Annotated in this window: 97 protein-coding genes and 4 tRNA genes (2 of these 101 running past the window's edge); 36 read left to right on the forward strand and 65 right to left on the reverse strand. The window is 70.2% G+C overall.

Annotation, left to right across the window (positions count from 1 at the left end; genetic code table 11):
* Together ACWDAG_RS26045 and ACWDAG_RS26050 are read left to right on the forward strand one after the other, a co-directional pair.
* On the forward strand, positions 1-695 hold the 3' portion of the coding sequence (locus ACWDAG_RS26045) for a cytochrome b/b6 domain-containing protein (protein ID WP_450697983.1). The gene continues 613 nt to the left of window position 1, outside the view; only the last 695 of its 1,308 coding nucleotides appear in the window; its start codon lies beyond the left edge, outside the window; its stop codon occupies positions 693-695.
* Positions 692-2,305 (forward strand): NADH-ubiquinone oxidoreductase-F iron-sulfur binding region domain-containing protein, encoded by a 1,614-nt coding sequence (locus ACWDAG_RS26050; RefSeq protein ID WP_450697984.1) that lies wholly within the window; start codon positions 692-694, stop codon positions 2,303-2,305. Before ACWDAG_RS26045 ends, ACWDAG_RS26050 begins: the two co-directional genes overlap by 4 nt.
* 111 nt (positions 2,306-2,416) lie before the next feature.
* Here the strand turns inward: ACWDAG_RS26050 and ACWDAG_RS26055 are convergent.
* The 10 genes from ACWDAG_RS26055 to ACWDAG_RS26100 all read right to left on the reverse strand — a co-directional run bounded on the left by ACWDAG_RS26055 (position 2,417) and on the right by ACWDAG_RS26100 (position 7,523).
* Positions 2,417-2,489, reverse strand: a tRNA-Ala gene (locus tag ACWDAG_RS26055).
* A 105-nt stretch (positions 2,490-2,594) separates the two neighbouring features.
* Positions 2,595-2,828 (reverse strand): hypothetical protein, encoded by a 234-nt coding sequence (locus tag ACWDAG_RS26060; protein WP_003976229.1) that lies wholly within the window; start codon positions 2,826-2,828, stop codon positions 2,595-2,597.
* 3 nt (positions 2,829-2,831) lie between these two features.
* On the reverse strand, positions 2,832-3,005 hold the full coding sequence (locus ACWDAG_RS26065) for a hypothetical protein (protein ID WP_107057459.1): 174 nt from the start codon (positions 3,003-3,005) through the stop codon (positions 2,832-2,834).
* Positions 3,006-3,213: 208 nt separating this feature from the next.
* Positions 3,214-3,286 (reverse strand) — tRNA-Ala (locus ACWDAG_RS26070).
* A 90-nt stretch (positions 3,287-3,376) separates the two neighbouring features.
* A complete protein-coding gene (locus tag ACWDAG_RS26075; protein ID WP_450697985.1) occupies positions 3,377-4,048 on the reverse strand; it encodes a histidine phosphatase family protein in 672 nt (223 codons plus the stop codon).
* A complete protein-coding gene (gene rsfS, locus ACWDAG_RS26080) occupies positions 4,048-4,491 on the reverse strand; it encodes a ribosome silencing factor (RefSeq protein WP_450697986.1) in 444 nt (147 codons plus the stop codon). The genes ACWDAG_RS26075 and rsfS overlap by 1 nt, the downstream gene beginning before the upstream one ends.
* A gap of 101 nt (positions 4,492-4,592) precedes the next feature.
* Entirely contained in the window at positions 4,593-6,305 is a 1,713-nt protein-coding gene (locus ACWDAG_RS26085) for a LytR C-terminal domain-containing protein (protein WP_450697987.1), read from the reverse strand.
* Positions 6,306-6,321: 16 nt separating this feature from the next.
* Positions 6,322-7,008, reverse strand: a complete 687-nt coding sequence (gene nadD, locus ACWDAG_RS26090; RefSeq protein ID WP_450697988.1) for a nicotinate-nucleotide adenylyltransferase — start codon at positions 7,006-7,008, stop codon at positions 6,322-6,324.
* 80 nt (positions 7,009-7,088) lie between these two features.
* Positions 7,089-7,253, reverse strand: a complete 165-nt coding sequence (locus ACWDAG_RS26095) for a hypothetical protein (protein ID WP_099928839.1) — start codon at positions 7,251-7,253, stop codon at positions 7,089-7,091.
* A 108-nt stretch (positions 7,254-7,361) separates the two neighbouring features.
* Entirely contained in the window at positions 7,362-7,523 is a 162-nt protein-coding gene (locus ACWDAG_RS26100; protein ID WP_266955206.1) for a hypothetical protein, read from the reverse strand.
* A gap of 125 nt (positions 7,524-7,648) precedes the next feature.
* Between ACWDAG_RS26100 and ACWDAG_RS26105 the strand changes: the two genes are divergently transcribed.
* Positions 7,649-8,764: a M48 family metallopeptidase gene (locus ACWDAG_RS26105; protein WP_450698078.1), complete on the forward strand. Its 1,116-nt coding sequence runs from the start codon at positions 7,649-7,651 to the stop codon at positions 8,762-8,764.
* Positions 8,765-8,810: 46 nt separating this feature from the next.
* Here the strand turns inward: ACWDAG_RS26105 and ACWDAG_RS26110 are convergent, their stop codons facing one another.
* The 16 genes from ACWDAG_RS26110 to ACWDAG_RS26185 form a co-directional block, all read right to left on the reverse strand.
* Positions 8,811-9,884: an SCO2583 family membrane protein gene (locus tag ACWDAG_RS26110; protein ID WP_450697989.1), complete on the reverse strand. Its 1,074-nt coding sequence runs from the start codon at positions 9,882-9,884 to the stop codon at positions 8,811-8,813.
* 112 nt (positions 9,885-9,996) lie between these two features.
* A complete protein-coding gene (locus ACWDAG_RS26115; protein WP_450697990.1) occupies positions 9,997-10,566 on the reverse strand; it encodes an SCO2584 family spore wall biosynthesis protein in 570 nt (189 codons plus the stop codon).
* Between the two features lie 104 nt (positions 10,567-10,670).
* The gene (locus ACWDAG_RS26120) at positions 10,671-11,957 is read right to left on the reverse strand and encodes a glutamate-5-semialdehyde dehydrogenase (protein WP_450697991.1); all 1,287 of its coding nucleotides are present in this window, start codon (positions 11,955-11,957) and stop codon (positions 10,671-10,673) included.
* A 149-nt stretch (positions 11,958-12,106) separates the two neighbouring features.
* Positions 12,107-12,559, reverse strand: coding sequence for a hypothetical protein (locus ACWDAG_RS26125; protein WP_450698079.1), 453 nt, complete (start codon positions 12,557-12,559; stop codon positions 12,107-12,109).
* A gap of 872 nt (positions 12,560-13,431) precedes the next feature.
* Positions 13,432-14,538, reverse strand: coding sequence for a glutamate 5-kinase (gene proB / locus ACWDAG_RS26130; RefSeq protein ID WP_450698080.1), 1,107 nt, complete (start codon positions 14,536-14,538; stop codon positions 13,432-13,434).
* A gap of 154 nt (positions 14,539-14,692) precedes the next feature.
* Positions 14,693-15,931, reverse strand: coding sequence for a glycosyltransferase family 2 protein (locus tag ACWDAG_RS26135; RefSeq protein ID WP_450697992.1), 1,239 nt, complete (start codon positions 15,929-15,931; stop codon positions 14,693-14,695).
* Between the two features lie 243 nt (positions 15,932-16,174).
* Complete coding sequence (locus ACWDAG_RS26140; protein ID WP_450697993.1) at positions 16,175-18,283, reverse strand: hypothetical protein; 2,109 nt, start codon at positions 18,281-18,283, stop codon at positions 16,175-16,177.
* A 180-nt stretch (positions 18,284-18,463) separates the two neighbouring features.
* Complete coding sequence (locus tag ACWDAG_RS26145; protein WP_450697994.1) at positions 18,464-19,960, reverse strand: D-ribitol-5-phosphate cytidylyltransferase; 1,497 nt, start codon at positions 19,958-19,960, stop codon at positions 18,464-18,466.
* Between the two features lie 599 nt (positions 19,961-20,559).
* Positions 20,560-22,110 carry an alkaline phosphatase D family protein gene (locus ACWDAG_RS26150; protein WP_450697995.1) on the reverse strand — a complete coding sequence of 517 codons (1,551 nt, stop codon included), beginning with the start codon at positions 22,108-22,110 and terminating at the stop codon, positions 20,560-20,562.
* 279 nt (positions 22,111-22,389) lie between these two features.
* Positions 22,390-23,829 (reverse strand): VCBS repeat-containing protein, encoded by a 1,440-nt coding sequence (locus tag ACWDAG_RS26155; RefSeq protein ID WP_450697996.1) that lies wholly within the window; start codon positions 23,827-23,829, stop codon positions 22,390-22,392.
* 270 nt (positions 23,830-24,099) lie between these two features.
* Positions 24,100-25,542, reverse strand: coding sequence for a GTPase ObgE (gene obgE, locus ACWDAG_RS26160; protein WP_450697997.1), 1,443 nt, complete (start codon positions 25,540-25,542; stop codon positions 24,100-24,102).
* Positions 25,543-25,660: 118 nt separating this feature from the next.
* Positions 25,661-25,915 (reverse strand): 50S ribosomal protein L27, encoded by a 255-nt coding sequence (rpmA, locus tag ACWDAG_RS26165; protein WP_099928854.1) that lies wholly within the window; start codon positions 25,913-25,915, stop codon positions 25,661-25,663.
* Positions 25,916-25,929: 14 nt separating this feature from the next.
* Positions 25,930-26,250: a 50S ribosomal protein L21 gene (gene rplU, locus ACWDAG_RS26170; RefSeq protein WP_099928855.1), complete on the reverse strand. Its 321-nt coding sequence runs from the start codon at positions 26,248-26,250 to the stop codon at positions 25,930-25,932.
* A 235-nt stretch (positions 26,251-26,485) separates the two neighbouring features.
* Entirely contained in the window at positions 26,486-30,295 is a 3,810-nt protein-coding gene (locus ACWDAG_RS26175; protein ID WP_450697998.1) for an Rne/Rng family ribonuclease, read from the reverse strand.
* A 262-nt stretch (positions 30,296-30,557) separates the two neighbouring features.
* Positions 30,558-31,322 carry a TIGR03936 family radical SAM-associated protein gene (locus tag ACWDAG_RS26180; protein WP_450697999.1) on the reverse strand — a complete coding sequence of 255 codons (765 nt, stop codon included), beginning with the start codon at positions 31,320-31,322 and terminating at the stop codon, positions 30,558-30,560.
* A gap of 48 nt (positions 31,323-31,370) precedes the next feature.
* Positions 31,371-32,450 carry a hypothetical protein gene (locus ACWDAG_RS26185; protein WP_450698000.1) on the reverse strand — a complete coding sequence of 360 codons (1,080 nt, stop codon included), beginning with the start codon at positions 32,448-32,450 and terminating at the stop codon, positions 31,371-31,373.
* A 121-nt stretch (positions 32,451-32,571) separates the two neighbouring features.
* Here ACWDAG_RS26185 and ACWDAG_RS26190 point away from each other — a divergent pair, with 121 nt between their 5' ends.
* The gene (locus ACWDAG_RS26190) at positions 32,572-33,267 is read left to right on the forward strand and encodes a DUF899 domain-containing protein (RefSeq protein WP_450698001.1); all 696 of its coding nucleotides are present in this window, start codon (positions 32,572-32,574) and stop codon (positions 33,265-33,267) included.
* On the opposite strand, the gene ACWDAG_RS26195 is transcribed toward ACWDAG_RS26190, so the two are convergent.
* The 13 genes from ACWDAG_RS26195 to ACWDAG_RS26255 all read right to left on the reverse strand — a co-directional run bounded on the left by ACWDAG_RS26195 (position 33,240) and on the right by ACWDAG_RS26255 (position 49,961).
* Entirely contained in the window at positions 33,240-34,013 is a 774-nt protein-coding gene (locus tag ACWDAG_RS26195) for a glycosyltransferase family 2 protein (RefSeq protein ID WP_450698002.1), read from the reverse strand. The genes ACWDAG_RS26190 and ACWDAG_RS26195 overlap by 28 nt on opposite strands.
* 43 nt (positions 34,014-34,056) lie before the next feature.
* Entirely contained in the window at positions 34,057-34,413 is a 357-nt protein-coding gene (locus ACWDAG_RS26200) for a carboxymuconolactone decarboxylase (RefSeq protein ID WP_450698003.1), read from the reverse strand.
* A gap of 134 nt (positions 34,414-34,547) precedes the next feature.
* On the reverse strand, positions 34,548-36,494 hold the full coding sequence (locus ACWDAG_RS26205) for a TIGR03960 family B12-binding radical SAM protein (protein ID WP_450698004.1): 1,947 nt from the start codon (positions 36,492-36,494) through the stop codon (positions 34,548-34,550).
* 93 nt (positions 36,495-36,587) lie between these two features.
* Positions 36,588-38,093 (reverse strand): CYTH and CHAD domain-containing protein, encoded by a 1,506-nt coding sequence (locus tag ACWDAG_RS26210; protein WP_450698005.1) that lies wholly within the window; start codon positions 38,091-38,093, stop codon positions 36,588-36,590.
* Between the two features lie 57 nt (positions 38,094-38,150).
* Positions 38,151-39,350: a rod shape-determining protein RodA gene (gene rodA, locus ACWDAG_RS26215; RefSeq protein ID WP_450698006.1), complete on the reverse strand. Its 1,200-nt coding sequence runs from the start codon at positions 39,348-39,350 to the stop codon at positions 38,151-38,153.
* Positions 39,347-41,596: a penicillin-binding protein 2 gene (mrdA, locus tag ACWDAG_RS26220; protein ID WP_450698007.1), complete on the reverse strand. Its 2,250-nt coding sequence runs from the start codon at positions 41,594-41,596 to the stop codon at positions 39,347-39,349. The genes rodA and mrdA overlap by 4 nt, the downstream gene beginning before the upstream one ends.
* A gap of 83 nt (positions 41,597-41,679) precedes the next feature.
* Positions 41,680-42,360, reverse strand: a complete 681-nt coding sequence (gene mreD / locus ACWDAG_RS26225) for a rod shape-determining protein MreD (protein ID WP_450698008.1) — start codon at positions 42,358-42,360, stop codon at positions 41,680-41,682.
* Between the two features lie 13 nt (positions 42,361-42,373).
* Entirely contained in the window at positions 42,374-43,318 is a 945-nt protein-coding gene (mreC, locus tag ACWDAG_RS26230) for a rod shape-determining protein MreC (RefSeq protein ID WP_450698009.1), read from the reverse strand.
* Between the two features lie 179 nt (positions 43,319-43,497).
* Positions 43,498-44,517, reverse strand: a complete 1,020-nt coding sequence (locus ACWDAG_RS26235) for a rod shape-determining protein (protein ID WP_099928866.1) — start codon at positions 44,515-44,517, stop codon at positions 43,498-43,500.
* Between the two features lie 300 nt (positions 44,518-44,817).
* The gene (gene ndk / locus ACWDAG_RS26240) at positions 44,818-45,231 is read right to left on the reverse strand and encodes a nucleoside-diphosphate kinase (RefSeq protein ID WP_030934323.1); all 414 of its coding nucleotides are present in this window, start codon (positions 45,229-45,231) and stop codon (positions 44,818-44,820) included.
* 71 nt (positions 45,232-45,302) lie between these two features.
* Positions 45,303-45,671, reverse strand: coding sequence for a DUF4233 domain-containing protein (locus ACWDAG_RS26245; protein WP_450698010.1), 369 nt, complete (start codon positions 45,669-45,671; stop codon positions 45,303-45,305).
* Positions 45,672-45,677: 6 nt separating this feature from the next.
* On the reverse strand, positions 45,678-47,165 hold the full coding sequence (folC, locus tag ACWDAG_RS26250; protein WP_450698011.1) for a bifunctional tetrahydrofolate synthase/dihydrofolate synthase: 1,488 nt from the start codon (positions 47,163-47,165) through the stop codon (positions 45,678-45,680).
* A 171-nt stretch (positions 47,166-47,336) separates the two neighbouring features.
* Positions 47,337-49,961 (reverse strand): valine--tRNA ligase, encoded by a 2,625-nt coding sequence (locus ACWDAG_RS26255; protein WP_450698012.1) that lies wholly within the window; start codon positions 49,959-49,961, stop codon positions 47,337-47,339.
* Positions 49,962-50,098: 137 nt separating this feature from the next.
* Here ACWDAG_RS26255 and ACWDAG_RS26260 point away from each other — a divergent pair, with 137 nt between their 5' ends.
* Complete coding sequence (locus ACWDAG_RS26260; RefSeq protein ID WP_450698013.1) at positions 50,099-51,064, forward strand: hypothetical protein; 966 nt, start codon at positions 50,099-50,101, stop codon at positions 51,062-51,064.
* An 80-nt stretch (positions 51,065-51,144) separates the two neighbouring features.
* On the opposite strand, the gene clpX is transcribed toward ACWDAG_RS26260, so the two are convergent.
* From clpX to ACWDAG_RS26285, 5 genes are all read right to left on the reverse strand, one after another.
* Positions 51,145-52,434 carry an ATP-dependent Clp protease ATP-binding subunit ClpX gene (clpX, locus tag ACWDAG_RS26265; protein ID WP_030934339.1) on the reverse strand — a complete coding sequence of 430 codons (1,290 nt, stop codon included), beginning with the start codon at positions 52,432-52,434 and terminating at the stop codon, positions 51,145-51,147.
* Positions 52,435-52,612: 178 nt separating this feature from the next.
* Entirely contained in the window at positions 52,613-53,293 is a 681-nt protein-coding gene (locus ACWDAG_RS26270; RefSeq protein WP_450698014.1) for an ATP-dependent Clp protease proteolytic subunit, read from the reverse strand.
* A 70-nt stretch (positions 53,294-53,363) separates the two neighbouring features.
* Entirely contained in the window at positions 53,364-53,969 is a 606-nt protein-coding gene (locus tag ACWDAG_RS26275; RefSeq protein WP_344402975.1) for an ATP-dependent Clp protease proteolytic subunit, read from the reverse strand.
* A gap of 341 nt (positions 53,970-54,310) precedes the next feature.
* Positions 54,311-55,708 carry a trigger factor gene (gene tig, locus ACWDAG_RS26280; RefSeq protein WP_450698015.1) on the reverse strand — a complete coding sequence of 466 codons (1,398 nt, stop codon included), beginning with the start codon at positions 55,706-55,708 and terminating at the stop codon, positions 54,311-54,313.
* A gap of 224 nt (positions 55,709-55,932) precedes the next feature.
* Positions 55,933-56,009 (reverse strand) — tRNA-Pro (locus ACWDAG_RS26285).
* A 130-nt stretch (positions 56,010-56,139) separates the two neighbouring features.
* Between ACWDAG_RS26285 and ACWDAG_RS26290 the strand changes: the two genes are divergently transcribed.
* A tRNA-Gly gene (locus ACWDAG_RS26290) sits at positions 56,140-56,210 on the forward strand.
* A gap of 70 nt (positions 56,211-56,280) precedes the next feature.
* On the opposite strand, the gene ACWDAG_RS26295 is transcribed toward ACWDAG_RS26290, so the two are convergent.
* Positions 56,281-56,688, reverse strand: coding sequence for an SseB family protein (locus tag ACWDAG_RS26295; RefSeq protein ID WP_450698016.1), 408 nt, complete (start codon positions 56,686-56,688; stop codon positions 56,281-56,283).
* A gap of 163 nt (positions 56,689-56,851) precedes the next feature.
* Complete coding sequence (locus ACWDAG_RS26300; RefSeq protein ID WP_016435177.1) at positions 56,852-57,046, reverse strand: hypothetical protein; 195 nt, start codon at positions 57,044-57,046, stop codon at positions 56,852-56,854.
* A gap of 596 nt (positions 57,047-57,642) precedes the next feature.
* Between ACWDAG_RS26300 and ACWDAG_RS26305 the strand changes: the two genes are divergently transcribed.
* Positions 57,643-58,731: an acyltransferase family protein gene (locus ACWDAG_RS26305; protein ID WP_450698017.1), complete on the forward strand. Its 1,089-nt coding sequence runs from the start codon at positions 57,643-57,645 to the stop codon at positions 58,729-58,731.
* Positions 58,732-58,835: 104 nt separating this feature from the next.
* Here the strand turns inward: ACWDAG_RS26305 and ACWDAG_RS26310 are convergent, their stop codons facing one another.
* A complete protein-coding gene (locus ACWDAG_RS26310; protein ID WP_450698018.1) occupies positions 58,836-59,303 on the reverse strand; it encodes an HD domain-containing protein in 468 nt (155 codons plus the stop codon).
* A gap of 4 nt (positions 59,304-59,307) precedes the next feature.
* A complete protein-coding gene (locus tag ACWDAG_RS26315) occupies positions 59,308-60,498 on the reverse strand; it encodes a PP2C family protein-serine/threonine phosphatase (RefSeq protein ID WP_450698019.1) in 1,191 nt (396 codons plus the stop codon).
* A gap of 162 nt (positions 60,499-60,660) precedes the next feature.
* Between ACWDAG_RS26315 and ACWDAG_RS26320 the strand changes: the two genes are divergently transcribed.
* Complete coding sequence (locus ACWDAG_RS26320) at positions 60,661-61,950, forward strand: GNAT family N-acetyltransferase (RefSeq protein ID WP_450698020.1); 1,290 nt, start codon at positions 60,661-60,663, stop codon at positions 61,948-61,950.
* Between the two features lie 14 nt (positions 61,951-61,964).
* Here the strand turns inward: ACWDAG_RS26320 and ACWDAG_RS26325 are convergent, their stop codons facing one another.
* Both ACWDAG_RS26325 and ACWDAG_RS26330 read right to left on the reverse strand, forming a co-directional pair.
* On the reverse strand, positions 61,965-62,774 hold the full coding sequence (locus tag ACWDAG_RS26325) for an Fpg/Nei family DNA glycosylase (protein ID WP_450698021.1): 810 nt from the start codon (positions 62,772-62,774) through the stop codon (positions 61,965-61,967).
* Between the two features lie 217 nt (positions 62,775-62,991).
* A complete protein-coding gene (locus ACWDAG_RS26330) occupies positions 62,992-63,477 on the reverse strand; it encodes a ribose-5-phosphate isomerase (RefSeq protein WP_450698022.1) in 486 nt (161 codons plus the stop codon).
* Between the two features lie 217 nt (positions 63,478-63,694).
* Between ACWDAG_RS26330 and ACWDAG_RS26335 the strand changes: the two genes are divergently transcribed.
* Positions 63,695-65,122 carry an amino acid permease gene (locus tag ACWDAG_RS26335; RefSeq protein WP_450698023.1) on the forward strand — a complete coding sequence of 476 codons (1,428 nt, stop codon included), beginning with the start codon at positions 63,695-63,697 and terminating at the stop codon, positions 65,120-65,122.
* A gap of 80 nt (positions 65,123-65,202) precedes the next feature.
* Here ACWDAG_RS26335 and ACWDAG_RS26340 read toward each other — a convergent pair whose 3' ends face one another.
* Entirely contained in the window at positions 65,203-67,662 is a 2,460-nt protein-coding gene (locus tag ACWDAG_RS26340; RefSeq protein WP_450698081.1) for a protein kinase domain-containing protein, read from the reverse strand.
* A 259-nt stretch (positions 67,663-67,921) separates the two neighbouring features.
* Here ACWDAG_RS26340 and ACWDAG_RS26345 point away from each other — a divergent pair, with 259 nt between their 5' ends.
* Entirely contained in the window at positions 67,922-68,653 is a 732-nt protein-coding gene (locus ACWDAG_RS26345) for an LPXTG cell wall anchor domain-containing protein (RefSeq protein WP_450698024.1), read from the forward strand.
* Positions 68,654-68,733: 80 nt separating this feature from the next.
* The gene (locus ACWDAG_RS26350; RefSeq protein ID WP_450698025.1) at positions 68,734-70,065 is read left to right on the forward strand and encodes an FAD-binding oxidoreductase; all 1,332 of its coding nucleotides are present in this window, start codon (positions 68,734-68,736) and stop codon (positions 70,063-70,065) included.
* Here the strand turns inward: ACWDAG_RS26350 and ACWDAG_RS26355 are convergent.
* Complete coding sequence (locus tag ACWDAG_RS26355; RefSeq protein WP_450698026.1) at positions 70,052-70,630, reverse strand: biotin transporter BioY; 579 nt, start codon at positions 70,628-70,630, stop codon at positions 70,052-70,054. The genes ACWDAG_RS26350 and ACWDAG_RS26355 overlap by 14 nt on opposite strands.
* 423 nt (positions 70,631-71,053) lie before the next feature.
* On the opposite strand from ACWDAG_RS26355, the gene ACWDAG_RS26360 reads away from it, so the two are divergent.
* The 12 genes from ACWDAG_RS26360 to ACWDAG_RS26415 all read left to right on the forward strand — a co-directional run bounded on the left by ACWDAG_RS26360 (position 71,054) and on the right by ACWDAG_RS26415 (position 82,523).
* A complete protein-coding gene (locus ACWDAG_RS26360) occupies positions 71,054-72,226 on the forward strand; it encodes an ROK family protein (RefSeq protein ID WP_450698027.1) in 1,173 nt (390 codons plus the stop codon).
* Positions 72,227-72,452: 226 nt separating this feature from the next.
* Positions 72,453-73,520, forward strand: coding sequence for an ABC transporter substrate-binding protein (locus ACWDAG_RS26365; protein ID WP_450698028.1), 1,068 nt, complete (start codon positions 72,453-72,455; stop codon positions 73,518-73,520).
* Positions 73,517-74,371, forward strand: a complete 855-nt coding sequence (locus ACWDAG_RS26370; RefSeq protein ID WP_450698029.1) for an ABC transporter permease — start codon at positions 73,517-73,519, stop codon at positions 74,369-74,371. Before ACWDAG_RS26365 ends, ACWDAG_RS26370 begins: the two co-directional genes overlap by 4 nt.
* Complete coding sequence (locus tag ACWDAG_RS26375) at positions 74,347-75,063, forward strand: ABC transporter ATP-binding protein (protein WP_450698030.1); 717 nt, start codon at positions 74,347-74,349, stop codon at positions 75,061-75,063. The genes ACWDAG_RS26370 and ACWDAG_RS26375 overlap by 25 nt, the downstream gene beginning before the upstream one ends.
* Before the next feature lie 135 nt (positions 75,064-75,198).
* Positions 75,199-76,539 (forward strand): LLM class flavin-dependent oxidoreductase, encoded by a 1,341-nt coding sequence (locus tag ACWDAG_RS26380; RefSeq protein ID WP_450698031.1) that lies wholly within the window; start codon positions 75,199-75,201, stop codon positions 76,537-76,539.
* A 15-nt stretch (positions 76,540-76,554) separates the two neighbouring features.
* Positions 76,555-77,451 carry a TauD/TfdA dioxygenase family protein gene (locus ACWDAG_RS26385; RefSeq protein WP_450698032.1) on the forward strand — a complete coding sequence of 299 codons (897 nt, stop codon included), beginning with the start codon at positions 76,555-76,557 and terminating at the stop codon, positions 77,449-77,451.
* 113 nt (positions 77,452-77,564) lie between these two features.
* Positions 77,565-78,947 (forward strand): amino acid permease, encoded by a 1,383-nt coding sequence (locus ACWDAG_RS26390; RefSeq protein ID WP_450698033.1) that lies wholly within the window; start codon positions 77,565-77,567, stop codon positions 78,945-78,947.
* Between the two features lie 103 nt (positions 78,948-79,050).
* The gene (locus tag ACWDAG_RS26395; RefSeq protein WP_450698034.1) at positions 79,051-79,692 is read left to right on the forward strand and encodes a superoxide dismutase; all 642 of its coding nucleotides are present in this window, start codon (positions 79,051-79,053) and stop codon (positions 79,690-79,692) included.
* 267 nt (positions 79,693-79,959) lie between these two features.
* Complete coding sequence (locus ACWDAG_RS26400) at positions 79,960-80,259, forward strand: WXG100 family type VII secretion target (protein ID WP_450698035.1); 300 nt, start codon at positions 79,960-79,962, stop codon at positions 80,257-80,259.
* A 97-nt stretch (positions 80,260-80,356) separates the two neighbouring features.
* Entirely contained in the window at positions 80,357-80,626 is a 270-nt protein-coding gene (locus ACWDAG_RS26405) for a hypothetical protein (RefSeq protein WP_450698036.1), read from the forward strand.
* Positions 80,613-81,335 (forward strand): hypothetical protein, encoded by a 723-nt coding sequence (locus ACWDAG_RS26410; protein WP_450698037.1) that lies wholly within the window; start codon positions 80,613-80,615, stop codon positions 81,333-81,335. The genes ACWDAG_RS26405 and ACWDAG_RS26410 overlap by 14 nt, the downstream gene beginning before the upstream one ends.
* A 9-nt stretch (positions 81,336-81,344) precedes the next feature.
* Complete coding sequence (locus ACWDAG_RS26415) at positions 81,345-82,523, forward strand: putative T7SS-secreted protein (protein WP_450698038.1); 1,179 nt, start codon at positions 81,345-81,347, stop codon at positions 82,521-82,523.
* Positions 82,524-82,621: 98 nt separating this feature from the next.
* Here the strand turns inward: ACWDAG_RS26415 and ACWDAG_RS26420 are convergent, their stop codons facing one another.
* Entirely contained in the window at positions 82,622-87,001 is a 4,380-nt protein-coding gene (locus ACWDAG_RS26420; protein ID WP_450698082.1) for an FtsK/SpoIIIE domain-containing protein, read from the reverse strand.
* A 246-nt stretch (positions 87,002-87,247) separates the two neighbouring features.
* On the opposite strand from ACWDAG_RS26420, the gene ACWDAG_RS26425 reads away from it, so the two are divergent.
* Positions 87,248-88,180, forward strand: a complete 933-nt coding sequence (locus ACWDAG_RS26425; protein ID WP_450698039.1) for a hypothetical protein — start codon at positions 87,248-87,250, stop codon at positions 88,178-88,180.
* 3 nt (positions 88,181-88,183) lie between these two features.
* On the opposite strand, the gene ACWDAG_RS26430 is transcribed toward ACWDAG_RS26425, so the two are convergent.
* The 4 genes from ACWDAG_RS26430 to ACWDAG_RS26445 form a co-directional block, all read right to left on the reverse strand.
* Complete coding sequence (locus ACWDAG_RS26430) at positions 88,184-88,783, reverse strand: sigma-70 family RNA polymerase sigma factor (protein ID WP_450698040.1); 600 nt, start codon at positions 88,781-88,783, stop codon at positions 88,184-88,186.
* Between the two features lie 75 nt (positions 88,784-88,858).
* The gene (locus tag ACWDAG_RS26435; protein ID WP_450698041.1) at positions 88,859-89,629 is read right to left on the reverse strand and encodes a LamG domain-containing protein; all 771 of its coding nucleotides are present in this window, start codon (positions 89,627-89,629) and stop codon (positions 88,859-88,861) included.
* Between the two features lie 164 nt (positions 89,630-89,793).
* On the reverse strand, positions 89,794-90,402 hold the full coding sequence (locus ACWDAG_RS26440) for a histidine phosphatase family protein (protein ID WP_450698042.1): 609 nt from the start codon (positions 90,400-90,402) through the stop codon (positions 89,794-89,796).
* A gap of 166 nt (positions 90,403-90,568) precedes the next feature.
* Entirely contained in the window at positions 90,569-92,017 is a 1,449-nt protein-coding gene (locus ACWDAG_RS26445) for an FGGY-family carbohydrate kinase (protein WP_450698043.1), read from the reverse strand.
* 307 nt (positions 92,018-92,324) lie between these two features.
* Between ACWDAG_RS26445 and ACWDAG_RS26450 the strand changes: the two genes are divergently transcribed.
* The 5 genes from ACWDAG_RS26450 to ACWDAG_RS26470 all read left to right on the forward strand — a co-directional run bounded on the left by ACWDAG_RS26450 (position 92,325) and on the right by ACWDAG_RS26470 (position 96,364).
* Positions 92,325-93,164, forward strand: a complete 840-nt coding sequence (locus ACWDAG_RS26450) for a DeoR/GlpR family DNA-binding transcription regulator (RefSeq protein ID WP_450698044.1) — start codon at positions 92,325-92,327, stop codon at positions 93,162-93,164.
* Positions 93,165-93,208: 44 nt separating this feature from the next.
* Positions 93,209-94,231 (forward strand): 2-hydroxyacid dehydrogenase, encoded by a 1,023-nt coding sequence (locus tag ACWDAG_RS26455; RefSeq protein ID WP_450698045.1) that lies wholly within the window; start codon positions 93,209-93,211, stop codon positions 94,229-94,231.
* Positions 94,232-94,333: 102 nt separating this feature from the next.
* Positions 94,334-95,758: an FGGY family carbohydrate kinase gene (locus ACWDAG_RS26460; protein ID WP_450698046.1), complete on the forward strand. Its 1,425-nt coding sequence runs from the start codon at positions 94,334-94,336 to the stop codon at positions 95,756-95,758.
* Between the two features lie 67 nt (positions 95,759-95,825).
* Positions 95,826-96,056, forward strand: a complete 231-nt coding sequence (locus tag ACWDAG_RS26465) for a hypothetical protein (protein ID WP_450698047.1) — start codon at positions 95,826-95,828, stop codon at positions 96,054-96,056.
* A gap of 137 nt (positions 96,057-96,193) precedes the next feature.
* On the forward strand, positions 96,194-96,364 hold the full coding sequence (locus ACWDAG_RS26470) for a hypothetical protein (RefSeq protein WP_450698048.1): 171 nt from the start codon (positions 96,194-96,196) through the stop codon (positions 96,362-96,364).
* Positions 96,365-96,367: 3 nt separating this feature from the next.
* Here ACWDAG_RS26470 and ACWDAG_RS26475 read toward each other — a convergent pair whose 3' ends face one another.
* A complete protein-coding gene (locus ACWDAG_RS26475; protein ID WP_450698049.1) occupies positions 96,368-97,033 on the reverse strand; it encodes a mycothiol-dependent nitroreductase Rv2466c family protein in 666 nt (221 codons plus the stop codon).
* A 138-nt stretch (positions 97,034-97,171) separates the two neighbouring features.
* Between ACWDAG_RS26475 and pepN the strand changes: the two genes are divergently transcribed.
* Together pepN and ACWDAG_RS26485 are read left to right on the forward strand one after the other, a co-directional pair.
* Entirely contained in the window at positions 97,172-99,751 is a 2,580-nt protein-coding gene (gene pepN, locus ACWDAG_RS26480) for an aminopeptidase N (RefSeq protein WP_450698050.1), read from the forward strand.
* 188 nt (positions 99,752-99,939) lie between these two features.
* Positions 99,940-100,986, forward strand: coding sequence for a hypothetical protein (locus tag ACWDAG_RS26485; RefSeq protein WP_450698051.1), 1,047 nt, complete (start codon positions 99,940-99,942; stop codon positions 100,984-100,986).
* A gap of 74 nt (positions 100,987-101,060) precedes the next feature.
* Here the strand turns inward: ACWDAG_RS26485 and ACWDAG_RS26490 are convergent, their stop codons facing one another.
* Entirely contained in the window at positions 101,061-101,990 is a 930-nt protein-coding gene (locus tag ACWDAG_RS26490; RefSeq protein ID WP_450698052.1) for a LysR family transcriptional regulator, read from the reverse strand.
* A 188-nt stretch (positions 101,991-102,178) separates the two neighbouring features.
* Here ACWDAG_RS26490 and ACWDAG_RS26495 point away from each other — a divergent pair, with 188 nt between their 5' ends.
* Both ACWDAG_RS26495 and ACWDAG_RS26500 read left to right on the forward strand, forming a co-directional pair.
* Positions 102,179-103,525 (forward strand): acyltransferase, encoded by a 1,347-nt coding sequence (locus ACWDAG_RS26495; RefSeq protein ID WP_450698053.1) that lies wholly within the window; start codon positions 102,179-102,181, stop codon positions 103,523-103,525.
* An 11-nt stretch (positions 103,526-103,536) separates the two neighbouring features.
* Positions 103,537-104,310, forward strand: a complete 774-nt coding sequence (locus ACWDAG_RS26500; protein WP_450698054.1) for a hypothetical protein — start codon at positions 103,537-103,539, stop codon at positions 104,308-104,310.
* Positions 104,311-104,337: 27 nt separating this feature from the next.
* On the opposite strand, the gene ACWDAG_RS26505 is transcribed toward ACWDAG_RS26500, so the two are convergent.
* Positions 104,338-104,679 (reverse strand): ArsR/SmtB family transcription factor, encoded by a 342-nt coding sequence (locus ACWDAG_RS26505; RefSeq protein ID WP_450698055.1) that lies wholly within the window; start codon positions 104,677-104,679, stop codon positions 104,338-104,340.
* 65 nt (positions 104,680-104,744) lie between these two features.
* Here ACWDAG_RS26505 and ACWDAG_RS26510 point away from each other — a divergent pair, with 65 nt between their 5' ends.
* Positions 104,745-105,959 carry an MFS transporter gene (locus tag ACWDAG_RS26510; protein ID WP_450698056.1) on the forward strand — a complete coding sequence of 405 codons (1,215 nt, stop codon included), beginning with the start codon at positions 104,745-104,747 and terminating at the stop codon, positions 105,957-105,959.
* Positions 105,960-106,153: 194 nt separating this feature from the next.
* Here ACWDAG_RS26510 and ACWDAG_RS26515 read toward each other — a convergent pair whose 3' ends face one another.
* Together ACWDAG_RS26515 and ACWDAG_RS26520 are read right to left on the reverse strand one after the other, a co-directional pair.
* A complete protein-coding gene (locus tag ACWDAG_RS26515; RefSeq protein ID WP_450698083.1) occupies positions 106,154-107,338 on the reverse strand; it encodes a glycosyltransferase in 1,185 nt (394 codons plus the stop codon).
* 72 nt (positions 107,339-107,410) lie between these two features.
* The gene (locus tag ACWDAG_RS26520) at positions 107,411-107,665 is read right to left on the reverse strand and encodes a hypothetical protein (protein ID WP_450698057.1); all 255 of its coding nucleotides are present in this window, start codon (positions 107,663-107,665) and stop codon (positions 107,411-107,413) included.
* A gap of 89 nt (positions 107,666-107,754) precedes the next feature.
* Here ACWDAG_RS26520 and pdxR point away from each other — a divergent pair, with 89 nt between their 5' ends.
* A complete protein-coding gene (gene pdxR / locus ACWDAG_RS26525; RefSeq protein WP_450698058.1) occupies positions 107,755-109,173 on the forward strand; it encodes a MocR-like pyridoxine biosynthesis transcription factor PdxR in 1,419 nt (472 codons plus the stop codon).
* On the opposite strand, the gene ACWDAG_RS26530 is transcribed toward pdxR, so the two are convergent.
* The 3 genes from ACWDAG_RS26530 to ACWDAG_RS26540 all read right to left on the reverse strand — a co-directional run bounded on the left by ACWDAG_RS26530 (position 109,161) and on the right by ACWDAG_RS26540 (position 112,849).
* Positions 109,161-110,318: a serine hydrolase domain-containing protein gene (locus ACWDAG_RS26530; protein WP_450698059.1), complete on the reverse strand. Its 1,158-nt coding sequence runs from the start codon at positions 110,316-110,318 to the stop codon at positions 109,161-109,163. The two genes, pdxR and ACWDAG_RS26530, sit on opposite strands and share 13 nt — an antisense overlap.
* 101 nt (positions 110,319-110,419) lie before the next feature.
* A complete protein-coding gene (locus ACWDAG_RS26535; RefSeq protein WP_450698060.1) occupies positions 110,420-112,171 on the reverse strand; it encodes a TIGR03767 family metallophosphoesterase in 1,752 nt (583 codons plus the stop codon).
* Positions 112,172-112,381: 210 nt separating this feature from the next.
* Positions 112,382-112,849 (reverse strand): NUDIX hydrolase, encoded by a 468-nt coding sequence (locus tag ACWDAG_RS26540; RefSeq protein ID WP_450698061.1) that lies wholly within the window; start codon positions 112,847-112,849, stop codon positions 112,382-112,384.
* Positions 112,850-113,031: 182 nt separating this feature from the next.
* On the opposite strand from ACWDAG_RS26540, the gene ACWDAG_RS26545 reads away from it, so the two are divergent.
* Positions 113,032-114,846, forward strand: the 5' portion of a protein-coding gene (locus ACWDAG_RS26545) for a S8 family serine peptidase (RefSeq protein WP_450698062.1). Its footprint extends 1,473 nt past the window's final position; 1,815 of the gene's 3,288 nt are visible here — the first part of the coding sequence; the start codon lies at positions 113,032-113,034; its stop codon lies beyond the right edge, outside the window.

Here is a 114,846-nt window from a genome sequence, read left to right on the forward strand (position 1 = left end):
TCGCCCTGCGGGCCGCTCCCCGGCCGTTCAAGCGCAAGGTCGCCGACCGGCTCGCCGCGCTCCTGGGCAACGAGCCGGGCTCGGCTCGCGCCGAGGAGCTCGAAGCGAGCCGTGCACGGGTCGGCGAGACCTCCTCCGCACTGCCGGGCTACGAGAACGCGCGGGCGCCGAAGCCGTCCCCCGCCGACACGATGACGACGCCCGCAGCGCCCTACTACGACGCCCCCGCCGCCCGCACCATGACCCCGGAGCCCGCGGGCGGCTTCGCGGCCGCCTACCGCGCCGTCACGCCCCAGCAGCGCGGCCCGCAGTCCTACGGAGCCGATCAGACCGCCCGCATGGACATGGCCATGGACATGCAGCCCACGGAGTCGATCCCGCGCATGGACGGCGGCGGCAGCACCTCGGGCAGCTGGCCCGTCCCCACGCCCCCGCCGGTCGGCGAGGCGCCCCCGTCGGCTTACGACCCGATGCAGGACACCGGATACAACATCCCGGCCTATGGCAATTCGGGCACCGCGGGGTACGGCGGAAGTGACATGTACGACACCGGTGAGACGAACACCCTCTACGGCACGTACAACCCGAACGACACGTACAACAGCGGTCCCGCCAATGAACCAGCGCCCGGTGCCTCCTTCGACGCGCCGGGTTCGGGCGAACCTTGGAACACGCCTTCCGGAGGCTATAGGTGAACGAGGCCCTGCCCGACGTCCCAGAAGTCCGCGTGGTCGGACTTCCGCAGCTCACGTCTGGCTTCGACCTTGTCGAAAGACTCGATCTGCCCATGCACCTCAAGGTGCACGGGCCGCTCGAACCGCTCGGCGGCGAGCAGCTCGCGAAGCTCGCCGAGAACATCAACCTGAAGGGCCGCGGCGGCGCGGGCTTCCCCTTCCACAAGAAGCTGCGCTCGGTCGCCGAAGCGGCGATCAAGCGCGGCGTACGGCCGGTCGTCGTCGTCAACGGAAGCGAGGACGAGCCGGCCTGCCGCAAGGACACGGTGCTGATCAACCGTGCCCCGCACCTCATCCTGGACGGCGCTCTGCTGGTCGCGGAGGCGCTGGGTGCCCGCACGCTCGTGGTGGGGGTCACCCGTGAGTCGACACAGCGCTCGATGGAGGCCGCGCTCGCCGAACGCGGCCTGAGCAACGGCCGCCGATCGGTTCTACGCGCGCGCGTGCAGCGCAATCCCATCCGCATGGTGACCGGAGCGGCGGCCTCGCTGATCCGCTCCATCGACGGCGGCCCGGCGATCCCGCCCGGCCGCAAGGTCAGCGCCTCCCAGAACGGCGTCGGCGGCGCACCGACCCTGCTGTCGAACGCCGAGACGTTCGCCCAGCTGGCGATCGCCGCCCGCATCGGCCCGGAGCGCTACGGCAACACCGGTCTGTACGACGAGCCGGGCACCGTCATGCTGACGGTCTCCGGCGCGGTCGCCCGCCCCATGGTGATCGAGGTCCCCACCGGCGTCCCGCTGCGCTACGTCCTCCAGCTCGCCGGCGCCCCGCCCGTCCCGCAGGGCGTGCTGACGGGCGGCTACCACGGCAAGTGGATCGACGCGGCGACGGTCAACGAGGCGATCGTCTCCCGCAACTCACTGGACGCCGTGGGCGGTGCGCTGGGTGCCGGCGCGATCCTGCCGATCAGTCAGGAGACCTGCCCGCTGGGCGAGTCGCTGCGCGTGGCGCAGTGGCTGGCCGAGGAGAGCGCGGGACAGTGCGGTCCCTGCTACCTCGGCCTGCCGGCCGCCGCGCGTGGCATGGCGGACATCCTCAACGGCGGCGGCCCGGCCGCCCTGGAGGCGCTCAAGCAGGTCGCCAAGAACGTGAAGCGGCGCGGCGCGTGCTCGCACCCGGACGGCTCCGCGATGTTCCTGGAGTCGACCATCAAGGCGTTCACCGACGACCTGGCCGCGCACGTCCTCGGAAACGGCTGCGGAAGGCCCGTGGAGGGCGTTCTGCCGCTCTTCGAGGGCGGCCAGCTGCCCACGGGCATCCCGGGCGGCGGCGAGCCCGTGGAGAACGGCCCCAGCCGCCAGAAGATCTACGTCGACTGGACGCTGTGCCGCGGCCACGGGCTGTGCGCGGACATCCTCCCGGAGGTGTTCGAGCTCGGCGCCGACGGCTTCCCGACCGTCGCCCAGGCACAGGTGCCGCGCTACGCGGAGGCCAAGGCCCTGCGCGCGGTGCGCCGTTGCCCGGCGCTGGCCCTGCGCATCGAGGAGGAGACGCCCCGGGACCGGGCGCCCTCCCGCAACCTGCCGGTGCTCTCGCAGGGCCGTGGGCGGCGCGCGCTGGGCCGCTGAGCCGACGTCAGGAGGGGGGCCGCCCGCACCGGGCGGCCCCCCTTCCGCGCAACTGCCCCCGAAAACACAAAGATCCCGCCGGATCGAAACGATCCGGCGGGATCTTGATTGTGGAGCTAAGGAGAATTGAACTCCTGACCTCCTGCATGCCATGCAGGCGCTCTACCAACTGAGCTATAGCCCCTTGCTTGGTCCTCCGGGGTTTCCCCCGGCGGCGACGCCAACATTACACGGTCCACCGGGTGGAACACCAAATCGTTTCCGTCGGCCCCGGGCTGGGCCGACGGCGTCAAGCGGTGACGAAGGAGTAGAACCGCTTGAGCGTGCAGTGCTCCTCCAGGAGGCGGCCGTAGATCGGCTCGCCCTCCAGCTCACGGTACGTCTCGATCGGGTCGCCCTTTATGATCAGCGCCCGCGCGCATTCCTCGCACCAGTACTGGTAGTCGGGGTTGACCGGTTCCATGTCGCGGACGATCGGCGTACCGCTGCCGCACCAGTCGCACTTTCGCCTGTGTGCACCCATCGATCAGCTCCAGCTGTGGCCGCAGGCCGTGCACACGTAGGAGATTCCGCCGTTGTCGCCGAGGACTTGGGCGACATGGACGGAACCGCAGGAAGGGCAGCTCAGACGGGTGACCGTGTCCCGTGTCGACGCCGCTTCGAGGAGGTGGCCGACCTCCTCGAGGATGCTCGCAGGCATCACTGCTCCCTCCCGTCGGGCCACGCCCCCTTCCGGCCGTTTGATTCTGCCACGGCCGGACCAATACGGTCAGCGACGCCTCAGTACCAGTCCGGACACGGCGCCTTCCCAGAGGTATACGCCTCCGGGACCGAAGTCATTCAAGCCGGTGTCGGAACATGAAAAAACCCGCCCCCCTGCGGGGACGGGATCTTCATCGGGCGATCTGTGGAGCTAAGGAGAATTGAACTCCTGACCTCCTGCATGCCATGCAGGCGCTCTACCAACTGAGCTATAGCCCCTCGTGCTCCCCGCTTGGCGGGGCGAACGAGTAGAACTCTAGCCTGCGACCTGCCGGAAAGTGAAATCCGGGTGTGCGGACCGCCGGGGCGTCAGTCGTCGTCGCCGAGCACCGGCTCCGGGAGCGTGCCGGCGTTGTGCTCCAGCAGGCGCCAGCCGCGGGCGCCCTCGCCCAGGACCGACCAGCAGCAGTTGGAGAGACCGCCCAGGCTCTCCCAGTGGCGGGCCTCCAGGCCCAGGAGGCGTCCGATGGTGGTGCGGATCGTCCCGCCGTGGCTGACCACGACGAGCGTGCCGTCGTCGGGGAGCTTCTCGGCGTGCCGCAGCACCACCGGGGCGGCGCGCTCGGCCACCTCGGTCTCCAGTTCGCCGCCGCCGCGGCGGACCGGCTCACCGCGCTTCCACGCGGCGTACTCCTCGTCGTACCGCTCGATGATCTCCTCGTGCGTCAGCCCCTGCCAGACGCCCGCGTAGGTCTCGCGCAGGCCCTCGTCGTGGATGACGTCCAGGCCGGTGAGCACGGCGAGCTCGGCCGCCGTGTGCGCGGCGCGCTGGAGGTCGGAGGCGACGATCGCGTCGGGCTTGAGGGAGACGAGCAGCCGGGCGGCGCGGCGGGCCTGGGAGACGCCCGCCTCGGTGAGCGCGACGTCCGTGGTGCCCTGGAAGCGGCGCTCCACGTTCCAGGAGGTCTGGCCGTGGCGCCACAGGATGACGCGGCGGCCGCGGCCGGGACGGCCGGCGGACACCTCAGCGGTGGCGCTCATCACCACTCACCGCCCAGGTCGGCCGCCTCCTCGGCAGCCTGCAGCTTGGCGTGCTCGGCGGCCTTGCCGCGGGTGGCCTTCGCGTCGGCGGGCAGCTCCAGCTCGGGGCAGTCCTTCCACAGCCGCTCCAGGGCGTAGAAGACGCGCTCCTCGCTGTGCTGGACGTGGACGACGATGTCGACGTAGTCGAGCAGGACCCAGCGGGCCTCGCGGTCGCCCTCGCGGCGCACCGGCTTGGCGCCGAGCTCCTTGTTGAGCCGCTCCTCGATCTCGTCGACGATCGACTTGACCTGGCGGTCGTTGGGTGCGGAGGCCAGCAGGAAGGCGTCCGTGATCGACAGGACGTCGCTGACGTCGTAGGCGATGATGTCGTGCGCGAGCTTGTCGGCGGCCGCCTGGGCGGCGGTGGTGATGAGCTCGAGAGAGCGGTCAGTGGCGGTCACTACGTGGCTTTCCGGTCGGTGGTCACTTGACACCAAGGGTCTCACGGACCGCCGACAGCACCCCACGTGATTAAGGGATCACGTGGGGCGGGGCCGGTCGGCTAGGACGACGACGGCTTGTAGTTCTGGCCGAGGATCACCGAGACGTTCGCGTTCCCGGTGGCCTTGCCCTTCGTGACCGAGGCGGCTGGCAGGCCCAGGGTCTTGGCGACCTCGGTGGCGTTCTCCTTGTCTGCGGCGTCGGTGTAGACGACCTTGGAGGTGGCCGAGGGGGATGCGGCGGTGCCGCCCTCCAGGAAGGTGAAGCCGCCGTTGAGGAGGACCACGCGGGCCTTCTCTGTGTTGTCCTTCACACCGCTGGCGTTCAGCACGGAGACTCGGACCGCGGCGCCCTGGTCGGGGCTCTTCGCGGTGCCGCCGAGGACGTCCTTGACCACGCTGGCACTGGCCTGCTGGCTCAGCGTGCCGTCGTTCTGGACGGGCAGCAGGGCGGTCTTGAAGTCTCCGCCCTTGGCGAGGTCGGCGAGCTTGGCGAGGAAGGTGCCGAGGTCCTTGTCGGTCAGCGACGGGTCCAGGATCTGCGCCAGCGTCTGCACGGTGGTGGTCGCCGTCGTCGGGTCGGAGGACAGCTTGCGCAGCGTGCCCTGCATGACCTGGCCGAACCGCTCCAGCTGGGCGTTCTCGGCCTCACCGGAGGCGCGGTAGGTGGCGTAGGCGACGGCCATCTTGCCGCTGAGAGTCTGGTCCTTGCCCTGGTGGACGAGGGGTGGGCTGCCCTTCTTCGTGGCGTCCGGGTCGGGTACGTCGGCGTTGGTGTCGACGTCGATGCCGCCGACGAGGTCGACGAGGTTCTGCAGGTAGGGGGTGTCCAGCCGCCAGGTGCCCTCGATGTTGGTGCCGAGGACCGTGTCGAGGGCGTCGCGGGTGCCGGAGGAGCCGTCGTCGTCGACCGACTTGGCGAGGGTGGAGGTGTTGCCGTCGTCGTCGGTCAGGGAAAGGGAGTTGGGCAGCAGCACGGTGGTGCCCTGCTTGGTGGTGGTGTTGTCGACGAGCAGCGCCGTGGAGGTGCCGCCCTTCTTGGTGTTGTGCAGGTGGACGACGATCACGTCGCGGTTCTGGGCGCCCGCGGCCGTCGCGGTGTTGCCCTTCTTGGAGTCGGGCGACGACAGGCCCGGCAGCTTCCCGGCGTACCAGAGGTAGCCGACCCCGCCGACCGCGACCAGCGCCAGGACGACGACGAGGGCGACCATGCGGCTGCGGGCGCGGCGCTTGGCCTCCTCGCGGCGCTCGGTGCGGTTCTCGGTGAAGTTCAGCCAGTCGATGACGTCTTCGGAGTCGCCGTCGGGATCCTCGACGAAGGCGAACTGCTCGGTGTGGTAGTCGCGTTCGACCCGCGGCGGGGCCTTCTCGCTCTGGTCCGGCTCCGCCGGGCCGGCCTGCTGCGGGATGTACGCGGTCTGTTCGGTGACGACACGGGGTTGCTGACCGCTCGCCGCGGCCTGCCCGTAGGGGTCGTACGGCGCCCCGGACGCGCCGCTGTGGTGCGACCCGGTGCCGTAGGGGTCGTAGGAGGGCACGGGCGGCTGCTGGCCGGTGCCGTAGGGGTCGTACTGCTGCGGGACCGGCTGCTGGCGGCCGGTGGCGTACGGGTCGTATCCGTAGCCCTGCTGCTGCCCGTACGGGTCGTACGGCTGCTGCGGGGCCTGTTGCGGCGCCGCCTGCCGGTAGACGGGTCGGCCGTACTCGTCATAGCCGACGAGTTCGTACTGGTCCTCGTGGTCGCCGCCGTAGCCCGCGTCGTATCGGTCGTTCACCGGTGCCCCTCTCGGCTCACTCGCCGCGGTACAGCTCGCGCTTGTGGATGTAGCGCACGACTCCGTCCGGCACCATGTACCAGATGGGGTCTCCCTTGGCGACTCTCGCACGGCAGTCGGTGGAGGAGATGGCGAGCGCGGGAACCTCCACGAGAGAGACACCGCCTTCCGGGAGGCCGTGGTCGGTCAGGTGGTGGCCGGGACGGGTGACCCCGATGAAGTGCGCGAGGGAGAACAGCTCCTCGCTGTCCCGCCAGGTCAGCAGTTGGGCGAGGGCGTCGGCGCCGGTGATGAAGAACAGGTCCGTGTCGGGGTTGAGCGCGCGCAGGTCGCGCAGGGTGTCGACCGTGTAGGTGGGGCCGCCGCGGTCGATGTCGATACGGCTCACCGAGAACTGCGGGTTCTCGGCGGTCGCGATGACCGTCATCAGATAGCGGTCCTCGGCCGGGGAGACATGGCGGTGGCTCTTCTGCCACGGCTGGCCCGTCGGGACGAACACCACCTCGTCCAGGTGGAACTGCGCGGCGACCTCACTGGCCGCCACGAGGTGCCCGTGGTGGATCGGGTCGAAGGTTCCGCCCATGACGCCGAGGCGGCGCTTGCCCGGGTTCGACGGCCCGTTGCCCGGGCCGCTCGCCGGGCGGGGTTCCGTGCCGATCGTCGCGTCCTTCGCCGGACCGGTAGGCATGTCCTGCTCTCCCATGCGTGCAGACCCTACCGGCCCGGCCTGAGGGCACCGGCCCGAGGATGTCCCGAAGTGCCCCGCTATGGGCACCGGGCGCCTCAGCGGTCGCGGTTGAAACGGGTGGTGATCCACAGCAGGAGCAGCAGGATGAACAGCGCGCTGCCACCGGTGACGTAGGGGCTGAGGCTCTCGTGGTTGCCGCCGTGCTCCTCGCCCTCGGCGGCAAGGGTGACCAACTGGGCTGCGGCGCTGTGGAAGCTCATCTCGGCAGGACCTATTCGGTGTGGGCGGGATAAAGATGTCGGCCCATCGTAAGCGGGCGCCTCCCGGGCGATCACCCCGACTCCGCTGTCGGGAACCCGGGGCGGTCGTCAGTCGTCCTTCTGCTTGTAGCCCCGCAACAGGAACCACCCGGTCAGCGCACAACCCACCATCATCACGATCAGTACGACCCGGAGCAGATTCCCCGGCCCTTGGTGCTGGGCGGCGCTCGCGGCCTCGGCGAGCCAGGCGGCCGCAGGGGTGTGCTCCATGGTTTTGGACTCCTTCGGTGTAGTGCCCGTCCACGGTAACTCCGCCTAGGCTGGGGCTCGCTTCGGGGGCGCAAAGGGCCGCACAAGGGTCCGCAAAGGGCCACTACACGCACATGGGGGAGAACATGTCCGACGACGGCCACCACGAGCACAACGGACACGAGCACGTACCGAGCAGGCAGCGCAGGCGGTTCCCCGGGATCTCCTCGCGTGCGTACGAGCACCCGGCCGACCGCAGCGCACTGGTGGCGCTGCGCAAGCTGAGTGGCTTCGACACGGTCTTCAAGGCGCTCAGCGGGCTGCTGCCCGAGCGCAGCCTCAGGCTGCTGTTCCTGTCCGACTCGGTGCGCGTCTCGGACCAGCAGTTCGCCCACCTCAACGACATGCTGCGGGACGCCTGTTACATCCTGGACCTGGAGAAGGTCCCGCCGATGTACGTCAATCAGGACCCGCAGCCGAACGCGATGTGCATCGGCCTGGATCAGCCGATCATCGTCGTCACGACCGGGCTCGTCGAGCTGCTCGACGAAGAGGAGATGCGGGCGGTCATCGGCCACGAGGTGGGCCACGCCCTGTCCGGGCACGCGGTGTACCGCACGATCCTGCTGTTCCTGACCCAGCTGGCGGTCCGGGTCGCCTGGATCCCGCTGGGCACCATCGCGATCATGGCGATCGTGACGGCACTGCGCGAGTGGTTCCGCAAGTCGGAGCTGTCCGCCGACCGGGCCGGCCTGCTGGCCGGGCAGGATCTGGAGGCCTCGATGCGCGGCCTGATGAAGATCGCGGGCGGCAACCATCTGCACGAGATGAACGTGGACGCGTTCCTCGAGCAGGCCGAGGAGTACGAGGCGGGCGGCGACCTGCGCGACTCCGTGCTGAAGATCCTGAACCTGCTGCCGCGCTCGCACCCGTTCACCACCATCCGGGCTGCCGAGCTGAAGAAGTGGTCGGAGACCCGCGACTACCAGCGGATCATGGACGGCCACTACCCGCGGCGCAGCGAGGACAAGGACACCTCGGTCTCGGACTCGTTCCGGGAGTCCGCGGCGAGCTACGCGAGCAATGTGAAGAGCTCCAAGGACCCGCTGATGAAGCTGGTCAGCGACATCGCCGGTGGCGCCGGGGGCATCGGCGGGCGGGTGCGGCGCGGGTTCGACGGCTTCACGAGCTCGGCTCCCTCGCAGGAGCAGCCGCCGCAGGACGAGCCGCCCACGGACACTCCGCGGCGGGACGAGGACTGATCCGAGGGTTCGAGGCCGGCGGGGACAACGGCGCCGCGCCGGCCGCTCACACCTTGGGCTGCGCGCTCGTCGCCAGCGAGCCGCAGAGGGCCGTGGCGCCGCCCGTGGCATAGGGGTCGGTGCCTGCGGGACCGCCCGCCTTGGCCGTCTGCCCGGCCAGCAGCGGGTGGAAGTGGTTCGTCGAGTCCTCGGCGCAGGACAGCGGGCCGGCCTGGACGTAGGAGACGACGAGCTGGGCCTCGTGCAGGCGCAGGTCGTCGCGGTCGAAGCGGAAGTGCAGCTCGCGCCGGACGGTGAACAGGGAGGCCGGGGCCTTGGCGTCGGCGCCGGTCGGCTTCAGGGCGTAGACGAAGGTGTGGTCCGCGGTGACCTCGAGGGTGGCCGAGTCGGTCTCGGTGGCCTGCAGCGTCCCCTGGACCCGGATCTTCCCGTCGGCGAGCTGGGCGCGGGTCTGGTCGAAGCGAACCAGCCATCCGGTGGGCTGGTGCCGGCCGTCGGCCGTCGGGTGGTCGAAACTCTGGTCGAACTGGTCGAGTTGGCCGCCGTCGAGCAGGACGCGCGCGGCGCGGACGTCCTGGCTGCTGAGCACCTCGGGGTAGAGCGAGGAGTGGACTATGTAGTCCTTGGCGGTGGTCAGGGCGGCCACCACCTGGCTGTCGGAGAAGTGCGCGGTGCGCCGGGCGGCGGGCAGCGGTATGCCCTCGGCGCCGACGCGGAACTGCGCGGCGGGACTGTGCGCGTACAGGTACTCGGGATCGGCCGCCCCCGGCACCTTGCCCTGTGGGGAGAGGGGTATGACGGTCATCCGCAGGGGCTCGACGGGCTGCCGGGCGGCGGAGCTCTGGTAGGGGTGCCGTACACCCATGTAGATCGCGGTGCCGAAGGCCACCGCGATCAGCAGGACCAGGATCAGCGCCTGCCGGGACAGGCCTCTGCGCAGCGGCGGGCGGCGGCGCACCGCGGGCGCGTGGTCGGCCATGCGTTCCTGCGCGGAGAACTCCTGGAGGCGGGCAGCGCGGACGAACGACTCGTCGAAGACGACGGATCGGTATTCGTCCTCTCCTCCACCGCCGGGGGCGCCCTCGGGTGTCCCCTCAGGTGGGTCTCCAGGCCCTCCCATATATTCAGGGTAGGTCTCCGGGAGGCCCGGTAAACGCCCTGGTACACGACAAGTTCTGACAGGTTCTCACCAGGTTCGAAAGTGAGCACGAAGGGAACGCCCGGGGCGACGCTCAGGGGGGCGGCGGGATGACCGAGAGCGCCGGCTGAGAGTTGTCGGCGGAGGCGGAGGGCGGCGGCGCGCTGCCCTGCTCCAGGCCGGTCGAGGCGGGCGGCGGCGGCCCCTGGTCCCGGCTGCCCGAGGAGGCGCCACGGTAGACCGCGGTGAAGGCCAGCGCGACCATGCCTATGCCCATCACCAGGGCGAGCATCCAGGCGACCGGGCGGTGCCAGCGGATCTGTTTGCCGTACGCCCCCGGGGCGCCGTAGCGGCCTTCCAGGATGTCCGTGTCGTCCAGGTCGTCCAGATCGGGATCATGGCCGAAACCGGAGGGTTGGTACCCCTCCTCGTACCGCTCGCCCCTGCCGTGGGCCCGGCGCGCTTCCGCCTCGGAGGCCTCCGCTCTCGCCTGGGCGGCGGCAAGGAGGCGTTCGACGGCGGTCGGCTCGTGCACCACGGCCGCCCGTACGAAGGCCTCGTCGAAGACCACGGAGGCGAACTCTTCGTCCGACACCCCGCGGTCGTGGTCGTCGTCGGGCTCCCAGCCGTCAGGGAACGGCGTGCCCCCCACGTCCTCCGGCACGGGATCCAGAGTAGACCTGGGGGGTCAATTTGGGCAGACGGTATGGAAATTCATCCGCCTTGTGAGACACCTCTCGTGAGCCTCGCGCCCCGCCGCAGGGGCACTCAGCGCCGGATGTGTCCGTCCCCGGTGACGATGTACTTCGTGCTCGTGAGCTCCGGCAGGCCCATCGGGCCGCGTGCGTGCAGCTTCTGCGTGGAGATGCCGATCTCCGCACCGAAACCGAACTGACCGCCGTCGGTGAAGCGGGTGGAGGCGTTCACGGCGACGGTGGTGGAGTCGACGAGCTGGGTGAAACGGCGGGCGGCCTGCTGCGAGGTCGTCACGATCGCCTCGGTGTGACCGGAGGTCCACAGCCGGATGTGCTCGACGGCCTTGTCCAGGGAGTCGACGACGGCGGCCGCGATGTCGTAGGAGAGGTACTCGGTGTCCCAGTCCTCGGGCGTGGCCTCGACGACGGTCGCCTTGGAGTCCTTGGCGTACGCCAGCACCCGCGGGTCGGCGTGGACGGTCACGCCGGCCTCGGCGAGGGCGTCCAGGGCGCGCGGCAGGAACTCGGGGGCGATGTCCTGGTGGACCAGGAGGGTCTCGGCGGCGTTGCACACGCTGACCCGCTGGGCCTTGGAGTTGATCAGGATGTCGATCGCCATGTCGAGGTCGGCGTGGGCGTCGACGTAGACGTGGCAGTTGCCCGTGCCGGTCTCGATGACCGGGACGATGGACTCCGTCACGACCGTCTGGATCAGGGAGGCGCCGCCGCGCGGGATCAGGACGTCGACCAGGCCGCGGGCGCGCATCAGCTCGCGCACGCTCTCGCGGCCCTCGCCGGGTACGAGCTGTACGGCGTCGGCGGGGAGCCCGGCGCCGCCGACGGCGTCCCGGATCACCCGGACGAGGGCGGTGTTCGACTCGTAGGCGGAGGCCGAGCCGCGCAGCAGGACGGCGTTTCCGGACTTCAGGCAGAGGGCGGCGGCGTCGACGGTGACGTTCGGTCGGGCCTCGTAGATGATGCCGACCACGCCGAGCGGGACGCGGACCTGACGCAGGTCGATGCCGTTCGGGAGGGTCGAACCGCGGACGACCTCGCCGACCGGGTCGGGCAGGGCGACGACGTCACGCACGTCGGAGGCGATGGCACGCACCCGCTCCGGGGTGAGGGTCAGCCGGTCGATGATGGCCTCGCTGGTGCCGGCCTCGCGGGCCTTGGCGATGTCCTTGGCGTTGGCCTCGACGATCTCGCTCGTACGGACCTCCAGGGCGTCCGCGATGGCGGCCAGCGCGTCGTCCTTGACCGCGCGCGGCAGCGGGGCGAGGTCGGCGGCGGCGGCCTTGGCGCGGTAGGCGGCCCGGTTGACCGGGGACATGGAGTCGTACGGCGAAAGCGTGGTCATGAGGGAAGGGTAGTGCGCCGGACGGGCCCGTCCAGCAGCCGTTCCAAACCCCGAGACACGCCCTTATGCGCCTAAACCGGCGCCGCTCTCGCGGACGTGGTTGCTCGCCGTGGGGGTTCCTCAATCGATGGTTGTGGTCCTTGGTCGTGTCAGAACGGGTGTACGCCGACCGGTGTTGCGGGTGCCGGGCCGTACCCCGCCGCGATCCGCTGGTGGTAGGTCTCGCGGTCGATGACCTCCAGGCCGACGATCTCCCAGGGCGGCAGCTTGGCGGTCTGGCGGTGCTCACCCCACAGCCGCAGGGCGACGGCGGCCGCGTCGTGCAGGTCGCGGGCCTCCTCCCAGTAGCGGATCTCCGCGTGGTCGCCCGCGTACCGGCTGGTCAGCAGAAAGGGGTGGTCGTGAGCGAGCTGCTCGAGGCCGCGCCGCACCTCGGTCAGGGGGGCCTCCTCGCCGGAGACGCTGAGGGTGACATGCCACAGGCGGGGCAGGTCGGCCGGTTCCTCGTACCGGTCGCCGGCCGCGACGCTGGTCAGGGCGCGCTCCTCGCCGGCCGCGCGGGAGGGGGCGCCGTCGCGGGACGCCGCCGCCCCAGGGCGCACTCGTCTCACGACGGCCTCCTTCACGCAGTGATCGACTGGCGGACGTGCGGAATGTATCCCTGAGACAAAGTTGAGCAGGCCGCAAGGGCTCGCGGGGCGGTTTTGCGGAACGTCCACCTCAGGACGGGTCGATTTGCGGGGCGTTCCCCCCGTTTTCGGCCGGGGCCCGGGGGTGCGCCCGGAGATGCGGTGGTCGGGGGCGGGGGTCGCCCCAGAGGGCCACAGCAGCCGGGCCGACCCCCGAGACGCAAGGGCCACGGCCCGGAGTTCCTCCCAGAGACGGAAGGGCTATGGCCCGGAGTCCCTCCCAGAGTCACAGCAGCCGGGCCCGGGGAAGGGTCCACGCGCCCCAGAAAACAGCAGCCGGGCCGGGCGGACCAAACCCAGGGAGACAGAGCCCGGGCTCCGGAGCTGTCCCCGAAAACACCGCAGCCGGACCCAGGGCTCGCCCCTGAGGCACACCAGTCCGGTCTCGCGGACCACCCAGGGACACACCAGCCCGACTTCCACGGCCGCCCTAGGGAAACCACCAGCCCGACCCCCAGGGCTCGTCGCAGAGGCATCAGCCGCCCGATGCTGCGGACCACCCCAGAGACCTACCAGCCCACCCCCCAGGGCTCGTCCCAGGGACACCAGCAGCCCAACCCCCGGAGCTCGCCCCACAGACACCAGAGAGACACCAGCAGCCCGATGCTGCGAAGCACACCCCGGAGACACACCAGACCGCCGCCGCAGGCCACCCCAGAGACACGCCAGACCGACCCCCAAGGCCGCCCCAGAAAGACCAGCAGCCCGACCCCCAGAGCTCGCCCCGGAGACGCCGCAGCCGCCCCAGGGTCGGCCCAAGATGACGAAGTGGCGCCTCGCAGGCGTCAGGGGTGCAGAATCACCAGGTCGTCCCGGTGGATGACCTCGCGTTCGTAGGCCGGGCCCAGTTCGCGTGCCAGTTCTCGGGTGGAGCGGCCGAGCAGCTGGGGGATCTCCTTGGCGTCGAAGTTCACCAGGCCGCGGGCCACCGCGCGTCCCTCGGCGTCCCGCAGCTCCACCGGGTCCCCGGCGACGAACTCGCCCTCCACGGCGGCGATCCCGGCCGGCAGCAGCGACTTGCGGCGCTCGACGACCGCCCGCACCGCGCCGTCGTCCAGCGTGAGGGAGCCCTGCGGGGTGGAGGCGTGCTGCAGCCACAGCAGCCGGTCGGCGGAACGCTTGCCGGCGGGGTGGAAGTAGGTGCCGGTGTCACCACCGTGCAGGGCCTCGGCGGCGTGGATCGCGCTGGTCAGGACGACGGGGATGCCGGCGGCGGCCGCGATCCGGGCCGCCTCGACCTTGGTGACCATGCCGCCGGTGCCGACACCGGCCTTGCCCGCGCTGCCGATCTCGACGTGCGCGAGATCCTCGGGCTCGCGTACCTCGGCGATCCGCGAGGTACCCGGCTTGCTCGGATCGCCGTCGTACACGCCGTCGACGTCGGACAGCAACACCAGCAGGTCGGCGTGGACGAGGTGGGCGACGAGGGCGGCGAGGCGGTCGTTGTCGCCGAAGCGGATCTCGTCGGTGGCGACGGTGTCGTTCTCGTTGACGATCGGGAACGCGCCCATCGCGAGCAGCTTGTCGAGGGTGCGGGAGGCGTTGCGGTGGTGGGCGCGGCGGCTCATGTCGTCGGAGGTGAGCAGGACCTGGCCGACCCGGACGCCGTAGCGGGCGAAGGAGGCGGTGTAGCGGGCGACCAGCAGGCCCTGGCCGACGCTGGCGGCGGCCTGCTGACGGGCGAGGTCCTTGGGGCGGCGGCGCAGGCCCAGCGGGGCGAGCCCCGCGGCGATGGCGCCGGAGGAGACCAGGACGATCTCCTTCTCCCCGCCGCTGCGGCTCTTGGCGAGGACGTCGACGAGCGCGTCGACGCGGTCGGCGTCCAGGCCGCCGGACGCAGTGGTCAGCGACGAGGAACCCACCTTGACGACGATCCTGCGGGCCTCGCTCACGGCCTGCCTTGCCCCTGCCACGTTGTTCTTCCGTCCCCTCGCACGCTCAGGCTCCCCCGCCCGGCAATCTACGCGAAGGGGACCGCAGCCCGCGCGCCGGTCCAGTCCCCGGACGGGCCGCACGGTTCACCCGGTGCGGCAGCGCCCGGCGCCGTCAGACCGCCGCGGCAGTCCCGCCCGGGGTGCGTGGTCTGCCCGCGCCGGTCCGTGCCCTGAGCACCCGGCGCGCCTTGCGCACCGCCCGCTTCAGCACCGAACGGACGGAGTGCTCGCGGTAGCCGGGGCAGGCGCGGGCCTCGCGGGGTGCGGCGAGGTAGACGGAGTCGGGTATCGCGGCCGTCGCGTCGCGGAAGTGCGGGTAGGCCAGGTAGACCTCCCGGCCCTTCTTCTCCAGGAGGGCCGCCGCCTGCTTCTTCGCCTTCACGAACTCCACGACGGGGACGAGGAGTTCGGGTCGCTGCTCGGCGACCAGGTGCAGGCGCAGCCGCTCCTCGACCTTGAGGCGGACGGCGACGCCCTCGCTCCAGAACTCCTCCATCAGCGGCTTCGCCAGCTCGAACTTGTGCCGCCGTACCTTCTCGCTGTCCGTGAGGTACTTCGGGCCGAACTGCGGCAGCAGTGTGACCAGGAAGGGGCGGACCAGGAGCAGGTCGCGCCTGTCCCCGGCGGGGACGAGGTCGGCGATCAGGTTCATGAGGGCGCGCGCGGAGTCGAAGCGCAGGGTGTAGCCCCCGGTCTTCGTGACGTGCTTGCCGTCCTCGCGGCCCACCAGGTAGTAGCAGGTGTAGTCGGCGAGCACGGAGACGCCGTTCGCCCGCAGATAGGTTTCCATGGTGAACAGCGCGTCCTCGCCGGTCCACAGGGACTCGTCGAAGCGCATGCCGTGGCGCTCCAGGAGCTCGCGGCGGAACAGCTTCTGCGCGCTCAGCGTGAACTTGATGTTGGAGGAGAAGACGTCGGTACGGTCGAGGGTCTTGCCCCACATCGACTGCGGCGGCTTGCGGTTGATGCCCTCGACGCGGCCGAGGACCACGTCCGTGCCGTTGCGGTCGGCCATCGCGACCATGCGCTCCAACGCCTCCGCGCCCAGCCGGTCGTCGGCGTCGAGGAAGAAGACATAGCGACCGGCGGCTTTGCCCAGGCCGACGTTGCGCGGGCCGCTGGGGCCGCCGGAGTTGTCCTGCCTGATGACCGTGACCGGCATGGCCGAACGGGCCGCGAACTCCTCCAGGTACTCCCCCGTCCCGTCGCTGGAGCCGTCGTCGACCGCGATGACCTCGATGCGCTCCGGGTCGATGGTCTGTGCCTCGACTGACGCCAGGCACTCGACCAGATACGGCATCGCTTCGTACGCCCCGATGACGACGCTCACATCAGGCTGCGACACGGTCACTGTTTCCCCCTCATCAACGGGATATTTCCCCCGTATCGCCTCATTCGCTACCTGAAATGACGGACGAGCGAGGCAAGCGGTTGCCCTCTGGCCACGATTTCGTGACTCAGTTCACGCGGCGAACAGACGGCTACGGACACATGAACATACGTAGAAGGGCCTGGTTTTCGAGGATCACTCCTCGAAAACCAGGCCCTTCTCACGCGTTTCACACGGTGAGCTGCGGCCTTTTTACCGGACTCTTCATCCGGTGGGCGGCTGCGCCGACAGCGCGTCCGACAGTTCGTCCGCGCCAGGGGTACCGGCCGCGGCGGCCCGGGACTCCTGGCCGAGGTTGCGGGTGTCGGCCTTGAGCGTCAGGTTCGCCACCGCGGTGTTGAACTGCTCGATGGACGTCGGCTCGTCCGGGCCGAGCAGGTACTCCTTCAGCTCCTTGCGGTCCTCCGCCAGTGCGTCGGCGGCCGGGTCGCGGACCGCGTCCAGCAGTTCGCCCAGTTCGGCGGCGCTGTTGGAGAGGATCACCGCGGCGCGCACGGCGGTGTTCTGCCGCTTGAACTCCTCGGCGCCCAGCCCGGCGGAGTCGGTGACCGCGTACGGCTTGCCGCTCGCGATGAAGTCGGAGACCACGCTGGAGATGTCGGAGACCATCGCGTCGGAGACGTTGAAGCAGTCGTACAGGCGCGGCTCGGCGCCCGTGATGACGCGGTGCTCCCAGACGGGGAAGGAGCGCCAGTACGCGTCGTTCCACTCGCCCCGCAGCCGGGCGATCTCTTCATGCTTGGCGGTGTCGACCACGCCGTCACGCGTGGCCTCGGCCTCGTCGCCCCGGTCGCTCGCGGGGCCGGACAACTCGGCGAGGCGGGTCTCGATCCGGGCCAGTTCGGCCTTGGCCTTCGCCTGGTCGGCCGTGTCGACGGTGAAGCGGGCGTCGGCGGCACGCGCGGCGGCGGCCTTCTCGACCAAGGCGACGACGCGCCGGTGCGCGGCGGCGGCCTCCTTGCTGACGGTGCCGGTGAACGGGTGCGCCTTGTAGAGGACGCGGACCGGCGGGTCGGCCTTCACCAGCTTCTTCACGATGTTCTCGCCGGCGAGCACGAGCGAGGTGTTGCCCGGGTCGCCGTCCCATCCCTCCCAGGTGGGCGCGTACAGCACCGTCGGGCAGCGTCCGTCAGCGGCTTCGCCGCGGGGGTCCTCGGGCACGTCCTGTCGGCGCTGGATCGGCGCCAGCTGCGGTCGGCCCACCTCCACGATGTCCTCGTCACGGACGCCGACATCGGCTATGGCGTAGCGGTCGCGGCCCGCCCGCCCCGCGGTCCACACCTCGTCGTAGACCTTGCTGAACGGGTTGACGCTGGCGAGCTTGTCGCTGTCGCCGTGGCCGATGAAGACGTGCTTCATGGTGGGGACGCGCAGCAGGTGGATGTTCTTGCCGACGTTCGCCGCGTACAGCGCCACGCGCACGGTACTGAGGTCCATGTTCATCAGGTGCACACCGCCCGGCACGCAGATGACGGGGGCCGTGGTGGGCGCCAGGTTGGCCAGGATGACCCGCTCGCGCAGGATGACCAGCGGCTTGGAGTCGAGCTGCTCCATCGTCTCCAGCCACATGTTGACCTGGTACGCGGAGTCCTTGGAGCCCGAGAAGTACAGGACCGTCTCCGGCTTGTACTCCCGCAGCCAGTCGTCGACGGCCGCCAGCACCTTCTCGGCGGTCGGCGGGATCTTGTTGCCGCGGACGTACGGCATCAGCGCGAGGACGTACAGGCAGCCCAGGAACAGGGTGACACCGATGCCGATGAAGCCCGGCACGGACGACCCCACCTCGGCGGCGACCAGGAGGCCGACGACGGCCGCGAGGTCGAGGTGGAGCATCTTCTCGGCCGAGCGGTTCAGCAGCCCCTGCGGCGGCGCGTCCGGGATGCGGATGCGCGAGGCCAGGTCGACATTGCGGGTGGCGACCGGCATCCGGCGGCGGTTGCGGATCAGCGTGACCACGGCGCCGTGCGGGGCCTGGAGGCCGTAGAACGCGATGAAGCAGCCGATCGCGCCGTAGTAGATCAGGTTGTTCGCGAGGTCCAGCCGGGCCAGCAGCAGGATCAGCAGCAGCTCTCGGATCAGGAAACGGATCGAGAGGCCGGCTCTGACCTTGCTGAGCCTGTTGACCAGATAGCTGCCCTTGCGGTGCAGATAGTGGTCGGCCAGGTACGTCACGGCGGCCGCTGCCGCGAAGGCGTAGACGCTCGGAATGAGCGCGGCCACCATGATCGCCGGGAAGCCCAGCATCATGAGGACCGCCGCGGCCAGCTCGGACGCGCTGCCCACCCGGGCGACGCGAATGGCGGTGGATATCACGGAGAACCTGCTCTGGGAGGGTGAGTGCCGGTTTTGTTCTGAAGTGCGCAGGGTTTGTGGCAATTCGATGGGAATTCGTCGGGTGTACGGATTCAGGCCCCTGCGTTCACCCGGTCAATGCACTGCATTGACACCGGAAAGCAGAGGCCTGAATAACGGAAGACTAATTCCCGTCGATTATTACATGCCGCCCTGTCGGTCCAGCACCGAGGCCAGCGCCTGCTCGAAGCCGGAGGCCTTCGCCGCGCCCGCCGTCGGATCCTGCTGGCGGACGTCGATGACATGGCCGGTCAGCTCGGACAGCAGCACGTCCAGCGAGGTGCGGGCCACGGCCTCGGAGGAGAGCAGCGAACCCTCGGGCTCCTGGCCGAAGGCCTTGGTGCGCATGGGCGTCGCGGTGCGCTCCGGGTTGACGCAGTTGACTCGGATGCCGTCACCGGCCCACTCGTCGGACAGGGCCTGGGTGAGGTTCACCATGGCGGCCTTGGTCGAGGAGTAGAGGCTGTACTCGGCGCGGCCGCGGGTGTAGCTGCTGGAGGTGTACAGCAGCAGCTGGCCCTTGGTCTCCGCCAGGTACTTGTACGCGGAACGAGCGATCTGCACCGGGGCCAGGTAGTTGACCTTCAGCGCTTCCTCGATGGTCGCATTGTCGGTCTCGGCCAGCTTGCCGATGCGCAGCACGCCCGCGGTGTTGACGACGTAGTCGATCCGGCCGGTCTCCGCGTACGCCTTGGACAGCGCGTCGTCGACCTCCTCCGGGTTCTCCACGTGCGTGCCGGTGGTGGAGCGGCCCAGCGCGTACACCTTGGAGCCGTAGGACTCGGCGAGCTCGGCGATGTCCTTGCCGATGCCGTACGAGCCACCGAAGATCACGACCGTCTTGCCGGTCAGCAGCTCGCGGTAGGCCTCCTCGCTCACCTGCTCGGGCGCGGCGGTCGAGGCCAGCTGGAACAGCTTGTCCGCGATGAAGACGTCGACCGGCTGGGTGACCTTCATGTTGTACTCGTCGCCCGCGACGACGTGGATCGGCACGTCCGGCAGGTACTTCAGTACGACGGAGCAGTCGTCCGTGGCCTGGAAGTTCGGGTCACCGGCCGCGACCTCGTAGGCACGCTTGATGGTCGACAGCTTGAAGGCCTGCGGGGTCTGGCCGCGGCGCAGCCGGGAGCGGTCCGGGATCTCGGTGATGAACTCGCCGTCCTCGCCGTGCGTGCGGGTCACGATGATGGTGTCCGCGGACGGGATGGCGACGTCGACGGCCTGGTAGCGCTCCAGCGCGACCACGCAGTCGTCGATCACGCGCTGCGCCAGCAGGGGGCGTACGGCGTCGTGGAACAGGACGTTGAGGTCCTCGCCCTCGGCCAGGCCCTCGCCGAGGGCCTCGATGGCGCGCTCGGTGGTCTCGTTCCGGGTCGAACCGCCCTCGATGATCTTCTTGACCTTCTTGAACCCGGCCTTGGCGACGATCTTCTCGACGTCGGGTACGTATCCCGGCGCCATCAGCACGATGACGTCGTCGATCGAGTCGGCCTTCTCGAAGGTGGTCAGGGTGTGCTCGATGACTGCCTTGCCGGCGATCTTCAGCAGCTGCTTGGGGATCGAAAGACCCACACGCTGGCCGGTACCGCCGGCCAGGATCACTGCGGTGGTACGGGGCTTGGCTATGCGCTGGGACACAGAGGACCTACCTTGGGGCGACAGGGAACGCGGAAATGGTCCCACTTGCGGTTACCGCTGTGCAAGGTGAGCGCCGTTCGCTGCATATGTGCGCGCTACCTGTCATTCACCTGGCACTGCTGGTGACGGTGGGACCGCCTCCGTGAGCTCCCTCGGAATTGCTGTGAGTAACTGCACAGGGGTTCAGGGTTCAGTGCCGCCGCAGCTTCTTCGGGCAGCGGTGGCCGAGCACCTTCCCGGGTTCCACCGAAGACGTCCGGTGAACCGTGCGCTTCCTTGGCCACCTGGGCGGCCGCCCCGGGAGCGGTGCGTGGCTCGCGGGGTCCCGAGGACCCGTACGCCCGTATGGGCGATGGGGCCAATCATCTCGCCGCCGATCCCGACGACGGCCTCGACGGCGGTGTCGGGCTGCACGCGTTCTTCATATACGTGACCGTGCCGTTGCAAACGAGCCTGGAATGCAGCCCGTCCGGCAGTCCATTACCCCGGAATTTCCCCATGGGATTCCGCAGCATTTCAGTCTCGGCACGCGCGAGAGCACCGTGGGACTCCGGTGAGTCCCACGGTGCTGATGAGTCCCACGGTGTTTGCGCGGACCGTCAGACCACCCGCACGCCGGGCTCGCCCGATTCCACCCGCAGCCGCGCCAGCGTGCTCGCCGTGGCCGTCTGCTGCCGGACCGTGTCCACCACCCTCACCTGGGCGTCGATGCCGTCGCGGTCGATGTCGAAGAGGTGGTAGCCGCGGTGGGCGTCGATCAGCTTCCAGTGCGGGTTGTCCGGCATCCGCGGGTCCCACTCGGCGTGGAAGGCGGCCTGGTCCTGGTCGCCGTTGCTGGAGATGGACGTACCGACGAACTCGGCGCCGACGACGTCGGAGTCCGGGTCGTCGTAGTCGGCTTTGAGGTCGCTGATCATCGTGAGGTGGCGGTCGCCGCTGAGCACGACCGGGTTGCGGATGTCGGCGAACTCCTCCAGCAGGGCGTTGCGTTCGACCTGGTAGCCGTCCCAGGCGTCGTAGTACCAGAGCTTGCCCTCGCCGATCTGGAGGTCGGTCTCGGCCATCATTATCTGCGAGGCGATCAGGTTCCAGCGGGCCGGCGAGTCCTGCAGCCCGTCCAGGAGCCACTCCTTCTGCTCGGCGCCGAGCATGGTGAGCGACGGGTTCTCGGCGGCCGTCTGGCTGGTCACCTGGTCGCTGCGGAACTGCCGGGTGTCCAGGACGTTCAGGCGGACGAGGCGGCCGAACTCCAGCCGCCGGTACATCTGGATGTGGGGGCCGTTCGGGATCGCGGAGGCACGGACCGGCATGTGCTCGTAGTACGCCTGGAAGGCCGCGGTCAGCCGGGCCACGAACGCGTCGTGCGGCTGCTTGTCGGGGTCCTGCGGGATCTCGCCGGCCCAGTCGTTGTCGACCTCGTGGTCGTCGAAGGTGACCACCCAGGGCGTGGTCGCGTGCACCGCGGCGAGATCGGGGTCGGTCTTGTACTGCGCGTACCGGTTGCGGTACTGCTCCAGGGTGAACGGCTCCCCCGTGCCCTCGTGCCTGCGCACGGCCGTGGCCGACGGCGTGGACTCGTAGATGTAGTCGCCGACGAACAGGACGAAGTCGGGGTCCTGGGCGAGCATGTCGGCGTACGGCGTGAAGTAGCCGTGCTGCCAGTTCTGGCAGGAGGCGAGAGCGACGCGCAGCGAGCCGCCCCTGCTGTGCGGGTGCGGGGCGGTGCGGGTGCGGCCGGTGGGCGAGATCTGGCCGCTCGTGCGGAAGCGGTACCAGTACGAGCGGCCCGGGCGCAGACCCCGTACGTCCACGTGAACGCTGTGTCCGTACTCGGGCCGGGCCTCGGCGACGCCCCGGCGCACGGGCTTTCTGAACCGGTCGTCCTCCGCGAGCTCCCACTCCACCGGGACCACGCTGTCGGGCATGCCTCCGCCGTTCAGGGGGTCGGGGGCGAGCCGGGTCCACAGCACGATGCCGTCGGGCAGCGGGTCACCGGAGGCGATGCCGAGGCTGAACACTCCGTCGGGCAGGGTGGCTTCTGCCGCACGGGCGGTGCCGGGCAGCCAGAGCTGGGCGGCCGCGGCGGCGCCGAGGACGGCGGCACCGGCGGTCAGAAAGCGGCGTCGGTCGGACGAGATTGCTCCGGTCATCGCGAACTCCCCTGTCTCGCAAGCCTCTTGGACACGTGAAAGCTCACGTAGCCGGGCGGTCCACCCGCTGAACGGAGGCCTTCGCGTGCATGACAAATAGGCAGACAACAGAAGACCCGTTGCGACACGGGAACAACACGACCAACGTATTTTGCCGCAACGGGCCTTACATGCCCTCAATTGACACTGGGCAGGGGGCTGTTCAGTGAGCGAAGTTCAAGCCGAGTTCGGTGTCGACTCCCGTGACGGCGATCGCCACCCCGAGCTCGGCGCGTGACCTCAGCGGGTGAACTCGCCGCCGAGCAGGGCGAGTTCGGGGTCCGTGCCGAGGGCCCTGGCACCGAAGGAGACGGAGCCGGTGGTGGTGACGCCGGAGGCAGTGGAACGGAAACCCCATACCGAACCGGCATTCGCGTTCTCACCGGGCGCACCGACCACCAGATCCGCACGGCGGTCGTCGTCGGCGTCGAGAAGGGTGACCGCCTCGCCGAAGCGGTCGGCGCGCTCCGCGCTGCCGGGGACGCCCGCCGTGTTCTGGCTGAACACCTTCGTACCGGCACCGGTCGGCCCCGACGCGCTGCCGGGAACGACGGCGACCGTGCCGGCGTCCCGTATCCCGGAGAAGCCCTCACCGGGGATGCCGACCGCGATGTCGGCGTAACCGTCGCCGTTCACGTCACCGACCGCGACGTCCGTGCCGAAGAGATCGCCGAACTCCGCCGCCCCCGGCACACCGGGCGTGTCCTGGTCGATGGTGCGCGGGTCGGAGGTCCGCGGCCCCTGTGCCGTACCCGGCACGACGCCGATCCGCTCGCCGTACTCGCTCGGGTCGGGCGTGCCTTCGCCGGAGTATGCGACCCGGGGCCGGCCGAAGACGAGATCGTCCCGCCCGTCGCCGTTGACGTCACCGAGCGCGATGCTCTGGCCCCCCTCGATCTCCCGCCCCTCGCCGTCCTTCAGACGCACCGGCGAGGCGAGCCCGTTCCGGGTGCCGTGCAGATAGAAGAGGGTGTGCCCGACGTTCTGGTCGCCCGGGTCGTCGAAGTCGAACGGCCCGGTCAGCACGACCACGTCGCTGATGCCGTCCCCGTCGACGTCCCCGGTCGCCACGTCCAGCACCTGCACATCGGCGTCGGTGAACGCGATCCCCTGGCTGCGGGCGGGCACTCCGGTACGGCTGAACGGCCCCGACTCCAGCGACGAGGGCCCCGCCAGGTCGGCGTGCCCGTCCCCGTCGAAGTCACCGGCGACGACGCGCGCGGAACCGTCGGTGAGGGCGCCCGGCAGAAGCGTCCCGCCAAAGAGCCCGCTCTTCCCGCCCCACAGCACGGTCACACTGCCGTGCCGGGCCGCCCCGCCCTGCGTCCACTGCTCCCCCGCCGCCGGGACCACGAGGTCGGTGTAGCCGTCGCCGTCCAGATCTCCGGCCGTGAGATGGGCACCGAAGTGGTCACCCGCCTCGGGGATGCCGGGCACACCCGGGGTCGCCTGTGTGAAGACCTTCTTGCTCGCGAGGTTCAGCCCATGAGCCGACCCGTACACCACGGCCACATAACCGGCGGCCTTCTTACCGCCGACCGCGGCGGCCGGCGCCCCGGTGGCGAGGTCCTCGTACCCGTCACCGTTGAAGTCCTGCCGGACGCTCTTCGCCGCGGCGGGCTGCGCATGGGCGAGCGGCGAGGCGACGGCCGTCCCGGCGAGCAGCGCGAGAGCTACCACGACTGCACGCCGCGATCTGGGCACAACAACGGACTGGGACACGTCGACTCCGGGAATCTGAAGGGCAGTTGACGGCGGTGGAGATCCAAGATCCTCATCCGCGTTGCCCAGTACGACTCACCGTGAGTCAAAGGGGTTGCCCTGATACACCCCGCAATTTCCCCCGCCGTTAACCATTTCAGCCCGTCCGGCTTTGAGGACGAGGCCGTTCAGGCCGACAGCGCGGGCCTGGGGGCGGCAGCCCCCAGGCGGCACCAACCCGCCGCGCGCCTACTCCCCGAACGGTTCGAAGCCGCCGTACTCCCGGAGGGCCTCGTCCCGCTCCGCCTCCCGGTCCCGGCGCCGCTGCGCCGCAGGCCTGGGCGCCTCGAACCGGTGGTCCTCACCACGACGGCCCAGCATCTCCGCCCCGGCCATCACCGACGGCTCCCAGTCGAAGACGACGGCGTTCTCCTCGGGTCCGATGGCGACGCCGTCGCCCGACCGGGCGCCCGCCTTCATCAGCTCCTCCTCCACACCGAGGCGGTTGAGGCGGTCCGCGAGATATCCGACGGCCTCGTCGTTGTTGAAGTCGGTCTGCCGCACCCAGCGCTCGGGCTTCTCACCCCGCACCCGGTACAGCCCGTCCTCCTCGCGCGTCACCGTGAAGCCGGCGTCGTCGACGGCCTTGGGCCGGATGACGATCCGCGTCGCCTCCTCCTTCGGCTTCGCGGCGCGCGCCTTCGCCACGATGTCGGCCAGCGCGAACGACAGTTCCTTCAGCCCGAGATGGGCCACCGCCGACACCTCGAAGACCTGGTACCCACGCGCCTCCAGATCCGGCCGCACCATCTCGGCGAGGTCCTTGCCGTCCGGTACGTCGATCTTGTTCAGTACGACGATCCGCGGCCGCCGGTCGAGCCCGCCGTACTGCTTCAGCTCCTCCTCGATGACATCGAGGTCGGAGACGGGATCCCGCTCGGACTCCAGCGTCGCCGTGTCCAGCACGTGCACCAGCACACTGCACCGCTCGACGTGCCGCAGGAACTCCAGCCCCAGCCCCTTGCCCTGGCTGGCACCGGGGATCAGCCCCGGCACGTCCGCGATGGTGTACACGGTCGAACCGGCCGTCACCACACCCAGGTTGGGGACGAGGGTGGTGAACGGATAGTCGGCGATCTTCGGCTTGGCCGCCGACAGCACCGAGATCAGCGAGGACTTGCCGGCGCTCGGGTACCCCACCAGCGCCACGTCCGCGACCGTCTTCAGCTCCAGGACGATGTCCTGCAGATCGCCGGGGACACCGAGCAGCGCGAAGCCGGGCGCCTTGCGCCGGGCCGAGGCGAGCGCCGCGTTGCCGAGCCCGCCGCGACCGCCCTGCGCGGCGACGTACGAGGTGCCGTGTCCGACCAGGTCGGCGAGCACATTGCCCGCCTTGTCGAGGACGACGGTGCCGTCCGGCACGGGCAGCACGAGGTCCTGGCCGTCCTTGCCCGACCGGTTGCCACCCTCACCGGGCTTGCCGTTGGTGGCCTTGCGGTGCGGGGAGTGGTGGTAGTCGAGAAGAGTCGTCACGGACTGGTCGACGGTGAGGATCACATCGCCGCCGCGCCCGCCGTTGCCGCCGTCGGGTCCGCCGAGCGGCTTGAACTTCTCACGGTGGACGGAGGCACAGCCGTGACCTCCGTTACCCGCGGCGACATGCAGTTCGACGCGGTCCACGAAGGTGGTCATGGTTCTGTGCCTCCAGAAAAGTACGGGTGTTACCTATGTCAACACGCGAAAGGCGGACCCGCCTTCCCACCAGGGAAGTGAGGTCCGCCTCGCGCAAAGCTTCCGATCAGGGCCTGATTCAGGCGACCGGAACGATGTTCACGACCTTGCGGCCACGGTGGGTACCGAACTCCACCGCACCGGGCAGCAGCGCGAACAGCGTGTCGTCGCCGCCACGGCCGACGCCCGCGCCGGGGTGGAAGTGGGTGCCGCGCTGGCGGACGATGATCTCACCCGCGTTGACGACCTGACCGCCGAAGCGCTTCACGCCGAGCCGCTGGGCATTCGAGTCGCGACCGTTCCGAGTGGACGATGCGCCCTTCTTGTGTGCCATCTCTCCTCAGTCCCTTACTTCGCAGCCGTGGGGATCTCAGTGACCTTGATCGCCGTGTACTGCTGGCGGTGGCCCTGACGACGGCGGTAGCCGGTCTTGTTCTTGTAGCGAAGGATGTCGATCTTGACGCCCTTGTGGTGGTCCACGACCTCGGCCTGGACCTTGATGCCGGCCAGCACCCACGGGTCGCTGGTCACAGCGTCGCCGTCGACAACGAGCAGGGTCGAGAGCTCGACCGTGTCGCCAACCTTGGCAGTGGAAATCTTGTCAACCTCAACGATGTCGCCGACAGCAACCTTGTGCTGGCGACCACCGCTGCGCACGATGGCGTACACGCGGATCTCACTCTCTCGCTCGGGAACGGCACCCCCGCAGTCCAGCCACCCGACACGGGCAGCCTCTCCGGAGCACCCAGTGCCCTGGAGGAATGAGGTTTACGGGGATGTGGCGCGTCCATATCCAAGGACACGCCGACGGTCAAGGTTACGGGGCCGTGGCCGGAGGGGTCAAACCGGGCCGGGCCCCACACGCGTGCGGCCGGTCACAGGGACCGGCCGCACAGCGCACTGCTCAGCTCTCGTCGGCAGCGGCCGAGACCGCGGTCTTCTTCGCCGTCGACTTGGCAGCGGCCGTCTTGGCGGTCTTCGCCGCCTTCTTGGCCGTGACCTTCTTCGCCGCCGTCTTCTTGGCGGCGGTCTTCTTGGTGGCGGCCTTCTTCGCGGTGGCCTTCTTGGCCGTCTTGCGGGCAGCCGTCTTCTTGGCCGGAGCGGCCTCTTCGGCGCTCTCCTCCGCGGCCGCCGGCTCCTCCGCACCAGACGGGACGACCACGACGGCCGTCTCCTCGGACGCGGTCGGCGCGGTCTCCTTGCGCACGGCACGGCGCCGCGGGCGGGCCGGAGCGGCGCTCTCGACCGGTGCCTCGGGCTCCGCGACGGCCTCCGCCTCCACCGCCGGCGCGGCCTCCGCGACCGGCGCGGTCTCGGCGACCGTCACCACGGTGGCCTCGGCCCCCGCGGGCGAGCCGGCCGGCGCGGACACCTTGCGGGTCGCACGGCGGCGCGTACGCCCCTTGGGCGCGGCCTCCTCGACGGCCGGAGCCTCGGCGGGGGCGGCCTGGACGACCGCGTCCTCCACGGCAGCGGGCTCGGCCAGCGCCTCGGCGGCGGGCTCCGGCTGCACCGGACGCTCCACCTCTTCCTCGGCGGTCACGTCCTGAGCGGTCGGCGCCTCGGCCTGCTCGTACCGCGGTGCCTCACGTCGGGCCGCACCCGCCGGGGCGGACGCCCGACGGCTCGCCCGGCGCCGCGAACGGCCACGGCCGACCGCGGCCTCCGCCTCGGCGACGCTGCTGTATAGCTCCTCGTCCGGCGCGAAGGCGGGCGCGGAGAGCGCGACCGGCTCGGCGACCTCGGCGGCGACCTCGGCCTCGGTCTCCTCGGCCTCCGGAGCCTCGACGGCCACCGCGGCCTCGTGCACGTGCTCGTGCCCGTCGCCGCCGCGCCCGCGCTTCTTGCGCTTGCCGCCGCCACCCGCGGAGGTCGGCTGCTCCATGTGCACGATGACACCGCGGCCGTTGCAGTGGACACAGGTCTCGGAGAAGGACTCCAGCAGACCCTGGCCGACGCGCTTGCGGGTCATCTGGACCAGGCCCAGCGAGGTGACCTCGGCGACCTGGTGCTTCGTACGGTCCCGGCCCAGGCACTCCAGCAGGCGCCGCAGCACCAGGTCCCGGTTGGACTCCAGCACCATGTCGATGAAGTCGATGACGATGATGCCGCCGAGGTCGCGCAGCCGCAGCTGACGGACGATCTCCTCGGCCGCCTCCAGGTTGTTCCTGGTGACGGTCTCCTCGAGGTTGCCGCCCTGGCCGGTGAACTTGCCGGTGTTGACGTCGACGACGACCATCGCCTCGGTCCGGTCGATCACCAGCGAACCGCCGCTGGGCAGCCAGACCTTGCGGTCCAGGGCCTTGGCGAGCTGCTCGTCGATCCGGTACGTGGCGAAGACGTCGACCTCGGACGTCCACTTCGACAGCCGGTCGGCCAGGTCGGGCGCGACGTGCGAGACGTAGCCGTGGATGGTCTCCCACGCGTCGTCGCCGCTGACCACGACCTTGGTGAAGTCCTCGTTGAAGATGTCGCGGACGACCCGGACGGTCATGTCCGGCTCGCCGTACAGCAGCGTCGGGGCGTTGCCGTTCTTCGACTTCTTCTGGATGTCCTCCCACTGCGCCTGCAGTCGCTCGACATCGCGGCGCAGCTCGTCCTCCGAAGCGCCCTCCGCGGCCGTACGGACGATGACGCCCGCGTCCTCGGGGACGATCTTCTTGAGGATGGTCTTCAGCCGGGCCCGCTCGGTGTCGGGCAGCTTGCGGCTGATGCCGGTCATCGAGCCCTCGGGGACGTACACGAGGTAGCGACCCGGGAGGGAGACCTGGCTGGTCAGACGGGCACCCTTGTGCCCGATCGGGTCCTTGGTGACCTGGACGAGCACGGACTGCCCGGACTTCAGGGCGGACTCGATGCGGCGCGGCCCGTTGGCCATGCCGAGCGCCTCGAAGTTGACCTCACCGGCGTACAGGACGGCGTTGCGGCCCTTGCCGATGTCGATGAAGGCGGCCTCCATCGACGGCAGCACGTTCTGGACCTTGCCCAGGTAGACGTTGCCGACGTACGAGGTGGCCTGCTCCTTGTTGACGTAGTGCTCGACGAGCACGCCGTCCTCCAGGACGCCGATCTGCGTGCGCTCGCCGTACTGGCGCACGACCATCACGCGCTCGACGGCCTCGCGGCGGGCCAGGAACTCGGCCTCGGTGATGATCGGGACACGGCGACGGCCCTGCTCACGGCCCTCGCGGCGGCGCTGCTTCTTGGCCTCCAGACGCGTGGAGCCCTTGATGGACTGCACCTCGTCGGACGGCTCGGCCTTCGGGCGGGGCTCTCGGACCTTGACGACGGTGCGCTCCGGGTCGCCCTCGCCGGGCTCGTTGTCCACGGAGGTGTCACCGGCACGACGACGACGGCGACGGCGACGACGGCTGCTGGAGCTGGAACCGCCGCTCTCGCCGGCCTCGTCCTCCTCGTCGTCCTCGACCTGCTCGGCGGTGTCCGCAGCGTCCTCATCGGCCCGCGCGGCCTGTACGGCGGCGAGTTCGTCGGACTCCTCCGACTCGTCCTCACCGGCGGACTCGGCGGACTCACCACGACGACGGCGGCGGCCGCCACGGCGACGACGGCGGCGCGAACCGGTCTCCTCGGACTCGTCGCCCTCGGCGGCGTCCTCGGCCGACTCCTCGGCTTCCTCCGCCTCGTCCTCCACGGCCGTCTCGACGGCCTGCGGCTCGGCCTCCTCGCCGAACGCGGCACCCCGGCGACGGCGGCGACGACGCGCCCCGGCCTGCTCCTCGGGGAGCTCCTCCGGCTCGGCGGTCTCGGCCTCGGCGGCCGCTTCGGCGGCGGCCCGCTGCGGCGTCTGGAACTGCGGCTCGGTGAACACGGGCGCCTGGAACACGGCGACGGCAGGCCGGGCCGGCCGCCGCGGACCCTCGTCCTCGACGCTCTCGGCACCCTCGACGGCACCGGCGGTCTGCGCGGGCGCGGCGAACCCGGTGGCGGCCTTACGGGCGGCCCGGCGACGCGTACGCCGCGGTGCGCCGTCCTCCTCGGTCTGCTCGGCAGCCGGAGCGGTGACGGGCTCTTCCACAGCGGGCGCCTCTTCGGCGGCGGTGGTCTCCTCGACCGGCGTGGACACGCGACGCGTGGCACGACGGCGCGTACGGCGCGGGGCGGCGTCCTCGGCCGGCTCGACGGCCTCGGCGGCAGGCGCCTCGGCCACGGCGGGCTCCTCGGCGTCCTCGGCAGCGGTCGCCTCGACGGTGACGGGCGCCGCGCCGGGCGCCGACACCCGGCGCGTGGCACGACGACGGGTTCGGCGCGGAGCGGCGTCCTCGTCGGACTCGACGACCGCCTCGGCCGGGGCCTCGGCGACGGCCGCGCTCTCCGGCTCCTCGACCGCAGCAGCAGCGGGCACCACGGTCTCGGCCGCCTCGGCGGCAGCGGGCGCCCCGGCAGGCGCGGACACACGACGGGTCGCACGACGACGCGTACGCCCGGCGGGCGCGGCCTCCTCGGCAACCGAAGGTGCCTCGGCGGCCTCTTCGGACTCCTCGACCTCAGCGACCTCTTCGGCCTCGTCGGCCTTCTTTTCGTCGTCGCTGTCGGCCGGTATGGCCGGCGCGACGATCTCCTCCGGGGTTTCGGAGGCGGCCGCGGCGGGGGGACCCGCCGGGCGCGAAGCAGCTCGGCGCCGACGACGCGGCGGCAAGGTGTCGCTGGGGGTGTTCAGTTCGGAACCCTCGGTGGGTTCGGTCGGTTCGAGCATGCGGGCATTTCTCCCGTCAGGCTCCCGGGCGCCGCGCCTGGTCCGGCGTTGATGCCGGTGACGTCCGCGGCTCGCGCGATGCGCGGTGCCGCCGTCCGGGGCGCGGGCGCCGCACGGGAGCTCTCTGTGTCCTGTCTCGCCGGTTCCGTACACCGAATGCGTACGGCCTGGCGAAAGTCTTCTGTGTCGGTGCGCTGCCCGACCCAGGTGGCTCCCGAGTACGAGGGCGGCGCTTCGACGTCCGTCCTTCGCGGGACCTTCCTTACGCCGACGCCTTCGCGGCGGCAGCGGAATCGGCCGTGGATCGGGCCGTCGCTGCCTCGCGGTCGGGCGCGAGCGGGTCGGTCACCGTGCCGGTCTCTTCATCGAACAGCCCCTGCGCCAGCCTGGTCACCGCTGCGGGGACCGGCGGCGCCAGGTCGGCCACGGCGCGGAGACCGGACAGGACGTCGTCGGGTCGTACGGCAGGCGTCACGTGCCGAACAACCAGCCGCAGTATCGCACAGGGCTGGTCGGTCGGCCTATCAGCCGGATCACTATGCGTTTCAAGATGTACGACCGCGGGGCGGGCGTCGAAGGTCCGGACGCCGTTCTTCGTCATGCGCTGGACCTCGACGGCCTCGGCGGTGTTGAAGGCCTGGGTGGCCCGCTCCGCCTCGGCCGGGTCCACGCCGTCCAGCCGCAGCTCCCACACGGAGGCCGTGAGCCGGTCGGCGAGGCCGGAGGTCCGGGCCTCGACCGCGTCGACGACGTCCAGCCCGGCGGGCAACGACTCGTCGAGCAGGATCCTCAACTTCTCCGGATCCCGCGCCTCGGTGAGGGCGATCTCCAGATACTCCGCCTCACTGCCCGTGCCGGTGGGTGCGGCATTGGCATACGACACCTTCGGATGCGGCGTGAACCCCGCCGAGTACGCCATCGGCACCTCGGCGCGGCGCAGCGCACGCTCGAAGGCGCGCTGGAAGTCACGGTGGCTGGTGAACCGGAGGCGGCCGCGCTTGGTGTAGCGCAGTCGGATGCGCTGCACCGCGGGTGCGGGCGGCGGGCCTTCGGGCTGTCGCTTGCCCAGTGTCGTTCAGTCCTTCGTGAGAGCGGTCGTACTGCTACCAAGAGTACGTGTCTCGCGGCCCGTAGGTTCCCGCCGGGCCACAGCCTCTCTCCGCTCGGGCTCCCCGAAGAGCATCCGCCGGAAGTCGGCGCGCGCCTGCCGCGCGGCCTGGCGGGCGGAGGCGAGCGCCAGCCGGGTGGCCCGCCCCACACTGCGTGCCGCCTCGGCGACGGGCCGCAGCACGGCATCCCGTACGACATGCCCGACCGGAGTGAGCACGGTCCGGTACGCCCAGCGCACCGGCTCCACGAAGATCCACCGGAAGAGGGTGCCGAGAGCCCGCCCGACGGCGAGCGAGATCCGCCCGGCGACCCGCCAGGCATGCCCGATCGCCTGCCCCACCTCACGCCCGACGACGGCGAGAACCCGCCCGACGGGCACCAGCACCCATCGCCACAGGGCCAGTGCGGGCAGTACGAACAGCACCCGGCCCACCCAGTACAGCGCGATCCCGACGCCGGTGGCGATGGTGCCCCCGAGCCATGCGATCGCCCGGCCGACCGGTGCGAGCACGCGCGCGTACAGCCACACCGCGGGGACGACGACGAGATACCGCACCAGCCACGCGACACCGGCGTACGCACCGGTCCCCAGCAGGGCGAGCACCGCCCCGATCCCCCTGAGCACCCACATCACGCCATGCCCGACAGGCGTCAGCACGCGCCCGTACAGCCACACCAGGCCCTGCCCGAGCGGGGTCAGCACATACCGGTGGATCCACCCCAGCGGCACCACGACGAGCACGTTCCCGAGCCACCCCAGAGCCCTGCCGACGGGCAGGAGGACGTACCGCCAAAGCCCCACCAAGGGCCACACGAGCACGGCCCGCGCGACCCACAGCAGCGCCCGGCCGACCGGCCGGAACACCGTGTCCCTCAGAAACCGCCCGGCGACGACGAGCGCATCCCACACCATCCGCACCGGCACGACCAGCACGAGCACGACGATCCGCACAGGAAGTCGGATCGCGACGACGAGGCACCCTTCGGGGGACTGCCGTGCGGGCTGCTGTCCGGAGTGTCCGGCGGGCGGTTTCTGCAGATCCATACCCACACAGACGCCGGGGCCGCCCGTCCGGATCCCCCTCCGGTGCACCGATGAGTTCCGGAGCCCGGCGGGGTCTACCTCCGCAACAGCGAAAGTCACGCGCGAGCTCTGTGAGGGGACCATGACCACCCACGCACTACCCCCCGTCGTCGACGCCGCAACGTGGGAGCGCGAGCTCGCCACCCTGCGGGCCCGGGAGAAGGCCGCGACGCGAGAACTCGACGCCATCGCCGCCGAGCGTCGCCGTCTGCCGATGGTCGAGATGCCCGACTACACCCTCGAAGGCGAGGACGGCCCCGTCCGGCTGGCGGACGTCTTCGAAGGCCGGCGGCAACTGATCGTCTACAACCACATGTGGTTCGCCGGCCAGGAATGGCAGTGCCCGGGCTGCACCGGGTTCACCTCGCAGTACACCCGCCTGGAGTTCCTGGACAACTACGACGCACGATTCGTCGTCGTCACCCAGGGGCCGATCGAGGAGGCCCTCGCCTACAAGCGGCGCGTCGGCAACCGCATGACCTGGTACTCGACCGCCAACAGCTCCTTCGGGACCGACGTCGGCGCACCGCCCGACGGCGGGTTCGCGGTCAACGTCTTCCTGCGCGACGGCGACGCCGTCTACCGCACCTGGCACACCAACGGCCGCGGCACCGAGCAGCTCAGCCACAGCTTCGCGCTGATCGATCTGCTGCCGTACGGCCGCCAGGAGGAATGGCAGGACTCACCCGAGGGCTGGCCCCAGTCCCCCACCTACAGCCGGTGGGCGTCGTCCAAGGAGATCGCCGCCCTCTACGGCCCGGCCTCCGACGACAGCTGAACCCTGGTGTCGGCCCACGCCCGGATCGCCTCCGCGTGCTCACGGATCAGGGACATACGGGCCTCCCATTCCGCTCCGCTGCGATGGTCGGGGTGGGCGGTGATCTGGCCGCCGTGCTTGCGGTAGGCAAGCCCGGTCTCGCCGATGAACCATCCGTCCGCCAGGGCGTCCAGGCCGAGCAGCAGCCCGGTGTCGCCCGAGGCGGGCAGGGCCATCCAGCCGCCCAGCAGCGCCAGCAGGGAGCGCCTCACGCAGAGGGTGGCGGGGTGGACCTGCGGCCGATGCTGCTCGGCCCAGAAGCCGAACTCGCTGCCCCTGGGAAGCCGGCCCGGTCGCGGGTCGCTCGATGCGAACGAGACGGTGCTGCCGTCCTCGAGGAGATCGACGACCCGCGAGGTGGTCCAGCCGACCGAGGCATCCCCCTCCAGCACGGCGAGGTCCCGGGCGAGCGTGCCGGGGGTGAGCTGGTCGTCGGCGTCCAGTGTCTTCACATAGGCACCGGTCGAGCGCGCGAACGCCATGGTCCGCGCCACATGGGGCCCACCGGCACGGGACGCCGAAACCCGGATCCGTGGATCGTCGGCCGGCAGATACGACCGCGCACGCACGTCACCGCCGTCCTCCTGGACGCACCACTCCCATGACCATCCGTCAGGAAGCTCCTGGTGGAGCAGTGAGGCGTAGGCGTCGGGAAGGAAACGGACGGCGCCGCTGTGTACGGGGGTGACGAGGGAGACGACGTTCACGAAGTCTCACCCTACGGACCGGACCGTCACCCTCCAATCGGGGTCAGGAGCTGCGACGGCTCTGCGCCTCTGCCTGGGCGATGGCCTCCGCTTCGGCGTCGGCCAGCGCGAGCGCGACGCCGAACGCCTGGGTGATGTGGCCCGCGGCCGACATGACGCGCGCCGTTCCCACCACGGGGGCGATGGCGACGAGAAGGTCCTGGAGCTGTTCGACCGTGAATTCGGCCTTGACCGCGGGGTCGATGTGCGCGAGGTAGGAGATCGCCGGTGCGTCCATGGCCACGAGTGCGGCGATGCGGGTGAGGATGATCGACCGCGGGTCCATGTGACAGCGCTCGACGGAGTCGAGGGTCATCGCGGCAATCGTGTCGAGTACGGGCGTGTCGGATTCAGTGGCCATGACGAACCGCCTTCCGGTGCCGAGGAGAGCCGAACCGCCACCCGGCAAGCGCGGGCTCCCCCTGCAGATCCGGCGGGCCGACTCAATCGTAGGCACCCCGAGTCGGGGGCGCGCGCCGAGCCGGCCCGGGCCGGTTACTTGTTGACCACCGTCAGCGGCAGCAGCTTCTTGCCCGTCGGGCCGATCTGGATGTGCGTGTCCATCTGCGGGCACACCCCGCAGTCGAAGCACGGCGTCCACCGGCAGTCCTCGACCTCCGTCTCGTCGAGGGCGTCCTGCCAGTCCTCCCAGAGCCAGTCCTTGTCGAGGCCCGAGTCGAGGTGGTCCCAGGGCAGGACCTCCTCGTACGTCTTCTCGCGCGTCGTGTACCAGTCGACGTCCACGCCGAAGGCGGGCAGCACCTTGGCGGCGCAGCTCATCCAGCGGTCGTAGGAGAAGTGCTCGCGCCAGCCGTCGAAGCGGCCGCCGTCCTCGTAGACGGCGCGGATGACGGGGCCGATGCGGCGGTCGCCGCGGGAGAGGAGACCCTCGACGATGCCGGGCTTGCCGTCGTGGTAGCGGAAGCCGATCGAGCGGCCGTACTTCTTGTCGCCGCGGATCTTGTCCCGGAGCTTTTCGAGGCGGGCGTCCGTCTCCTCCGCCGAGAGCTGCGGGGCCCACTGGAAGGGGGTGTGCGGCTTCGGGACGAAGCCGCCGATCGAGACCGTGCAGCGGATGTCGTTCTGGCCGGAGACCTTGCGGCCCTCGGCGATCACCTTCATCGCCATGTCGGCGATCTGGAGGACATCTTCGTCGGTCTCCGTCGGCAGGCCGCACATGAAGTACAGCTTCACCTGGCGCCAGCCGTTGCCGTAGGCCGTGGAGACCGTGCGGATCAGGTCCTCTTCCGAGACCATCTTGTTGATGACCTTGCGCATGCGCTCCGAGCCGCCCTCGGGGGCGAAGGTGAGGCCGGAGCGGCGGCCGTTGCGCGTGAGTTCGTTCGCCAGGTCGACGTTGAAGGCGTCGACACGGGTCGAGGGGAGCGAGAGGCCGATCTTGTCTTCCTCGTAGCGATCGGCCAGGCCCTTCGCGATGTCGCCGATCTCCGAGTGGTCCGCGGAGGACAGGGAGAGCAGGCCGACCTCCTCGAAGCCCGTCGCCTTCAGGCCCTTCTCCACCATGTCGCCGATGCCCGTGATGGAGCGCTCGCGGACCGGGCGCGTGATCATTCCGGCCTGGCAGAAGCGGCAGCCGCGCGTGCAGCCGCGGAAGATCTCCACCGACATGCGCTCATGGACGGTCTCAGCGAGGGGGACCAAGGGCTGCTTGGGGTACGGCCACTCGTCGAGGTCCATGACGGTGTGCTTGGAGACCCGCCACGGGACGCCCGACTTGTTCGGTACGACACGGGCGATACGGCCGTCGGGGAGGTACTCCACGTCGTAGAAGGCGGGGATGTAGACCGAGCCCGTCTTCGCGAGACGGAACAGGACCTCCTCGCGGCCGCCGGGGCGGCCCTCCGCCTTCCAGTCACGGATGATCTTCGTCATGTCCAGCACGGCCTGCTCGCCGTCGCCGATGATCGCCGCGTCGATGAAGTCCGCGATCGGCTCCGGGTTGAAGGCCGCGTGGCCGCCGGCCAGGACGATCGGGTCGTCCAGCGTCCGGTCCTTGGACTCCAGGGGGATCCCGGCGAGGTCCAGCGCCGCCAGCATGTTGGTGTAGCCCAGCTCGGTGGAGAAGCTCAGCCCGAACACGTCGAAGGCCTTCACCGGCCGGTGGCTGTCCACCGTGAACTGCGGGACGGCGTGCTCCCGCATCAGCGCCTCCAGGTCCGGCCACACGCTGTACGTGCGCTCGGCGAGGACGCCCTCCTGCTCGTTCAGGACCTCGTAGAGGATCATGACGCCCTGGTTGGGCAGGCCGACCTCGTAGGCGTCCGGGTACATGAGCGCCCAGCGGACGTCACAGGACTCCCACGGCTTGACCGTGGAGTTGAGCTCTCCGCCGACGTACTGGATCGGCTTCTGCACATGCGGGAGCAGAGCTTCGAGCTGCGGGAACACAGACTCGGCGGCCGCAGCGACTTCGGCAGACATCTCGCGAACCTTCGTGGGATGGGCTGATGGGACGACCTGAACTGACAGGGGTGACCATCTAGCCTAACGCGGTCCTGCACCCGCCCCGACCGCTCAGACCTGCATCCCGTCCTTGACCTCGTGCCACACGCCTGGCAGCTGTACCTCCACGGCCGTGGCGCGCGCCTCCTCACGGCCGTAGAGGACTCCGTACGTGAACGAGCTCTCCCCCGCCGCGTGGGCGACGGCGGACAGCTCGCGCAGGGTCTGGCGGGTCATGACACTGTCCTGGTGGTCGCCGAGCAGGGTCTGGAGGGACTTCATCGACTTGGTCAGCGCGGTCGCCGGGCCGCCGAGGGCCGGTGCGGCGGCCTCCGCCGAGTATCGCGTCCGCTTGGCCTTCTTGCGGGCCTCGTGCAGGGCGACATCGCGCTCGTGGCCCGGTTCCAGGGCGATGGCCTGCTCGACCAGGTCGGACAGCTTCCCGAAGTCCTTCCGTACGGCCTTGGCGATCACCTTCTCCGGCTTCCCGGCGGCCGCCTCCAGCAGCGGCGGGTCCGCGACCAGCGTGTCCAGGCTGTCGAGCAGCTTCAGATACCGCTGGGAGTCCAGGACGCCGGTCAGGCGGCGGCGCGATCCGCCGCGGCGGGCGTTCATCCAGGTGCGCAGCCGGGTGCGGATCGGGCCGGAGAGCAGCGGCCTGGGCAGTTCGTCCAGGGCCGCCGTCAGTCGCTCGGTCAGCACCTCCCGGTCCCGGTCCACGCCGAGCTCGCCGGCCAGCCACTTCAGTTCCTCGCCGATGGGGTCGGTGACGGCCCGGTCGAGGACCTTGCCGTACGAGCGGAAGGCGCTGCGCATCCGGCGGGTGGCGACGCGCATGCGGTGCACGGAGTCGTACGCGTCCTGCCGTACCGCCGGGTCGAGTTCGATGATCGCGTCGCGCTGCTCCCGGACGTAGGCGAGGACGTGGTCGCCGGCCGTCACCGGCTGCTTGGCCTGCTGCTTCTTCCCGCGTTTCTTCTTCGGGGCGGTCTCGGCCAGGGCCCGGGCAAGCTTGGAGGCCGATGCGGAGGGTCGTACGCCCGCCTTGCGCAGCCGCTTGTCGACCTTGTCGAGGAAAGCGGGGTCGCCGCCGTCGGCGAGTTCCACCTCCAGCTCGGTCCACTGGGCCGAGCCGCCGTCGCCGGTGAGCCGTTCGGCGCGTACGGCGTCCACGCTGACCTCGGCGAGCAGTCGGCCCCCGGCGTCGACCAGGTCGCGGACGTCACGGTCGGAACGCAGCCGGACCACGGGCAGCAGCTCGGCGTCCCGGACCCGGGAGCGGACCAGGCCGGCGAGGCTGCGCGGGACGGAGTCGGAGAGCGGGGCCCGGATCTCGTCTCGGACGCCGGGGGCGACCGGGAACTTCAGATGCCAGCCCGCGTCGGAGCCGCCGGTGCGGCGGCGCAGGGTGATCGCGGACGCGGCGAGGCGTTCGTCGGAGGTGTCGTAGTAGGTGGCGTCCAGGTGCGCGACGCCCTTGTCGACCACCGCGTCGATCCCGGCGACGCCGGTCAGGTCGGGCAGGCCGCTCTCGTCGGACTCGTACTTCCGCTCGATCTCCCGCTTGGTGTCCGCCATGAACCGAATCTAGTTGCTGCGGAACTGCCGCGACAGAGGGGCGCCACCGCCGAAGGCCTACGCGGACATGGGCCGCTGCACCCTGATGGACTGCAGCAGCCCCACCGCCATCCACACCGCGAACATCGACGAGCCGCCGTACGACACGAACGGCAGCGGCAGGCCCGTGACCGGCATGATCCCGAGGGTCATGCCGATGTTCTCGAACGTCTGGAAGGCGAACCAGGCGACGATCCCCGCGGCGACGGTCGTGCCGTACAGCTCGGTCGAGTCGCGGGCGATGCGGCAGGCGCGCCACAGGACCACGCCGAGGAGGAAGATGATCAGCCCCGCGCCGACGAAGCCCAGCTCCTCGCCCGCGACCGTGAAGACGAAGTCGGTCTGCTGCTCGGGCACGAACTGGCCGGTGGTCTGCGAGCCGTGGAAGAGGCCCGCTCCGGTCAGACCGCCCGAACCGATCGCGATACGCGCCTGGTTGGTGTTGTAGCCGACGCCCGACGGGTCGAGGCTGGGGTTGGCGAAGGCCGCGAAGCGGTTGATCTGGTACTCGTCCAGGATGTGCAGCTGCCAGATGGCGATACAGCCGACGACACCGGCCGTGATCAGACCGAAGACCCAGCGGTTGGAGGCGCCGGAGGCGAGCAGCACGCCCAGGATGATGGTCACCAGCACCAGGACCGTGCCGAGGTCGGGCATGAGCAGCACGATCAGGATCGGTACGGTGGCCAGGCCCAGCGCCTGCAGGACCGTGCGGTGGTCGGGGTACGGTCTGTCGCCCGCGTCCACCCGGGCGGCGAGCAGCATCGCCATGCCCAGGATGATCGTGACCTTCACGAACTCGGCGGGCTGCAGGGAGAAGCCGCCGCCGAAGACGATCCAGTTGCGGCTGCCGTTGATGGTGGCGCCGAGCGGGGTGAGCACCAGCAGGATCAGGAACACCGAGGCGCCGTACAGGATCGGGACGGCGGTGCGCAGGGTGCGGTGGCCGAGCCAGATCGTGCCGGCCATCAGGGCGAACCCGATGCCGGTGTTCATGATGTGCCGGATGAGGAAGTAGTACTGGTCGCCCTGGTTGATCTCGGTGCGGTTGCGGGTCGCCGAGAAGACGAGCACCGAGCCGATCGCCGAGAGCGCGAGGGCCGCAAGGAGCATCGGCCAGTCCAGCCGGCGGGCCACGGAGTCACGGGCGAAGATCCGGGTCCAGCCCGCGCGGCGGGGGCCGTATCCGGGGACGGAGAAGCTGCCTGCGCCGGTCATGTGAGCATCCTCCGGCTTCCCCGCCTGCGCGGCCGCCTGCGGGTGGTCCGGTTGGTCGACGTGGGCGAGGGCGAGGTCGCGGCGGCCTGGCTCGCGCCCGGGGAGGGGCTGGCGTTGTCGTTGGCGTGGAGTTCCTTGGCCGGGTCCTTGGGGACCTTCGGCGAGGCGATCGTGCCGTCCGTCTTGACCTTGGGCAGGCCCTTCTGCGGGCTGGGCAGCAGTGCCTTCTTGTTGTCGATCGAGCCGTCGGGCTGGACGCCGTAGAGGGCGCTGTAGATGCTGCGGACGGCCTCACCGGAGGCGCCGGAACCCGTACCGGCCTGGGCGATCGTCATGACGACCGAGTAGTCCTTGGAGTACGTGGCGAGCCATGAGGTGGTCTGCTTGCCGTAGACCTCCGCGGTACCGGTCTTGGCGTGCAGTGTGATCTTGTCCTGCGGCCAGCCCTTGAACTTCCAGGCGGCGGTACCGGCGGTGATGACGCCCGCGAGAGCCTTGTCGATGCCCTTGTGCGTGGCCTCGCTGATGGGGAGCTTGCGCAGGACCCGGGGCTTGATCTCCTTGACCGTCCTGCCGTCGGCGCTGATGATCGCCTTGCCGATGGTCGGGACGTGCTCGGTGCCGCCGTTGGCGATGGCCCCGTAGATCATGGCCTCCTGGATCGGGGTGAGGAGGGTGTCCCCCTGGCCGATGGAGTAGTTGATCGAGTCGCCCTCGCGCATCTTGTAGCCCTCCAGGCAGCCCTCGTACTCGATCCTCTCGACGTAGGTCCCGCCCTTCTTGCCGCTCTTGCACCAGGCGTCCTTGTTGGCCTTCCAGTAGTCCCGCTTCCACTGGCGGTCGGGGACGCGGCCGGTGACCTCGTTCGGGAGGTCGATGCCCGTCTGCTTGCCGAGGCCGAACTGGTGGGCGGTCTTGTAGAAGTAGTCCTTGGGCTGGCCCTTCTTCGGGTTGATCCCGCCGTCCTTCTTCCACTCCCGGTCGGCGAGGCCGTAGAAGACGGTGTCGCAGGAGACCTCCAGGGCGCGGCCCAGCGAGATGGGGCCGAAGCTCTCGCCCTCGAAGTTCTTGAAGACCTGGCCGCCCACCGAGTACGAGCTGGTGCAGGGGTAGCCGCCGTCCCAGGCGTAGCCGGCCTGGACCGCGGCGGCCGTGGAGACCACCTTGAAGGTCGAACCCGGCGCGGACTGACCCTGTATGGCCCGGTTGAGCAGCGGGTAGTCGGAGTCCTTGCCGGTGAGCTGCTTGTAGTCCTTGGCGGAGATGCCGCCGATCCAGACGTTCGGGTCGTACGTCGGTGCGGACGCCATGGCGACGATACGGCCGGTCTTGGCCTCCATCACGACGACGGCACCCGAGTCGGCCTTGTACTTCTCGCCGGTGACCTTGTCGTACTGGGTGCGGGCGATCTTCATCGCGTTGTGCAGCTCGTACTCGGCGACCCGCTGGACGCGGGCGTCGATGCTGGTGACGAGGCTCGAACCGGCCTGGGCGGGATCGGACTTGGCCTTGCCGATGACCCGGCCGAGGTTGTCGACCTCGTAGCGGGTGACGCCGGCCTTGCCGCGCAGTTCCCTGTCGTACTGGCGCTCCAGGCCGGAGCGGCCGACCTGGTCGGAGCGGAGATACGGCGAGTCGGTGTCCTTGGCCTTCTGGATCTCCTCGTCGGTGACGGGCGAGAGATAGCCGAGGACCTGCGCGGTGTTGGACTTGCCGGGGCCGGGGTAGCGGCGCAGCGCCTCGGGCTCGGCGGTGATGCCGGGGAAGTCCTCGGAGCGCTCGCGGATCTGCATGGCCTGGCGGGGCGTGGCCTCGTCGGTGATGGGGATCGGCTGGAAGGGCGAGCCGTTCCAGCAGGGCTGGGGCGTCTTGGCGTCGCACAGCCGGACCCGCTGCATGACCTCCTTGGGCTTCATGCCCAGGACCCCGGCCAGCTTGGTGAGGACCGCCTTGCCGTCGTCCTTCATCTTCAGCAGGTCGGTACGGGAGGCGGAGACCACGAGGCGGGTCTCGTTGTCGGCGAGCGCCACGCCGCGGGCGTCCAGGATCGAACCGCGTACGGCGGGGTCGACGACCTGCTGGACGTGGTTGCCGGACGCCTCCTTGGCGTACTCGCTGCCCTCGCGGATCTGCAGGTACCACAGCCGGCCGCCGAGGGTGCCGAGCAGGGAGAGGACGAGGATCTGGATGACGACCAACCGGATCTGGACCCTTGGGGTCCGTCCGGTCTCGGGAATATTGGTCACTGCGGCTGCCTCCCCCTCTCAGTGTGTGTACGTGTCATATCCGACGGAGCTGTGAATGGAGCCCGCCGCCAACTCCCGCCTGCTCACAGCCGCTTGACCCCCTTGATGCGGCCCACGCGGGCGGTGCGGGTGCGGGCCCTGGCCTTCAGGCCGCCGAGGCCGCCGCGCTGGCCGCCGAGCTTGAGGCCCGTTCCGGCGGAGATCCAGCCGGAGGTGATGTCGGTGGCCTTCTTGGACGGGGAGCTCGCTTCGGCAAGGGGGTCGTTGTCCGCGCGCCGGGCCAGGGCCATGATCCCGGGGACCACGAAGGGGGCGAGCAGCAGGTCGTACAGGGCCGCCGAGAACAGCAGGCTGACGAGGCCGACATGGCGGGCGGCGGTGTCGCCGACGAGGGCGCCCACGCCGGCGTACAGCAGGGTCGAGCCGATGGCGGCGGCGACCACGACGAGCATGGGGCCGGTGGCCGACTTCAGCCGCCCGTTCTCCGGTCTGGCCAGCCCGGCGAGGTAGCCGATGACGCACAGCACCAGGGCGTAGCGGCCGGCGGCGTGGTCGGCGGGCGGGGCCAGGTCGGCGAGCAGGCCCGCGCCGAAGCCGACGAGGGCGCCGCCGACATGGCCGTAGACCAGGGCCAGGCCCAGCACGGTCAGCAGCAGCAAGTCGGGGACGGCGCCCGGCAGATGGAGCCGGGCGAGGACGCTCACCTGGACCACCAGGGCTACGACGACCAGGGCGGAGGAGAGCAGGATCCGGTTGACGCGCATGGGGATTCAGCTCCTACTGCTGCTGGGTCTGGCCGTCGAGGGACGCGCTCGGGGACGGGGTGACCGTGACGGTGACCGTCGGTGTGGGCGTCGGCTGGGGCTTGTCGGGGAGCACCGTGTCGCGCGGGTCCTTCTTCGGGGTCTCCACTACGACGCCGACGATGTCGAGCTTGGAGAAGCCGACGTACGGCGTGACGTAGAGGGTGCGGGTCAGGTTGCCGCCGGACGGGTCGACGCGGGAGACCACACCGACCGGGACGCCCGGCACGAAGGGCTTGTCGGCCTCGGAGCCGAAGGTGACCAGCCGGTCGCCCTTCTTCACGTCCGCCTTGGAGTTGAGCAGTTCCACCCGGAGCGGGCGGTCTCCCTGCCCGGTGGCGAAGCCGAGTTCGTCGCTGCCCTCCATGCGGGTGCCGACGGTGAAGTCCGGGTCGTTGGCGAGGAGGACGGTGGAGGCGTCGGGGCCGACGTTGGTGACCCGTCCGACCAGGCCGTCGCCGTTCAGCACGGTCATGTCCCGCTTGATGCCGTCGCTCGCACCGACGTCGATGGTGATCGTCCAGGAGAAGCCCTGGGCCGCGCCTATGGCGATGACCTGGGCGCCCTTGATGCCGTACTGGCCCTCGGCGGAGACCTTCAGCATCTTGTCGAGCTGCGCCAGGCGGCTGCGGTTGCGGTCGTCGCTGCCGAGCTTCGCCTTGAGGGCCGCGTTCTCCGTCTCCAGACGGGCGAGCCGGTCGTGCCGGGTGCCCGAGTCACGGACCGCGGAGACGGCGTTGCCGACCGGGTTGACCGCCGACGACACGCCGTCCTCGATCGGGCCGAACACGGTGGCCGCGACCTGGCGGGCACCGTCGACCGGTGAGTCCTCCCCGCCGCGGATGTCCACCGTGATCAGCGCGAACGCGATGGCGATCAGCAGCACCAGGAGCAGCCGGCTCTCTCGTGTGTCCCTCACGTGCGGCGGCCGTGCCTTCCTCATAGGAATGTGCAGAGGTTCAGGTGTTCAGTTCAGCTGGGCAGTTCCAGCGTGCAGAGGCTTATGGGCGAGCTTATGCCTCTATATCAACTGCCTCTATATCAACGATCCGCCGTACGAGAGGAGATCGTCCCGTACGGCGGAATCGAAGAGTTATGTCATCTGCGCGGCTGGGCGTCCAGCACCTGCTGGAGCGCCTCGAACTCCTCGACGCACTTGCCCGAGCCGAGCGCCACGCTGTCCAGCGGGTCCTCGGCGATGTGGATCGGCATCCCGGTCTCGCGGCGAAGCCTTTCGTCAAGGCCGCGCAGCAGCGCCCCGCCGCCCGTCAGCACGATCCCCCGGTCCATGATGTCGCCGGACAGCTCCGGAGGGCACTTGTCGAGGGTCGTCTTGACGGCGTCCACGATGGCGTTGACCGGCTCCTCGATCGCCTTGCGCACCTCGGCGGCGGAGATGACGACGGTCTTGGGCAGTCCGGAGACGAGGTCCCGGCCGCGGATCTCGGTGTGCTGGTCGTCGTCCAGGTCGTACGCCGAACCGATCGTGATCTTGATCTGCTCGGCCGTCCGCTCACCGAGGAGGAGGGAGTACTCCTTCTTGATGTGCTGGATGATCGCATTGTCCAGCTCGTCGCCCGCGACGCGGATGGACTGGGCGGTGACGATGCCGCCGAGCGAGATGACCGCGACCTCCGTGGTGCCGCCGCCGATGTCCACCACCATGTTGCCCGTGGCCTCGTGGACCGGCAGGCCGGAGCCGATGGCCGCCGCCATCGGCTCCTCGATGATGTGCACCTGACGAGCACCTGCCTGCGAGGACGCCTCGATCACGGCACGGCGCTCGACACCCGTGATACCGGAAGGCACGCACACGACCACGCGCGGCCGCGCGAGATACCGCCGCTTGTGGATCTTCAGGATGAAGTAGCGGAGCATCCGCTCGGTGATCTCGAAGTCGGCGATGACACCGTCCTTCAGCGGCCGTACGGCAACGATGTTGCCAGGGGTCCGACCGATCATCTTCTTCGCCTCGGCGCCGACCGCGAGGATGCCACCCGTGTTGGTGTTGATCGCGACGACGGACGGTTCGTTGAGTACGATCCCACGACCCCTGACGTACACCAGCGTGTTGGCGGTCCCGAGGTCGACAGCCATGTCACGGCCGATGAACGACATTGAGTTCCCCATCAGGATTCGTCTGGCCTTCCTGGGAGCTTTTGAGGGCTTTTCAGGTCGGCGAAGTGGGTGCTGTGACGTGAAGGCTTCCATCGTAGACGCGCCTGCACGAACACTGCGCGAGGGTCTTCGCCATTGTCAGCAGATGAAGTGTCGCCTCGCTTGTGGAGACGGCCCATCGGGGGCACTCGTTCCCCCGATCGGCACGCATATGCCAGAGGACGGCCGGAAACTCTCGGCCGCCCCAGGTCAGACGGGCGAGCGACCTGACGGTCACTCAAAAATTCATAGGTTCGTCGCTCAACCGCGGCCGGGGAAAAAGATCTTCACCTCGCGCTCGGCGGACTCCTCGGAGTCGGAGGCGTGGATCAGGTTCTCGCGGACGATCACGCCGTAGTCGCCGCGGATGGAGCCGGGGGCGGCGGCGATCGGATCGGTCGGGCCGGCGAGCGCGCGCAGCCCCTCGATGACCCGCTCGCCCTCGACGATCAGCGCGACGACCGGACCGGAGGCCATGAACTCCACCAGCGGCTCGTAGAAGGGCTTGCCCTTGTGCTCACCGTAGTGCTGCTCCAGGGTCTCCTGGTCCAGGGTGCGCAGCTCCAGCGCGGTGATCTGCCAGCCGGCCTTGCGCTCGATACGGCTGATGATCTCGCCGGTCAGGCCACGGCGGACCGCGTCGGGCTTGAGCAGGACGAGGGTGCGCTGGGTCACTGCGGGCTCCTATAGAAGATCAAGGATGGTGCGGGGGTGTTCGAAGATTACAGGGCGTGTCCGGGCCCCTGTTACACAGCGTCAGGTGTGGAGGAGCCCGCCGAGCCCGTCTCCGCCGCGGCGAACCGCGCCTTCGCCTCGTCGATCTTTCTTCCGTAGTGCACCGAGGCCCACCACAGGGCCGCGAAGACCACGCCCAGGAAGAACATCGTCGGGACGACGAAGCCGGAGGCGACGAGGGCGGCCTGAAGGGCCCAGCCGAGGGCGATGCCGCCCGGCCGCGTCACGACACCGCACAGCGCCACGCACAGGAACATCGCGATGCCGCTGACCGTCCACACCGTCGATGTGGCGAGGTCGGGGTCCTTCATGGCGACGAGTCCGGCGAAGCCGATCACGAAGAACTCGCCGATCAGGGTCGAAGCACAGAGCGTACGCACGAGTTGTCAGCCCCTCCCCAGCAGCAGCCGGGCCTCGCCGACGGTGATCACTGAGCCGGTCACGAGCACGCCGCCGCCCGCGAACTCGCCCTCCTCCTCGGCCAGCGTGATCGCGGCCTCCAGGGCGTCCGGCAGCCGTGGTTCGACCTGGACGCGCTCGTCGCCGAACACCTCCACGGCGATCGCGGCGAGCTCGTCGGCGTCCATCGCGCGGTGGCTGGAGTTCTGCGTGACGACGACCTCCGCGAAGATCGGCTCGAAGGCTTCCAGCACTCCTCGTACGTTCTTGTCGCCGCTCGCGCCGACCACACCGATCAGCCGGCTGAAGTCGAAGGCCTCACCGACCGCCTCGGCGGTGGCGCGGGCGCCCGCCGGATTGTGGGCGGCGTCCAGGACGACGGTGGGCGAGCGCCGTACGACTTCGAGCCGCCCCGGAGACGAGACGGCTGCAAAGGCCTTGCGGACGGTGTCGATGTCGAGCGGCTCGGGCCGCTGGGAGCCGACCCCGAAGAACGCCTCCACCGCGGCGAGCGCGACGGCGGCGTTGTGCGCCTGGTACGGCCCGTGGAGCGGGAGATACACCTCGCCGTACTCGCCGCCGAGGCCGCGCAGGGTGAGCAACTGCCCGCCGACGGCGACCTGCCGCGAGACGACCCCGAACTCCAGCCCTTCGCGGGCCACGGTGGCGTCGACCTCGACGGCCTTCTTCAGCAACACCTGCGCCGCGTCCACCGGCTGTTGGGCCAGAATGACCGTCGCGTCCTGCTTGACGATGCCGGCCTTCTCGGTGGCGATCGCGGCGGGCGTCTCGCCCAGCCGGTCGGTGTGGTCGAGATCGATGGGGGTGACGACGGCGACGTCCCCGTCGATGACGTTGGTGGCGTCCCAGGAGCCGCCCATCCCGACCTCGACGACCGCGACGTCCACCGGCGCATCCGCGAAGGCGGCATACGCCATGCCCGTCAGCACCTCGAAGAAGGACAGCCGGTACTCCTGCTGTCCGTCGACCATCTCGATGTACGGCTTGATGTCGTGGTACGTCTCGATGAAGCGCTCGGCGGAGATGGGGGCGCCGTCGAGGCTGATGCGCTCGGTGATCGACTGGACGTGCGGGGACGTGTACCGGCCGGTGCGCAGCTCGAAGGCGCCGAGGAGAGCCTCGATCATGCGGGCGGTGGAGGTCTTGCCGTTGGTACCCGTGATGTGGATCGAGGGGTACGAGCGCTGCGGCTCGCCCAGGACGTCCATCAGAGCGGCGATACGGCTGACCGACGGCTCCAGCTTGGTCTCGCCCCAGCGGGTCGCCAGGTCGGCCTCGACCTCGCGGAGAGCCTTGTCGACCTCGGGGTCCTCGGGTCGTGCCGGCACGTCGGCGCTGGGGGCTCCGCCCTGGGTGCGCAGGGTGCGGCTGCCGGCCTCGATGATCGCGAGATCCGGGTCCCGGTCGGTCTCGGCCGCGATGATCTCGTCGAAAGGGTCGTCGCTTTCACTCACGGGGTCAGTCTACGGACGTGGACTGACAGCGTGCCCACGGAGTGGGATGGCAAAGGTTGCCAGGCGGCTGCGGGTCGGTTGTGGCTGGTCGCGCAGTTCCCCGCGCCCCTGAGGGGCGCGGAGGGCCCCGGAGTCTTGAAGACTCCGGGGCCCTCCGCGCCGTATAAACGCCTACGCCTCCGGCAGCCGGTCCAGCTGGGCCTGGATCCGGGCGATGTCCTCCTCCGCCTTGGCGAGCCGCCCGCGGATCTTGTCCACCACCTGGTCCGGGGCCTTCGCCAGGAATGCCTCGTTGCCCAGCTTGGCCGTGGCCTGGGCCTTCTCCTTCTCCGCGGCCGCCAGGTCCTTCGCGAGGCGCTTGCGCTCCGCAGCGACGTCGATCGTGCCGGAGAGGTCGAGCGCGACCTCCGCACCGCCGACCGGCAGGGTCGCCGTGGCCGTGAAGGAGTCGCCCTCCGGCTGCAGACGCAGCAGCTGGCGGATGGCGGCCTCGTGGGGGGCCAGGTCCGTGCCGTCCAGGGTCAGACGGGCCGGGACGCGCTGGCCCGGCTGCAGGCCCTGGTCGGCGCGGAACCGGCGGACCTCGGTGATGACGGACTGCAGGGTCTCGATCTCCCGCTCCGCCGCCGCGTCACGGAAGCCGCTGTCGTTCGGCCACTCGGCGATGACGAGCGACTCGCCGCCCGTGAGGGTGGTCCAGAGCGTCTCCGTGACGAAGGGGACGACCGGGTGGAGGAGCTTGAGGGTGACGTCGAGGACCTCACCGAGGACCCGCTTGCTGACCTCGGCCGCCTCGCCGCCCGCGATGAACGTCGTCTTCGACAGCTCGACGTACCAGTCGAAGACCTCGTCCCACGCGAAGTGGAAGAGCGCGTCCGAGAGCTTCGCGAACTGGAAGTCCTCGTAGAGCGCGTCGACTTCGGCGACGACGGAGTTGAGGCGGGAGAGGATCCAGCGGTCGGTCGCGGACATCTTCGAGGCGTCCGGCAGCGGGCCCTCCACCGTCGCGCCGTTCATCAGCGCGAAGCGGGTGGCGTTCCAGATCTTGTTGGCGAAGTTGCGGGAGCCCTGGACCCAGTCCTCGCCGATCGGGACGTCGACGCCGGGGTTGGCGCCGCGGGCGAGGGTGAACCGGAGGGCGTCGCTGCCGTACTTGTCCATCCAGTCCAGGGGATTGACGGCGTTGCCGAAGGACTTCGACATCTTCTTGCCGAACTGGTCGCGGACCATGCCGTGCAGGGCGATGGTGTGGAACGGCGGGGTGCCGTCCATCGCGTACAGGCCGAACATCATCATCCGGGCGACCCAGAAGAAGAGGATGTCGTAGCCGGTGACCAGGACGGAGTTCGGGTAGAACTTCGCGAGCGACTCGGTCTGTTCGGGCCAGCCGAGCGTGGAGAAGGGCCACAGGCCGGAGGAGAACCAGGTGTCGAGGACGTCGGTGTCCTGGCGCCAGCCCTCCCCGGTGGGAGCCTCGTCGTCGGGACCGACGCAGACGACCTCGCCGTTCGGGCCGTACCAGACCGGGATCCGGTGACCCCACCACAACTGCCGCGAGATGCACCAGTCGTGGAGGTTGTCGACCCAGTCGAAGTACCGCTTCTCCATCTCCTGCGGGTGGATCTTGACCTTGCCCTCGCGGACCGCGTCACCGGCGGCCTTGGCGAGCGGGCCGACCTTGACCCACCACTGCATGGACAGCCGCGGCTCGATGGTGGTCTTGCAGCGTGAGCAGTGGCCGACGGAGTGGACGTAGGGCCGCTTCTCGGCGACGATCCGGCCCTCGGCGCGCAGGGCGGCGACGATGGCGGAGCGGGCCTCTAGCCGGTCGAGCCCCTGGAAGGGGCCGTGCGCGGTGATCACGGCGTGCTCGTCCATGATCGCGATGGCCGGCAGGTCGTGCCGCTGGCCGATCTCGAAGTCGTTCGGGTCGTGGGCCGGGGTGACCTTGACGGCACCCGTGCCGAACTCGGGGTCGACGTGGGTGTCGGCGACGACGGGGATGGAGCGGTCGGTCAGCGGGAGCTTGATGAGCTTGCCGACGAGGTGCTTGTAGCGCTCGTCGTCGGGGTGAACGGCGACGGCCGTGTCACCGAGCATGGTCTCGGCACGAGTGGTGGCGACGACGATGGTGTCGTCCCCCTCCCCGTACTTCATGCTGACCAGCTCGCCGTCGTCGTCCTGGTACTCGACCTCGATGTCGGAGATCGCGGTCAGACACCGGGGACACCAGTTGATGATGCGCTCGGCGCGGTAGATCAGCTCGTCGTCGTAGAGGCGCTTGAAGATGGTCTGAACGGCCTGGGAGAGCCCTTCGTCCATGGTGAAGCGCTCACGGGACCAGGCGACACCGTCACCGAGGCGCCGCATCTGCCCGCTGATCTGCCCGCCGGACTCGCCCTTCCACTGCCAGACGCGCTCGACGAAGGCCTCACGGCCGAGGTCGTGCCGGGACTTGCCCTCCTTGCCCAGCTCCCTCTCGACGACGTTCTGGGTGGCGATACCGGCGTGGTCCATGCCGGGCTGCCAGAGCGTCTCGAAGCCCTGCATGCGCTTACGACGTGTCAGCGCATCGATGAGGGTGTGCTCGAAGGCGTGCCCGAGGTGCAGCGAGCCGGTGACGTTGGGCGGCGGAATGACGATGGTGTACGGCGGCTTGTCGCTCTTCTCGTCCGCCTCGAAGTAACCGCGCTCTACCCAGCGCTCGTACAGCGGCCCCTCTACATCGGCCGGCGCGTACTGGGTCGGCAGTTCGGTGTCGGGCGCTGGTGGCTGCTGCTGAGCGTTCTCGGTCACGGGGTCAGTTTAGGGGTGTCGCAGGCATGTCCCGAAACGTGTTTGCTCTGTAACGGTGGGGGCCCCGATGCGGTGCGCTGTCCGTGTCTGCGCCAGGATGTCGGCACCACATAAACATTCTGGAGGGGAACCCAGTAATGAGCTACAACCAGCCGGGCCCGTACGGCGGGCAGCCCCAGCAGCCCGGTCCGTACGGCCAGCCGGGCCCGTACGGCCAGCAGCCGCCGCAGGCCCCCCAGCCCGGCTACGGCTACCCCCAGCAGGCCCCTCCGCCCCAGCCCCAGCCCCAGCCCCAGCCGGGTTACGGCTACCCGCAGCAGGCTCCCCCGGCGCAGCCCCAGCCCGGCTACGGCTACCCGCAGCAGCCCCCCTACGGTCAGGACCCTTACGGCCAGCAGCCGTACACCGTCCCGCAGCCGCCGGTGCCCGGCGGGGGCGGCGGCAAGAAGGCGGGCCTGATCATCGGCGCGGTGGCGGTCGTGGCCGCGATCGGTGTCGGGGTGTGGTTCGTGACCAGCGGCAACGGCGGCTCCGGCGGCGGAAGCAGCATCGCGAACGACGGGACGTACAAGCTGACGACGCCGGCGACGATCGTCTCCGGGCAGTACAAGAAGGGCAGCGACTCCAAGGCCGACGGGATGTCCGACAAGGACATCAAGGACACCGAGGCGATGGGCGTTCACAACGCCAAGGACGTCAGCGCGGCCTACACCTCGGGATCGGGCCTCTCCGCGAAGAGCCTGATGTTCGCGGGCGTGTACGGCACCATCGACGACCCCGAGAAGACCGTCGACGCCATGTTCGCCCAGATGAAGACGGAGTCCACGAAGAGTTCCAGCTCCTCCGAGGGCAAATTCGTGGGCAGCCCCCAGGAGTTCAAGCCCGCCGGCTTCGAGAACGGCATCATGAAGTGCCAGGTGATCGAGACCACGACGTCCGGCCAGACCATGAAGATGCCGTTCTGCATCTGGGGTGACCACAGCACCCTCACATACGTGCTCTCGTACGACATGGCCGCACTGGCCTCGGGCCAGACCACATCGATGGACGACGCGGCGGCGCTGACCGCCAAGGTCCGCAACGACGTGCGCGTCAAGGCCTGACGCCGTACACCTCGGGCACAGAGCCACGAAGGGGCCCCGGTCGGTCGACCGGGGCCCCTTCGCCGTGTGCGGTGCGGCGGTTACGCCGTCTTCTGCTCCCCCGGGCCGCGGCCGTTGCGGGCGTCCCGCGGGATCAGCGTCGGGTTCACGTTCGAGTGGACGACGTCCGCCGTGACGACCACGCGGGCGACGTCCTTGCGGGACGGGACCTCGTACATGACCGACATGAGGACTTCTTCCATGATGGCCCGAAGCCCTCGCGCGCCCGTCTGGCGGAGGATGGCCTGGTCGGCGATGGCCTCCAGGGCCTCGCGCTCGAAGTCCAGTTCCACACCGTCGAGTTCGAAAAGGCGCTGGTACTGCTTCACCAGGGCGTTACGGGGCTCGACCAGGATCTGGAGCAGGGCCTCGCGGTCCAGGTTGTGGACCGAGGTGATGACGGGGAGGCGGCCGATGAACTCGGGGATCATGCCGAACTTGACCAGGTCCTCGGGCATGACGTCCTCGAACTGGTCCTTGGCCTCCAGCTCGCGCTTGGAGCGGATCGTCGCACCGAAGCCGATGCCCTTGGCGCCCGCCCGGGACTCGATGATCTTTTCCAGACCCGCGAAGGCGCCGCCCACGATGAACAGGACGTTCGTCGTGTCGATCTGGATGAACTCCTGGTGCGGGTGCTTGCGGCCGCCCTGCGGGGGCACGGAAGCGGTCGTGCCCTCCAGGATCTTCAGCAGGGCCTGCTGGACGCCCTCGCCGCTCACATCGCGTGTGATCGACGGGTTTTCGCTCTTCCTCGCGACCTTGTCGATCTCGTCGATGTAGATGATCCCGGTCTCGGCCTTCTTGACGTCGTAGTCGGCCGCCTGGATCAGCTTGAGCAGGATGTTCTCGACGTCCTCGCCGACGTAGCCCGCCTCCGTGAGCGCCGTCGCGTCGGCGATGGCGAACGGGACGTTCAGCATGCGGGCCAGGGTCTGGGCCAGGAGGGTCTTGCCCGAGCCGGTCGGTCCCAGCAGAAGAATGTTGGACTTCGCCAACTCGATCGCGTCGTCGCGGCCGTTGGCGCCGCCGTTCTCGCCGGCCTGGACGCGCTTGTAGTGGTTGTAGACCGCCACCGAGAGGGCCTTCTTCGCCGGCTCCTGGCCGACGACGTAGCCCTCGAGGAACTCGTAGATCTCGCGCGGCTTGGGAAGTTCCTCCCAGCGCACCTCGCTCGTCTCCGCGAGTTCTTCCTCGATGATCTCGTTGCAGAGGTCGATGCACTCGTCGCAGATGTACACACCAGGCCCTGCGATGAGCTTCTTGACCTGCTTCTGGCTCTTGCCGCAGAACGAGCACTTGAGCAGATCGCCGCCGTCACCGATGCGTGCCACGGTGTGCTTCCCCTTCGCCTGGGAGACGCCTGAATCCAGCGGCTCCTGGTGCTGCCTTAATCCGACGGTACCTTGCCGGGCCCCCCGTTCGGGCCCCCCTTGGCGCGGTTCACTTTGACGTGCAGCGTGTCAAAGCGCACTTACCGTGCCAAGGGGCGGCAGACGATACAGCCTCCGACTAGCGGACGGCCGCGTTGTTCATCTTCCGGGTGGAGATGATCTGGTCGATCAGGCCGTACGAGAGCGCCTCCTCGGCCGTGAGAATCTTGTCGCGCTCGATGTCCTCGCGGATCTTCTCGATCGGCGTGGTGGAGTGCTTGGCCAGCATCTCCTCCAGCTGCGCGCGCATCCGCAGGATCTCGTTGGCGGCGATCTCCAGGTCGGAGACCTGGCCGCGGCCCGTCTCGCTGTAGGGCTGGTGGATCAGCACGCGGGCGTTCGGCAGCGCCATGCGCTTGCCCGGCGTACCGGCGGCCAGCAGGATCGCGGCGGCGGAGGCCGCCTGGCCCATGCAGACCGTCTGGATGTCCGGCTTCACGAACTGCATCGTGTCGTAGATGGCCGTAAGCGCCGTGAAGGAGCCGCCGGGGCTGTTGATGTAGACCGAGATGTCCCGGTCGGGGTCCATCGACTCCAGGCACAGCAGCTGCGCCATGACGTCGTTGGCCGAGGCGTCGTCGATCTGGACGCCCAGGAAGATCACGCGCTCCTCGAAGAGCTTCGCGTACGGGTCGTACTCGCGGATGCCCTGTGAGGTGCGCTCGACGAAGCGCGGGATGACGTAACGGGACTCCGCCGTGGGGCCCGTGTACTCGGCGCGTGAGCGGTCGTACATGCCGCTGCCGGGGAAGTCGTTCACTGTCTGTCTCCTAGGAGCTGAGGCGGTCGGCTGGGGGCTGTGCGGGGCCGTACGGGCCCCGCGGTGGGGCTCAGGCCCCGGTACCGCCGCCGCCCGGCATTCCGGCGGCCGTGGGGATGACGTCGTCGATGAGGCCGTACTCCTTGGCCTCGTCGGCGTCGAACCAGCGGTCGCGGTCCGAATCGCGGGTGATCTGCTCGACCGACTGGCCGGTGTGGAAGGCCGTGAGCTCGGCCATGCGCTTCTTGGTGTGCAGCAGCCGCTCCGCGTGGATCTTGATGTCGGAGGCCGAGCCGGCCAGGCCGGCGGAGGGCTGGTGGATCAGGATCTCGGCGTTCGGCAGCGCGAAGCGCTTGCCGGGGGTGCCCGCGCTGAGCAGGAACTGCCCCATGGAGGCCGCGAGGCCCATGGCGATGGTCACCACGTCGTTCTTGATGTACTGCATGGTGTCGTAGATCGCCATGCCGGCCGTGATCGAGCCGCCCGGGCTGTTGATGTACATGTAGATGTCCTTGTCCGGGTCTGCGGCAAGGAGCAACAGCTGCGCGGTGATCTTGTTCGCGATGTCGTCGTCGACCGGCTGGCCGAGGAAGATGATCCGCTCGTTGAGCAGTCGGTTGTAGACATGGTCGCCGAGGCCACCGCCGATGGAGGGCTCGCCGGCGGCGGAGGGCATCAGATTCGTCACGTATCCACCTGCTCGTCTTACGACGGCGCCGGGCCGTCTCACGTTTCCCTGCGGGGGGCCTCCGGCGGTTTCGCGGAGTTGACTGCCCCCATATTCATGGACCCTAACGCGCGGGTCCCTTCGGGGAATCCCGCAGAGGGGGGTGTTCGCCGGGGGCGTAGCGTCGTGGGTACTTTCCGTTCGTCGGCCACTGCGGGTAGTGGGGGCTGTTCGCGCCCACGCGGCGGAGCCGCACATCGGCACAGCCCCGCGCCCCTGGGGAGGCAAACGGGCCCCGGGTCGTCATACGACCCGGGGCCCGTCCTACGAACTGCAAGGCGCCGTGGGCGTCAGCCCTCGGTCTTCTCCTCGGCCGTCTCGGTGGCGTCGGCCTCGGTGGCCTCCGCGGCGACCTCGGCGGCCGTCTCGACCTCGTCCTCGTCGTCCAGGTCGATGACCTCGCCGTTGGTGTCCTTGACCGTGGCGGCCTCGACGACGACCGCGAGGGCCTTGCCGCGAGCGACCTCGCCGACCAGGAGCGGCACCTGGCCGCCCTCGACGACGGCCTGGGCGAACTGGTCGGGGGACATGCCGGAGGAGGCCGCGCGCCGCATGAGGTGCTCGGTGAGCTCCTCCTGGTTGACGTTGAGCTTCTCCTGCTTGACCAGCTCGTCGAGGACGAACTGGGTCTTGATGCCCTTGACCGCGGCTTCCTTGGTCTCGGCGTCGAACTCCTCGACCGTCTTGCCCTGGATCTCGAGGTACTTCTCGAGGTCGAGACCCATCTGGCCGAGCTGGTGGTGCTCGAGGTTGTGCTTACGGGTGTTGATCTCGTCCTCGAGCAGCTTCTCGGGGACCGGGACCTCGACCAGCTCGAGCAGCTTCTCCAGGACGCGCTCCTGGGCCTGCGTGGCCTGGTCGTACTGCTTCATGTTCTCGAGGCGCTTGCGGCTGTCCGCCTTCAGCTCCTCCAGGGTGTCGAACTCGGAGGCGAGCTGCGCGAACTCGTCGTCCAGCTCGGGCAGTTCGCGGGCGGCGACCTGGGTGACCTTGACGGTGACCTCGGCCTCCTTGCCGGCCGCCGAGCCGCCCTTGAGCTCGGAGGTGAAGGTGGCCTCGCCACCGGCCTCCAGGCCCTTCACGGCGTCGTCGATGCCGTCGAGGAGCTCGCCGGAGCCGATCGTGTAGGAGACGCCGCTGGCGACGCCGTCCTCCAGGACCTCGCCCTCGACCTTGGCCTCCAGGTCGATGGTGACGACGTCGCCGTCCTCGGCGGCGCGCTCGACCGGGGAGGTCGCGGCGAAGCGCTCGCGGAGCTGCTCGACCGACTTGTCGACGTCCTCGTCGGTGACCTCGACGGCGTCGACCTCGACCTCGATGCCGGAGTAGTCCGGGATCTCGAGGGCGGGGCGGACGTCGACCTCGGCGGTGAAGTTCAGCGTCTCGCCGTCCTTCAGCTCCGTGATGTCGACCTCGGGCTGGCCGAGGACGTTCAGGTCGGCCTCGTTGACCGCCTCGGTGTAGAACTTCGGAAGCGCGTCGTTGACCGCCTCCTCCAGGACCGCACCGCGGCCGAACCGCTGGTCGATGACGCGCGCCGGGATCTTGCCCTTCCGGAAGCCCTTCACCGTGACCTGCTGGTTGATCTTCTTGTACGCCGCGTCGAGGCTGTCCTTGAGCTCCTCGAAGGGCACCTCGACAGTGAGCCGAACCCGGGTCGGGTTCAGGGTCTCCACGGCGCTCTTCACGGTTCGGTCTCCTTGTGGCTGACTTCTTGGTTTCTGCCGGAGCCAGACTGGTCCGGCGGATTTCGCCGCCCGGAGGACGTCCTAAGGATCTCCAGTGGTGGTCCAGTGGATTCCTGCGGATGAGACACACGGGCGCGCAGCTTGCATAGTAACCGCAGCCGCTGAACGCCCCAAAGGCGATCAAGCAAGGCGATCGCCCGGGGTGACCGGTGTTGACCGGTCGGTGGTCGGGGTGGCGGGATTTGAACCCACGGCCTTCCGCTCCCAAAGCGGACGCGCTACCAAGCTGCGCCACACCCCGTCAGGTGCGACACGTAGGGTACATGGCCGCAGGCAGTGCAGCTGCCGGATTTACGGGGTGTGCACCGAGGGGGCCCGACCCGCTACGATGCCTCCTGTGCCGCAGTCACCTGACCTGCGGCGCGTGCTGTGCGGGCGTAGCTCAATGGTAGAGCCCTAGTCTTCCAAACTAGCTACGCGGGTTCGATTCCCGTCGCCCGCTCTCCACACATCGGGGCCGGGCCGGAGGATCTTCCTCCGGCCCGGCCCCGATCGTTTCGGCGAGGCCGGTTTCAGATGAGGCAGCGGGCCAGCAGCCAGCGCGCTTCGTGTGCCGACAGGGTCAGCGAGTCCTCGTCCCCGGCATCGATGACCAGCACCACTTCGTCGGTCGGCCAGTGCGCGGCCAGCTGGCGCAGGGTGACGGGCCGGTAGCAGGGCACCTGAGGGAAGGCCCTGAGCAGGCGCTCCTCCGAGGTGAAGACCATGACCGCGGGGGCGTCCTGCACGCTTTCGACGACCGGGAGCACGAAGCGCACGAACTCGCTGCGGTCGCGGGCGTAGCGGATTCCGCTGACCGCCGGGATCAGCACATCGCAGCCCGACAGCACCTCCAGGGCCAGGCGATCGGGTGCTCTGCCCAGATCCCGCAGAGCGTCCCGCGCCACCGCCTCGAAGAGCTCGGCGGGGATCTCGGTCATGGCCCCACACCCTTGCGCGCGTACACGAGTCCACACTCCAAGACGTCGGCTACCCGCGATCGCCACGATCATGCAGGGCGGAGCCGGACCGGCGCAGAGCGTGATCGCCCAGGGGCGCGGCACGGCGGCGTCCGCGTCCTCCGCCGGCGGAGCATCCCCCGGATCAGAAGCTGATCGAGTTGATGGTCTCCGCTATCGAGTTCAGGAACCGGTTGATCGACGGGGCCATGCCGGTCGATGCGAGGAAGAAGCCGAAGAGCACCGCGACGATCGCCGGGCCGGCCTTGATCGAGCCTCCCCTGATCAACACCACCAGGATGATCGCCAACAGCAGCACCACTGACAGTGAAATGGCCACAACTGATCACACACCCTCGGTCGGTCCGCTCTCCCGGCCCGGGAGTGCCAGCCCCGCGCACCCCCGCCAGAACCATCGTGCCACCAACGAGGCCCCCGTATGCGGCAGGTGAGGCATCGTCGGTCACACCTGTGCCGGACCTTTGCCTCGGCCATGCGGGCGCGGCCCGTCCGAGATCCCCAACACCCGCCTGTCGCACAGCAATTCGAGGGTGCACCCGCACACGAAATTCAGCGAGATCGTTTCCATGTCCACACAACGCGTTCGCGGGTATTTCGAATTGTTGTCACGGGCACCGCGGAGCCACCAACACCGGCCCTCCAAAAGGTCAATGAAGCAGACATTCCACCGGAGTCGCCCCCTGGTCATATGCCCCGCTTAGTCGGGATGAGTCGTGACAACCAGGACATGTAATGGTGTGTTGACCGTCACCTCCATCAGGTTGTCAACTTCCCTTAATCTCGGGTATCCGAAGCCAATTGGCAGGAACGACGTGGGGAGTTTTACGAAAACCCACAGGCGGCGCTAGGGTGCCTCAGATGTTTCACGCCGCCAAGAAAGCGCCGCTCCCTCCGGCACAGTCGCCGGCGTCGGGCGTGCCGAGTCCGCGCTCACCGCAGAAACAGCAGAACAACCCCTCCGAACCCGGCAAACAGCGCGACTCGTTCTTCGACAACGCGAAGTACCTGGCGATCGTGCTGGTCGCGATGGGCCACTCCTGGGAGCCGCTGAAGGGCGACAGCCGCATCCTGGAGGCCGCGTACACCGTCGTGTACTGCTTCCACATGCCGGCGTTCATCATCATCTCCGGCTACTTCTCGCGCAGTTTCGACATGCGCCCCGACCGCCTCAGACGACTGGTCACCGGCGTCCTCGTGCCGTACATCGTCTTCGAGACCGCGTACACCCTCTTCAAGCGTTACGGCGACCACGACCCGAGCATGACGGTCAGTCTGCTCGACCCCTGGTACCTCACCTGGTTCCTGATCGCGCTGTTCATCTGGCGACTGACGACCCCGCTGTGGAAGAACCTGCGTTGGCCTCTGCCCATCGCACTGGGCATCGCGATGTTCGGGTCGGTCTCGCCGGAGATCGGCAACGACCTCGACCTCCAGCGCGTCCTGCAGTTCCTGCCGTACTTCGTGCTGGGCCTGTGCATGAAGCCCGAGCACTTCCAGACGGTGCGCACGCGGAAGATGCGGATCCTGGCGGTGCCGGTCTTCGCGACCGCGATGGCCGTCGGATGGTGGGCGGTGCCGCGGATGAACACCGCGTGGTTCTACCACCGGGACGCCGCCCAGGAGATGGCCGCGCCGTGGTGGACCGGACCGGTCATGGTGCTCGCCCTGTTCGGCTGCTCGCTGCTGCTGACCGCCTGCTTCTTCGCCTGGGTGCCGCGCCGGAGGATGTGGTTCACGGCGCTCGGCGCGGGCACGCTCTACGGCTATCTGCTGCACGGCTTCCTCGTGAAGGCCGGCGAGTTCTACGGCTGGTTCGAACCGGATTGGCTGCACCGGCCGTTGGGGGAGATCTTTGTGACGGTGGCTTTCGCCGGGGCCGTCACGTTGCTGTGCAGCTCGCCGGTGCGGCGGGTCTTCAAGTTCGCAATGGAGCCTGAGATGAGGTGGGCCTTCCGGCGGGATGCGGCGGGGGTTGCGCGGGAGCGCGAGATGGCCAACGCCTGAGGATTTGCCACGATATGTCGTCTCGCGTCTGCGGGTTCGTCGTAGTTGATCGCGCCCACGCGGCGGAGCCGCATATCGATACAGCCCCGTGCCCCTTTGGGGCGCTACTGCTGAGGTAGGCCGAGAAGTGCGCGCATCCTTGCGTACTTCTCGGTCAGCCGTGTGCGGGTGGCCTCGTCATCGAGGCGGGCGAGGCGAGCGGGATCTGCATTGTGTGCCAGGTCCGACTCCTTCACCAGGAGTGCGCCCGGCGTGGACAGGATCCGTTCGGCGTACGCCTCCGGGCTCTCCCCCGCGCGCTTGGTGACCGCCAGGACGATGTCCTTCGTGCGGCGGCTCAGCGCCGCCTCGTTCAGCCACTGTTCGGACAGTGCGTCGTCCTCGACGGCGTCGTGGAGCCAGGCTGCCGCTGTCTGTTCCTCGTCGCCGCCACGTGCGCGTACGCCCTCGGCGACGGCCCGGAGGTGCTCGGCGTAGGGGCGTCCCGCCTTGTCCGTCTGGCCTTCGTGGGCGGCGCGGGCGGTGGCCTCGACCTCGGCGAGGGTCATCGGCACCCGAGGGGTTTCGGTCATCGGCTCATCCCAGGGTCGGCGGCGGGGAGGCCGCCGTCGGGCCCTCCCGGCAGATCAGCAGCAGTGCGCGGTCGTCGTTCACGTCCTTCGCGACCGCCTCGATGAGGTGCCAGGCGGCGCCGTGGAAGCCGCCGGCGACATAGCGGTCGGCCTCGCCCGTGAGGCGGTCGATGCCCTCGACGATGTCCCGGTCGGAGGTCTCCACCAGGCCGTCTGTGAACAGCATCAACACGTCACCGGGGCGGAGCGAGCCCTTCACGGGGTCGAACTGCGCACCGTCGTACACACCCAGGAGCGGGCCCTCGGCCGCCTTCTCCTCCCAGCGGCCGCTGCCCGCGCTGAGCTGGAGACCCGGCGGATGGCCCGCGGAGTAGAGCTCGTAGTCGCCCGAGTCGAGGTCCAGGACGAGGTGGATCGAGGTCGCGAAGCCCTCGTCCCAGTCCTGGCGGAGCAGATAGCCGTTGGCCGCCGGGAGGAACGCGTGCGGGGGCAGGGAACCGAGGAGGCCGCCGAACGCCCCCGACAGGAGCAGGGCGCGCGAACCCGCGTCCATGCCCTTGCCCGAGACGTCCGTCAGGACGACCTCCAGCGTGCGGCCGCCGTTGGTGCGGGCGGCGACCACGAAGTCGCCCGAGAAGGACTGGCCGCCCGCCGGCCGCAGCGCCATCTCGCGGTGCCAGCCCACCGGCAGCTGCGGCAGCTTGCTCTGCACCCGGATGCGTTCGCGCAGGTCGAAGAGCATGGTGCCGCCGCGCCGCCAGGGCACACCGACCCGGCTGCGGAACTGGGCGATGAGCAGGCCGAAGAAGCCGCAGGCGGCCACCACCAGCACGACGCCCGGGGTGACACGGGAAGGGCCCTCCGTATAGGGCCCCAGTTTCACCGACTCCACGATCAGTGCCGTGGCCGCGGCCGCGTACAGACCGAGCAGGCTCGCCGGGCGCAGCAGCAGGCCGCCCGCGACGATCGGCAGGACCAGGACGGCCGGGGAGCACCACACCGAGTTGGCGAGCGTGACGGCCGCGATCAGCGGGACGGTGAGCAGCAGACCGGCCAGCGCGACCCAGTCCGAGCCGTCCCCGCGGAAGTAGTCCACGGCGCTTCTGCGCAGGCCGACGCGGGCCCGGTGCCACTGCACTTTCAACCGGGCCGTGAACGTCTCGGCTTCTGCGCGCCGCTCTCGTCCTGCTGCCATTAGTTCGGGACCCTATCCATCGGACCAGCTGCTTGGCACGGGAGGTCCCACTTGTCCCCCGTCCGAGGTTCAACTTCACAGTGAACTTCACAGAAAGCCGTCGCGGGTCCGCCAAGGCGAAATTCCCTCGCTCGCCCCGCAATGCCCTGGTAGGCATGGTTCATGCGGACTGACGGGACTGAACTGCGCGTGCTGCGCCAGGACGACTGGGACGAGTGGTACGACAACCTGATCCGCGCCTTCGGTGGGGTTCCGGAGTCGGCCGAGGAGCGGGCGCTGTGGCGCGAGCTCACCGAGACGGACCGTTCCATCGGTGCCTGGGACGGTGATGTGTGCGTGGGTACGGCGGGCGCGTTCTCCTTCCGGCTGACCGTGCCCGGCGGGGCCGCGGTGCCGGCCGCGGGCGTCACCATGGTCAGCGTGGCCGCCACGCACCGCCGACGCGGGGTGCTGACGTCCATGATGCGGCGCCAGTTGGACGACGTACGGTCGTGGGGTGAGCCGCTGGCCGTCCTGACCGCGTCCGAGCCGGTGATCTACGGGCGGTTCGGGTACGGCGTCGGGACGTACCACGTCAATGCCGAGATCGACACGACTCGGGTACGGCTGTCCGTGCCGCCCGGCACCGATGACGTACGGCTGCGGTACGCCGACCCGGCCGATGTGCTCGACGCCTGCGAGGCGGTGTACGCGCAACTGGTGGCGCGGCGGCCGGGGATGGTGGCGCGGATCCCGGGCTGGGAGCGGCTGTGGCTGCTCGACACGGAGAGCGAGCGGGACGGTGCGTCGCCGCTGCAGTGCGTACTCGCGGAGCGAATTGGGGGGAGCGAAGCGACTTCGGTTGAGGGTGGTGGTGGGAGACGGGCGGGCGGCGAGGTCGTCGGGTACGCGCGCTTCCGGATCAAGCGGGACTGGGAGCCCGCGGGCCCCAAGGGCACGGTGGTCGTACAGGACGTGGACGCGCTGGACCCGGCGGCGCACGCGGCGTTGTGGCGGTTCCTGTTCGGGATCGACCTGACGTCGAAGATCGACACGCGGCGGCGGCCGCTGGACGAGCCGTGGCAGTACCTGGTGTCCGACATCCGGCGCTGCGCCCTGCTGGTCCGGGACTCGTTGCACGTACGGCTGGTGGACGTCGGGGCGGCGCTCCAGGCGCGGACCTACCAGACACCGGTGGACGTGGTGCTGGAGGTCGAGGACGCGTTCTGCCCCTGGAACGAGGGCCGTTGGCGGCTGACCGGCGACCCGAAGGGCGCCTCGTGCGAGCGTACGGCGGACGCGGCCGATCTCGCCCTGTCCGTACGGGAGTTGGGCTCGGCGTACCTCGGCGGCGTCCCGCTGGCGTCGCTGGCGGCGGCCGGCCGGGTGCGCGAGCTGCGCCCGGGCGCGCTGACGGAGGCGTCGCTCGCCTTCGGCTCGACGGTGGCGCCCTGGCTGGCGCACGGGTTCTAGGCCCTGGCGGCGCGTCAGCGCTGTTGGCAGGTGGGGCACCAGAAGAGGTTGCGGGCGGCGAGGTCGGCGGTGCGGATCTCGCCGCCGCAGATGTGGCAGGGCAGGGTGGCCCGGCGGTAGACGTACACCTCGCCGCCGTGGTCGTCGACGCGCGGCGGGCGGCCCATGGCCTCGGGGGTGTGCTCCGGGCGGACGGTGTCGATGCGGTTGTTGCGGACGCCCTCGTGCATCAGCTCGACCAGGTCGGACCAGATCGCGTCCCACTCGGCGGGGGTGATGTCCTTGCCCGCGCGGTACGGGTCGATGTTGTGCCGGAAGAGGACCTCGGCGCGGTAGACGTTGCCGACGCCGGCGATCACCTTCTGGTCCATGAGGAGTGCGGCGATCGTCGTACGGCTGCGGGAGATTCGGCGGTACGCCGTCTGTGGGGTCGCGTCCTCGCGGAGGGGGTCGGCGCCGAGGCGGTCGTGTATCGCGTGCTTCTCGGTGTCCGTGATGAGCGCACAGGTGGTCGGGCCGCGGAGGTCGACGTACGACGTGGCGTTCGCGAGGCGGAGGCGGACGGTGTCCGTGGGTGGGGGTGGTGGGGCGTCGCCGAAGGTGACCTTGCCGAAGAGGCCCAGATGGATGTGGACCCAGTCCGTGTCCCGGAAGCCGAGGAAGAGGTGTTTGCCGTGGGCCTCGGTGTGGGTGAGTTCGGCGGTGTTCAGGAGTTCTGCGGCGTCGGAGAATTTGCCCTGGGGGCTGGTGACGTGGGGGGTCGTGCCGAGGAAGCGGGCGGCGTAGTCCTTGGCCAAACGGTGGATCGTGTGCCCCTCAGGCACGGTGGCTCCTGTTCGTCTGCGGGCGGGGTGGGCGTGGGTTTGTTCGCCCCCGCCGCCCTTACCCGTTCCCGTCCCCCGGGGCTGCCGCCCCTTCGGCCCCGCCCAAGGGGCTCCGCCCCCTGGACCCCCATCGGCCTGAACGGCCTCGTCCTCAAACGCCGGACGGGCTGAGAGTGCCCGCCCGGCCGAAAAGTGAACGACGGACGGGCCGGGAGGGCTACTGCTGCGGGTGGTGTGCCGGGATCGGGGGGAGGTCGCCCGTCGTCTCGTAGGCCGTGAGCATGTCGATGCGGCGGATGTGGCGGTCGTCCTCGGAGAACGGGGTGCCCAGGAAGGTCTCGACGAACTTTGTCGCCTCCTCCTGTGTGTGCATGCGCGCGCCCACCGCCACGACGTTGGCGTTGTTGTGCTGGCGGCCGAGGGAGGCCGTCTCCTCGCTCCAGGCGAGGGCCGCGCGGACGCCCTTGACCTTGTTCGCGGCGATCTGCTCGCCGTTGCCGGAGCCGCCGATCACGATGCCGAGGGAGTCGGGGTCCGCGGCCGTCCGCTCCGCGGCGCGGAGGCAGAAGGGCGGGTAGTCGTCCTGGGCGTCGTAGATGTGGGGGCCGCAGTCGACGGGGTCGTGTCCTGCCGCCTTGAGCCACTCGACGAGGTGGTTCTTGAGTTCGAAGCCCGCATGGTCGGAGCCGAGATACACGCGCATGGTTCCGAGTGTGACATGGCTGTTTCCGGGCGGCAGCCTCGGGTGTCGGCCGGGAAGGAAGCGGGTCCCGCGCAACAGTTCACACCATGGAACCTCAAGAAAACCTCAAGTAACGATCTGGATTCAAAGGTTCACGAATTCCTTTACCTCCGTTTCACTGGACCAACTCGTACGCGACCCGTACGGGACCGCTCACCCGGCGCAAAGGAATTCCCCCATGACTGGACTCCAGGCGGGACTGAAGAACCGCCATCTGTCGATGATCGCCATCGGTGGCGTCATCGGCGCCGGCCTCTTCGTCGGCTCCAGCTCCGGTATCGCCACCGCGGGACCGGGCATCCTCCTGTCGTACGCCCTCGTCGGCACGCTCGTCGTCCTTGTGATGCGCATGCTCGGCGAGATGTCCGCCGCCAACCCGAGCTCCGGCTCGTTCTCGGCGCACGCCGACCGGGCGCTCGGCCGCTGGGCCGGGTTCTCCATCGGCTGGCTCTACTGGTTCTTCTGGGTCGTGGTGCTCGCCGTGGAGGCCACCGCCGGGGCCAAGATCCTGGCGGGGTGGGTGCCGGCCGTTCCGCAGTGGGGCTGGGCCCTGATCGTGATGGCGGTGCTGACCGCCACCAACCTCGTCTCGGTCGGTTCCTACGGCGAGTTCGAGTTCTGGTTCGCCGGGATCAAGGTCGTCGCGATCGGTGCGTTCATCGTGGTCGGCGGGCTCGCGGTCTTCGGTGTGCTGCCGGGTGTCGACAGCGACAAGGCCGGCCTGAGCAACCTCACCGGCCACGGCGGCTTCCTGCCCAACGGGCCCGGCGCGATCCTCACGGGCGTACTGCTGGTCGTCTTCTCCTTCATGGGCAGCGAGATCGCGACACTGGCGGCGGGTGAGTCGGAGGACCCGCAGCGGGCCGTCACCAAGTCGACCAACAGCATCATCTGGCGTATCGGCGTCTTCTACCTGGGCTCGATCTTCGTCGTCGTGACCCTGCTGCCGTGGAACGACCCGTCGATCAAGAAGCAGGGCTCCTACGTCGCCGCCCTCGACTCGCTCGGGATCGCGCACGCCGGTCAGATCATGAACTTCATCGTGCTGACGTCGGTGCTGTCCTGTCTCAACTCGGGGCTGTACACGGCCTCCCGGATGGCCTTCTCGCTCGGTGAGCGGGGGGACGCGCCGAAGGCGTTCGCCAGGACGACCTCGCGGGGCGTTCCCCTGGCCGCGATCGTCGCGTCCGTCGTCTTCGGGTTCGTCGCCGTGTTCTTCAACTACAAGTTCCCGGACTCGGTCTTCCTCTTCCTGGTCAACTCCAGTGGTGCGGTGGCCCTTTTCGTGTGGCTGGTCATCTGCTTCTCGCAGCTGCGGATGCGGAAGATCATCCAGGCCGAGGCGCCGGAGAAGCTGGTGGTGAAGATGTGGCTGTACCCGTATCTGACATGGGCGACGGCCGCGCTGATCGTGTTCGTGCTCGGTTACATGCTCACGGACACGGAGCACGACGGGCGCGAGACCGTACTGCTGTCGCTGCTTGTCGCCGCGGTCGTGCTGGTCGTCGCCGTGGTGAAGGAGAAGGTGCGCGGGGGCGGCCGGGCGGTCGCCGCGGGCACGTCTTCGGCGGAGGTGCAGGGCCGGGACAAGGTCAAGTCCCGCTGACGTCAGCGGTGTTGTGTGCGGCATGAGGGGCCCGCGGTGCTGTGAGCACCGCGGGTCTCTCGTCTGCTCGCCGCTGCGCCTCACAGCACCGTGAAGCTGTCCTTGACCTTGTCGTAGGTCTTGACGGCCTGGGCTTCGGTCTCCGGCTGGTACCAGGTGTTGATCTGGTACGACTTCCCGTCCTGGTCGAAGCCCAGCAGCCGGGCGTGCCAGGGCGTGCCCTTGAGGGTGAAGGTGTACTCCCAGACCACGGCCGGGTTGCCGCGGAACGTCGTCTTCTCCAGGCGGATCTTCCGGTAGTCCTGCCCCTGGTGGGCGTCCTGCTCCGACTTCTGCCAGGTCTCCATCAGGTCGCCGCGGGCGAGGGACGACTTGGCGACCAGTTCCTGTGCGCCGTCGGGTGACGTGTAGTGCACCTCCGCCCCCGTCTTCAGATCCCGCCGCCAGCCCTGCGGCGGCGCCCACGCGAACCCACCGGCCTCCCGGTGCGCACCCGGCGGCAGGCTCTGCGGCCTGGACGTGCCTTCCACGGTGGGCGACGGGCTGCTGGGGGGTGTGGTGGCGGACGTCGTCGGTGACGTCGAGGAGCCTGCGTGGTCACCGCCGGGCGATCCGGAGTTCGTCAGAAGGAGTACGGCGACGACGGCACCGGCCGCCACCAGACCGACGGCGGCCCCGAGCACGGCACGGCGGCGACCGCGATGGGAGCCTGCGGGGCCGGTCGGGCCCGGGAGGGGGCCGCCTTGGGGGGCACGCAGGGGGTGGGGGCCCAGCGCGGGGCGGCTCTGCTGGATGCCTGGGTGCGCGAGTGGTGCGGGGTCGGAGCCGTTCCGATGCGCGGGGCGCTGTTGGGTGACCGGCTGGGGGCGGACAAGTGAGACACCGGGCCGTGGGGGTGCGGGGGGCGCGGAGCTGGCGGACGAGGTCTCGGAGCGGACCTCCGAGCGCAGTTCGGAGGGGACTTCTGTGGAGGCGTTGGGGTGCTGCGGGGCGAGGGGCGCCTGGGAGGCGGCTGCGGTGAGTTGGGCGGGTGGCGTGGGGTTGTGGAGCTCGGGCGGTACCGAAGGCGCGGAAGGTGTGGGTGGCGTGGGCGGTTGTTGCGCTGCCGTGCGGCTGGGCGAGGCCTCAGGGACGGCGGTCGGAGCCGGGGGTCGGTCTCGGCCGAAGTCGTGGGTGTCCGGCAGCTCTTGGGGTACCGCGTCCTCGATGGGGATGTGTGCCGTGGGGTTGTGGGGCTCGCGAGGTGCTGAGGGCGCGGAGGGTGTCGGGGGTGCTGTCGGAGACGGGGGTGCCGTCGCCGCGGGTGGGGCGGGAGGCTGTTGTGCTGCCGTGCGGCTGTGCGAGGCCTCAGGGACGGCGGTCGCGGCCGGGGGTCGGTCTCGGCCGAAGTCGTGGGTGTCCGGCAGCTCTTGGGGTACCGCGTCCTCGATGGGGGCGGGGGCCGGTTGCCTGGGGTCGCGTGCGGCGCGTACCAGACGGGTGTCCAGGTAGGCAGGGGTGGGCCCCTCGTTCGAGGCCGCGGGGATGGTCGGGAGCGGCTCCGAGGGGCCGGGGGTGTCGGCCCCGGAGGCCTGCTCGGCTTCGGCACGCGCCGTCCCTTCGGCCGCAGGAGCAGCGGCCGGGGTCGGATCGGCACCCTCGACCGGTTCGGTACCGGGTGGCTCCTGGGACTCGGGCGGCTCTTCCATGTCTGTCGGTCGGCCGGACTCCGTCGCCGCCCCGCGCCCCTCCTCCTCCGCCACCGCACCATCGCTCTCTCCCCCGCCCACGGGAAGAGTCGGCGTGGGTGCCGGGTACGCGATCGGGCGCAGGGCCTCCTCCAGGTCGTGCAGGGTCGGGCGGATCGAGGGGTCCTTTTCGAGCAGGGCCGCCAGGATGTCGCGCAGGGGGCCTGCCGCGGCAGGGAGTTCGGGCTCCTCGTAGAGGACCGCGTGCAGTGTGGCCAGGGTCGTGTCGCGGGAGAAGGGGGAGCGGCCGCCCAGGGCCGCGCAGAGTGTCGCGCCCAGCGACCACACGTCCGACGGTGGGCCCTGGGGGCGCCCGGCGATACGTTCGGGGGCCATGTAGTCGGGGGAGCCGACGAGCATGCCGACCATGGTGAGCGCCTTGGCGTCCTGGATCGCGGCGATGCCGAAGTCGGTGAGGACGATGCGTCTGCCGCTGTCCTCCACCAGGACGTTCCCCGGTTTGATGTCCCGGTGCAGGACACCGCGTGCGTGCACCTGCCGCAGCGCCGTCACCAGACCGAGCCCGATCCGTGCCGTCTCACCCGGCCCCAGCGGCCCCTCCTCCACCATCATCCGTTCGAGGGAGCGGCCGACCACCAACTCCATCACGATCCACAGGCGTTCGCCCTCGTCGACGACGTCGTAGACGCGCACGACATTGGGATGGTCGATCCGGGCCGTGGCCCTGGCCTCCCGCAGGGTGCGTTCGCGGCGGGTGCGGGTGTCCTCCGCGTCCAGGCCGTCTATCCGCATCTCCTTGACGGCGACCGGGCGGTCGAGCATCTCGTCGGCGGCTCGCCACACCCGCCCCATTCCCCCCTGGCCGATGCTTTCGACCAACCGATAGCGCCCCGTCACCAGCAACCCTGGAACTCCGCCGCTCCTCGCATTCCCCGGCAATCCGCTGCACCCCCTCAGCCACCGAAATTCCCTCAGCTGTCTTGATTACCTCGATCGCACCCCGACTGAAACACAATGGTCACACTTCACGGCGTACCAGCATAGTGCGGAGAAATCTTGTGGTAGCTCTTCAAGTACTGCGAATTCAGGCGCAGCCAAGGGGGATGTGAACATGAGTTCTCGTCGCACGACGACCATCGCGGGATCGCTGGTCGCGGCATCTTTTTCGGCGGTGATGATCCTTTCCTTCACCGCCAGCGCGGACGACCAGGGACCCGGCAGCAGCAAGGGGGGAAAGGCCGTCGACGAGGCACCGGCAGGTGTGAAGCTGACCACGCTCCTGCCCTCCAGGATCTCGGTCGACAATGGCTCGCAAAAAACGGCGCTCACCGCCATGGTCAAGAACGAAGGGACCAAGGACAGCGGAAAGATCCAGCTTCTGGTCGTCGGTTTCGACGGCCTCACGGTCAAGAGCGTGCAAGGCTGCTCCCAGATTGACGGGAAGAGTCTTTCGGCCGGCTCGAACAGCGGTTTCTCCTGCCCGATCGACAATCTCGCGGCCGGCAAGTCGAAGTCGTTTGCCGTCGACGCCACTTACGACCTGCACAAGACCGGCAAGATCTGCCTGCCCGTACAGTCCGGTGACGGGAAGAAGACGTACTGGCAGCAGGGACCGGTTCCGTTCGGTACGACCAACCCGTCGCCGAACGCCCCGGCCACCCCGCTGCTCCTCGGCACCGACAACAAGCCGGTGGCGCCGGGCGGCGGCAAGGAGCTGCCCAAGACCGGTGTCGGACGCGATGTCCTGCCGCTGGGGGCGGCGGGCGCGTCGCTGATCGCCGCCGGCGCGGCGGGGCTGTGGTGGTCCTCCCGGCGGCCGACCCCGCAGCGACTGCGCGGCTGAGCGCCCTCGGGCACACCGGTCGCGACTTCGCCCGCATAACCTGACGGCAGTTGTCAGGTTATGCGGGCACGATGCCTTTCATGAACTCCGTCGACCACACCCCTGACCTGCTCGCTCTCCGTCCCGGCGATCCCGGCTACGACGAGGAACTCGCCGGTTTCCAGACCGGGTTCGCTCAGCGTCCGGCCGTCGTCTTCGCGGCCGCCTCCGCGGAGGACGTGATCGCCGCCGTACGGTACGCGGCCGACCACGCCCTGCCGATCGGCGTCCAGGCCACCGGGCACGGGCTGCCCGGCGCCTTCGAGGGTGGGGTGCTGGTGACGACGAAGCGGATGGACCGGGTGACACTCGACCCCGAAGCGCGCACCGTCCGCGTCCAGGCGGGCGTCCGCTGGGGGCAGGTCGTGGCGGCCGCCGAGCCGTACGGCCTGGCGCCGCTCAACGGCTCCGCCCCGAGCGTCGGCGCCGTGTCCTACACGCTGAGCGGCGGACTGGGCATCCTGGCAAGGGAGTTCGGGTACGCGGCCGACCATGTGCGCTCCCTGGACCTGGTCACGGCCGACGGCCGGCTCCGGCAGGTGACCCGGGAGTCCGACCCCGACCTGTACTGGGCCCTTCTCGGCGGCGGCCACAACTTCGGCATCGTCACGGAGCTGGAGATCGGCCTCGTCCCCGTGCGGACGCTCTACGGCGGTTCGCTCGCCTTCGACGGGCGCCAGGTCGATCCGGCGGCCCTGCTGCGGGCGTACGAGGAGTGGACGCGGACCGTGCCAGACGGGCTGACCTCGTCCTTCGCGGCCGTACCGTATCCGGACATCCCGGCGCTGCCGCCGCATCTGCGCGGCCGGTACGTCGTCTCCGTGCGCGTCGCGTACACCGGGGCCGACGGTGATCGGCTCGTCGCCCCGCTGCGGGAGGTGGGACCCGTGCTCGCCGACTCCCTGCGCGAGATGCCGTATGCCGAGAGCCGCACCATCCACAGCGACCCGGACTTCCCGCATGCGTACTACGGGGACAGTGCGGTGCTGAGCGAGCTGGACGTGGAGAGGGCCGGTGAGGTGCTCGCCGCCACCGGGCCGGATGCGGAGGGGCCGATGTGCGTCCTGCAGATCAACCACCTGGGCGGGGCGCTCGCCCGGCCCGCGCCGAACTCGGTGCCGTATCGCGAAGGGCGGTTCCTGGTACGGCTGCTGACGGTGGGCGACCGGGACGTGGCACGCGCCGTGCTGGATCCGGCGTTCGCGCTGCTCGCTCCGGTCACGATCGGGCGTGCGCTCAACTTCGCCTTCGGTGCCGGGGACCGGACGGACGGGCTGTACGACGCCGGAACGAGGAAGAGGCTCGCCGAACTGAAGTCGTCGTACGACCCGGCGAACCTCTTCCGCAGGAACTACAACCTCAGCCCTTGTTGACGAGCTTCCAGGCGGTGGGCATGACGCCCATCGCCAGGGCGGCCTTGAGGGCGTCGCCGATCAGGAACGGCGTGAGACCGGCCGCGATCGCGGCGGACGCGGACATGTCGGCGGCGTAGGCCAGGTACGGGACGCCGACGGCGTAGATGATCGCCTCGCCGAGCAGCATGGTGCCCGCCATGCGCAGTACGGAGCGGTCGGCGCCGCGGCGGGCCAGGGCGCCCACGACGGTGGACGCGAGGAGCATGCCGAGGATGTAGCCGAAGGAGACGGAGACACCGGAGCTGCCGCCCGCGAACCACGGCACACCGGCGAGTCCGGCCAGCGCGTACAGGACGAGCGAGGCCAGGCCGCGGCTCGCGCCGAGCACCGTGCCGACCAGCAGCGCGGCGAAGGTCTGGCCGGTGACCGGCACCGGGGAGCCCGGGACGGGGACGGAGATCTGGGCCGCGAGGCCGGTGAGCGCGGCGCCGCCGAGCACGAGTGCCACGTCCCGGACGCGGGACGCGGGGAGGAGGTCGGCGAGGACCTCGCGGGGGCGGGCGGTGGCGGCAGCGGTGCTCATGGGGACTCCGCGGGTGACGGGGACATGCTGGGACACGGTGACGCTATCCCAGCGGACTCGAGCCGATCACCGTCAGCGGTCGACAAAGGCTGGAACGCGGGCTTGGTGGGCTCCGAACAAACAGTGCTGGATACACGGGGTTTCACGTGATACCGGTCACTGGGGCAGGGAGGCCGTGCTCACCCAGCAGGGGCCGGACACATCTGTAGGGTCTCGCCAAACGAATCCTAGTGGTCTGGCCGGATTCACCTTTTCTGGCCTACCCTTCGAGCCATGGTTGCCCAGGCCCGGAACTTCACGTCGCGTCGCTATGTCGACCTGCGACGCCAGGGCGCTGCCACCTGTCGCCGTCCGGTGTGAGGCGGGCCGCGGCGCGCCTCGACCTCCGAGACGTGTCGGCCCCGTTCCCGAGGACGGTCTCCCATGCCCTCTGCCATGGCATCTCCCCCTGCGTCCCCCTCCGCTTCCACCCGCCGCCGTACCAGCGCGAGCGTCGTGCTGCGGTCCGTGCTGGAACACGGTCCGGTGGCCCGCAGCACCATCGCCCGGCTGACCGGTCTCTCGCCGGCGTCGGTGACGGACTACTGCGCCCGGTTCGCCGAACTGGGCCTGATCCGCGAGTCGGCCGTGCCCCGGCGCTCGAACGGGGTGGGCCGCCCGCACGTCCCCGTCGACCTGGACGACTCCCGGTTCGTGGTCGGCGGGGTGCATGTGGCGGTGCCGTACACCACGGTCGCGCTGCTCGATCTGCGCGGCCGGGTGGTGGCGCGGTACGAGCTGAAGCACGAGCGCACCGATCCCGGATGGGTGCTTGGCCGGGCCGCCGAGGGGCTCGGGGCGCTGCTGACCGACAACCCCCGTTGCAGAGCTCTCGGCGTGGGTGTGGCCGTCGGCGGCTGGGTGGACCGGGAGTCCGGGAGCGTCGTGGAGCACCCGCTGCTCGGCTGGCGGGAGGTGGCGGTGCGGGAGGTGCTCGGCGAGCGCACCGGGCTGCCGGTCCATGTGGACGGCCATGCGCGGGCGCTGGTCAACGCGGAGCGGCTGTTCGGGCGGGTGCGGGACAGCGGGAGCATGCTGCATCTGTTCGTCGGCAACGTCGTCGACGCGGCGTTCGCCACCCACGACGAGGTGCACCACGGGCCCCGCTCCCAGGCGGGCGCCATCGCGCATCTGCCGGTGCCCGGCGGCACGGAGCCCTGCGCCTGCGGGCGGACCGGCTGCCTGCAGGCCGAGTTGAGCGAGCGGACGCTGTGCCGGCGGGCGCGCGAGGCGGGCGTGACGGACGGGGTGAATCCCATGCATGTGGTCGCGGCGGCCGCCGCGGACGATCCCGAGGCCGTACGGCTGCTGGTGGAGCGGGCGGGTGCGATCGGGCGGGCGGCGCGGCTGCTCCTCGATGTGCTCAATCCGGAGACGGTGGTCGTGACGGAGGTCGGGATCATCCACCGGGAGGACTGCCTGAACGCCCTGCGCGCGGGCGTCGGCGACGAGCGTGCGGCTGCCGTCGTGCCGACGAGTTTCCCGGATTCGGTGCTCGCGGTGGCGGGCGGTTCAGTGGCCCTCGACGTGCTCTACCGGGATCCGCTGGCCGCCTGACCTGAGGCTATTTAATTCAGAAACTCGGAATGTTGACAGGAGCGGCACATGGCCAGGAACATCCTTTCCATGAGCCCGATCGTGAGCTGTCGCACCCTTTGTTGCTGACGCGTTGCCGCGTGTGAAGCGCTCATTTCCTGCTGCTTGAATTCCCTTTCCCCCGGCCGCCATCTGCCGCCCGGAATTCCGCATGCCTTCTTTCCCTCTCGACTCATGGAGTCCTGCCATGCCTTCCTTTCCCGTGCCGGGTGTCGACCGACGGCTCTTTCTCACTTCACTGCTCGGTGCCGCAGCCGGTGTCGCCGGTCTGACCGGCTGCGCGGGCGGGAGTGCATCCGCCGACAGCAAAGGCGTCTCGACCGCGCCGCTCGCCGACAAGGTCCCGGCCGGTACGAGCCTGAAGATCGCCTCGTATCAGAACACCGAGCAACTCCAGTTCAAGCTGGCCAAGTTGGGCGACCTGCCGTTCAAGGTGTCGAGCTGGTTGAACATCGGCGCCGGTCCGGATGTGATCAACGCTTTCCGCGCCAAATCCCTGGACGTCGCCAACAACGCGGGAATCCCGCCGATCCAGGCGCACTACCAGGGCTTCAACGCGAAGATCGTCGCGATCAACATCACCCGCAAGCCCAATTACCTCTTCGCGACCAAGCCCGGCAGCGACATCCGGTCGGTCGCCGACTTCAAGGGCAAGAAGCTCGCCTTCTCGCAGGGCCAGGCCCAAGGTGTCGTACTCCTACGGGCGTTGAAGAAGGCGGGACTCAAGTACGACGAGGTCGACCTCGTCCCGCTGACCAGCAACCAGTTCCTGACCGCCCTGCAGTCCGGGCAGGTGGACATCGCGCCGCTCGCCAACCAGCAGGCGCCCGCCTATCTCGGGCAGTACAAGGCCAAGGGCGCCCACGCCATCACCACGGACGTCGTCGACCTCCTCAACCTGCTGTGGGCGCCGACCTCCGTGCTCAACGACTCCGCGAAGGCCGCCGCGGTCGCCGCGTACATCCCGTACTGGGCCAAGGGCCAGGTCTGGACGTACGAGAACCCCGACGCCTGGAACGAGGAGTTCTACGTCAAGACGCAGAACCTGACCCTCGCGCAGGCCCGGGGCATCAGCAGGCTCGCCAACAAGCCGCTGTTCCCGCCGAGTTGGGGCGAGGCGATCAAGTGGGAGCAGGAGACCGCCGATCTGCTGGCGGAGGGCGGCTTCGTGAAGAAGTTCGACGTCTCCTCGCTCTTCGACCACCGCTTCGAGTCCATCGCCGCCAAGGCCGTGCCGGCGGAGTACCGGAGGTGACCGCCGTGACCACCACCACGCCCACCGCGCTGCCGGCGCCGGCTCAGGAACGGAGCCATCTCGTACGGCGCCGGCGCCGCGGCCTCTCCCCCGGCAGGCGTCTGCCCGCCTCCCGGCTGATCGGCCCCGCCCTTGTCCTCGCCGTGTGGGCCGCCGCCTCGGCCGCCGGACAGCTCGACCCCGGCGCGATCCCGGCGCCCTGGACGGTGCTGCGGACCGCCGGTCGCCTGTGGAGCGCCGGGACGCTGCCGACGGACATCCTGACCTCCCTCGAACGGGCCGCGTACGGCTTCACGATCGGTCTCGTGGCCGGTGTCGTCCTGGCGCTGGCAGCCGGCCTCAGCCGGGTCGGCGAGGCGCTGATCGACGGGACGGTGAACCTCAACCGGGCGATCCCGACCCTCGGCCTGATCCCACTGTTCATCCTCTGGCTGGGCATCGGCGAGACGTTCAAGATCGCGATCATCGCGATCGTCGTCTACGTCCCGATCTATCTGAACACGCACTCCGCGCTGTCCGGCATCGACAGCCGCTACGTCGAACTCGCCGAGGTGCAGGGGCTGTCCCGCTTCCGGTTCATCCGCCAGATCGTCATCCCCGGCGCCCTGCCCGGATTCTTCGTGGGACTCCGGCTCGGGGTGACCGGCTCCTGGCTTGGCTTGGTGGTCCTGGAGCAGATCAACGCCACCAGCGGACTCGGCTACATGATGTTCCAGGCCCAGAACTACGGCCAGTCCGACGTCATCCTCGTGGGCCTGCTCGTCTACGGGATCTTCGGCCTGGTCTCCGACAGCGCTGTCCGTCTCATCGAACGGAGGGTGCTGTCATGGCGCCGCACACTGAGCAGCTGACCCGGCCCGCCGTCCAGCTCCGGGGCCTGACCAGGTCGTTCGAGGGGCGGACCGTTCTCGACGGCATCGACCTCGACATCCCGGCGGGACAGTTCACGGCCCTGCTCGGCCACAGCGGCTCCGGAAAGAGCACCCTGCTGCGGGCGATCGCGGGCCTGGACCACAAGGTCGTCGGCAGCGGGCAGCTCACGGCCCCGGAGCAGGTGTCCGTGGTCTTCCAGGACTCCCGGCTGCTGCCCTGGCGGCGGGTCCTGGACAACGTACTCCTCGGGCTCGACGGCAAGGACGCCGAGCGGAAGGGGCGGGAGGCGCTCGCCGAGGTGGGGCTCCAGGGGCGCGAGCGGGCCTGGCCGAACGAGCTGTCCGGTGGCGAGGCGCAGCGCGCCGCGCTGGCGCGGTCGCTGGTCCGCGAGCCCGAACTGCTGCTGGCCGATGAGCCGTTCGGGGCGTTGGACGCACTGACGCGCATCAAGATGCACGCCTTGCTGCGGGAGCTGTGGAAGCGGCATCAGCCGTCCGTGCTGCTCGTCACCCATGACGTGGACGAGGCGATCGTGCTTGCTGATCGGGTGCTTGTGCTGGACTCCGGGCGGATCTCGCTCGATCTGGGCATCGAGCGGGATGCGCGTGCGCGCGGCGAGTACCGGGAGCGGTTGCTTGCGGCGCTGGGCGTCACCGAGGGGGTGGGGTGACCGTCTGGGGGCTGCCACCCAAGGCCCCCGCTGTCCGCCCTTAAGGGGCCTCGTCCGCAAACGCCGGACGGGCTGAATTTGCGCACCCGGCGCTCAAAGAAGCCGAACGCGCTGAAGAACCGTAAAGGACCCCCTATGCCCCGCCAGCTTCACCTCAACGCCTTCCTCATGAACACCGGCCACCACGAAGCCTCCTGGCGGCTTCCCGAGAGCGATCCGTATGCGCACGTCGAGCTGGACCACTATGTGCGGCTCGCCCGGATCGCCGAGCGCGGCACCTTCGACTCCCTCTTCCTCGCCGACGGGCCGCAGCTGTGGGGGAATCTCGCCCAGCGTCCCGCGGGCGCGCTGGAGCCGCTCACCCTGCTGACCGCGCTGGCGACGGCCACCGAGCACATCGGGCTGATCGCCACCGCCTCCACCTCGTACAACTCCCCCTACAACCTGGCCCGCAAGTTCGCCTCCCTGGACATCATCAGCGGCGGGCGGGCCGGCTGGAACATCGTCACCACGGCGGGTGCCGAGGCCGCGCGCAACTTCGGCCTGGAGCACGAGCCCGCCCACGCCGACCGGTACGCCCGCGCCGCCGAGTTCCTCGACGTCGCGCTGAAGCTCTGGGACAGCTGGGAGGACGACGCGATCGTCGGCGACAAGGCGGCCGGCGTCTGGGGCGACGACGCGAAGATCCATCCGCCCCGGCACAAGGGGACGTACTTCAGCGTCGAGGGTGCGCTCAATGTGCCCCGGTCGCCGCAGGGTTACCCGCTGCTCGTGCAGGCGGGGTCGAGCGAGGACGGGAAGGCGTTCGCGGCGCGCTACGCGGAGGCGGTGTTCACCGCCCAGCAGACCCTGGCCGACGCGCAGGCCTTCTATGCCGACCTCAAGTCCCGTACCGCGGCGGTCGGCCGGGATCCCGGGCACGTCAAGGTGCTGCCCGGGATCGTGCCCGTCATCGGGTCCACGGAGGCCGAGGCGCGGGCGAACGAGCAGGTCCTGGAGGACCACATCGTGTACACGCACGGCGTGGACCGCCTGGAGAGTCTCCTCCAACTCCCCGGGGGAACATTGGAGTTGGACTCCCAACTGCCGTCCGATCTGCCGCCCGAGGACGCCATCGAGGGTGCCAAGAGCCGCTACACGCTCATCGTCGAACTCGCCCGGCGCGAGCGCCTCACCGTCCGGCAGCTGATCGGCCGGCTCGGCGGCGGACGCGGCCACCTCACCTTCGCCGGTACGCCCGAGCAGGTCGCCGACGCGATCGAGACGTGGTTCACGCAGGGCGCCGCCGACGGCTTCAACATCATGCCCGCCGTGCTGCCCTCCGGTCTGGAGACCTTCGTCGAGCAGGTCGTCCCGATCCTCCGTGCCCGAGGTCTGCTGCGGACGGAGTACGGCCCCCGCCGGACCCTCCGGGAGCGCTACGGCCTCCCCCGCCCCGCCAACCAGTACTCCACTCAGGAACCCGCTCTCGTCTGAAAGGACCGTCCACCGATGTCCTCCATCGAAATCCAGAAGGTCACCGCCCATATCGGCGCCCGTGTCTCCGGCGTCGACATCGCCAAGCCGCTCGACGAGGAGACGACCGCCGCGCTCCGCGAGGCACTCAACGTCCACAAGGCGCTCGTCTTCGACGACGTGAATCTCGACGACGCGGGCCAGCAGGCCTTCGTCCGCCACTTCGGTGACATCACCACCGCCCACCCGACGGTCTCCTCCGTGGACGGCGTCCCGAACGTCCTGCCCGTCGACAGCGAGCGCGGCCGCGCCGCCAACCACTGGCACACGGATGTCACCTTCGTCCTGAACCCGCCGCAGGCCAGCACCCTGCGCTCGATCACGATCCCGCCGTACGGCGGCGAGACCCTGATCGCCAGCTCGGCGGCCGCCTACCGTCAACTCCCCGATTCACTCCGCCAGTTGGCGGACACGCTGTGGGCGGAGCACACCAACGACTACGACTACGCCGTACCGGAGGAGGAGCTCGACGAGCAGCAGGCCGCCCAGCGTGCCCAGTTCACGTCGATCAAGTACCGCACGGTCCACCCGGTGGTCCGCGTGCACCCGCTGACCGGTGAGCGCGGGCTGTTCATCGGCGGGTTCGCGCAGCGCATCGTGGGCCTGTCGCCGGGCGAGTCGCGCAAGATCCTCGACCTGCTGCAGGCGTATGTCACCCGGCCGGAGAACATACTGCGCCACCGCTGGTCGCAGAACCAGCTGGTGCTGTTCGACAACCGCATCACGCAGCACTACGCGGTCGACAACTACGACGGTCTGCCGCGCCGCCTGCACCGGGTGACCGTCGCCGGTGACATCCCGGTCGGCATCGAGGGCAAGGAGAGCTACTCGATCGAGGGCGACGCCTCGCACTACACATCCGTAGCCGCATAGTCACAGCACGTACCGGGCTTGTCCGGATAGTGGGCGGCCTCTCCTGCTGAGCGGAGAGGCCGCCCAGACTGTGGGCGTTTTTGCCCATCTCATGGACTGGACGAGCCGCGCCCATGCCCAGCAGCACCACCGAGGTCGAGTCGCCGCCGCAGGCGGACGCCGACGCCACCCTGTCCCACGGCCTGAAGCAGCGCCATCTGTCGATGATCGCCCTCGGCGGGGTCATCGGCGCCGGGCTGTTCGTCGGGTCCGGCGCGGGTATCGCCGCCGCCGGACCCTCCATCGTCGTCGCCTACACCCTCTCCGGTCTCCTCGTGATGCTGGTGATGCGGATGCTCGGCGAGATGTCGGCCGCGTATCCGTCGTCGGGTTCGTTCTCGGCGCACGCGGAACGGGCGATCGGACCGTGGGCGGGCTTCACCGCGGGCTGGTCCTTCTGGGTGCTGCTCTGCACGGCGGTCGGCCTGGAGGGCATCGGCGCCGCGAAGATCGTGACGGGCTGGCTGCCGCACACGCCCGAGTGGGGGTGGGTGGCCCTGTTCATGGTCGTGTTCTGCGTCGCGAACCTGGCCGCCGTGAAGAACTTCGGCGAGTTCGAGTTCTGGTTCGCAGCCCTGAAGGTCGGCGCGATCAGCCTGTTCCTGGTGCTGGGTGTACTCGCCATCGCGGGCCTGCTCCCCGGCACGGACGCACCGGGCACGGCGAACCTCACCGAGTTCCTGCCGAACGGCAGCGAGGGCCTGATCGTCGGCGTGCTCGCCTCGATCTTCGCGTACGGCGGTCTGGAGACCGTCACCATCGCGGCGGCCGAGTCCCAGGACCCGGTGCGGGGCGTGGCGAGCGCCGTCCGCACGGCGATGTGGCGCATCGCGCTCTTCTACATCGGCTCGATGGCGGTCATCGTGACCCTCGTCCCCTGGGACTCCAAGGAGGTCGTCGAGAAGGGCCCGTACGTCGCCGCGCTCGACCACCTGGGCATCCCGGGCGCCGGGCAGGTCATGAACGTGGTCGTCCTGGTCGCTCTGCTCTCCGCCATGAACGCCAACATCTACGGCTCCTCGCGCATCGCCTACTCCCTGGTCGAGCGCGGCCAGGGCCCGAAGGTGCTGGGTCGGCTGTCGGGCGGCGTCCCGCGGACCGCCGTCCTCGCCTCGTCCGTCTTCGGCTTCGTCTGTGTCGTCCTCAGCTACTGGCGTCCGGACGACGTCTTCCCGTGGCTGCTGAACATGATCGGAGCGGTGATCCTGGTCGTCTGGATCTTCATCGCGGTCAGCCAGTTGCGGCTACGGACTCGGCTGAACCGGGAGGCGCCCGAGAAGCTGGTGGTACGGATGTGGGCGTTCCCGTGGCTGACCTGGGTGGCACTGGCGGGCATGGCCGCGATCTTCGTACTGATGGCCCGGGAGCCCGACACCCGGGTGCAGCTCTACTACTCCGGCGGGATGACGGCCGTCCTGGCGGCGGTGGGGTACGCCTGGCAGCGGGCCAGGCGCTGACGACAGCCGCCCCGCGCAGAAGCCCCCGTGTACGCACGGGGGCTTTTTGTTGCTAGCTTGTAGTTGCAAGTAACTTGCAATAAGAGTTCTGGAGGGGGACCCCATGCCCGTCTACACGCTTCCCGACCTGCCGTACGACTACTCCGCACTCGCACCCGTGATCAGCCCCGAGATCATCGAGCTGCATCACGACAAGCACCACGCCGCGTATGTGAAGGGCGCCAACGACACGCTGGAGCAGCTCGCGGAGGCACGGGACAAGGAGTCTTGGGCGGCGGTCAACGGGCTGGAGAAGAACCTGGCGTTCCATCTGTCCGGGCACATCCTGCACTCGATCTACTGGAACAACATGACGGGTGACGGCGGCGGTGAGCCGCTGGCGGCGGACGGCGTGGGCGAGCTCGCGGAGGCGATCGCCGAGTCCTTCGGGTCGTTCGCCGGTTTCCGGGCACAGCTGTCGAAGGCCGCCGCCACCACCCAGGGCTCGGGCTGGGGCGTCCTCGCATACGAGCCGCTGAGCGGCCGGCTGATCGTCGAGCAGGTCTACGACCATCAGGGCAATGTCGGGCAGGGCTCGGTGCCGATCCTCGTCTTCGACGCCTGGGAGCACGCCTTCTACCTGCAGTACAGGAACCAGAAGGTGGACTTCGTCGAGGCGATGTGGCAGGTCGTCAACTGGCAGGACGTAGCGCGCCGTCACGAGGTGGCGAAGTCCCGTGCGGATGTATTGCTGTTGACGCCCTGACGCAGACATCGAAGCGTCCTGCTCGTGATCGTCTTCTCACCTTTCACGTAGCGGGCGGATGAAGAGGAAGGCCCTCGCGAGGACGTGACCCGCGAGGGCCTTCCTTGTGGCCGGAAAGGCCACTTGACGCCAGTCGCCCAGGGCCTGTGGCCAGCCGTTTTCGTCACCGTTCCGCAACAGGCATGAACCGCCCCGGCGGGTGCCCCGTAGAGCCGGGTGTGAGCGGCCGAGCGGCCGCGGCGATCCGGAACGAGAGAAGGAACCCACATGGCCGGCGGCAACATCCAGATCAGCCCGGACGAGATGCGGGAGGCGTCGACGTGGCTGCAGCACCAGAAGGAACTGATGCAGCAGAGCCTGCACGAGGCCAACACCAAGATGGACGAGATGGTCGAGGCGGCTTACGCGACGCCGGGCTCCGAGAGCAAGTTCCGTCCGTTCTGGGAGGAGTACAAGAACGGCACCGAGAAGGCCATTGAGGGCCTTCAGGGCGTCAGCGAGTTCATCAAGCAGGTCGCCGACGCGTTCGTCGACACCGACGACCAGACGTCCGGCGCCATCGGCTGACTTCTCGGCCACGGCCGGGTTCCGTGGCGCTGCGGTGCCACGGAACCCGGCCGGTGCGGGGAGAGAAAGGGGCGTCATGTCGCGCATTCAGATACCGGTGGACGAACTCGCCGACACCATGGCCGCGTTGCAGGACATCCGCGAACGGATCGACAGGACAGCGAAGTTGAGCAATGTCGGTTCGGACGACGATGTGGGCGACCACGGTCTGATCTCGGCCGTCAACGGCTTCGACGACGCATGGTCGGCCGGCCACGAACGGGTCCAGGAGAACGTGGACACGTTCAAGGAGGCCGCGCAGGGCATCGTCGACAACTTCACCGACACGGACAACGAAGCTGCAAAGGCGTTGGATGAACCTGCTTGAGGCACAGGACGGGGGCGGGCGGCCGCGGCTGCTGCCCTCTGATGAGCGGCCGTCGGGCGCTCCGGCGCGCTACACGCTGAAATACCCGTCCAGTTGGTCGCACCTCGACCTCGACCCGAACACCCGGGATGTGGCGATCCGGCGCCGGATCGAGGAGCAGGCGAAGGGTGTGGAGGTCGAGCGCGAGCGGGTGGACGCCCTGATCCGGGAGATCCGCAAGAGCGCGCGCGAAGCCTATGCCCAGGGCGCCCTGCAGGTCGGCTACCTGCTCGGGTTCCTCCCGGACGGCAGCACGCTGAACGCCACGGCGATGGTGCTGCGGACCCGGATCCCCGAGGGCGAGCCGACCGATCTGCCGCAGATGATGCTCGCCGCGGGCGTGCAGAACAGCCGGACCTCGGTCGGGCGGGGTTCCGACCTGAACCGCGTGGAGATCATGGAGCTGCCCGAGGTGGGCAGCGTCGGGCGGATGACCTCGCTGGAGGACTTCGACTACTTCGGGCAGGCCACCGTACGCACCGCCGTGCACCAGGTGGTGATCCCCGTGCCGTCGAGCCGGGACCTGATGATCCTCGTCGGTACGACGCCCAACATCAGCCTGGCGGAGAAGTTCTTCGAGGTGTTCGACGCCGTCGCCGGGACCTTCCGGTTCCACGACTCCGAGGACCCTGCCGAGGACGCCGTCGTCGGCGCCGAGAACGGGAAGTGAGGGCGGGACATGGCACGGCCACCGCTGGCCGACTGGGAATCGGTGTTCGGCTTCTCGTCGGACCCGACACCCGGCGATCCCGAGGTTCTCGAACGCCTCGCCTCCGAGTACCGGTCCATCTCCAACGACGCCCTGTCCGCCCACTCCGTCGTCGCCCGGCTCGACTCCGACGAACTGGGCGAGGGCAAGTCCATGGAGGCACTGCGGACACAACTCAAGGAACTGCCCACCCAGGTCGGCAAGCTCCAGTCGTCCTACGAGGCGGCCGCCGACGCGATCGCGAAGTACGCCATCGGCCTCCGGGAGACCCAGGACCAGGCGGACCGGGCGCTGGAAAGGGGCCGCGAGGCGAAACAACGGCTGGACTCGGCCATCGCGGTGGCGTCCGCGGCGAGCGCCCATGTGAAGAGCCTCGACAGCGCCGAGCCCCCGCCCCCCGACGACGAGGCGGCCAAGAGCAACGCCCGGCGTGCCATGGCTGACGCGAAGGACGCGGAATCCTCGGCCGCGCAGTCCGTCGAGTCGGCTCAGGCGGAGCTGGAGGCGGCCCGGCTGCTGGCCCTCGACGCGCAGGAACTGCGCACGTCCGACGCGGGTGTGGCCAAGCGCGAACTGGAGGAGGCCGAGGGCGAGGCGGTCAAGGGGAAGAGCTTCTGGGACAAGATCGGGGACATCCTGAACCAGGTCTTCTCCATCATCGGAACCGTTCTCGGTGTCGTCGCCATGTTCGTCGCCGGTCCCGTCGGTGTCGCTCTCGCCGCGGGCGCTCTCCTCTTCGGAGCCGCTTCGCTGGGCCTCACCATCGCGAAGGGGGCCGATACCGGGCACTGGGACATCGTGGGCATCGTCCTGGGCGTGGTGGGGCTCGCCACGGGCGGGATCGCCGTCCTCGCCAGCAAGGGCATCGGCGCCCTGGGGAAGGTCGGCCTGGGGCAGTGGATCAAGAACCTCTTCAAGAAGTGGTATCCGACGGAGATCTTCGCAACGGCACCGCAGATCGAGCTCGACCTCCTCGGAGGGGGAGCCAGTGTCATCGTCCCGGCCACCGTCGTGGTCGGTGCCCGGCCGGCGCTGTCGACGCTGGACGGCATCCTGAACGGGCTGGGGCTCATCACCAGCATCGCCGGCCTCATCTACGGGCCCCTCGAGTTCACCGGGCACGCGCCGGGCGGGGGTGTGGACGCGTGAGGCCGCTCGCCGGGCGCTGATCCGACCGGGGACACGAGACATCCGAGGGCTCCCGCCGGCGCAAGCGGCGGGAGCCCTCGGTCCGGGTGGACGACCGGTCAGTCCCCGGCCGCCGGGAGTACCGTCTCCGGGACCTGGACGGTGCGCAGCACGCCGTCGCCCAGGTGCAGGATCGCCCGGCCCGGGCGGGTCGCACCCAGGCGGCTGCGGGGCACCTTGACGCCGATGAGTTCGCCGTCGCTCATGTTCTGCGGCTTCAGCAGCAGTCCGCACCGGTGGCGGCGGGCCTCGGTGTGCCAGCCGGAGAACCCGGAGGAGAGCCGGTCGGTCTGCCCGGCGATCACCAGGCCCCGGCGCATCTCGGTACCGGACTTGGCGATCCGGGTGAGGACGGCCTCGGCCTTCGTCTTCAGCAGCAGGTCGCCGTCGTCCAGGAGCACCACGGCCCCCCGGCGCGAGGACGCCAGCGCCTCCTCCAGCGCGATGGGGTCGATGTCGGACTCGTCGAACACCGCGAGGACCCCGGGCCGTCCGGCGAGGCGGCGCAACGGCGACCTGGCGGGCGCGCCGACGACGACGGGCGTCCCGACCGACAGCAGCGAGAGTGCCAGCGTCGCCAGGACGGTGCTGCGGCCCGAGCGGGCGGGGCCGGCGACGAGGAAGGTCGGCGTGAGGCCGAAGTCCGGTCCGTACGCGGTGAGTTCGTCGCCGCCGACACCGGCCAGGGCCCAGCGCGCGGACGTCAGCGGCTGCGGCACGTACCGGACGGCCTCCTCCCAGGTGAGCCGGTCCGGCAGGGTGTCGACGCGGAACGGCCGGGTGGCGGCCGGCAGGTGGGACGCATGCCGACGGCACTGCTCGGCGATCTTCTGGAGCGCCACGGCCTGCGCCTGGCCCCCCGGGTCGTCCGTGAGGAGTGCGATCTGCACCTCGGCCTTGTCGGCGGCGCGGAAGGCGCGGCCCGGCGGGATCTCGTCGGGCACGTTCCGCTGGGTGATCCCGATCATGCCGTACTCGGACTTCTCGTTCAGCTTCAGTACGAGCTTGTCCTCGGTGGTGCCGTTGACCCGGCTGGAGAACAGCGCCCGGTCGCCGGTCACGACCAGGTGGATGCCGACGCTCCCGCCGTCCCGGAGCAGGGTCAGCACGGCGCTCAGCAGGTTCCCGGCGTCGTACTCGCCGAGCTGCTTGTCGAAGACCTCCCAGCGGTCGATGAAGAGCACGATGTGCGGCGGCCGTTCGTCCTGCGGCAGGCTGCGGCGCAGCTCTGGCAGGTCGGCACTGCCGTGGGCGGCGAGCAGCTCCTGGCGCCGGGCGAGCTCCGCCGTCAGCCGGGCGAGCAGCCGGGCCACCCGGTCGGGCTGGGTGCGCTGGGTGACGGCGCCGCAGTGCGGCAGCCCCTCCATCGCCAGCAGCGCGCCGTTGCCGCAGTCGATGCCGTACATGTGCAGCCGGTCCGGGGCGTGGGCGTGGGCCAGGGTGCCGGCGATCGTGCGCAGCGTCTGCGACCTGCCCTGCCGGGGTGAGCCGATGATGTGCAGGTGGCCGAGCGTCGCGGGGTCGATCACCAGGGGGAGCCGGGCCTGTTGGGCGGGCAGGTCCACCACGCCGTACGCGACGGGCGCGAGGTCGTAGTCCGAGGGCGGGGCCGGGGGCAGGTCGCCGGTGACCAGCTGCTCGGGCAGGGGCGGCAGCCAGGGGCTGTGCTGCTCGGGGATGCCCAGCTCCCGGTCCGCCTCGCGGATCGCCGTGACGAGTGCCGCGAGGTCGGTCTCCACTTCGGCGGGGGCGGCCGCGGCGCGGGGCCGCGGCGGGAGCGGTTCGCCGAGCCGCTCCCAGCCGACCACCACCGCCCAGGGGGCGGGCAGCGAGCTCGCCGTGCCGCCGGGCCGACGGCCGCCGACCCGTCCGGACTGGAAGGGCACGAGGGAGTTCTGGCTCAGGCGCACATAGGCGCGGCCGGGTGTGCTCTGCGAGATCGACGCGGCCTCGGGCGAGTTGAGGACGTCCTGGCTCTCGCCGGCGTCCGTCACCCGCAGCGCGATGCGCAGGTTGGTGTTGGCGCGGATCTCCGAGGAGACAACGCCACTGGGGCGCTGCGTCGCCAGGATCAGATGGATGCCGAGGCTGCGGCCCCGCTGCGCGATGTTGACCAGGCCCTTCACGAAGTCCGGCAGGTCGCGCACCATCGAGGCGAACTCGTCGATGACGATGAGCAGCCGGGGCATCGGTGTGCGGCCGGCCGGGTCGCGCTCCAGCAGCTCGACGTAGTCCTCGATGTCCTTGGCACCGGCCTCGGCGAGGACGTGCTCGCGCCGGGTGAGTTCCGCCGTGAGAGACACCAGGGCCCGCTCGACCAGGTGGGCGTCGAGGTCGGTGACCATGCCGACGGTGTGCGGCAGGTCCACACAGTCCTTGAACGCCGAGCCGCCCTTGTAGTCGACGAGGACGAACGTCATCGCGTCCGGACGGTTCGCCACCGCGAGCGAGGCGACCAGCGTCTGCAGGAGTTCGGACTTGCCGGATCCGGTGGTACCGGCGACCAGCGCGTGCGGACCGTCGCGCCGCAGGTCCAGGAAGAACGGGCCGTCCAGGGAGACGCCCACGGCCGCCCGGGTCGAGCGGCCCCCCGCCGCCCAGCGCGCCTTGACACCGGCGGCCCGCGGCGGATCGAGGGCGAGCACGTCGAGCAGCCGCGCGGCACCGGGGAGCACCGCGGCCTCCTCGTCGTCCCCGCCCGGGTCCCGCAGCGGGCCCATCGCCCGGGCCAGCGAACGGCACCAGTCCAGGGACACCCCGTCGGGCCGGATCCCGCCGACGGTGCCCTTGCCCGAGCGTCCGAGCCGCACGGTGCCGCCGGGTTCCTCGACGACGACGGCGTGGCACTCCTCGGGCAGCAGCCGCTCCTCGGCGTCCAGGCAGATCGCGCGAACGCCGACGGACGGTCCGTCGCGCAGGATCTGCGCCACGCCCGGCAGCGAACGCAGCCTGCGGGCCCCGTCGAGGACGACGAGCACATCGGGTCCGCCGGGCCGACCGCGGCGGTCCTCCCCGCCGGCGCGCTCGGCGATCAGCGCGGCCAGTTCGGCGACCCGCCGGGCGCAGCTCTCCGTGCCGTAGCCGATGCTCGCCGGGATGTCGCCGGACTTCTTGCGCACGTGCGGCAGCCAGCGCAGCCAGGACCAGGCGTCCCGGCCCGGGCCGCCGGTCGTCAGCAGGTGGATCTGGAGGTCACGGGGGCTGTGCAGGACGGCGGCCTGGGCGACCGCCCACCGTGCCACGGCCCGCGCGGCCGGGCCCTCGCCGGCGATTCCCAGCACGTCGTGCTCGCGCAGCGCAACGGTCACCGGGACGTCGTACGCGGTCCACGGGTCCTGGCGGCGGTGTTCGTCCTTGGTCGGATCCTGGAGCACCACGTCGGAGGGCAGGTCGGCGGTCCCGATGCGCAGTTCCAGGAAGTCGGCGTCCGTGGTGCGGCGTTCCCACAGGCGGCGCCGGGGGCCGACGGCGGTCAGGACGACCTCGGCCGGGTCCGGGAAACCGCGGCGCCGGGCGGTGCGTTCGGCCGCCAGGGCCTGCTTCGCGTCGTCCTCGATGCGTGCCTTCTTCTCCTTGTAGGCGGCGACCGCATCCGCGTGGGACTGGCGTCCGCTGCGCCGGTTCACCAGGTAGTTGCCGAGGATCGCGACCGGGGAGAGCAGCCCGAACAGCAGCATCGACATACGGCCGAAGACCAGCGCGCCCGCCCCCGCCATCACCAGCGGCGCGGCCGCGGTGATCCACGGCATCGGGCGGGCCGCGGGCGTCGCGGGCGGGGAGGGCAGGGCGAAGCGGGTGGCGGTCGCCGGCGGCCGCAGCCGCGGCGGTCTGTTGTAGTCCTGGCCCGTGCCGTCCTCCGACGGCTGCAGGGCCGCGTCCGGCCGCCCGGGCAGGGCGAGTTCGAGCAGGCTGCCGCCGACGAGGAGCTGTTCGCCGACCGCCCAGGCGGTGGGCTCGGTGAGGTCCTCACGGTCCAGTTGCAGGGGGCCGCCGTCCGCGGACTCGTCGGGTGCCACCCGGCAGCGCCCGCCGGGGCTCACCGTCAGGACGGCGAACGGACGGTCCGGTACGGTGCCCAGGACCTGGACGGTCCCGTCGTGCGCCAGCCCGATCCGGTACTCGCCGATGCCGAGCCTGCGCACCGCGCCCGCCCCGGTCCCGCCGACCGCACGGACCTCCACCAGCCCGTCCGGTTCGGCCGACGAGGTGCCCGCCGGGCGGCCCAGGCCGACGACGGCCGCATGGTGCAGCGGCGCGTCCCGCAGCGTCAGTTCCGCCGGCAGCAGCCGGTCGCCGGCGTACAGGCCGAGGCCCTCCGGAGGCCGGTGGACGCCGCCCGCCTCGGCCAGCGCCGCCGCGACGGCGCTCAGGGGCGTGTCGGGGTCGGCGTCGAGGTGGACGTCGAACGCGTCACCGTCCCCCTCCACCACGGTCAACATCAACGACACGGAACGTCCTCCAGCCTGCGTGAACGGGGGCCGCGGGAGTGGGGCCAGTCGGCTCCCGGGCCACTGATATGGCCTACGGGGCCGGTCCGCGGATGGTTCACAAACGCGTGGTGAACCATCCGCGGACCGGCGCCGTAGTGGCCTTTGGGTGCACGGTGCCGCGACTTGGCCGCGTCGCCGCCCCGCCTGTGACCGTCCCGGCTCCGTCGCCGGGGCGTCCCGACAAGGAGTCAGAAGATGATCTGGTACGTCCTGGCCGTGGTGCTGGGGCTGGCGCTGATCGGGGCGGTGACCGCGCTGGTCGTCACCGAGTTGCGGGCCCGCACGCCGAAGCCCGTTGGCGCCTCGGCCGCCGTCGTGGGACGGCAGGCGCTGGACGTGGTCGACGCCGGGCTGCGCCGGCTGGCGGCCGAGTGCCTGCGCTCCGGCCGGTCGCTTCCGGACCTGTATGCCGTCGTCTACTCCGGGGAGCGGCTCGGAGTGCTGCTGGCCGGTGCGGAGGAGACCGCCCCCGCGCCCTGGACCGCCGAGGCGGACGGCGAGCGCTGGACGATCTCGCCCGACGACCTGCACCGCCGCGGTCCGGAGGGCGAGGCGGCCCTGCCGTACGCGCTGACCGTGACCGTGGGACTGGACGGGCCCGAGCGGGTGCTGGTCGACCTCTCCCGGGCGACGGGGCCGATCTCCGTGACGGGCCCGGACGAAGAGGTGCGCAGCCTGGTGCGGGCCCTCGTCGTCGAGACGCTCTCCGGCCCGGTGGGAGCCCTCGCCGAGGTCACCCTGGTGGGAACCCTGGCCGACGACGGGCTCGTGGCCGGCGACGCGCGGCGCAGCTCGCGTCTGCACACCGCGGCCACCCTGGGGGAGGCGTTCGCCAAGGGGGCCCCGGGTTGGCAGGAGTCCGACGGGGCCGAGGTCACCCAGGTCTCCTGGGTGATCGAGGGCAGCAGCCGGACCGCCGTCGAGGACGAGGCGCCGCGCCTGTTCGTCGTGGACGCCTCGCAGCTCCCGCAGCGGGAAGGGGCGTTGAGCCCCCTGCGGCGCGGGGACGCGCTGCTGGTGGTCGGCGAGGCACCCGCGGGATGGCGCTGGCGGGCCGGTGCCGACGGCTCGCTCGACACCGGACCGCTCGGCCTGCGGATCACCCGGCATGTGGGGCGTTTCGCATGAGTCTCAGCAGGCCTCGCGGTCCAGGCCGTCCCTGTCCGGGCCGTCCATGTTGAGCCCGCGGCGGTGCAGTGCCTCGCGCAGGGCGCGAGCCGCATAGTGCGTCCGCGACTTGACCGTGCCCGGCGGAACGCCGAGGATCTCGGCCGTCTGGTTGACGCTGCGTCCCAGGTAGTGCACGTGCAGCAGGATCTCGCGCTGCGCCGGCCGCAGGTCCCGCAACGCCTCGGCGAGCACCAGGGAGGTGAGGACGTGGTCCACCTCGTCGGAGACCGGCAGGTGGACGAGTTCGGGGTCGCCGACCTCCGGCGGCCGGGCCTGGCGTGCCCGGTGGGCGTCGATGACGATATTGCGCAGGACGGTGAACAGCCACGGTCGTGCCGCGTCCGTGGTCGGGTCGATCTCCTCGGCGTGCCGCCAGGCGCGTATCGCCACCTCCTGGAGGAAGTCCTCGGCGCGGTGCCAGTCGCCCTCCAGCCGCCGCGCGGCGAACTGCAGCAACGCGGTGCTGTGGAAGTGGTAGAGGGCTCTGAGGAAGTCATCGGGGCGGGATTCCGCCGTGGTGGGGCGGGGTCTGCGGTCTTCGCTCGAAGTGATGGTCGGCAAAGGCCTGTTCCTCTCCGGTCGTCTGTGGGGAAGACGTGTCGGCCGGCCGGCGGTGGATCCGCCCCGGTGCAGACGTCAGCCCGGCTCGCGAGAGGACAGCGACCGGACCTGGCGGGATGTCAGTTCCCGCTGGTAGATGTGCACGTCGGCGATGTCGCCCTTCCAGTAGTCGGCCGGCTTCCCGTTGAACCGGGCGCGACCGATCACCACCTCACCGGTGGGCTCCACGCTGTCGGTGGCCACCCTGCTCCCCACCGGCCGACCGTCGACGTAGAGCCGCATCAGGTGGTCCTCCTGGCGGTAGGTGCCCGTGAGGTGGTACCAGCGGCCGGCCTCCGGCTTCCCGACCGCCTCGGCGAGGGCGCGGGCGCCGGAGAAGCTGAACGCGAAGCTGTGGTCCGACCCGGAGTACTGGAGGAAGAACGCGCTGGCCTTGTCGCCGTCCTGGGACACGGCGGTGTGGAAGCCGTCCAGGTCGTCAGGGGTGAGCCGCACCCGTGCGGCGACCGAGTAGTCCCTGCCCCGGGTGTCGAGCCGGGAGCCGGTCTCGGCGTATCCACTGGTGCCGTCCAGCCGCAGGGCTCCCCCCGTGGGACCGTCGGTCCACTGCGTGCCGCCGTGCATCACGGCATCGTGCTGCCCCGCCTTCGCGGTGCCGGACCCGTGCAGGGGCCACCACCCGGCGCCGCGCAACGCCGCGGTGCCGACGCCCGGACCGGAAGCGGCGGGCTTCGCCGCGGCCTGCTGCTGTCCTGATCCCTTGCCGCGCACCAGATGCGCGACGACAAAGGACTGCGCGACGGCCAGCACGGCGATCGCGGCGATGAGCGACCATCTGCGCTTCATGAGTCTCCCGAGACGTGGGCGTACACGTATCACTCTAGATCACGTGTACGACCGGAAACTCCCGCCCAGTGTCCCTCAGTTGGACTCGCGCCATGTTCGGCAGGCCTTCGGGTCCGGCCCGTTGCGGGGGCGAATCCCGATGAAGCGATCAGGCTCCTTGCCGTCTATGTGCACGGCACGTTCAGCGAGAGCAGTGCGGCTGACCCCTGCGCCATACGAATTTCGGACACCGCAGCGTTCCGCAGCCTCGGGAAGACCCGGCGGTACTCGCTCAGCGGAATGGACAGCAGGTGGCACAGCACCAGCCGCAGCAGTGTGTTGTGGGCGACCACCAGAACGCATTCGCCGTCATGTGCGGCGGCGATGCGGCGCAGGGCCGCGGCGCCCCTTTCCGCCGCGGCCCTCGGGTCCTCCGCACCGGGGAAGGGGTGGGCCACCGGGTCGGCGCGGAAGGCCTCCGCCGCCTTCGGGTGCTCGGCCGCGAAGTCGGCGAGTGTGCGGCCCTCCACCACCCCGAAGTCGCATTCCCGCAGGTCGGGTTCGCGGTGCGGGGTAAGGCCGAGGACGCGGCAGGCGGGGTCGGCGGTGATGACCGCTCGGGACACCGGGGACGTCCAGATCGCGTCGACGGGGTGGGCGGCGGCCCAGCGGCCGAGCGCCTCGGCCTGGGCTCGGCCCCTGTCGGTGAGCGCGATGTCGCTCACGCCCGCGTAACGGTTCTCGGCGTGCCAGACGGTCTGCCCGTGACGGGCCAGCAGGAGGGTCGTGGTCATGAGCCCGCAGTATCCCGGCCGAGGCGCTCGTGCGCGTGTGCCGCCACGGAAGGCGCCAGCCGGCCACGGGCGCCGAATCGCCGACCAAACTGGTCACGACCCAGCGGCCGAGAGCCTCCATCCGGGCGCGCCCGGATTTCACGGCGGACCGTCGAGGGGGGCGCGGTCATGCGCCCGCAGCATCCCGGCCGAGGCGCTCGTGCGCGTGTGCCGCCACGGGGGGCGGCAGCCAACCCCGGGCCGCCAGTTCGTCGACCAGGCGGGCGTACGGTTCGGCGAACAGGGCCGTGCGGTCGGGGCGGGGTTCGAGGACGGTGTGGATGCGGACCATGCGGTCGGCGACGTCCGTCAGGGGGCCCGCGCCCGTTCCGTGGGCGGCCAGGGCGGCCATGCCGAGGGCCGGTTCGGTCTGCTCCGGTACGCGGGCGGGGCGGCCGAGGATGTCGGCACGGAGCCGGTTCCAGTACGGGCTGCGGGCGCCGCCGCCGGTGAAGGTGAGCGGGCCGTCCATCGGGGCGCCCAGGTGGTGCAGGTAGTCCAGGCAGAGCCGCTCGGTGAAGGCGACGCCCTGCAGCAGCGCCGCCCACAGGTCGGCCTCCCCGTCGGGTTCGCCCAGGACCAGGGCGGAGGCCTGGGGTGCCAGGAACGGGAACCGCTCGCCGGGCGAGACGAGCGGGTACGCCACCGCGCCGGAGGGTTCGTAAGCGGCCGCCCGTTCGTCCATGACCCCCGGGTCCGCGCCCGCGAAGGCGGCGGTCAGCACCCCCGCCCCCACGCTGGACGCCCCGCCGGGCAGCCAGCTCCCGTCCGGTGCACGGTGGTTGTAGACCACTCCGGTCGGGTCGCGGACGGGCTCTGCGGAGGCGCCCTTGAGGACGAGCGTCGTGCCGAGCACCGAGTTCCAGGACCCCGGCCGCAGCGCCCCGGACGCGATCTGCGCCGCGCAGCCGTCGGTCATCCCGGCGATCACCGGAGTGCCGGCGGGGATGCCGGTGGCCTCCGCGGCGGCCGGGCAGACCTCGCCGAGCGGGGTGCCGGGCCGTACGACGTCGGGCAGTACGGGCGCACCGGGGATGTCCGGCCAGGCGTCGCCCTCCACGTCGTAGGCCGTCTTGAGGGCGTGGCTGGAGTCGGTGGGGACGGGACCGCCGACGAGCCGGGCGGTGACGAGGTCCGGCTGGTGGGTGATGCGACCCTGCCCGTGGGTGCGCAGGAGCCACAGTGCCTTCGGCAGCCCCCAGGTGTTCTGCACCGTGAGCCCAGCCGCCCGTAGCCGCTCCGCCTCGGCCCAGGCCCGCCCGTCGTCGTACATCAGCGCCTGACTCACCGGCCGCCCCGCCAGATCCGTCAGCAGCACGGTCCCGGACGTCCCGCACACCGCGAGCCCGCCGATACGGGCAGCCGGGTCCTCGAGGTCCTTGAGGGCGCCCCGGCACGCCGTGCACACCGCCGTCCACCACTCCCCCGGGTCCTGCTCGTGCCGCACCCCGTCACGCATCCCCGCCAAGGGAGCCGAACCGGCGCCGAGGACCGTGCCGTCGGCGGCGGCGAGCAGCACACGGACGCTCTGCGTGCCCAGGTCGATGCCCAGCCAGGCCTCGCCCTCATACCCCATCCGGACCTCCCACGGATCGCGACCCGGGATGTGAACTTCTCACTCTGCCCTGAGATTTTCCGGTGCGCGAGGGATTGACGGGCATCTTCCGCTGTTACACCCTCGGTTGGCGAGTCGACTCGACGTGTCACCCCGCACAGCACACCGGGCAGCACGTACCAGCCCTTTTCCGCTCGCCGGTCGCGCCGCGCGCCGACACGACCGGGCCGCGGCCCGACGATCCGGTACGGCTGAGGTTCCGGCCTGAGAACCTGCTGCTGTTCGAGGCCGACGGGCCCCAGGGTCCAGGACGACTGATCGGGACGCGATGAGCAGCAACAGCAACAGCGGTGGCAGCGCACACCAGCAGGGGCCGGCGGCCCGGCAGGCCGCCATGGCCGAACTGGTCCTGGCCGACGGTTCGGCGACCGCGGCCGAGCTCGCCGAGCGGTTCGGGGTGAGCCTGATGACCATCCACCGGGACCTCGACGAGCTCGAACGGCAGGGCCTGGTGAGGAAGTTCAGGGGCGGGGTGACCGCCCAGCCGTCCGGTGTGTTCGAGTCGAACGTGCAGTACCGGCTCAAGACCATGCGGGCGGAGAAGGCCGCCGTCGCCGAGCAGGCGCTGAGGTCGATAGAGCCCGGCATGGCGATCATGCTGGACGACTCCACCTCCGCCCTGGAGATAGCCCGCAGGCTGCGGCTGGGTGAGATCACCCCGCTGACGGTCGTCACCAACTTCCTGGAGGCGATCAACCTCCTCGCCGACCAGCGGGACATCCATCTGATGGCCCTAGGCGGCGACTACGACCCGCTGCACTCGTCCTTCCTCGGGGTGTCCTGCGTGGAGGCGGTGCAGTCGCTCCGGGTGGACGTGTGCTTCGCGTCGACATCCGCCGTGCACGGGGGTCACGCCTACCACCAGGAGCAGCACATCGTGTCCGTGAAGCGGGCGATGCTCGACTCGGCCGCCCGCAACGTCCTGCTCATCGACCACACCAAGCTCGACCGGACCGCCCTGCACCGGGTCGTCCCGCTCTCCCGCTTCGACCTGCTCCTCGTGGACGACGGGGCGTCGGCTCAGGCGCTGCGCGACCTGGACGAGCACAAGGTCACCTATCAGGTCTGCGCGACGAAGGGCAGCGATGACCGAGCCGGAGCCACATGATCCGCGCCTGCGGGTGCGGCCTTCGAGACAGGAGACTCCCTGCGATGAGTGAACCCGTGCGTGTCGTCGCCGCCGGCGACCACTTCATCCTGCCGTCGCTCATCACGGCGGCGGTGCGTCAAGAACTCACCTGCGATGTGCACGAGTTGACTCTCGGCTGGCCTCTGGAACCCTTCGGCGCGGTGGCCGAGGTGACGGAGGCCAGCGACGCCGAGGACGAGCTGATCGACGCGCTCGCGGGGGCGCAGGTGCTGGTCACCCAGATGGGGCCGGTGACGGAGCGCGTGCTGGACGCCTGCCCGGACCTGCGGCTGGTGGTCGTGTGCCGGGGCGGCCCGGTCAACGTCAACCTGGACGCGGCCAAACGGCACGACGTCCGCGTCTGCTTCGCCCCCGGGCGCAACGCCGCCGCCACCGCCGAGTTCACCGTCGGCCTGATGCTGGCGGCCCTGCGGCGCATCCCGCAGGCCCACGACCTCCTTGCCGGGCAGGGCAGTTGGCAGGGGGCGACGTACTACACGTACGAACACAGCGGACTGGAGCTGGAGGACCTGCCGGTCGGGCTCGTCGGGTACGGGGCTGTCGGCAGCCGGGTCGCTCGGGCACTGTGTGCGTTCGGTGCGCAGGTGATGGTCCACGACCCGTATGTGCGGGGTGAGATCCATGGTCTGCGGGTGTCCTCGCTGAGCGAACTCCTGCGGCGGTCCCGGGTGATCAGCCTGCATGCCCGGTTGACCGCTGAGACCCGGGGTCTGATCGGTGCGCGGCAACTCGCGCTGCTCCCCCGGGGCTCGGTGGTGGTGAATGCGGCCCGCGGGCCCCTGCTGGATGAGGACGCGTTGTGCGACGCCCTGGAAAGCGGGCAGTTGTCGGCAGCGGCGCTGGACACCTACCAGCGGGAGCCGGTGCCGGAGGGCTCGCGCCTGTTCGGGTTCCGCGATCGGGTGGTGATGACGCCGCATCTGGGCGGGGCCTCGCGGGCGGTGGCGGAGAAGGCTGCGCGTATCGCTGCCGCGGAAGTGGGGCGGTGGGTGCGAGGGGAGCCCCTCGCGCACGCTTTGACGTGAGTGCCGCTCTGTGTCGTTTTTCGGCTGCGGTGGCATCGTGGCTGGTCGCGCAGTTCCCCGCGCCCCTGTGGGGGCGCTACAGAACCGCAAGGGAGAGCCGCTGTGTACGTTGGGATTGACGTAGGTACGTCCATGGTGAAAGCCGCCGCGTTTGACGGCGAGGGGCGTGAACTGGCCGTCGAGGCGCGCCCGGTGGGGCTTGCGTTGCACGCAGGGCGCGTCGAACAGGACATGGAGGAGGTCTACGCCGCCGTCGTCGATGTGCTCGAGACGCTGGTCGCGCGGGTCGAGGAACCCGTCGAGCTCGCCGGGCTGACCGGGCAGGGCGACGGAGTCTGGCTGGTCGACAAGGACGGGCGGCCCGTCCGACCCGCTGCCTCCTGGATGGACGGGCGGGCGCATGAACTGCTCGACCAGTGGCTGGCGGACGGCACGTTCGAGACGGTGTTCCGGCGGACCGGGAGCGCCATGTTCCCCGGGTGTCCGGGGCCGTTGCTGGCCTGGCTCGACCGTTACGAACCCAAGTCCCTGGACGCGGCCACAACAGCCCTGTACTGCAAGGACATGGTCTTCCGGCGGCTGACGGGGGCGCCGGTGACGACGGATGTGTCGGACGCGTCGATGCCGTTCCTCGATCCGCGGACGCGGGCGTACGACAACCGGGTGGTGGAGCTGCTGGGCCTGACCCACCGCCGTGGGCTGCTCGCTCCCGTCGGGGACCCGATCGCGACGGCCGAGGCGCGCGGCGAGGGTCTGCCGCCCGGCACGCGGCTCGCGAACGGTCCGTACGACCTGCCGTCGTGCGCGCTCGGCGCGGGGGTCACGTCGCCGGGCGACGGTCTGCTCATCGTCGGCACCTGCCTGGCCAGCCTGGTCGCGACGACCGACCTCGATCTGACCGGCGAACCGGCCGGCCTCTACATCTCCACCGACCGTCCCGGTCACTGGCTGCGCGCCATGCCCGCGATGGTCGGCACGGCGGCCCTGGACTGGGTCCTGTCCACGACGGGCGTCCACCATGAGGAGGTCGACGGACTGCTCGCCGAGACCCCGCCCGGCGCGAACGGCGTCCGCGTGCTGCCGTACTTCGCCCCGTCGGGCGAGCGAGCCCCGTTCGTCGAGCCCCACCTGCGGGCCGAACTCACCGGCGTCTCCCTGGAGTCCACGAAGAGCGACCTGGTCCGCGCGACCTGCGAGGGCATCGGGTACGCCGCCCGGCACTGCCTGGAGGCGGCGGGGCTGACGGGCTCGCTGGCCGTCTGCGGCGGGGGTACGCGCAGCGCCGCCTGGATGCGCCTGCTTGCCGATGTCCTGGGGCGGCCGTTGCGGGTCGTCGAGGGTGAAGTCGGGGCGCGGGGTGCGGTGTTGGCGGCGGCCGAGCGGTACGGTGTCGCGCTGGACGCGGCAGCGTGGACCGAGCCGACGGCGGTCGTGAAGCCGGACGCGGGCCGGGCGGCGTACTACGCGAAGGGATACGAGGACCATCTGACTCGGCTCGCGGAGGCGCGGAGAAGGGCGCGGGCGTGAACGACGCACCACCGGGGTCCGACGATTTCGGGGACGCGCTCGCCGAGGACGCGCTGTACTACCGCTCATGACCGAGATCGAGCGGGAGTGCCCGACGTGCCGCAGCAGGCAGAAGTTCCGGCAGCTGACCGACGCGGAGAAGGCGGCCGTCCGTGAGAAGAAGGGCGCCCGCTTCTTCGTGGGCAACCTCTGGCGCTGCACGGCCGAGAAGTGCCTCTGGTACCAGCCGTACCTCAACAGGGCAAAGGGCGACCTCCTCCCCGAGAGCTTCCGGAAGGAGGCGGCCGCCGGGAAGTGACGTCCGGAATCCGCCCTGGTGGGACGGATTCCGGGCTGCCGTGAGAGCTCCCGCAGGCCCTACGCTCCGGGCACCGGATCGGGGGAAATGGGGGAAATCGCATGGTGTCGAAACGATGCCCGAACTGCGGTCATCAGATGCAGGAGTTCAGCCCTCTCACCGACAAGGAGAGGGAGGAGGCCCGGAAGCGGATACCGAAGCACATCCGCGAAGGGGCCCTCCTCCGCTGCACCAACAAGAACTGCCGGCGTTTCCAACAGCGGGGCAACTACCGCCTCGGCGGGAACCTTCCGCCCGAGGACGAGTAAGCCCTACAGGTTGCTGAAGTCCGGGCCCTTCGTACGGGTGCGCTTGATCTCGTAGAAGCCCGGGACCGAGGCGACCGCGACCGTGCCGTCCCAGAGGCGGGCGGCTTCCTCGCCCTTGGGGGCCGGGGTGACGACCGGGCCGAAGAAGGCGATCTGCTCGCCGTCGGGGCCGGGTACCGCGATGACCGGGGTGCCGACGTCCTGACCGACCTTGTCGATGCCCTCCTTGTGGGAGGCGCGCAGCTCGGCGTCGAACTCGAAGTCCTTCTGGTCGAAGTACTCGATCAGGTCGGCGGGCAGACCGACGTCGGCCAGGGCGCCTTCGACGGCCTCGCGCGTCGGGCCCTGGCCCTCGTTGTGGATACGGGTGCCGAGCGCGGTGTACAGCGGGCCGAGGATGTCGGAGCCGTGCTTCTGCCAGGCCGCGGTGACCACCCGGATCGGCTGCCAGGCCTTGGTCTCCAGCAGCTCGCGGTACTCCTCGGGCAGCTCGTCGATCTTGGGTTCGTTGAGCACCGCAAGGCTCATGATGTGCCAGCGGACCTCGATGTTCCGGACCTTCTCCACCTCCAGCACCCACCGGGAGGTCATCCAGGCCCAGGGGCACAGCGGGTCGAACCAGAAGTCGACGGGGGTCTTCGCGGCGGAGCTGCTCGCGGTCTCGGACATGGCTCTCCTAGGAAAGACGTTCGTTTCAACCCGCAACAACAGCCCTTCCCGTCCCCATTCCCGAGTGCCCGGCGCCGGTACCCCATGGCAGGATCAGCCCTGTCCACATACCGAACACCAGCCGAGGGAGCGCTGCCCGTGCCCGGTGAGAATCTGACCCGCGACGAGGCCCGGGAGCGGGCCGCCCTGCTGTCCGTCGACGGGTACGACGTGTCCCTCGACCTGCGTACGGCGGTGGGGGAAGAGAGCGGGGAGGGTCCGCGGACCTTCCGGTCCGTCACCACGATCCGCTTCCGCAGCAACGAGCCCGGCGCCGCCACCTTCGCCGACCTGATCGCGCCGAGTGTGACCTCCGTCTCACTCAACGGGAGGGATCTCGACCCCGGTCAGGTCTTCGACGGCTCCCGGATCCTCCTGGAGGACCTCGCGGCCGAGAACGAGCTGGTCGTCGACGCGCAGTGCGCCTACTCCCGCACCGGCGAGGGCCTGCACCGCTTCGTCGACCCCGAGGACGGCGAGGTGTATCTGTACACCCAGTACGAGCCGGCCGACTCCCGCCGGGTCTTCGCCAACTTCGAGCAGCCGGACCTCAAGGCCCCGTACCGCTTCGAGGTGCGGGCGCCGGAAGGCTGGACGGTCTGGAGCAACGGGGTCGGCGAGCAGACGGACGGGGTGTGGAGGTTCGCGGAGACCAAGCCGATCTCGACGTACATCACGTGCGTGGTGGCGGGGCCGTACCACTACGTCACGGACTCCTACGAGCGGACCTTCGAGGACGGTACGCGGCTGGAGATCCCGCTCGGCGCCCTCTGCCGCAAGGGCCTGGCGCCCTACTTCGACTCGGACGACGTCTTCCTCGTCACCAAGCAGGGCCTGGACTTCTTCCACGACCACTTCGACTACCCGTACCCCTTCGGGAAGTACGACCAGGCGTTCGTCCCCGAGTACAACCTCGGCGCGATGGAGAACCCGGGTCTTGTGACCTTCCGCGAGGAGTTCATCTTCCGGGGGAAGGTCACCCGGGCCTCGTACGAGGGCCGGGCCAACGTCATCCTGCACGAGATGGCGCACATGTGGTTCGGCGACCTGGTCACCATGGTGTGGTGGGACGACCTGTGGCTGAAGGAGTCCTTCGCGGACTTCATGGGCACCTTCGCGAACGTCGGCGCGACCCGCTTCACCGACGCCTGGATCACCTTCGCCAACCGCCGCAAGGCCTGGGCGTACCGCGCGGACCAGCTGCCCTCCACCCACCCGATCACCGCGGACATCCGCGACCTCCAGGACGCGAAGCTCAACTTCGACGGCATCACGTACGCCAAGGGCGCGTCGGTGCTCAAGCAGCTGGTGGCGTACGTCGGCCAGGACGCCTTCCTGGAGGGCGCGCGCCGCTACTTCAAGCGGAACGCGTACGGAAACACGCGCCTCGGCGATCTGCTGTCGGTGCTGGAGGAGACCAGCGGCCGGGACATGGGCGCCTGGTCGCGGAAGTGGCTGCAGACGGCCGGGGTCAACTCCCTCACTCCGCAGGTGCTGTTGGACGCCGAGGGGCGGGTGGATGAGCTGGCGGTGGTGCAGGAGGCGGCCGAGTCCCACCCCGAGCTGCGGCCGCACCGGGTGGCGGTGGGCCTGTACCGGCGTACGACGGGGGGTGCCCTGGAGCGGTACGCGCGGGTCGAGGTGGACGTCGACGGGCCGCGTACGGTCGTGGCGGAACTGGCGGGGGCCGAGGCCCCGGAGCTGGTCCTCGTCAACGACGACGACCTCACGTACTGCAAGATCCGCTTCGACGACACCTCGCTGGCCACGCTGCGCGAGCACCTCGGTGCGATCACCGACCCGCTGGCCCGGGCCCTGTGCTGGTCGGCGCTGTGGAACCTGACCCGGGACGCGCTGCTGCCCGCGGCGGACTTCGTGGACCTGGTGACGCGGTTCGCGCGCCGCGAGTCCGACATCGGCGTCCTGCAGATGCTGCACGCCTGGGCGAACTCGGCGCTGGTCAACTATGCGGCGCCGGCCTGGCGGCCGACCGGTGAGCGGCTGCTGGCCGAGGTCGCCCTGCGGGATCTGCGGGCGGCCGAGCCGGGCAGTGAGCAGCAGCTGGCCTGGGCCCGTTTCCTCGCGACGGTGGCGGCAGGACCGGACGAACTGGCGCTGCTGCGCGGCCTGTTGGACGGTACGGAGAAGGTCGACGGTCTGGAGGTCGACCAGGAGCTGCGCTGGGCGTTCCTGGAGCCGCTGGCCGCGCACGGGGCCGCGGACGAGACGGTACTGGCGGCCGAGCTGGCCCGCGACGACACGGCCTCCGGCAAGCGCCACCAGGTCCGCTGCCTGGCCGCCCGCCCCTCCGAAGCGGTGAAGGCGCAGGCCTGGGCGCAGGTGGTGGAGTCGGACGCGCTGTCCAACGCCCTGGTGGAGGCGACGATCGCGGGCTTCGCGCAGCCTTCGCAGCGGGAGCTGGTCGCGCCGTACGCCTCGAAGTACTTCGCGGCGATCGAGCGGGTGTGGCGGGAGCGGTCGATCCAGATCGGCATGGACGTGGTGCGGGGGCTGTTCCCGTCCTACCCGACGGAGCAGGGCGCGCAGGCGACGCTGGACGCGACGGACGCGTGGCTCGCGGCCCACGAGGACGCGGCGCCGGCGCTGCGCAGGCTGGTGCTGGAGGCGCGCGACGACCTGGCGCGGGCCCTGCGAGCCCAGGCTTTGGCCAACGATTGATCCGCGTGTGACCGTTACGGAATCCGGTCAATAACACCCGTAACCCCTGGTCCGACCCGAACGGACCAGGGGTTTTCGATGCCCTATCGGCATCCGAACAAGCGTCCTTTAGTGCCACCTTGTCCGTTTTTGTCGACGAGCGTGTAACAGCGGTTAGAGGACGGCTCAAGCGCGGGAAACCCCCCGGCATGAACCACAACACCCCGCTCCCCCCGGCCTCCCCCCGCCCCCTGAGCCACCTCGCCGAGGTGCACCGCCGTGTTCTGACGACGGCTCAACTCCGGGCGCACGGCGTCTCGTCCGCGGACATGAGCGAGCAGTGCCGCACCGGCGGCCCCTGGCAGCAGCTCCTCCCGGGCGTCTTCCTTCTCCACCCCGGCCCTCCGACCAGCGAGGAGCGGCTGCACGCGGTGCTGATGTACGCGGCCCGGGAGTCGGCCCCCGGAGTGCCGACGCAGCCCGGCGCGGAGAGCCCCCACCGGCCGGTCTACGCGGAGGCGATGATCACGGGCCTGGCGGCTCTGACGCTGCACGGGTTCACGTCCGCGCCGCCGCTGCTGTCCCTGGAGAAGATCGACGTCCTGGTCCCGCGGCTGCGCCGGCTGCGCTCGGCGGGCTGCGCACGGATCGTCCGCACGCACACGCTGCCGGCTCCCCAGCAGGTGACGGGAGTTCCGATCGCGCCGGTGCCGCGCGCCCTGGCCGACGCGGTGTCGGAACTCGCGGACGCGGGCGCGGTACGCCGGCTGCTGACGGAGGCGGTGCGCGCCGGTCACTGCGAACCGGCCTCGGTGGTACGGGCGTTGAACCAGGCGAAGCTGCTCAGCCGCCCGCACGTGGTGGACGCGGTGGACTCCCTGCTGGCCGAGGGCCGCGCCATCGCGGAGGACCGCCTGTACCGGATGGTCCGCGACTACGGTCTGCCCGACCCGGTCTGGAACGTGGACCTCCGCCTGCCGGGCGGCCCCCACCTCGGCGGCCTCGACGCGTACTGGCCGGAGCAGGCGGTGGCCGTGGAGCTGGACACCCGGGCGCCGCGCCAGGACGAGGACGCGCTGTGGTCCGAATACGCCCGCAAGCGGGAGCACTTGGAGCGCCTGGGCATCACGGTCGTCCACATCACCCCCAAGAAGCTCCGGGACTCGATGGAGCAACAGGCGGCGGTCGTCCGCACGGCGCTGATGGCGTCCGGCGACCGGGAGCCCGCCGCGTATGTCGTGGTGCTGCCGCGGTAGTGACGGACCGGGGCGGAACCAGCAGGAGGGGAGAGGAGGGGCCACCGGTGCCGGTGGCCCCTCCTCGTGTGCGGTCAGGAGGCCAGCGGCTGAACCGGCTCCGGCTCGGGTACGAGGTCGTGCGGGCCGTCGTGGGTGTCCTCGTCCAGGTAGGGGAAGCACCGCAGGGCGTCGCGGGCCGCGAGGTGCGCCGCCTCGATCACACCCTCCTTGGTGCCGGGCGCGACCACCAGCGACACGGGGACCGGGTCGACCGGCGGGAAGCACTCCGCCGGGGCCTTGCGCAGCCCCCACAGCTCGTCCGCGTTGGCCGGCAGACAGGTGTTGCCGAGCCCGGCGCGGATCGCGGCCCGCACGCCGGGCAGGTCCGGGCCCTCGTAGACGCTCCGCCAGGGGATCCGGCCGAGAGTGACGGAGTTGAGGACGTGGACCCGAAGGTTGCAGGGCTCGGCGCACAGGACCAACGGGAGCGGGGCGCCCGCGTCCACCAAGTGGCGGCCGAACCAGGCGAGTTGTATGCGGCCCAGGAACCGGTCGCGGCTGCCGCGGGGCGGCGCGGAGATCAGGGCGAGGTCCAGTTCGCCGTCCGTGACCCGGGCGGTGAGCGGTGCGCTCAGGCCCGCGCGCAGGGCGATCCGGGCCTCGGGCAGTAATCGGGTCAGACCCGACAGCAGCTCGGGCATGGCGGGCTCGAACTGCTGGGAGATCCCGACCGACAGCACCACTTCACGGGGCGGCACGGCGCTGACCCGGGCGACCGCCTCGTCGTTGAGGGCGACCATCCGGCGGGCGTATCCGGCGAGTTCCTCGGCCTGCGGACTGAGCCTGAGCCGGCGCCCGGTACTGGTGAAGACGGGGCCGTCGATAAGGGATTCGAGGCGTCGTATGTGCTGGCTCACGGCGGGTTGTGTGAGAGAAAGCCGCTCGGCCGCACGCCGGAAACCTCCTGTTTCCAGAATGGTAACGAGGGTACGCAGTTGACCTACATCAAGGTTTCGGAACATGACCAGGCGCTTTACCCAAGCATGTTGCACAGATTCACTCCTTGACTGTTTGTTAACGAATCCTTTCCACTTACACGGAGTTGCCGATAAGCTTCAATTATTGAAGCAATAAACAACTCTCGTTGGTCCTCCCGGCGCCTCCCACCTAGGCTTTTGCCAACCGTCCAACACGTTTTCAGGGGACCCACGTGAACAAGTCCGCATACTTCGACGTACACACGACGATAGAGCGGGTCAGCACGGTAAACCTTCCCGAAAAGCTGGCGGAAGCCTCCGGCCCCGAGCCGTACCCCATCGTTCGGTACGCCCAGGTTCTCAAGGAACTGCGCAAACATTCGGCCACCATCGGAAACGAGCAGCAGCAGATAGAATTCGGCCGACTGGTGGCTAACTCCCTGCGGGAACTCGCAGCGGAACTCGACCTTCCGGAAAATCATTTCTCCGTCGACACCTCGGGCGACCCGCTGCTGGTCCGGGAGGGGGCGGGACAGCACTGGATCCTCCCCACCCACTTCGAGGGCGGCGCCTACTTCAGCGCCCCGCACGCCGACCACCAGTACGCACTGCGGTCGGGGCAGATACCCCGCATCACCATCGGCCGGTACGTGCGGTTCGGCAAGGGCAGCGGGATCAACGCCGGCGGTGACATCACCATCGGGGACGGCGCCTGGCTGTCCCCCGGAAGCCTGCTGCTGCGCCAGGACCACAGCGCGTACGGACGCCCGTCGATCGGCGCGCGCACCGTCTCCATGACGCACCAGCCCGGCGTCGTGCTGCGCGACTACGCCTGGGTGGGCCGCGACGCCATGGTGGGCTGGAACGCCGACTACCTGGGCCTGGCGAGCGTCGTCGGCACCCGGTCCTTCATCAACGGCTGGGTGGGCGACTACTCCATCGTCGGCGACCACGGGCGCATCCTGCAGTACCAGCCGTTCAAGGCCTTCCTGTTCGGCCGGTACGACCTCACGGTCGAGGAGGTCCTGCGGATCTCCGACTGGGGCCGGGTCGACAAGGACTGGCTGCGCGTCCACGGCGAGGAGCGCGGCGCCCTGCTCGACGCCGGCACGGACCTGTCCGAACTCGCCGACCTCGTACGGGAGGTGATCCACCCGCGCTCGCGGACCCTGCTCCTCAAGCCGGACTCGCTGCGGCTCGTGCCCCTGCTCGCCCAGGGCCGCCTCGACATCGCCACGCACTCGCCGGACCTCACGCCCCATGTCCTGCAGTGGGCGGGCGATCACAAGGCCCTGCGGATCAGGGTGCGTTCGGACCTCACGACCACCGAGCTGCCCTTCGAGACGGCCGGCACCTTCCACTACAACAAGCGGATCGGATACGACCTCACGATCTCGGAACACGCCCCGGACACCCCGGTCGTACCGCTCGCCGAACTGGAGCGCACCCTGCTCCAGGGCGGCGTCCTGATCACCGACGTCCGCAACCTGCCGGCCGGCGGCGAGCGGCCCGACAACCTTGTCGAGACCCATGAACTGCTGCTCGGCGGGCGGCAGTACAAGGCGTTCAAGAAGAAGTGAGGTGAGTGCGGATGACCACGACCCGGAAAGTCTCCGGCTCGTACGAACTCGCGGTCGGTTACGCCGACAGCGGCCTGTCCTGGCCGGAGTACCTGGACGGCCTCGCCGGGCACGAGGAGCGGCCGTCACCTCCCGGCACGGTCCCCTTCCTGCCCGAGGAACGCTCCCGGGCCGCCGTCTACAGCTTCGGCTACACCCACGCCGTGGTGAACGAGACAGCGGTGGAGAAGGGGAAGCTGGACTTCTACTACAAAGGAACCGGCGATCTGCTGCGCACCGACGGGGACCCGCTCTCCAGCCCGGTGCCGCTGACCGGTGGCGGGATCGAGGTCGAGTACTGCGCCGTGTACTGCGTGAACAAGGAGGGCGACCCCGTCTACCTCGGCTTCACGCTGGCCAACGACTTCTCCGACGCGGGCCTGCGGCACGCGCGCCGCAATCTGGCCAACCTGTCGAAGCTCCAGCCGACGTCCGTGGCCGCCGAGGTGGTCCTGGCCGAGCTGCCGCCGTCCAGCGAGGTCAGCGCGTCGATCAGCCGCGAGGGCACGACCGTGTGGGAGCGCCGAGGGGCCCTCGGCAGGCGGGAGATGCTCTACTCCCCGCGCGTCCTGGAACGGCTGCTGCTGCGCCGGCGGGGGCTGTTCGAGGCGGGCACGGTCGTGTATCTGCTGCTGGGCTCGTGCATCAGCTCGCACAAGGACGGGGCCGAGCTGCGCGAAGGTGACGTGATCACGATGCGGGACACGTACACGGGGCTGAGCCTCGGGAACGTGTTCTTCGGTTGAGCGGTGCCCGGGCGGGGGCGGCGGACGTCACTGTTCGCCGCCCCCGCTGTCTCCCGTGGTCTCGGCGATGTTCTTGACGACGGCGGGCAGCAGTCCCGGGAACCGCTCCTCGAACTCGTCGGCCCGCAGCCGGGCGCTCTGCTGCTGGCCCTGGTGACTGCGCCAGATGAGCCCGCACTCCCTGAGGACCCGGAAGTGGTGCGAGGCGTTCGACTTGCTGATGCCCAGGTCGTTGTAGATCACCGAGCACTCGGTCTCGCCGCGCTCGGCGAGCAGCGCGACGATGCGCAGGCGCAGCGGATCGCTCAGCCCGTGCATCGCCTCGGCCAGGGTGACGTTGGCCAGTTCGGCATGAAATCTGTCCCGCATGGCGTCGACCCTACTGCCAGAGACTCCTTCTTCCAAAGGTTCAATGACTCTTGTACCGTTGGACCATGAATCCAAGGATCTACCTCTTAGCCCTTGGCACCTTCACGGTGGGCACCGAGGGATATGTGATCGCCGGAGTACTCCCCGACGTGGCCCACGACCTCCACTCGACGGTGTCCGTGTGCGGGCAGATGGTCACGGTCTTCGCCCTGGTCTATGCGATCGCCGGGCCGCCCCTGATCGGCCAGTTCCAGCACGTCCCCCTCAAACGGCTCCTGATCTGGGCCGCGGTGGGTTTCGCCGCGGCCAATGTGCTCGCGGCCGTAGCCCCCGACATTGCGACGCTGGCCGTGGCGCGGGTCCTGGCGGCGCTCGGTGCGGCACTCTTCGCGGCGCCGGCGGCGGCCGCCGCGGCGGCACTGAGCAAACCCGAGGAACTCCCGCGCGCGATCGCGGTCACGGCCGGCGGCAACGCGGTCGCCCTCACTCTCGGCGCCCCCATCGGCACGGTGGTGGGCGCGGCGCTGGGCTGGAGGGCGTCCTTCGCCTTCGTGGCCGCGCTGGCGCTCGTCACCGCGCTGGCCGTGCTGGCCTGGCTCCCGGACGTGCCGGGCACGGCGGGCGCGACGGCGGGGCGTCTGAACCTGCTGCGCCGGGGGCCGGTCCGCTGGGGCCTGGTGACGACCTTCGGTCTCTTCCTCGCGGCGTACACGATGTACACGTACCTGTCTCCCATCGCGCACCGGGCAACCGGCCTGGGCAGCACGGGAGTTGCCGCGCTGATGGTCGTGTTCGGGGCGGGTGGCTTCACGGGCGGGCGCCTCATCGGCTCGGTGCTGAAGAAGCACGCGCTGGCGAAGGTGCTGCGGACGGTCCTGCTGCTCATCGCCGGATTCCTGGCGGTCCTGACGCTGCTGACGGTCGCTCACATCCCGACCGCGGCCCGGGTCATCGCCTTCCCGCTCCTCTTCGCCTTCGGCCTGGCCTGGTGGTCGGGCGGCATCAGCCAGCAGACCCGACTGGCGGGCTTGGCCCCCGAGCAGCGCTCCCAGGCTCTCGGCCTGCACTTCTCCGCCCAGTTCCTGGGCGTCGCGGTCGCCGGAGCCCTCGGCGGCCTGACCCTGTCCACGGCCGGCGCGGCCGGAGTACCCGCGGTCGCGGGCGCGATCGCCCTGGCAGCACTGGTGAGCGTGCGCCAGGTCCTGCCACCGGCTCACGCCGACGCCCCGGCAACAGAGACGGCGCCGGCGGGCGTACGGGGACCGACAGGGGTGGAGTGAACGCCGCTACGACGAGGAGGCGACGCCCGGCCCGCGGGCGTCGCTCCTCAAGACCGCCCCTCAGTCCGAACACGTCACAGCGACTCCTCGCTGTGGCAGCACAGCCGGCGTAACCGCGGGCAGTCGTGCCGCGCGGGGCGGCACGGATGGGCGCAGCGGCACCCGACAAGCGGCTTCCGGGGCCGCCGCCCCGCTCAGTGCGGCTCCGGGAGGGCCGGCGTGGTGGTGGCGCCTGCGGCTACCCAGTCGAGGAGGGTGGCGTACGACGCGATCATGCGGGTGCGGCTGAAGCGTTCGCGGCTTGCGGTGAGGGCGGGGGCGAGGTCGGTGCGGGATGCTGCCGCTTCCGTCCAGGCCCGGGCGATCGCCGCCGGGTCGGGCGGTGTGACGAAGCCGTGGCCCGCCACGATCGCCGCGCTGTCGCCGACGTCGGTGGCGACCGGTACGGCGCCGCACATCATGCCCTCGACCAGGCACAGCGGGGCCGCCTCGCCCCAGGAGGAGGTCAGTGCGACGACGTCGGCACCGGCGTACACGGACTCCATGTCGTGTCGGACGCCGAGCAGGTGGACCCGGTCCGCCAGTGATCTCTGCGGTCCGAACGCCGCCTCGATGTCCGTGTCCAGGCCCGGATTGGCAGCCGTCATGCCCGCGCCGCACATCAGCACCCGCGCGTCGGGCTGCTGCTCCAGCCACGCCCGCGCCGCCCGCAGGAACAGCGGGACGTTCTTCATCGCGTCATAGCGGGCCGCGAAGACGACCACCGGCGCCGCGGCCGGGATCTCGAGGGAGGCCCGCAGCGCCAGCCGCCGGGCCGCGTCGGGGCGGAAGCGCAGCAGGTCCACGCCGTTCGGGATGACGTGCAGCAGCTCGGCCGGGATCCCGGCCGCCTCGTACGCGGCCCGGGTCGACTCCGCGCAGCACACGCACGCCACCACCCTGCCGTCCGCGATGGCGGCCTTCAGCTCGTCCAGGGCCGCCCCCTGGTTCTCCGGGTCGGAGCGGTGCAGACAGACCACTACGGGGCGGCGCGGCAGGCCCGCCTGGTTCAGGAGGCGCAGGGGCTGTTCCTTCAGCGAAAGGATCACGTCCGCGTCCGCGGTCGCCCGTGCCGTGTCGGCCAGCTCCGGCCCGGTGAAGGTGGCCGGATCCCCGCTTGTGGGGAAGACCCGGCCCAGGGAAGTGACGCCCACGCCCGCCGCGGTCAGCGACCGGTAGCAGGCGTCGTCCTCCATGCGCTGCCGGGTGGCCTCCCGGTGCACCTCGCCATGGAGGCTCAGCACGCGATGCTGCTGGCCACCCTCCTGTAGTCCGAGTACGACGTCACTGTGGACAATCCGGGCTCCGCCGGAGAAGAAACCCTCGTAGACCGAGAGCACGTGCAGTCCGCGCCTCGTGGGCATATGACCACCCGCCTTGCACAAATCGAGCCATCCCCCGTGAAGTGCGGGTTAGCCGATATGAGGCGGCATGGACGTTTCGTACGGATGAACTCGGCGTCTCGTATCCGAGTCCGATGGATTAATCAGCTTCGCCTCTTCATGTCCGCGCCGGCGATCCCGGATCGGCAGGCCGGCCGTCAGTGCGGCCAGCCGCTGCCGCCACCGCCGGGACTCGTCCGGCACCACCGGCGCGCCCGGCGTCGCCGACAGCACACCGGCCTTGGCCTGCCAGTCCTCGAACACTCCGCGGAACACCTGGTGCATGACGCCCTCCCTTTTCACGTACTGGCTTCACGTGCTTGCCGACGTCTTCGACGGTACGGAGAAATGGCTCGCTGATACCGTCCAATGGCATGCGGAAATCACAGACCAATCCGGCGGGCGATCTCCTGCTCCACCTGGGGCAGGAGGCCGACGGGCCGCTGCACGAGCGGGTGAAGCGGGCGCTGCGTTCGGCGATCAGGGGCGGCCGTATCGAGGTGGGCACCGCCCTGCCGCCCAGTCGGCAGCTCGCCGCCGACCTCGGGTGCTCGCGCTGGGCTGTGACCGAGGCGTACGGCCAGCTCGTCGCCGAGGGCTACCTGGAGGCGCGGACCGGCTCCGCCACCCGGGTGCGCTGGTCGGACAGCCCGGACGACGGCTCCTCGCGGCACGCGCCCCGCCAGGCTCCGGCGGCCCGCTACGACCTGGCCCCGGGCCTGCCGGACCTACGGGCGTTTCCGCGGCGCCGATGGGCCGAAGCGATCCGCGCGCAGGCGACGACCGTGGCGTTCACGGAGTTCGGCTACCCGCCGCCGGGCGGCCACCTCCGGCTCAGACGGCTGCTCGCCGAGTACCTGGGCCGCTCCCGCGGTGTCCTGGCGGCCCCGCAGGACGTGACGGTGTGCACGAGCGTGACCGACGGAGTACGGCGCTTCTGCCAGGTCCTGCGCGCCCGCGGCATCACCGCCGTCGGAGTCGAGGAACCGGGCTGGACCCGGCTGCGCGAGGTGATCCTCGCCGCGGGCCTGGACGTCGTCCCCGTCCGCGCGGACGGCGCCGGCCTGCGCACCGACGACCTCGCCGCACACCCGGGTCTCAGGGCGGTGCTGGCCTCCCCGGCGCACCAGTTCCCGCTGGGCACGGTGCTCGCCCCCGAGCGGCGCGCGGCCCTGTTGCGCTGGGCCCGCCGGGTGGACGGCGTCGTACTGGAGGACGACTACGACGCGGAGTTCCGCTACGACCGCCGGCCGGTCGCGAGCCTGCAGGGCATGGACCCGTCCCGGGTCGTCCTGTTCAAGTCGCTCAGCAAGATGCTCTCCCCCGCGCTCGGCATCGGGTGGATCGTGGCGCCCGCCCGCTGGACCGAACACCTGCACAGGACCGACCAGACGGCGACCCAGCCCCCGCCCCTGGACCAGCTGGCCTTCGCCGACCTGCTGGAGTCAGGCGCCTACGACCGCCATCTGCGGGCCTGCCGCAAGCGTTACCGCAACCGCCGCGACACCCTCGTCCGGGCCCTCGCCGACCAGCTGCCGGACGCCCCGGTCTCCGGTGTCGCGGCGGGCCTCCACCTCCTCCTCCGGCTGCCCGCCGCGGTGGACCCGGCGGCCGTGGTCAGGGCGGCGGCCGCCCGCTCGCTGCGCGTGGCCGACCTCGCCGCCTACCACGCCACCGAGGACCACGCCGACCACGGCCTGGTCCTCGGGTACGGCAACCTCGCGGACGGGGCGGTGGAGGAGGCGGTCGCCCAGCTGCGCGCGGCGGTCGACGAGTGCCGTCAGCGGCCTTGACCGCCGCAGAACTCCGCCTCGATCACCGCCTGGGTGTGGTTGACGTCCGTCCAGTCCCCGTTGAGGTTGAAGGACAGGGAGTGTCGGCCGTCCGCCGTCGTCACCGCCTCCGAGATCGAGCCGAGGATGCCGCCCGCGTGGCCCCAGACGTGGACGCCGCAGCTGAGCCTGCGGTCGATCAGGCCGAGGCCGTAGCCGGCGTTCGGCAGGACGTCGGCCTTGACCGTGGTCTTCATCTCCTTCAGCTGCCTGGGCGGCAGCAGACGGCCGGTGAGCAGGGCCTTGAAGAAGCGGTTCAGGTCCCAGGTGTCGGAGACCAGCTCGCCCGAGCCGTACGCCAGGGAGGGGTTCACGGTCGTGACGTCGTACGTCGGGCCCGTCGTGGCATCCGCGAGTTTGGAGTAGGTACGGCTGCTGGGCTGCGGGAGGGTGACCCGGTTGCCCGGGACGGAGGTGCCGGTCAGGTGCAGCGGTTCGATGATCCGGTGGCGCACCTCCTCCGCGTACGCACGGCCCGTGACCTTCTCGACCACCATCGCAGCCAGCAGGTAGTTCGTGTTGGAGTAACTCCAGGAGGTGCCGGGCTCGAAGAGCGGCTTGTGGCGCATGGCGACCGCCAGCTCGGCCTCGGGGGTCCAGCGGTCGTAGCGGTGCTTGAGGAAGCCGTCCTTGCTGAAGTACCACCGTACGAACGTCTCGTCGTTCGAGTAGTCGTAGATCCCGCTGGTGTGGTTGAGGAGCTGGCGGACGGTGATGCGGCTGCCGTCGTGGCCGTGACCGTGGACCGCGCCCGGCAGCCACTTCTCCACGGTGTCGTTCAGCGACAGCCGCCCCTCGGCCTCCAGCTGCAGCACGACCGTCGCCACGAACGTCTTCGTGATGCTGCCCGCCCGGAAGCGGTCCTCGGCCGAACGCGGCTTGCCCGTACGGATGTTGCCCACCCCGGCGGTCGTCGACCAGGTGCCGTGGGCGTCCTTCGCGGTCACCGTCACGCCCGGAATGCCGTCCTCGACCACGGCCTCGATCGCTCTGCGGGTCGCGTCGTGGGCTCCGGCACCGGTGGGCGCCGCCGCAAGGGCGGGGCCGGCCAGGGCGACGGACAGCGCCACCGCGGTGGCCGCCACCAGGGTCGCACGTACGGTCATGTCTTCCCCCATCTCACTCGCTCAGTCGCTGAGCTCGGTCGCGGGAGCAGACCCGGCCCGCGGTGCGAAGGTTGATGCACCGCGAGCCGGTTGAGCGGCTTTCAGCCCTTCTTCAAAACCAGTTCCGTGTTGCGGTCCTCCGGGTCGCCGGCGAGCGTCATGCTGCCCCCCGGCTTGTTGTACGACAGCTCGCGGTAGAGGGCGGCCAGACCCGTCTGGGTGAGGTCGGCGAAGTCCGTGCGGTGCGGGGCCGCGGACTCGACGAGGGTGGTGAACAGGGAGAGGGTGCCGTCCTTGTTGTCGGCGATCTCGATGACGCGGGCCAACTGCGGGTAGTCCACGTGTGACGCGGTGGAGATCTCCCAGAAGGATCGGCCGTTCGCGGCCTGGTGCGGGGTGATGTCGTTGCGGTGGATGTGGCCGTTCACCCAGGCGAGCACGTTGGCGTGCTTGGCGAGCAGGGCGACGACCTCCTGGCCGTTGTGGCGTCGCTCGTTCGGGCGGGCCGGGTCGACGTGGTTCGTGTTGTCCATCGTCTTGCTGGTGTGGTGGCTGAAGACGATGGCGTACGAGTCCTTGTTGTCCCGCAGCTGCTTGTCGAGCCAGTTCAACTGGGCCGTCCCGATGGAGCCTTCGTAGTGGCCGCCCGGGTCGGTGGTGTCGATGCTGATGCCGATGACGTCGTCGGAGATGCGGAAGGTGTAGTACTGGGTGCCCGCGTCCAGGTTGGCGGTGGAGTAGCCATGCCCGACCGGGCCGTTGCCGCGGTACGCCGGGTCGAGGTGTGCCCTGAGGTAGTCGGCCGCGGTGTGCGGGGCCCGGCGCTCGTCCGGTGTGACGGAGCGCATGGCACGCGTGTGGGCCTTGAGGAAGTCGCGGAACACCGTCCCCTTGGGGTCGTTGCCGTTCGCGATGGTGTTCTGGAGCTTCTTCGCCTCGGCGGCGGACACCGACATCAGCTTCTTGCCGCCGACCGCGTACTCGGCGAGCCAGGAGTCGCCGTGGCCGTAGCAGCCGAGCGGCAGGGCGTCGTGGTTGCCGACCGTGGAGTACCAGGGCAGGGTCAGGCCGGGGCTGCGGACCTCGTGGATCGCGGCGGCCAGGAAGCCCTGCAGATGCGGGAAGCCGAGCTGCTTGTCGCCGTCGCGGACGGTGGAGTCGGGCTGCCAGTACAGCTTGAGGCCGCTGTTCTGAACGCCCTCGTAGTGGCGCGGGTCACCCGAGTTGGGGGTGATCCTCCCGCCGCTCATGATCTTCAGGAACCATTCGAGCTCGGTCTTGGCGTTGTTGTCCGTGTTGTCGCCGGTGGTCATCGCGAAGTGCAGCGGGGAGCCGGTGACGGGGGCGCCCCGGAGCGCGTTGATCCGCTCGACCAGCGAGATCGCGCCGTGCACGGTCAGCGCCTCGTGCGGGCGCCAGGCGTGCCGGTCCGTGGAGCGCAGGTACTCCAGGCGCATCGGGTGCTGGGAGTCCATCAGGTGCATGTCCGTGAGCTGCACGAACGCGGCCAGCGCGGTACGGCGGCCGGCGCGGCCCGACTTGGGGGCGGCGAGCTCGCTGCGCACGACGCGGGACCAGCCGGGGCCGTCGCCGAGGCGGCGGTAGCCGGAGGAGGTGCGCGGGGCGGCGACGGTGGCGAGGGTGGTGCCCTTGGTGTAGGGCGCGAGGGGGGCGGCCGGGGCCCTGCGGGACTGCGCCACGACCCGGGTCGTTTCGGTGGTGGCGGCCTGGCTGTCGGTGGGCCGCAGGGCGTAGCCGACGCCTGCGGAGACGGCCGCCGCGCCGGTGGCGGCGAGGACGGTACGGCGGTTGATCGCCGGGATGGTGGCGGCGACAGAGCGTATGCGCGACATGGCGCGATCTCCCCGAGTGCGAACGCGTCGGCAGTGGTCGCGGGTGGTCGCAGTCGCGAACATCCCGCTCGTACTGGATCGTTGACACCGGGGATGACCTGCTGGTGAACGAGACGGCAACGGGCAACGCCGATCACCGTACGTGGATCTTGGGCCACCCTGCGCGTTCACGACCGCTCGTCGAGCGGCCCGGGGGCGGTCACTCCGCGTTCATCTTTCTGGGTAGTGCAAGGAGTTCACCCGCCCGGCCGCCGGCCGCTCCCGCCACAGCGCCAGCCCCACGTCGACCAGTCCGACGCGTCGCAGCCCGGGCACCTCCTCCAGGGGATGCCAGGCCGCCATGTCCGTCGAGCCGCCGACCTCGTGGCGGAGTTCGCCGCCGACCACCCGGCCCTCGTACACCAGACGTACGCCATGGTGGTCGACGGAGGGCCCGAAGCGGCCCGGGGCGGTGCGGCGGATCGAGTCCACGCCCAGGAGGGCGGTCAGCTCGACGTGGTAGCCGGTCTCCTCCTCGACCTCCCTGAGGGCGGCGTCGTAGGGGTCCTCGCCGTGTTCCAGACCGCCGCCGGGCAGGGTCCACTCGGGGCGGCCCTGGTCGTCGATCCAGCGGGCCAGGAGGAGTTGGTCGTCGCGGACGCATATGGCGTAGGCCGCCACCCTCAGTTTCCTGCGCACGTAGGGACGTTAGTCCGGAACCGCCGGTTCATTTGGCACTATTGCGGACTCATCCCCGTAAAGGGAATCGGGGGTTTTCCCCATACGTCCATATCGTTTCGGTCAACACTTCCCAAACAACTGTCCCCTGGGTAAAGCTGTGCGCTCGTCCGGCACTGAAATCTTCACTCCAAGGGATGCCGATGACCCTCACCCCCCTCAGACCAGTGGCCCGAATAGCCGTGGCCGCCGGTCTCGTCGCCGCGCTCTCCGCGGCCGGCCCGATACCCATGGCCTTCTCCGCCGACGCGCCGTCCCCGGGCTCCACCGCCCCCTCGGACGGCAGCGTCAAGTCCGCGCAGGAAAAGCTCGGTTCCGACGACGCGGACCTGCTCGCCGAGGCCAAGGCCGACGGTGACAAGAACGTCACGATGATGATCGCCACCGCCCCGGGGCAGACCGAGCAGGTCGCCGGGAAGCTGGACGCGGTCAAGGGCGGCTCGGTCGGCCGGACGTACGACAAGCTCGGTTACGTCCGCGCCACCGTCCCGACGAGCAAGGCCGACTCGGCCATCGCCGCCGCCGCGAAGCTCTCCTCCGTGCACGCCATCGACCTGCGCGAGGAGATACCGCTGGACGACCCGAGCGCGACGAGCGGCTCCAAGTCGGCGTCGGGCACGGTCAGTTATCCCGCGCCGGACAAGAACACGCCCGCCAAGAACCCGTACAACCCGTCCTTCGAGACGGGCGCCGTCGACTTCGTGAAGGACCACCCGAAGGCGGACGGCCGCGGCGTCACCATCGGCATCCTGGACTCCGGTGTCGACCTCGGTCACCCGGCACTGCAGAAGACCACGACCGGTGAGCGGAAGATCGTCGACTGGGTGACGGCGACCGACCCGATCGTCGACAGCGATGCCACCTGGCGGCCGATGGTGACCTCGGTCTCCGGCCCCACCTTCACCTACGGCGGCAAGACCTGGACGGCGCCCGCCGGGTCGTACCAGGTCAGCACCTTCAGCGAGGCCGCCACCGCGGGCGGCGACGCGAAGGGCGACGCCAACCGGGACGGGGACACCACGGACAAGTGGGGCGTCCTCTACGACGCCGCCGCCGGCACCGTCCGCGTCGACCTGAACAACAACTACGACTTCAGCGACGACGAGCCGATGAAGCCGTACAAGGACGGCTACCAGATCGGCTACTTCGGTACCGACAACCCGTCCACCGACGTCGTGGAGCGCCAGCCGTTCGTCGTGCAGATCCGCAAGGACGTGCCGATGGACCCGTTCGGCGGCGACTGGGTCGGCAAGAAGGCCGACTTCGTCAACATCGGCGTCATCGAGTCCGAGCACGGCACGCACGTCGCCGGCATCACCGCCGCCAACGGCCTGTTCGGCGGGAAGATGAACGGCGCGGCCCCGGGCGCGAAGATCGTCTCCTCCCGTGCCTGCACCTGGACCGGCGGCTGCACCAACGTCGCGCTCACCGAGGGCATGATCGACCTCGTCGTGAACCGCGGTGTCGACATCGTCAACATGTCGATCGGCGGTCTCCCGGCGCTCAACGACGGCAACAACGCGCGCTCCGAGCTGTACACGCGGCTCATCGACACCTACGGCGTGCAGCTGGTGATCTCGGCGGGCAACTCCGGCCCGGGCGCGAACACCATCGGCGACCCCGGTCTCGCCGACAAGGTGATCTCCGTCGGCGCCGGCATCTCGAAGGCGACCTGGGCGTCCAACTACGGCTCCGTCGTGGACAAGAAGTACGCGATGATGCCGTTCTCCTCCCGTGGCCCGCGTGAGGACGGCGGCTTCACGCCGACCCTCGTCGCGCCGGGTGCCGCGATCAACACCACCCAGACCTGGCTGCCGGGCTCCCCGGTCGCCGAGTCGGGCTACACGCTGCCCGCCGGCTACTCCATGCTGCAGGGCACGTCCATGGCCTCCCCGCAGGCCACGGGTGCGAGCGCGCTGCTGCTTTCGGCCGCCAAGCAGAAGCACATCGAGCTCAAG

It is taken from the genome of Streptomyces sp. NPDC001157 (assembly GCF_053598255.1).

What these genes read in the sequence shown, in the direction of transcription:
- ACWDAG_RS26440 (WP_450698042.1), bottom strand. Translation starts at nt 90,402, where the DNA reads ATGACCACGACCCTCCTGCTGGCCCGTCACGGGCAGACCGTCTGGCAC.
- ACWDAG_RS26260 (WP_450698013.1), top strand. Translation starts at nt 50,099, where the DNA reads ATGAGCTACAACCAGCCGGGCCCGTACGGCGGGCAGCCCCAGCAGCCC.
- ACWDAG_RS26330 (WP_450698022.1), bottom strand. Translation starts at nt 63,477, where the DNA reads ATGCGCGTGTATCTCGGCTCCGACCATGCGGGCTTCGAACTCAAGAAC.
- ACWDAG_RS26120 (WP_450697991.1), bottom strand. Translation starts at nt 11,957, where the DNA reads ATGACCACGCTTTCGCCGTACGACTCCATGTCCCCGGTCAACCGGGCC.
- ACWDAG_RS26210 (WP_450698005.1), bottom strand. Translation starts at nt 38,093, where the DNA reads ATGGCGGACACCAAGCGGGAGATCGAGCGGAAGTACGAGTCCGACGAG.
- nadD (WP_450697988.1), bottom strand. Translation starts at nt 7,008, where the DNA reads ATGGGAGAGCAGGACATGCCTACCGGTCCGGCGAAGGACGCGACGATC.
- ACWDAG_RS26485 (WP_450698051.1), top strand. Translation starts at nt 99,940, where the DNA reads ATGAACCACAACACCCCGCTCCCCCCGGCCTCCCCCCGCCCCCTGAGC.
- ACWDAG_RS26420 (WP_450698082.1), bottom strand. Translation starts at nt 87,001, where the DNA reads ATGTTGACCGTGGTGGAGGGGGACGGTGACGCGTTCGACGTCCACCTC.
- ACWDAG_RS26415 (WP_450698038.1), top strand. Translation starts at nt 81,345, where the DNA reads ATGGCACGGCCACCGCTGGCCGACTGGGAATCGGTGTTCGGCTTCTCG.
- ACWDAG_RS26375 (WP_450698030.1), top strand. Translation starts at nt 74,347, where the DNA reads ATGGCGCCGCACACTGAGCAGCTGACCCGGCCCGCCGTCCAGCTCCGG.
- ACWDAG_RS26360 (WP_450698027.1), top strand. Translation starts at nt 71,054, where the DNA reads ATGCCCTCTGCCATGGCATCTCCCCCTGCGTCCCCCTCCGCTTCCACC.
- ACWDAG_RS26380 (WP_450698031.1), top strand. Translation starts at nt 75,199, where the DNA reads ATGCCCCGCCAGCTTCACCTCAACGCCTTCCTCATGAACACCGGCCAC.
- ACWDAG_RS26150 (WP_450697995.1), bottom strand. Translation starts at nt 22,110, where the DNA reads ATGACCGGAGCAATCTCGTCCGACCGACGCCGCTTTCTGACCGCCGGT.
- ACWDAG_RS26060 (WP_003976229.1), bottom strand. Translation starts at nt 2,828, where the DNA reads ATGGGTGCACACAGGCGAAAGTGCGACTGGTGCGGCAGCGGTACGCCG.
- ACWDAG_RS26385 (WP_450698032.1), top strand. Translation starts at nt 76,555, where the DNA reads ATGTCCTCCATCGAAATCCAGAAGGTCACCGCCCATATCGGCGCCCGT.
- ACWDAG_RS26475 (WP_450698049.1), bottom strand. Translation starts at nt 97,033, where the DNA reads ATGTCCGAGACCGCGAGCAGCTCCGCCGCGAAGACCCCCGTCGACTTC.
- ACWDAG_RS26075 (WP_450697985.1), bottom strand. Translation starts at nt 4,048, where the DNA reads ATGAGCGCCACCGCTGAGGTGTCCGCCGGCCGTCCCGGCCGCGGCCGC.
- ACWDAG_RS26275 (WP_344402975.1), bottom strand. Translation starts at nt 53,969, where the DNA reads ATGCCCTCCGCCGCCGGCGAGCCCTCCATCGGCGGTGGCCTCGGCGAC.
- pdxR (WP_450698058.1), top strand. Translation starts at nt 107,755, where the DNA reads ATGCGGAAATCACAGACCAATCCGGCGGGCGATCTCCTGCTCCACCTG.
- ACWDAG_RS26095 (WP_099928839.1), bottom strand. Translation starts at nt 7,253, where the DNA reads ATGAGCTTCCACAGCGCCGCAGCCCAGTTGGTCACCCTTGCCGCCGAG.
- ACWDAG_RS26065 (WP_107057459.1), bottom strand. Translation starts at nt 3,005, where the DNA reads ATGCCTGCGAGCATCCTCGAGGAGGTCGGCCACCTCCTCGAAGCGGCG.
- ACWDAG_RS26100 (WP_266955206.1), bottom strand. Translation starts at nt 7,523, where the DNA reads ATGGAGCACACCCCTGCGGCCGCCTGGCTCGCCGAGGCCGCGAGCGCC.
- ACWDAG_RS26500 (WP_450698054.1), top strand. Translation starts at nt 103,537, where the DNA reads ATGACCACGACCCGGAAAGTCTCCGGCTCGTACGAACTCGCGGTCGGT.
- ACWDAG_RS26235 (WP_099928866.1), bottom strand. Translation starts at nt 44,517, where the DNA reads ATGTCGTTCATCGGCCGTGACATGGCTGTCGACCTCGGGACCGCCAAC.
- ACWDAG_RS26445 (WP_450698043.1), bottom strand. Translation starts at nt 92,017, where the DNA reads ATGGGGTATGAGGGCGAGGCCTGGCTGGGCATCGACCTGGGCACGCAG.
- mreD (WP_450698008.1), bottom strand. Translation starts at nt 42,360, where the DNA reads ATGCGCGTCAACCGGATCCTGCTCTCCTCCGCCCTGGTCGTCGTAGCC.
- ACWDAG_RS26455 (WP_450698045.1), top strand. Translation starts at nt 93,209, where the DNA reads ATGAGTGAACCCGTGCGTGTCGTCGCCGCCGGCGACCACTTCATCCTG.
- ACWDAG_RS26435 (WP_450698041.1), bottom strand. Translation starts at nt 89,629, where the DNA reads ATGAAGCGCAGATGGTCGCTCATCGCCGCGATCGCCGTGCTGGCCGTC.
- ACWDAG_RS26355 (WP_450698026.1), bottom strand. Translation starts at nt 70,630, where the DNA reads ATGAGCACCGCTGCCGCCACCGCCCGCCCCCGCGAGGTCCTCGCCGAC.
- ACWDAG_RS26400 (WP_450698035.1), top strand. Translation starts at nt 79,960, where the DNA reads ATGGCCGGCGGCAACATCCAGATCAGCCCGGACGAGATGCGGGAGGCG.
- rodA (WP_450698006.1), bottom strand. Translation starts at nt 39,350, where the DNA reads ATGACCGGCGCAGGCAGCTTCTCCGTCCCCGGATACGGCCCCCGCCGC.
- ACWDAG_RS26530 (WP_450698059.1), bottom strand. Translation starts at nt 110,318, where the DNA reads ATGACCGTACGTGCGACCCTGGTGGCGGCCACCGCGGTGGCGCTGTCC.
- ACWDAG_RS26190 (WP_450698001.1), top strand. Translation starts at nt 32,572, where the DNA reads ATGACCACCCACGCACTACCCCCCGTCGTCGACGCCGCAACGTGGGAG.
- ACWDAG_RS26315 (WP_450698019.1), bottom strand. Translation starts at nt 60,498, where the DNA reads ATGGCAGCAGGACGAGAGCGGCGCGCAGAAGCCGAGACGTTCACGGCC.
- ACWDAG_RS26105 (WP_450698078.1), top strand. Translation starts at nt 7,649, where the DNA reads ATGTCCGACGACGGCCACCACGAGCACAACGGACACGAGCACGTACCG.
- ACWDAG_RS26410 (WP_450698037.1), top strand. Translation starts at nt 80,613, where the DNA reads ATGAACCTGCTTGAGGCACAGGACGGGGGCGGGCGGCCGCGGCTGCTG.
- rpmA (WP_099928854.1), bottom strand. Translation starts at nt 25,915, where the DNA reads ATGGCACACAAGAAGGGCGCATCGTCCACTCGGAACGGTCGCGACTCG.
- ACWDAG_RS26340 (WP_450698081.1), bottom strand. Translation starts at nt 67,662, where the DNA reads ATGGGGCGGGTGTGGCGAGCCGCCGACGAGATGCTCGACCGCCCGGTC.
- ACWDAG_RS26470 (WP_450698048.1), top strand. Translation starts at nt 96,194, where the DNA reads ATGCAGGAGTTCAGCCCTCTCACCGACAAGGAGAGGGAGGAGGCCCGG.
- ACWDAG_RS26465 (WP_450698047.1), top strand. Translation starts at nt 95,826, where the DNA reads ATGACCGAGATCGAGCGGGAGTGCCCGACGTGCCGCAGCAGGCAGAAG.
- ACWDAG_RS26450 (WP_450698044.1), top strand. Translation starts at nt 92,325, where the DNA reads ATGAGCAGCAACAGCAACAGCGGTGGCAGCGCACACCAGCAGGGGCCG.
- ACWDAG_RS26535 (WP_450698060.1), bottom strand. Translation starts at nt 112,171, where the DNA reads ATGTCGCGCATACGCTCTGTCGCCGCCACCATCCCGGCGATCAACCGC.
- ACWDAG_RS26295 (WP_450698016.1), bottom strand. Translation starts at nt 56,688, where the DNA reads ATGACCGAGATCCCCGCCGAGCTCTTCGAGGCGGTGGCGCGGGACGCT.
- ACWDAG_RS26200 (WP_450698003.1), bottom strand. Translation starts at nt 34,413, where the DNA reads ATGGCCACTGAATCCGACACGCCCGTACTCGACACGATTGCCGCGATG.
- ACWDAG_RS26205 (WP_450698004.1), bottom strand. Translation starts at nt 36,494, where the DNA reads ATGTCTGCCGAAGTCGCTGCGGCCGCCGAGTCTGTGTTCCCGCAGCTC.
- ACWDAG_RS26175 (WP_450697998.1), bottom strand. Translation starts at nt 30,295, where the DNA reads ATGCTCGAACCGACCGAACCCACCGAGGGTTCCGAACTGAACACCCCC.
- ACWDAG_RS26425 (WP_450698039.1), top strand. Translation starts at nt 87,248, where the DNA reads ATGATCTGGTACGTCCTGGCCGTGGTGCTGGGGCTGGCGCTGATCGGG.
- ACWDAG_RS26395 (WP_450698034.1), top strand. Translation starts at nt 79,051, where the DNA reads ATGCCCGTCTACACGCTTCCCGACCTGCCGTACGACTACTCCGCACTC.
- ACWDAG_RS26505 (WP_450698055.1), bottom strand. Translation starts at nt 104,679, where the DNA reads ATGCGGGACAGATTTCATGCCGAACTGGCCAACGTCACCCTGGCCGAG.
- obgE (WP_450697997.1), bottom strand. Translation starts at nt 25,542, where the DNA reads ATGACCACCTTCGTGGACCGCGTCGAACTGCATGTCGCCGCGGGTAAC.
- ACWDAG_RS26320 (WP_450698020.1), top strand. Translation starts at nt 60,661, where the DNA reads ATGCGGACTGACGGGACTGAACTGCGCGTGCTGCGCCAGGACGACTGG.
- ACWDAG_RS26390 (WP_450698033.1), top strand. Translation starts at nt 77,565, where the DNA reads ATGCCCAGCAGCACCACCGAGGTCGAGTCGCCGCCGCAGGCGGACGCC.
- ACWDAG_RS26350 (WP_450698025.1), top strand. Translation starts at nt 68,734, where the DNA reads ATGAACTCCGTCGACCACACCCCTGACCTGCTCGCTCTCCGTCCCGGC.
- ACWDAG_RS26185 (WP_450698000.1), bottom strand. Translation starts at nt 32,450, where the DNA reads ATGGATCTGCAGAAACCGCCCGCCGGACACTCCGGACAGCAGCCCGCA.
- ACWDAG_RS26510 (WP_450698056.1), top strand. Translation starts at nt 104,745, where the DNA reads ATGAATCCAAGGATCTACCTCTTAGCCCTTGGCACCTTCACGGTGGGC.
- ACWDAG_RS26365 (WP_450698028.1), top strand. Translation starts at nt 72,453, where the DNA reads ATGCCTTCCTTTCCCGTGCCGGGTGTCGACCGACGGCTCTTTCTCACT.
- ACWDAG_RS26335 (WP_450698023.1), top strand. Translation starts at nt 63,695, where the DNA reads ATGACTGGACTCCAGGCGGGACTGAAGAACCGCCATCTGTCGATGATC.
- ACWDAG_RS26520 (WP_450698057.1), bottom strand. Translation starts at nt 107,665, where the DNA reads ATGCACCAGGTGTTCCGCGGAGTGTTCGAGGACTGGCAGGCCAAGGCC.
- ACWDAG_RS26110 (WP_450697989.1), bottom strand. Translation starts at nt 9,884, where the DNA reads ATGGGAGGGCCTGGAGACCCACCTGAGGGGACACCCGAGGGCGCCCCC.
- ACWDAG_RS26310 (WP_450698018.1), bottom strand. Translation starts at nt 59,303, where the DNA reads ATGACCGAAACCCCTCGGGTGCCGATGACCCTCGCCGAGGTCGAGGCC.
- ACWDAG_RS26345 (WP_450698024.1), top strand. Translation starts at nt 67,922, where the DNA reads ATGAGTTCTCGTCGCACGACGACCATCGCGGGATCGCTGGTCGCGGCA.
- ACWDAG_RS26490 (WP_450698052.1), bottom strand. Translation starts at nt 101,990, where the DNA reads ATGTTCCGAAACCTTGATGTAGGTCAACTGCGTACCCTCGTTACCATT.